This window comes from Jiella sonneratiae, from assembly GCF_017353515.1.
Classification (GTDB): Bacteria; Pseudomonadota; Alphaproteobacteria; order Rhizobiales; family Rhizobiaceae; genus Jiella; species Jiella sonneratiae.
The window spans coordinates 56277-170010 of record NZ_JAFMPY010000004.1 but is presented as its reverse complement, the minus strand read 5'-3'; the positions used below and the strand labels follow the sequence as shown (position 1 = coordinate 170010).

The 113734-nt window shown below is 68.9% G+C and carries 103 protein-coding genes (2 of these 103 only partly in view); 61 read left to right on the top strand and 42 right to left on the bottom strand.

Annotation, left to right across the window (positions count from 1 at the left end; all coding sequences use genetic code 11):
- The 3 genes from J1C47_RS04840 to J1C47_RS04830 all read left to right on the top strand — a co-directional run.
- Positions 1 to 1298, top strand: partial view of an FAD-dependent oxidoreductase gene (locus tag J1C47_RS04840; protein ID WP_207349595.1) — the 3' portion only. 280 nt of this gene lie to the left of the window's left edge; 1298 of the gene's 1578 nt are visible here — the last part of the coding sequence; its start codon lies beyond the left edge, outside the window; the stop codon is at positions 1296 to 1298.
- 179 nt (positions 1299 to 1477) lie between these two features.
- Entirely contained in the window at positions 1478 to 2032 is a 555-nt protein-coding gene (locus tag J1C47_RS04835) for a sigma-70 family RNA polymerase sigma factor (RefSeq protein ID WP_207349594.1), read from the top strand.
- Positions 2032 to 2670: an NrsF family protein gene (locus J1C47_RS04830; protein ID WP_207349593.1), complete on the top strand. Its 639-nt coding sequence runs from the start codon at positions 2032 to 2034 to the stop codon at positions 2668 to 2670. The genes J1C47_RS04835 and J1C47_RS04830 overlap by 1 nt, the downstream gene beginning before the upstream one ends.
- An 84-nt stretch (positions 2671 to 2754) precedes the next feature.
- Here the strand turns inward: J1C47_RS04830 and J1C47_RS04825 are convergent, their stop codons facing one another.
- The gene (locus tag J1C47_RS04825) at positions 2755 to 3168 is read right to left on the bottom strand and encodes a hypothetical protein (RefSeq protein ID WP_207349592.1); all 414 of its coding nucleotides are present in this window, start codon (positions 3166 to 3168) and stop codon (positions 2755 to 2757) included.
- Between the two features lie 175 nt (positions 3169 to 3343).
- Between J1C47_RS04825 and J1C47_RS04820 the strand changes: the two genes are divergently transcribed.
- Together J1C47_RS04820 and J1C47_RS04815 are read left to right on the top strand one after the other, a co-directional pair.
- The gene (locus J1C47_RS04820) at positions 3344 to 4972 is read left to right on the top strand and encodes a long-chain-fatty-acid--CoA ligase (protein ID WP_207349591.1); all 1629 of its coding nucleotides are present in this window, start codon (positions 3344 to 3346) and stop codon (positions 4970 to 4972) included.
- 123 nt (positions 4973 to 5095) lie between these two features.
- The gene (locus J1C47_RS04815) at positions 5096 to 6016 is read left to right on the top strand and encodes a DUF1499 domain-containing protein (RefSeq protein WP_207349590.1); all 921 of its coding nucleotides are present in this window, start codon (positions 5096 to 5098) and stop codon (positions 6014 to 6016) included.
- A 40-nt stretch (positions 6017 to 6056) separates the two neighbouring features.
- On the opposite strand, the gene J1C47_RS04810 is transcribed toward J1C47_RS04815, so the two are convergent.
- The gene (locus J1C47_RS04810) at positions 6057 to 6998 is read right to left on the bottom strand and encodes an MBL fold metallo-hydrolase (protein WP_207349589.1); all 942 of its coding nucleotides are present in this window, start codon (positions 6996 to 6998) and stop codon (positions 6057 to 6059) included.
- Positions 6999 to 7127: 129 nt separating this feature from the next.
- Between J1C47_RS04810 and J1C47_RS04805 the strand changes: the two genes are divergently transcribed.
- The 5 genes from J1C47_RS04805 (at position 7128) to J1C47_RS04785 (ending at position 11846) form a co-directional block, all read left to right on the top strand.
- Positions 7128 to 7577 carry an RrF2 family transcriptional regulator gene (locus J1C47_RS04805; RefSeq protein ID WP_207349588.1) on the top strand — a complete coding sequence of 150 codons (450 nt, stop codon included), beginning with the start codon at positions 7128 to 7130 and terminating at the stop codon, positions 7575 to 7577.
- A gap of 267 nt (positions 7578 to 7844) precedes the next feature.
- On the top strand, positions 7845 to 8852 hold the full coding sequence (locus tag J1C47_RS04800; RefSeq protein WP_207349587.1) for a sulfate ABC transporter substrate-binding protein: 1008 nt from the start codon (positions 7845 to 7847) through the stop codon (positions 8850 to 8852).
- A 7-nt stretch (positions 8853 to 8859) separates the two neighbouring features.
- The gene (gene cysT / locus J1C47_RS04795; protein WP_207349586.1) at positions 8860 to 9735 is read left to right on the top strand and encodes a sulfate ABC transporter permease subunit CysT; all 876 of its coding nucleotides are present in this window, start codon (positions 8860 to 8862) and stop codon (positions 9733 to 9735) included.
- On the top strand, positions 9728 to 10660 hold the full coding sequence (cysW, locus tag J1C47_RS04790) for a sulfate ABC transporter permease subunit CysW (protein ID WP_207349585.1): 933 nt from the start codon (positions 9728 to 9730) through the stop codon (positions 10658 to 10660). The genes cysT and cysW overlap by 8 nt, the downstream gene beginning before the upstream one ends.
- A 145-nt stretch (positions 10661 to 10805) precedes the next feature.
- On the top strand, positions 10806 to 11846 hold the full coding sequence (locus tag J1C47_RS04785) for a sulfate/molybdate ABC transporter ATP-binding protein (protein WP_207349584.1): 1041 nt from the start codon (positions 10806 to 10808) through the stop codon (positions 11844 to 11846).
- Positions 11847 to 11940: 94 nt separating this feature from the next.
- Here J1C47_RS04785 and J1C47_RS04780 read toward each other — a convergent pair whose 3' ends face one another.
- The 17 genes from J1C47_RS04780 to J1C47_RS04700 form a co-directional block, all read right to left on the bottom strand.
- Entirely contained in the window at positions 11941 to 12615 is a 675-nt protein-coding gene (locus J1C47_RS04780) for a DUF1028 domain-containing protein (protein ID WP_207349583.1), read from the bottom strand.
- A 4-nt stretch (positions 12616 to 12619) separates the two neighbouring features.
- Positions 12620 to 13036: a RidA family protein gene (locus J1C47_RS04775; protein WP_207349582.1), complete on the bottom strand. Its 417-nt coding sequence runs from the start codon at positions 13034 to 13036 to the stop codon at positions 12620 to 12622.
- A gap of 108 nt (positions 13037 to 13144) precedes the next feature.
- The gene (locus J1C47_RS04770) at positions 13145 to 14413 is read right to left on the bottom strand and encodes a flavin-containing monooxygenase (protein ID WP_207349581.1); all 1269 of its coding nucleotides are present in this window, start codon (positions 14411 to 14413) and stop codon (positions 13145 to 13147) included.
- A 205-nt stretch (positions 14414 to 14618) separates the two neighbouring features.
- Positions 14619 to 16433, bottom strand: a complete 1815-nt coding sequence (locus J1C47_RS04765) for an ABC transporter ATP-binding protein (protein ID WP_245396361.1) — start codon at positions 16431 to 16433, stop codon at positions 14619 to 14621.
- A 364-nt stretch (positions 16434 to 16797) separates the two neighbouring features.
- The gene (locus J1C47_RS04760; protein ID WP_207349580.1) at positions 16798 to 17742 is read right to left on the bottom strand and encodes an acetamidase/formamidase family protein; all 945 of its coding nucleotides are present in this window, start codon (positions 17740 to 17742) and stop codon (positions 16798 to 16800) included.
- Entirely contained in the window at positions 17732 to 19414 is a 1683-nt protein-coding gene (locus J1C47_RS04755; protein ID WP_207349579.1) for an ABC transporter substrate-binding protein, read from the bottom strand. The genes J1C47_RS04760 and J1C47_RS04755 overlap by 11 nt, the downstream gene beginning before the upstream one ends.
- 16 nt (positions 19415 to 19430) lie before the next feature.
- Complete coding sequence (locus J1C47_RS04750) at positions 19431 to 20351, bottom strand: ABC transporter permease (RefSeq protein ID WP_207349578.1); 921 nt, start codon at positions 20349 to 20351, stop codon at positions 19431 to 19433.
- Entirely contained in the window at positions 20351 to 21262 is a 912-nt protein-coding gene (locus J1C47_RS04745) for an ABC transporter permease (RefSeq protein WP_207349577.1), read from the bottom strand. Before J1C47_RS04745 ends, J1C47_RS04750 begins: the two co-directional genes overlap by 1 nt.
- Positions 21240 to 21845, bottom strand: coding sequence for an ANTAR domain-containing protein (locus J1C47_RS04740; RefSeq protein WP_207349576.1), 606 nt, complete (start codon positions 21843 to 21845; stop codon positions 21240 to 21242). Before J1C47_RS04740 ends, J1C47_RS04745 begins: the two co-directional genes overlap by 23 nt.
- The gene (locus tag J1C47_RS04735; protein WP_207349575.1) at positions 21842 to 23044 is read right to left on the bottom strand and encodes a transporter substrate-binding protein; all 1203 of its coding nucleotides are present in this window, start codon (positions 23042 to 23044) and stop codon (positions 21842 to 21844) included. The genes J1C47_RS04740 and J1C47_RS04735 overlap by 4 nt, the downstream gene beginning before the upstream one ends.
- Before the next feature lie 262 nt (positions 23045 to 23306).
- Positions 23307 to 24113: a heme ABC transporter ATP-binding protein gene (locus tag J1C47_RS04730; protein WP_342591933.1), complete on the bottom strand. Its 807-nt coding sequence runs from the start codon at positions 24111 to 24113 to the stop codon at positions 23307 to 23309.
- Between the two features lie 10 nt (positions 24114 to 24123).
- Positions 24124 to 25209: a FecCD family ABC transporter permease gene (locus J1C47_RS04725; protein WP_207349573.1), complete on the bottom strand. Its 1086-nt coding sequence runs from the start codon at positions 25207 to 25209 to the stop codon at positions 24124 to 24126.
- A complete protein-coding gene (locus J1C47_RS04720; RefSeq protein WP_207349572.1) occupies positions 25206 to 26135 on the bottom strand; it encodes a heme/hemin ABC transporter substrate-binding protein in 930 nt (309 codons plus the stop codon). Before J1C47_RS04720 ends, J1C47_RS04725 begins: the two co-directional genes overlap by 4 nt.
- Positions 26136 to 26146: 11 nt before the next feature.
- A complete protein-coding gene (gene hemP / locus J1C47_RS04715) occupies positions 26147 to 26335 on the bottom strand; it encodes a hemin uptake protein HemP (RefSeq protein ID WP_207349571.1) in 189 nt (62 codons plus the stop codon).
- Between the two features lie 205 nt (positions 26336 to 26540).
- Entirely contained in the window at positions 26541 to 27923 is a 1383-nt protein-coding gene (locus tag J1C47_RS04710; protein ID WP_207349570.1) for an aspartate aminotransferase family protein, read from the bottom strand.
- A gap of 93 nt (positions 27924 to 28016) precedes the next feature.
- Positions 28017 to 29510 carry an NAD-dependent succinate-semialdehyde dehydrogenase gene (locus tag J1C47_RS04705; protein WP_207349569.1) on the bottom strand — a complete coding sequence of 498 codons (1494 nt, stop codon included), beginning with the start codon at positions 29508 to 29510 and terminating at the stop codon, positions 28017 to 28019.
- 439 nt (positions 29511 to 29949) lie between these two features.
- Positions 29950 to 30408, bottom strand: a complete 459-nt coding sequence (locus J1C47_RS04700) for an Lrp/AsnC family transcriptional regulator (RefSeq protein WP_207349568.1) — start codon at positions 30406 to 30408, stop codon at positions 29950 to 29952.
- A 72-nt stretch (positions 30409 to 30480) separates the two neighbouring features.
- Between J1C47_RS04700 and ehuR the strand changes: the two genes are divergently transcribed.
- The 10 genes from ehuR (at position 30481) to doeB (ending at position 40563) form a co-directional block, all read left to right on the top strand.
- Positions 30481 to 31863 (top strand): MocR-like ectoine utilization transcription factor EhuR, encoded by a 1383-nt coding sequence (gene ehuR, locus J1C47_RS04695; protein WP_207349567.1) that lies wholly within the window; start codon positions 30481 to 30483, stop codon positions 31861 to 31863.
- Positions 31864 to 32014: 151 nt separating this feature from the next.
- Positions 32015 to 32791, top strand: coding sequence for an ectoine/hydroxyectoine ABC transporter ATP-binding protein EhuA (gene ehuA, locus J1C47_RS04690; RefSeq protein ID WP_342591932.1), 777 nt, complete (start codon positions 32015 to 32017; stop codon positions 32789 to 32791).
- Positions 32792 to 32898: 107 nt separating this feature from the next.
- Positions 32899 to 33756, top strand: a complete 858-nt coding sequence (ehuB, locus tag J1C47_RS04685) for an ectoine/hydroxyectoine ABC transporter substrate-binding protein EhuB (protein ID WP_207349566.1) — start codon at positions 32899 to 32901, stop codon at positions 33754 to 33756.
- A gap of 466 nt (positions 33757 to 34222) precedes the next feature.
- Entirely contained in the window at positions 34223 to 34882 is a 660-nt protein-coding gene (gene ehuC / locus J1C47_RS04680; RefSeq protein WP_207349565.1) for an ectoine/hydroxyectoine ABC transporter permease subunit EhuC, read from the top strand.
- 9 nt (positions 34883 to 34891) lie between these two features.
- Positions 34892 to 35569 (top strand): ectoine/hydroxyectoine ABC transporter permease subunit EhuD, encoded by a 678-nt coding sequence (ehuD, locus tag J1C47_RS04675; protein WP_207349564.1) that lies wholly within the window; start codon positions 34892 to 34894, stop codon positions 35567 to 35569.
- A complete protein-coding gene (gene eutA / locus J1C47_RS04670; protein WP_207349563.1) occupies positions 35566 to 36336 on the top strand; it encodes an ectoine utilization protein EutA in 771 nt (256 codons plus the stop codon). The genes ehuD and eutA overlap by 4 nt, the downstream gene beginning before the upstream one ends.
- Positions 36337 to 36350: 14 nt before the next feature.
- Positions 36351 to 37337, top strand: coding sequence for a hydroxyectoine utilization dehydratase EutB (eutB, locus tag J1C47_RS04665; protein WP_207349562.1), 987 nt, complete (start codon positions 36351 to 36353; stop codon positions 37335 to 37337).
- On the top strand, positions 37337 to 38329 hold the full coding sequence (gene eutC / locus J1C47_RS04660) for an ectoine utilization protein EutC (protein ID WP_207349561.1): 993 nt from the start codon (positions 37337 to 37339) through the stop codon (positions 38327 to 38329). The genes eutB and eutC overlap by 1 nt, the downstream gene beginning before the upstream one ends.
- A gap of 16 nt (positions 38330 to 38345) precedes the next feature.
- Entirely contained in the window at positions 38346 to 39539 is a 1194-nt protein-coding gene (gene doeA / locus J1C47_RS04655) for an ectoine hydrolase DoeA (RefSeq protein ID WP_207349560.1), read from the top strand.
- Positions 39540 to 39546: 7 nt separating this feature from the next.
- A complete protein-coding gene (gene doeB, locus J1C47_RS04650) occupies positions 39547 to 40563 on the top strand; it encodes a N(2)-acetyl-L-2,4-diaminobutanoate deacetylase DoeB (protein ID WP_245396359.1) in 1017 nt (338 codons plus the stop codon).
- 30 nt (positions 40564 to 40593) lie between these two features.
- Here the strand turns inward: doeB and J1C47_RS04645 are convergent, their stop codons facing one another.
- The 5 genes from J1C47_RS04645 to J1C47_RS04625 form a co-directional block, all read right to left on the bottom strand.
- Entirely contained in the window at positions 40594 to 41385 is a 792-nt protein-coding gene (locus tag J1C47_RS04645; protein WP_207349559.1) for an SDR family NAD(P)-dependent oxidoreductase, read from the bottom strand.
- A gap of 259 nt (positions 41386 to 41644) precedes the next feature.
- Positions 41645 to 42505, bottom strand: a complete 861-nt coding sequence (locus tag J1C47_RS04640; protein ID WP_207349558.1) for a PCC domain-containing protein — start codon at positions 42503 to 42505, stop codon at positions 41645 to 41647.
- Position 42506: 1 nt separating this feature from the next.
- A complete protein-coding gene (locus tag J1C47_RS04635; RefSeq protein ID WP_207349557.1) occupies positions 42507 to 44138 on the bottom strand; it encodes an acyl-CoA synthetase in 1632 nt (543 codons plus the stop codon).
- Entirely contained in the window at positions 44135 to 45304 is a 1170-nt protein-coding gene (locus tag J1C47_RS04630) for an acetyl-CoA acetyltransferase (protein WP_207349556.1), read from the bottom strand. The genes J1C47_RS04635 and J1C47_RS04630 overlap by 4 nt, the downstream gene beginning before the upstream one ends.
- On the bottom strand, positions 45301 to 46215 hold the full coding sequence (locus tag J1C47_RS04625; RefSeq protein ID WP_425354537.1) for an IclR family transcriptional regulator: 915 nt from the start codon (positions 46213 to 46215) through the stop codon (positions 45301 to 45303). The genes J1C47_RS04630 and J1C47_RS04625 overlap by 4 nt, the downstream gene beginning before the upstream one ends.
- A gap of 155 nt (positions 46216 to 46370) precedes the next feature.
- Between J1C47_RS04625 and J1C47_RS04620 the strand changes: the two genes are divergently transcribed.
- The 10 genes from J1C47_RS04620 to J1C47_RS04575 all read left to right on the top strand — a co-directional run bounded on the left by J1C47_RS04620 (position 46371) and on the right by J1C47_RS04575 (position 56878).
- Positions 46371 to 47396, top strand: a complete 1026-nt coding sequence (locus tag J1C47_RS04620) for a DctP family TRAP transporter solute-binding subunit (protein ID WP_245396358.1) — start codon at positions 46371 to 46373, stop codon at positions 47394 to 47396.
- A 149-nt stretch (positions 47397 to 47545) separates the two neighbouring features.
- Positions 47546 to 48052 (top strand): TRAP transporter small permease, encoded by a 507-nt coding sequence (locus J1C47_RS04615; protein WP_207349555.1) that lies wholly within the window; start codon positions 47546 to 47548, stop codon positions 48050 to 48052.
- Position 48053: 1 nt separating this feature from the next.
- On the top strand, positions 48054 to 49388 hold the full coding sequence (locus J1C47_RS04610; RefSeq protein WP_207349554.1) for a TRAP transporter large permease: 1335 nt from the start codon (positions 48054 to 48056) through the stop codon (positions 49386 to 49388).
- A gap of 283 nt (positions 49389 to 49671) precedes the next feature.
- Complete coding sequence (locus tag J1C47_RS04605) at positions 49672 to 51192, top strand: ABC transporter substrate-binding protein (protein ID WP_207349553.1); 1521 nt, start codon at positions 49672 to 49674, stop codon at positions 51190 to 51192.
- A gap of 243 nt (positions 51193 to 51435) precedes the next feature.
- Positions 51436 to 52377, top strand: a complete 942-nt coding sequence (locus J1C47_RS04600; RefSeq protein WP_207349785.1) for an ABC transporter permease — start codon at positions 51436 to 51438, stop codon at positions 52375 to 52377.
- On the top strand, positions 52377 to 53237 hold the full coding sequence (locus J1C47_RS04595; protein ID WP_207349552.1) for an ABC transporter permease: 861 nt from the start codon (positions 52377 to 52379) through the stop codon (positions 53235 to 53237). Before J1C47_RS04600 ends, J1C47_RS04595 begins: the two co-directional genes overlap by 1 nt.
- An 8-nt stretch (positions 53238 to 53245) precedes the next feature.
- Positions 53246 to 54355, top strand: coding sequence for an amidohydrolase family protein (locus J1C47_RS04590; RefSeq protein ID WP_207349551.1), 1110 nt, complete (start codon positions 53246 to 53248; stop codon positions 54353 to 54355).
- Complete coding sequence (locus J1C47_RS04585; protein WP_207349550.1) at positions 54352 to 55353, top strand: ABC transporter ATP-binding protein; 1002 nt, start codon at positions 54352 to 54354, stop codon at positions 55351 to 55353. The genes J1C47_RS04590 and J1C47_RS04585 overlap by 4 nt, the downstream gene beginning before the upstream one ends.
- Positions 55346 to 56359, top strand: coding sequence for an ABC transporter ATP-binding protein (locus J1C47_RS04580; protein WP_207349549.1), 1014 nt, complete (start codon positions 55346 to 55348; stop codon positions 56357 to 56359). Before J1C47_RS04585 ends, J1C47_RS04580 begins: the two co-directional genes overlap by 8 nt.
- A gap of 6 nt (positions 56360 to 56365) precedes the next feature.
- Entirely contained in the window at positions 56366 to 56878 is a 513-nt protein-coding gene (locus J1C47_RS04575; RefSeq protein WP_207349548.1) for a RidA family protein, read from the top strand.
- A 43-nt stretch (positions 56879 to 56921) separates the two neighbouring features.
- On the opposite strand, the gene J1C47_RS04570 is transcribed toward J1C47_RS04575, so the two are convergent.
- On the bottom strand, positions 56922 to 57713 hold the full coding sequence (locus J1C47_RS04570) for an IclR family transcriptional regulator (RefSeq protein ID WP_207349547.1): 792 nt from the start codon (positions 57711 to 57713) through the stop codon (positions 56922 to 56924).
- A gap of 94 nt (positions 57714 to 57807) precedes the next feature.
- Here J1C47_RS04570 and J1C47_RS04565 point away from each other — a divergent pair, with 94 nt between their 5' ends.
- On the top strand, positions 57808 to 59004 hold the full coding sequence (locus tag J1C47_RS04565) for an aminotransferase class V-fold PLP-dependent enzyme (protein ID WP_207349784.1): 1197 nt from the start codon (positions 57808 to 57810) through the stop codon (positions 59002 to 59004).
- Between the two features lie 66 nt (positions 59005 to 59070).
- Here J1C47_RS04565 and J1C47_RS04560 read toward each other — a convergent pair whose 3' ends face one another.
- Entirely contained in the window at positions 59071 to 59505 is a 435-nt protein-coding gene (locus tag J1C47_RS04560) for a MarR family winged helix-turn-helix transcriptional regulator (protein ID WP_207349546.1), read from the bottom strand.
- Between the two features lie 364 nt (positions 59506 to 59869).
- Between J1C47_RS04560 and J1C47_RS04555 the strand changes: the two genes are divergently transcribed.
- The 11 genes from J1C47_RS04555 (at position 59870) to J1C47_RS04505 (ending at position 71112) form a co-directional block, all read left to right on the top strand.
- Positions 59870 to 60907, top strand: a complete 1038-nt coding sequence (locus J1C47_RS04555) for a substrate-binding domain-containing protein (RefSeq protein WP_207349545.1) — start codon at positions 59870 to 59872, stop codon at positions 60905 to 60907.
- A gap of 99 nt (positions 60908 to 61006) precedes the next feature.
- Entirely contained in the window at positions 61007 to 62248 is a 1242-nt protein-coding gene (locus J1C47_RS04550; protein ID WP_207349783.1) for an ABC transporter substrate-binding protein, read from the top strand.
- 72 nt (positions 62249 to 62320) lie between these two features.
- Positions 62321 to 63187, top strand: a complete 867-nt coding sequence (locus tag J1C47_RS04545; protein ID WP_207349544.1) for a branched-chain amino acid ABC transporter permease — start codon at positions 62321 to 62323, stop codon at positions 63185 to 63187.
- 3 nt (positions 63188 to 63190) lie between these two features.
- Positions 63191 to 64255 (top strand): ABC transporter permease subunit, encoded by a 1065-nt coding sequence (locus tag J1C47_RS04540; RefSeq protein ID WP_207349543.1) that lies wholly within the window; start codon positions 63191 to 63193, stop codon positions 64253 to 64255.
- Positions 64256 to 64259: 4 nt separating this feature from the next.
- Entirely contained in the window at positions 64260 to 65000 is a 741-nt protein-coding gene (locus J1C47_RS04535) for an ATP-binding cassette domain-containing protein (RefSeq protein ID WP_207349542.1), read from the top strand.
- Positions 64997 to 65701 carry an ABC transporter ATP-binding protein gene (locus J1C47_RS04530; RefSeq protein ID WP_207349541.1) on the top strand — a complete coding sequence of 235 codons (705 nt, stop codon included), beginning with the start codon at positions 64997 to 64999 and terminating at the stop codon, positions 65699 to 65701. The genes J1C47_RS04535 and J1C47_RS04530 overlap by 4 nt, the downstream gene beginning before the upstream one ends.
- A gap of 79 nt (positions 65702 to 65780) precedes the next feature.
- Positions 65781 to 67298, top strand: coding sequence for an amidase (locus tag J1C47_RS04525; protein WP_207349540.1), 1518 nt, complete (start codon positions 65781 to 65783; stop codon positions 67296 to 67298).
- The gene (locus J1C47_RS04520) at positions 67295 to 67597 is read left to right on the top strand and encodes a putative quinol monooxygenase (protein WP_207349539.1); all 303 of its coding nucleotides are present in this window, start codon (positions 67295 to 67297) and stop codon (positions 67595 to 67597) included. The genes J1C47_RS04525 and J1C47_RS04520 overlap by 4 nt, the downstream gene beginning before the upstream one ends.
- Positions 67598 to 67622: 25 nt before the next feature.
- Positions 67623 to 69023, top strand: coding sequence for an amidase (locus J1C47_RS04515; RefSeq protein ID WP_207349538.1), 1401 nt, complete (start codon positions 67623 to 67625; stop codon positions 69021 to 69023).
- A gap of 219 nt (positions 69024 to 69242) precedes the next feature.
- Positions 69243 to 70133, top strand: a complete 891-nt coding sequence (locus J1C47_RS04510) for a proline iminopeptidase-family hydrolase (protein WP_207349537.1) — start codon at positions 69243 to 69245, stop codon at positions 70131 to 70133.
- Between the two features lie 217 nt (positions 70134 to 70350).
- The gene (locus tag J1C47_RS04505; RefSeq protein WP_207349536.1) at positions 70351 to 71112 is read left to right on the top strand and encodes a DeoR/GlpR family DNA-binding transcription regulator; all 762 of its coding nucleotides are present in this window, start codon (positions 70351 to 70353) and stop codon (positions 71110 to 71112) included.
- Positions 71113 to 71149: 37 nt separating this feature from the next.
- Here the strand turns inward: J1C47_RS04505 and J1C47_RS04500 are convergent, their stop codons facing one another.
- The 4 genes from J1C47_RS04500 to J1C47_RS04485 form a co-directional block, all read right to left on the bottom strand.
- Positions 71150 to 71953, bottom strand: coding sequence for an ABC transporter permease (locus tag J1C47_RS04500; protein ID WP_207349535.1), 804 nt, complete (start codon positions 71951 to 71953; stop codon positions 71150 to 71152).
- Between the two features lie 4 nt (positions 71954 to 71957).
- Entirely contained in the window at positions 71958 to 72872 is a 915-nt protein-coding gene (locus tag J1C47_RS04495) for an ABC transporter permease (RefSeq protein WP_207349534.1), read from the bottom strand.
- Positions 72873 to 72875: 3 nt separating this feature from the next.
- Positions 72876 to 74012 carry an ABC transporter ATP-binding protein gene (locus J1C47_RS04490; protein ID WP_245396357.1) on the bottom strand — a complete coding sequence of 379 codons (1137 nt, stop codon included), beginning with the start codon at positions 74010 to 74012 and terminating at the stop codon, positions 72876 to 72878.
- Between the two features lie 71 nt (positions 74013 to 74083).
- Positions 74084 to 75229: an ABC transporter substrate-binding protein gene (locus J1C47_RS04485; RefSeq protein WP_207349533.1), complete on the bottom strand. Its 1146-nt coding sequence runs from the start codon at positions 75227 to 75229 to the stop codon at positions 74084 to 74086.
- A gap of 304 nt (positions 75230 to 75533) precedes the next feature.
- On the opposite strand from J1C47_RS04485, the gene fabG reads away from it, so the two are divergent.
- Positions 75534 to 76310, top strand: a complete 777-nt coding sequence (gene fabG / locus J1C47_RS04480) for a 3-oxoacyl-ACP reductase FabG (RefSeq protein WP_207349532.1) — start codon at positions 75534 to 75536, stop codon at positions 76308 to 76310.
- Positions 76311 to 76407: 97 nt separating this feature from the next.
- Here fabG and J1C47_RS04475 read toward each other — a convergent pair whose 3' ends face one another.
- Both J1C47_RS04475 and J1C47_RS04470 read right to left on the bottom strand, forming a co-directional pair.
- Positions 76408 to 77739: an aspartate aminotransferase family protein gene (locus tag J1C47_RS04475; protein ID WP_207349531.1), complete on the bottom strand. Its 1332-nt coding sequence runs from the start codon at positions 77737 to 77739 to the stop codon at positions 76408 to 76410.
- A gap of 26 nt (positions 77740 to 77765) precedes the next feature.
- Positions 77766 to 78749, bottom strand: coding sequence for a phosphotransferase enzyme family protein (locus tag J1C47_RS04470; RefSeq protein ID WP_207349530.1), 984 nt, complete (start codon positions 78747 to 78749; stop codon positions 77766 to 77768).
- Positions 78750 to 79135: 386 nt separating this feature from the next.
- Between J1C47_RS04470 and J1C47_RS04465 the strand changes: the two genes are divergently transcribed.
- Positions 79136 to 80407 (top strand): alpha-hydroxy-acid oxidizing protein, encoded by a 1272-nt coding sequence (locus J1C47_RS04465; RefSeq protein WP_207349529.1) that lies wholly within the window; start codon positions 79136 to 79138, stop codon positions 80405 to 80407.
- Between the two features lie 295 nt (positions 80408 to 80702).
- Here J1C47_RS04465 and putA read toward each other — a convergent pair whose 3' ends face one another.
- The 5 genes from putA to J1C47_RS04445 all read right to left on the bottom strand — a co-directional run bounded on the left by putA (position 80703) and on the right by J1C47_RS04445 (position 87383).
- Positions 80703 to 83837 (bottom strand): bifunctional proline dehydrogenase/L-glutamate gamma-semialdehyde dehydrogenase PutA, encoded by a 3135-nt coding sequence (gene putA / locus J1C47_RS04460; RefSeq protein WP_207349528.1) that lies wholly within the window; start codon positions 83835 to 83837, stop codon positions 80703 to 80705.
- 223 nt (positions 83838 to 84060) lie between these two features.
- Positions 84061 to 85053, bottom strand: a complete 993-nt coding sequence (locus J1C47_RS04455; RefSeq protein WP_245396356.1) for an ATP-binding protein — start codon at positions 85051 to 85053, stop codon at positions 84061 to 84063.
- A gap of 24 nt (positions 85054 to 85077) precedes the next feature.
- A complete protein-coding gene (locus J1C47_RS23625) occupies positions 85078 to 85458 on the bottom strand; it encodes an AlbA family DNA-binding domain-containing protein (RefSeq protein WP_342591930.1) in 381 nt (126 codons plus the stop codon).
- A 436-nt stretch (positions 85459 to 85894) separates the two neighbouring features.
- Positions 85895 to 86302 (bottom strand): thioredoxin family protein, encoded by a 408-nt coding sequence (locus J1C47_RS04450; protein ID WP_245396355.1) that lies wholly within the window; start codon positions 86300 to 86302, stop codon positions 85895 to 85897.
- A 169-nt stretch (positions 86303 to 86471) separates the two neighbouring features.
- A complete protein-coding gene (locus J1C47_RS04445; protein WP_207349527.1) occupies positions 86472 to 87383 on the bottom strand; it encodes a class I fructose-bisphosphate aldolase in 912 nt (303 codons plus the stop codon).
- A 346-nt stretch (positions 87384 to 87729) separates the two neighbouring features.
- Between J1C47_RS04445 and J1C47_RS04440 the strand changes: the two genes are divergently transcribed.
- The 5 genes from J1C47_RS04440 to J1C47_RS04420 all read left to right on the top strand — a co-directional run bounded on the left by J1C47_RS04440 (position 87730) and on the right by J1C47_RS04420 (position 92716).
- A complete protein-coding gene (locus tag J1C47_RS04440) occupies positions 87730 to 89175 on the top strand; it encodes a homospermidine synthase (RefSeq protein WP_207349526.1) in 1446 nt (481 codons plus the stop codon).
- Positions 89176 to 89366: 191 nt separating this feature from the next.
- On the top strand, positions 89367 to 89732 hold the full coding sequence (locus tag J1C47_RS04435; RefSeq protein ID WP_207349525.1) for an Omp10 family outer membrane lipoprotein: 366 nt from the start codon (positions 89367 to 89369) through the stop codon (positions 89730 to 89732).
- A gap of 308 nt (positions 89733 to 90040) precedes the next feature.
- Positions 90041 to 91102 (top strand): ferrochelatase, encoded by a 1062-nt coding sequence (gene hemH / locus J1C47_RS04430; RefSeq protein WP_207349524.1) that lies wholly within the window; start codon positions 90041 to 90043, stop codon positions 91100 to 91102.
- Positions 91103 to 91226: 124 nt separating this feature from the next.
- A complete protein-coding gene (locus J1C47_RS04425) occupies positions 91227 to 92252 on the top strand; it encodes an SPFH domain-containing protein (protein ID WP_207349523.1) in 1026 nt (341 codons plus the stop codon).
- 5 nt (positions 92253 to 92257) lie between these two features.
- The gene (locus tag J1C47_RS04420) at positions 92258 to 92716 is read left to right on the top strand and encodes an NfeD family protein (RefSeq protein ID WP_207349522.1); all 459 of its coding nucleotides are present in this window, start codon (positions 92258 to 92260) and stop codon (positions 92714 to 92716) included.
- A gap of 28 nt (positions 92717 to 92744) precedes the next feature.
- Here J1C47_RS04420 and J1C47_RS04415 read toward each other — a convergent pair whose 3' ends face one another.
- The 5 genes from J1C47_RS04415 to J1C47_RS04395 form a co-directional block, all read right to left on the bottom strand.
- The gene (locus J1C47_RS04415; RefSeq protein WP_207349521.1) at positions 92745 to 93500 is read right to left on the bottom strand and encodes a sulfite exporter TauE/SafE family protein; all 756 of its coding nucleotides are present in this window, start codon (positions 93498 to 93500) and stop codon (positions 92745 to 92747) included.
- Between the two features lie 135 nt (positions 93501 to 93635).
- A complete protein-coding gene (locus J1C47_RS04410; protein ID WP_207349520.1) occupies positions 93636 to 94601 on the bottom strand; it encodes an ABC transporter permease in 966 nt (321 codons plus the stop codon).
- Positions 94602 to 94605: 4 nt separating this feature from the next.
- Positions 94606 to 95565, bottom strand: coding sequence for an ABC transporter permease subunit (locus tag J1C47_RS04405; RefSeq protein WP_207349519.1), 960 nt, complete (start codon positions 95563 to 95565; stop codon positions 94606 to 94608).
- Positions 95562 to 97139 carry a sugar ABC transporter ATP-binding protein gene (locus tag J1C47_RS04400; RefSeq protein WP_207349518.1) on the bottom strand — a complete coding sequence of 526 codons (1578 nt, stop codon included), beginning with the start codon at positions 97137 to 97139 and terminating at the stop codon, positions 95562 to 95564. The genes J1C47_RS04405 and J1C47_RS04400 overlap by 4 nt, the downstream gene beginning before the upstream one ends.
- A 171-nt stretch (positions 97140 to 97310) precedes the next feature.
- Positions 97311 to 98480, bottom strand: coding sequence for a sugar ABC transporter substrate-binding protein (locus tag J1C47_RS04395; protein WP_207349517.1), 1170 nt, complete (start codon positions 98478 to 98480; stop codon positions 97311 to 97313).
- 192 nt (positions 98481 to 98672) lie between these two features.
- Here J1C47_RS04395 and J1C47_RS04390 point away from each other — a divergent pair, with 192 nt between their 5' ends.
- The 12 genes from J1C47_RS04390 to J1C47_RS04335 all read left to right on the top strand — a co-directional run.
- Positions 98673 to 99959 carry an ABC transporter substrate-binding protein gene (locus J1C47_RS04390; protein ID WP_207349516.1) on the top strand — a complete coding sequence of 429 codons (1287 nt, stop codon included), beginning with the start codon at positions 98673 to 98675 and terminating at the stop codon, positions 99957 to 99959.
- Between the two features lie 102 nt (positions 99960 to 100061).
- Complete coding sequence (locus J1C47_RS04385; RefSeq protein WP_425354536.1) at positions 100062 to 101054, top strand: carbohydrate ABC transporter permease; 993 nt, start codon at positions 100062 to 100064, stop codon at positions 101052 to 101054.
- A 4-nt stretch (positions 101055 to 101058) separates the two neighbouring features.
- Positions 101059 to 102105 (top strand): carbohydrate ABC transporter permease, encoded by a 1047-nt coding sequence (locus tag J1C47_RS04380; RefSeq protein WP_207349515.1) that lies wholly within the window; start codon positions 101059 to 101061, stop codon positions 102103 to 102105.
- A gap of 15 nt (positions 102106 to 102120) precedes the next feature.
- On the top strand, positions 102121 to 103221 hold the full coding sequence (locus J1C47_RS04375; RefSeq protein ID WP_207349514.1) for an ABC transporter ATP-binding protein: 1101 nt from the start codon (positions 102121 to 102123) through the stop codon (positions 103219 to 103221).
- A gap of 337 nt (positions 103222 to 103558) precedes the next feature.
- Positions 103559 to 105910, top strand: coding sequence for a glycoside hydrolase family 31 protein (locus J1C47_RS04370; RefSeq protein WP_207349513.1), 2352 nt, complete (start codon positions 103559 to 103561; stop codon positions 105908 to 105910).
- A 356-nt stretch (positions 105911 to 106266) separates the two neighbouring features.
- Positions 106267 to 107154, top strand: coding sequence for an SMP-30/gluconolactonase/LRE family protein (locus J1C47_RS04365; protein WP_207349512.1), 888 nt, complete (start codon positions 106267 to 106269; stop codon positions 107152 to 107154).
- A 3-nt stretch (positions 107155 to 107157) separates the two neighbouring features.
- Positions 107158 to 107937: an SDR family NAD(P)-dependent oxidoreductase gene (locus tag J1C47_RS04360; RefSeq protein ID WP_207349511.1), complete on the top strand. Its 780-nt coding sequence runs from the start codon at positions 107158 to 107160 to the stop codon at positions 107935 to 107937.
- A gap of 23 nt (positions 107938 to 107960) precedes the next feature.
- A complete protein-coding gene (locus tag J1C47_RS04355) occupies positions 107961 to 109976 on the top strand; it encodes an alpha-glucosidase (protein ID WP_207349510.1) in 2016 nt (671 codons plus the stop codon).
- Positions 109977 to 110098: 122 nt separating this feature from the next.
- On the top strand, positions 110099 to 111151 hold the full coding sequence (locus tag J1C47_RS04350) for an HD domain-containing phosphohydrolase (protein ID WP_207349509.1): 1053 nt from the start codon (positions 110099 to 110101) through the stop codon (positions 111149 to 111151).
- A gap of 335 nt (positions 111152 to 111486) precedes the next feature.
- Positions 111487 to 111831, top strand: a complete 345-nt coding sequence (locus J1C47_RS04345; RefSeq protein WP_207349508.1) for an STAS domain-containing protein — start codon at positions 111487 to 111489, stop codon at positions 111829 to 111831.
- A 146-nt stretch (positions 111832 to 111977) separates the two neighbouring features.
- Positions 111978 to 112346 (top strand): response regulator, encoded by a 369-nt coding sequence (locus J1C47_RS04340; RefSeq protein WP_207349507.1) that lies wholly within the window; start codon positions 111978 to 111980, stop codon positions 112344 to 112346.
- Positions 112343 to 113734: the 5' portion of a chemotaxis protein CheA gene (locus J1C47_RS04335; protein WP_207349506.1), read on the top strand. The gene runs 681 nt beyond the window's last position; the window shows 1392 of its 2073 coding nt (coding positions 1-1392); its start codon is at positions 112343 to 112345; its stop codon lies beyond the right edge, outside the window. The genes J1C47_RS04340 and J1C47_RS04335 overlap by 4 nt, the downstream gene beginning before the upstream one ends.

Below are 113734 nucleotides of genomic sequence, written 5' to 3'. Positions count from 1 at the left end.
GGCGCGTCCTCGTCGAGGTGCCGGAAGGCGCCGGCGAGCAGCGGCCGGAGGTCGAGCCGTCGCAGCGCAAGGCCGGCGGCCCGCGCATTTTCGCCATCGTCGGCGGCGGCGCCGCGGGGCTCGCCTGCGCGCAGGAACTGGTGAAACAGGGCTTCGACGGCCGCATCGTGATGTTCTCCGACGACGGCGAGACGCCCTACGACCGCACGGCACTGTCGAAGACCTATCTCGCCGGCAAGAGTTCGGACGAGGATCTGCCGCTCGTCGGTTCCGGTGGCCTCGATGCGATCGGCGTCGAGCGGATCACCGAGCGCGTCGAACGGATCGACGCGGCGAACCGGACGATCCACTTCACCGGCAAAAGCGGGGTCGGCGAAGGCCTCGTCTACGACCGCTGCTTCGCCGCCCCGGGCAGCGACTCCGCCCGTCTGTCCGTCGAGAACGCCGATCTGCCGAACGTCTTCACCCTGCGCACCCACGACGACGCCAGGAAGCTGAAGGCCGCAGCCGACGAGGCCCGGGCGATCGTCGTCGTCGGGTCCGGGTTCATCGGCATGGAGGCCGCCGCCGCCTTCGTCGGCAACGGCAAGAAGGTGACTGTCGTCTCCCAGGAGACGCTTCCCTTCGCCGGCAAGTGGGGCGAGGACGTCGCCGGCCAGATCACCGCGCAGCACCGCGCCAAGGGCGTCGACATCCGCACGAACACCGGCGTCGCCGCCATCGAGGCAAAGCGCGGCGCCCTCAGCGCCGTGCATCTTTCGAGCGGCGCGGAGATCCCGGCCGACATGGTTCTCGTCGCCATCGGCGCAAAGCCGCGGCTCGCGATTTTCGGCGAAGAGGCGCAAGCGGCGGGCGCCGTGGCGGTGAAGCCCGACCTTTCGCTCGATCCGAGCCTCTTTGCCGGCGGCGACGTCGCGAAGTTGCCGCTCAACGGCCGGGACTACGCCGTCCGCATCGAGCACTGGCGGGTCGCCGAGCAGCACGGCCGCCACGCGGCACGGGCGATGCTCGGCGATTCGACCCCGTTCACCGGCATTCCGTTCTTCTGGTCCGCCCAATACGGGCCGATCCACTATGTCGGCCACGCCCGGGACTTCGACGAATGCCATGTCGAGGGCGACCTCGCCGGCGGCAGCTACACGGCCTTCTACGTCAAGGACGACAAGGTCGTCGCCGCGCTCGGGCGGGGCAAGGCGGACGTCACCGCCGACCTGCACGGCCTGTTGCTCGCCTCCGATCCCACCCCGTCGCGGACCAGCCTGGAAGCAGCCGGCTGGCAGCCGAAGACGCTGCTCTGACCTCCGACGGCCGGCGCCCGCCCTGGACCCTGCGGCCCTTTCGAAGGCCCTCGCCCTGGCCCGCGGCGCCGGCCGGGGTCGCAACGGCGTTCACGCGCATGTGAATTCGAGGCGATGCAGCGCCGGAAAAAATTCGGCATGGTCGAAACAATGTCCTCGACCGCGGCGAAAGCGTTTCCATGGCGCCTGCCTCCTCGTCCAAGCTGCAAGGGCTCGACGACCTGCTGCTTCGCGCGGTGGCCGGCGACGAAAAAGCCTACCGGGCGTTTCTGACGGACGCGGCGCAGATCGTGCGCCGGTTTGCGGCGCAGCGCATGCCGCGTCATTCGCCCGGCTTCGACATCGAGGATCTCGTCCAGGAAATCCTGCTCGCAGTGCATGCGAAACGGCACACCTGGCGGCCGGGCGAACCGGTGGCGCCGTGGCTGTTCGCGATCGCGCGCTACAAGGCGATCGACGCCTACCGGCGGCGGGGACGGCGGATCGAGATCGACATCGACGCGATCGGCGACGTCTTCGAGGATCCCTCCGCGGTGCCGAACGCCACGGCCCACGACGTCGGGCGGGCGGTCGCCTCGCTCGGCGGCCGGCAGCGGGCGGTGGTCTCGGCCCTCTCGGTCGAAGGCAAGTCGATCACGCAGACGGCCCGGGACCTCGACATGAGCGAGGGGGCCGTGAGGGTGGCGTTCCACCGCGGTCTCGCGGCGATCGCCCGGAAGTTCGGAAAAGACTGATGCAGACGGATGAACTGATCGCGGATCTGGCAGGAGGCAGCAGGCGGCATGCCGCGGGCGCGACGGTGCCTTTCGGGGCGGTCGCCGCCTTCGCGCTGCTCGTCGGCTTTGGCGTCTTCATGCTGCTGCTCGGGCCGCGGCCCGACTTCGTGGCGTCGCTCGCGACCCCGCGCTTCGACGTGAAATTCGTCGAGACCGGCCTCCTCGCGGCAGCCGCCATCGCCGTCCTCGCCGGACTGGCGCGGCCGGCCCGGCCGTGGCGCGAGCGTCTGGGGTGGTTCGCGGTGCCGGCGATCGTGCTCGGCCTCGCCGTCGCGGCCGAACTCGCCTCGGTTCCCGAACATCTCTGGGCGGCACGGGCGATCGGCAGCAATGCGAAGAACTGCCTCCTCGCCATCCCGACGATCGGCATGCCGGTCCTCGCCGTCCTGCTGTTTGCTTTGTCGCGGCAGGCGCCGACACGGCCGCGTCTGACCGGCGCCATCGCCGGTTTCGCCTCTGCCGGCATCGCGGCCGCCTTCTACGCCGCCCACTGCACCGACGATTCGCCGCTCTTCGTGGCGATCTGGTATCCGCTGGCGACGCTGGTGCTGGTCGCGGCCGGCGCGGTGGCGGGCGGCCGCATGCTGCGCTGGTAGGCGGCCGCCGCCGAAGGCTGGCGACGCAGCGGCCGTCGGCGGCGCGCGGGTCTTCTTCGCCCGGCCGGCCTGACGGTCAGGCGGTCAGGCGGTGCCTTCGGCGTCCATCTGCCCGAAGGACGGCATTTCGTCGCGGATGCGCGACAGCACCCCGACGAAGGCCCGGGCAAAGCCGTAGAAGCGCTCGCCGACCTCCTCGCGATCGGCGACGCGCATCGTGTCCCCGTCGAGATCGAGCACCGCGAAGAACACCCGGCCCGTCCGGTCGGCGCCCCCGCCCATGTGGATCGCGGCGATCTCGCTGGTGTCCTCGAAGGAGCCGTCGGCCGGCATGGCGAAGAGGAACTCGCCGCCGATCATCTCGGCCGCGTGGCGCACGCAGTCCTCGAAACTCGTCTCGCCGAGATCGCTCGTGCCGAGCGCGAGCTCGAACTCGACCGCCTCCACGCCCTCGCCTGCCTCGAACGGATCGATGTCGGCCACCTCGTTGGTCTGCATGCCGAACCCCCTGTTTCGCTTGTCCTTGGCGGCGGTTGTGGCGCGGGGAAATGTCCAAACTTTGTCCGCCGCCGCGCGACTGGACAAGCCGGCGGCTTTGGCGACACAGTGGCGCAACCAGAAAATCGCCGGCGCCGGGGAGCCGCAAGGGGCGCCGAAACGGGAGGAAGACGACATGCGCGGACTGATGCAGGACTGGCCCTTGCTCTGCTCCAAGGTGATCGACCATGCCGCCAACGAGCATCCGCTGCGCGAGGTCGTCAGCCGTTCGGTCGAGGGGCCGATGCACCGGACGAACTACCGCGAGGTGCGCGACCGGGCGCTGAGGATCGCCCAGCGTCTCGAAAGCGAGGGCTACGGGCTCGGCGACCGCATCGCCACCATGGCCTGGAACACCTGGCGCCACCTCGAATGCTGGTACGGCATCATGGGCGTCGGCGCGATCTACCACACCCTGAACCCGCGGCTGTTTCCCGAGCAGCTCGCCTGGATCATGAACGACGCCGAAGACAAGCTGATCTTCGTCGACATCACCTTCGTGCCGCTGGTCGAGGCGCTGGCTCCCAGCGTTCCGAGCCTGAAGAAGGTCGTCGTCCTCACCGACGCCGCACACATGCCGGAGACGAAACTCAAGAATGCCGTCGCCTACGAGGAATGGCTGAAGGAGGCCGACGGCGATTTCGCCTGGCGCAGCTTCGACGAGAACACCGCCGCCGGCATGTGTTACACCTCCGGCACTACCGGCAATCCCAAGGGCGTCGTCTACTCCCACCGCTCCAACGTCCTGCATTCGATGATCGCGCAGGCGCCGGACGCGATGAATCTCTCCTCCGCCTCCCGCATGCTGCCGATCGTGCCGTTCTTCCACGCCAACGGCTGGGGCATCGCCCTGACCTCGCCGATGACCGGCGCGTCGCTGGTCATGCCCGGCCCGAAGATGGACGGCGCGTCGGTCTACGAGATCCTGACCGAGGAACGGGTGACCTGCACCGCGGCGGTCCCGACCGTCTGGCTGATGCTGCTCCAGCATCTGGAGGCGCATGGCGGCGACCTGCCGGATCTCGAGCGTGTCATCATCGGCGGCTCGGCCTGCCCGCGCCGGGTCACCGAGGCGTTCCAGAACCGCTACGGGGCGCAGGTCGTCCACGCCTGGGGCATGACCGAGATGAGCCCGCTCGGCACGCTCTGCGCGATCAAGCCGGAATATGCCGGGCTCGAAGGCGATGCGCTGCTTGCGGTGGAGGAAAAGCAGGGATTCCCGCCCTTCGGCGTCGAGATGAAGGTGACGGACGACGCGAACCGCACCCAGCCGCGCGACGGCAGGACCTTCGGCCGGCTGAAGGTGCGCGGGCCGTCGGTCGCCAAGGCCTACTACAAGAACCAGGGAGCCGAGCTCTTCGACGCCGACGGCTGGTTCGACACCGGCGACGTCGCCCATATCGACCAGCACGGCTACATGCAGATCACCGACCGGGCGAAGGACGTCATCAAGTCGGGCGGCGAGTGGATCTCGTCGATCGAGATCGAGAACATCGCGGTCGGCCATCCGGACGTCGCCGAAGCCGCGGTGATCGGCCTCGCGCATCCCAAATGGGACGAACGGCCGCTGCTCGTCTGCGTGCGCAAGCAGGGCCGCGAGCCGAGCAAGGCGGATCTCCTCGCCTTCCTGGAAGGCAAGATCGCCAAGTGGTGGATGCCCGACGACGTCGTCTTCGTCGAGGAGATCCCGCACACGGCGGCCGGCAAGATCCGCAAGACGGCGCTCAGGGAGGAATTCCGCGACTACGTCCTGCCGACGCGCTGAGGCCGGCGCGCCGAAGCCGGCGCCTTGGGACGGCGCGGCCGGACGGGCGTGCCAGCCGCGTCTCCGGCTGGTATAAGAACGTCCCGACGCCGACGTCGGCACGACGGTTCTGGAATGAGCTAGATGAGCCTTGTCTTCGCCAGCCTGCCGGTCTCCGGCCATTACGTCCGCAAGCGCCTGCGGCTGGCCGGCTTCGCCCGCTGGCTCGCCGTCCTGGCGATCGTCCTGGTGGCGGCCGGCTTCGGCATCTTCAGGGCCGGCGGAATCCTGCCGCAGGCCCTTGCCCTCATTCTCGTCCTCGCCGCGACGATGGCGTGCCTCTCCTTCCTCATCGCCGTCTACGGCCTCGTCCGGGTCTGGTTCTCCGGCCTTCTCGGCGGCGGCAAGGCGATCGCCGCCTTCGCGCTGTCGCTGTTCGCACTCGCGCCCTTCGCTTTCGCGACCTTCCTCGCGGTCGACAATCCGCGCGCCAATCTCGCCTATACCGAGGGCATGGAGCCCGACCCGATCGCCGACGTGATCGACGCGCCGCGACACGTCCCGCCGCGCTGGCAGCGGGCGATCAGCGCCGAGGACCCGCCGAGCGTCGTCACCGGGCGGCGCTATCTCGCGGCCGCGCCCGAGATCTACAAGGCCGTCCGGCTCGTCCTGTCCGACGAGAAGTGGCCGGTCGACGACGTCAGCCTCGGCGATCCGGACGCAGCGCCCGACAACGAGGTGGAGGGCGACCTCGGGGTCAGCGGCACGGTGAAGGTGCCGGTCCCGACCTTCCGGGCCGAGGCCGAGCGGCTCAGTCCCGCCGATCTCGTCGGCACCCGCGACAGCGACCAGTACCGGATCGTCGCGACCGCGCGCGACTTCCTGCTCGGCCTGCCGAGCACCGTCGAGATCCGCGTCGTCGAAGACGGCAGCGAGACCTTCGTCGACGCGCGCTCGACCTCGCAGAAGATGGAGATCGACTTCGGCCAGAACCGCCGCTTCCTGGAAGGCTTCTTCGCCGACCTCGACGCCGCGCTGGCCGGGCAGGTGTCGAACGCATCCTGACCTGCCGCTTCACCTCCTTCTCCCGCCGCGGCGCGCGGGCTCAGCGAGCCGCCGGCCAGTAGACCGCGGCGCCGCCGGGCGAAGCGGCCGAGCACACCAGGCGGCGGGCCTGAAGATCCTCCAAATGCGCGAGTACCGACAGGCCGGCGGCGCCTTGCAGCCGCGGGTCGAGCCCCGGATAGATCGCCGCGACGATCGCCGGGATCGTCTCGTCGCCGGCATCGAGGCGCTTCAGGATCGCCGTCTCGCGCATCCGCCGGTGATGGAGCAGCGCCTTGACGAAGGAAACCGGGCGCTCGACCGGGCCGCCATGGCCCGGCAGATAGCGGGTCTCGCTGCGGGAAAGCAGCTTTTCGAGCGAAGCCATATAGTCACCCATCGAGCCGTCGGGCGGCGCGACGACGCTGGTCGACCAGGCCATCACGTGGTCGCCGGACAGAAGGATCCCCGAGCCGGAAAGCGCCAGCGCGACGTGGTCGGAGGCGTGGCCGGGCGTCGCGACGACCTCGACGCTGCGGTCGCCGAGATCGAGGGTCTCGCCGTCTTCGAGATGACGGGCAAAGGCGAGGTCGCCGGCCGGCTCGGCGTCGAGCACCGGCACGCCGGCGGCAGGCGGCGGAGCGGCCTTTCGCCGGGCGCCGAGGAGCGGCGCCGAAACTTCCGCAGCGAGGCGCATCGCCAGGGCGGAATGGTCGGAATGGGTGTGGGTGAGGATCACCGCCTCGACCCTGCGCCCGTCGACGGCCTCGAGAAGCGCGGCGAGATGCGCCTCGTCCGCCGGTCCGGGATCGACGACGAAGCAGCGGGCGGCGTCGCCGACGACGTGGCTGTTGGTCCCCCTGAAGGTGAAGGGCGACGGGTTGTCGGCGGTCACCCGCAGGATGCCGGGGGCGACGGACACCGGCCTGCCATGGGCGGGATCGAAGGCGGTCGAGAATTGCGGCTCGCGCGAGCCGTCGGAATCGGAAGCGGGGTCGGTCATCGGAGCACGCTAACAGAAGCCGGCGGCAGCCGCTCGGGCGATCCGACCTGAAGCGTCGCCACGGGTGGCATGCTCGCGGCAAATCGCCTATCTCCCGAAACGACATCGAGTATCGGATCAATCGCCGGCATGATCAGCCAGAAAGCCAAATACGCGCTGCGGGCCCTCATCGCCCTCGCCCGCGCCGGCGACGCCGGGCTGGTCACCGCCGAGATCGCCGAAAGCCAGACGATCCCGCGGAAATTCCTCGAACAGATCCTGCTCGACCTGAAGCGCGTCGGCATCGTCCACAGCCGGCGCGGCAAGCTCGGCGGCTATTATCTGCTGAAGCCTGCCGACGCGATCACCTTCGGCGAGGTGCTGCGCCTCATCGACGGGCCGATCGCGCCGCTGCCCTGCCTCAGCCGCATCGCCTATCGCCGCTGCGCCGATTGCCGCAGCGAGTCGGCGTGCGAGATCCGCCGCGTCTTCGCCCAGGTCGCCCAGTCGGCCCGCGACGTGCTCGACCGCACGACCATCGCCGACGCCCTCGCCCAGCAGGGCCGGGCGGCGGCGGCCGTCGCCGAGGCCGAGGCCTGACCGTAGACGGCGCCGCCCTTCCGGCGGACGTTGCACCCGACAACTGCCGCCATCCCTATGGCTCGTCACCGGCCGGTGAACCGGCGCGCGAGGCTGCGGCGTGGCTTGCCTGTCTCGCCGCCCGGCGGCGGCGCCATGGCACGCGATGCGGTGCCGCGCCTCCTGTCCCGCCACCGCGTCATCGCTCCGAAACGATCCCTATTGACAAACCCTATCGGTTTAATCGAGATTAATACCCGACTATCTCGGTCGACAAATGAGGGTTTCATGCGCAATTCCGTGAAGGCCGCCCTTTTCGCGGCCGCCGTCTCGATCCTCGCCGCAGGGACGGCCCGGTCCGAGACACTGCTCAACGTCTCCTACGATCCGACGCGGGAATTCTATCGGGACTTCAATACGGCCTTCGCTGCGAAATGGCAGGCCGAGGGTCATCCTCCGGTGGCGATCCGCATGTCGCATGGCGGTTCGGGCGCTCAGGCCCGCGCCGTCGTCGACGGGCTCGACGCCGACGTGGTGACGCTGGCGCTCGCCGCCGACATCGACGCCATCGCCAGGGCGACGGGCAGGATCCCCGCCGACTGGCAGGGCATGCTGCCGGACAACAGCTGCCCCTACACGTCGACCATCGTCTTCCTGGTGCGCAAGGGCAATCCGAAGAACATCCGGGACTGGGACGATCTTGCCAGGGAGGGCGTCGCCGTCGTCACGCCGAACCCCAAGACCTCCGGCGGGGCGCGCTGGAACTTCCTCGCCGCCTGGGCCTATGGCGAGAAGAAGTTCGGCGGCGACGAAGCGAAGGTGCAGGACTTCGTCGCCCGCATCTACCGCAACGCCCCGGTTCTCGACACCGGCGCACGCGGCGCGACGACGACCTTCGTCCAGCGCGGCATCGGCGACGTGCTCGTCGGCTGGGAGAACGAAGCCTATCTCGCGCTGGAGCAGCTCGGCCCCGACGGCTTCGACATCGTCACGCCGTCCCTCTCGATCAAGGCCGAACCGCCGGTCGCGCTGGTTCCCGGCAATGCCGGCAGGAAGGGCACCGAGGAGGCGGCCCGGGCCTATCTCGACTTTCTCTACGCGCCCGCCGGCCAGGCGCTCGCGGCAAAGCACTACTTCCGGCCGTCCCACCCCGAGGACGCCGCGCCGGAAGACCTGAAGCGCTTCGCCAGGCTCGACCTCGTCACCGTCGCCGACTTCGGCGGCTGGGCGAAGGCGCAGCCGCGCTTCTTCGGCGACGGCGGCGTCTTCGACCAGATCATGAAACCCGGCGAGTGAGGCCGCGATGACCGCCGCCCTCCTCCCGCGCTTTGCCGCCGGCACGCTGCCGCGCCTGCGCCAGCCGAGCGTGCTGCCGGGTTTCGGCCTGACGCTCGGCTTCACCCTCCTCTATCTGTCGGCCGTGGTGCTGGTGCCGCTCGGCGCGCTGGTGGCGAAGGCGGCGGGCCTCGGCATTTCCGACTTCGCCGCGCTGGCCACGGACCCGCGCACGCTGGCGGCGCTGCGGCTTTCCTTCCTCGCCGCGCTCGCCGCGGCGAGCATCAACGCCGTCTTCGGCGTCCTGGTCGCCTGGGTGCTGGTGCGATACGACTTCCCGCTCCGGCGGGTCGTGGACGCCGTCATCGACCTGCCCTTCGCGCTGCCGACCGCCGTCGCCGGCATCGCGCTGACGGCGCTCTATGCCCCGAACGGCTGGGTCGGCCAGTATCTTGCGCCGCTCGGGCTGAAGATCGCCTATACGCCACTCGGCGTCGTCGCGGCGCTCACCTTCGTCGGCCTGCCTTTCGTGGTGCGCACCGTCGAACCGGTGCTGCGCGACCTCGACCGCGACGTCGAGGAGGCGGCGGCGACGCTCGGGGCCTCGCGCCGGCAGACGGTGTTCCGGGTCGTCCTGCCGGCGCTGCTGCCGTCGATCCTCACCGGCTTCGCGCTGGCGCTGGCCCGGGCGGTCGGCGAATACGGCTCGGTGATCTTCATCGCCGGCAACATTCCCTACGTCTCCGAGATCGCACCGCTGCTCATCGTCATCAGGCTCGAAGAATACGACTACGCCGCGGCGACGGCGCTCGCCGCCGAGATGCTGGGAATCGCCTTCCTCATGCTCCTGACGATCAACCTGATCCAGGCGGTCGGCCGCCGGAGGCTCGGGCGCCATGCGTAGAAACGTCGAACCCGTGGCATCCGCGGCTCCCCTCGATCGCCCGGCGAAAAGCGGCCTCGAAGCGCGCGATCCCGCAAGGCGCCGCTGGCAGGCGCCGACCGGCGAGCGGCCGGCCGTCCGCCGGCTGCTCATCGCCGCCGCCCTCGCCTTTCTCGGCTTCGTCCTGGTGCTGCCGCTGGTCCTCGTCTTCGTCGAGGCCCTGAAGGGCGGCGTCGGGGTCTATCTCGCCGCGCTCGCCGATCCCGACGCACTGGCGGCGATCCGGCTGACGCTCCTCGTCTCGGCGATCGCGGTGCCGGCCAATCTCGTCTTCGGCCTCTGCGCCGCCTGGGCGATCGCCAAGTTCGACTTCGTCGGCAAGAGCTTCCTGATCACTCTCATCGATCTGCCGTTCTCGGTCTCGCCGGTGGTCGCGGGCCTCGTCTTCGTGCTCATCTTCGGCAGCCAGGGCGCTCTCGGCCCCTGGCTCTCCGACCACGGCATCGACGTCGTCTTCGCCGTTCCGGGCATCGCGCTGGCGACGATCTTCGTCACCTTCCCCTTCGTCGCCCGCGAGCTGATCCCGCTGATGCAGGAACAGGGAACCGGCGACGAGGAGGCGGCGATCTCGCTCGGGGCGAGCGGCCTCCAGGCGTTCCGCCTGGTGACGCTGCCCAACGTCCGCTGGGCGCTGCTCTACGGCGTGCTCCTCTGCAACGCCCGGGCGATGGGCGAGTTCGGCGCGGTCTCGGTGGTCTCGGGCCACATCCGCGGCGTCACCGACACGATGCCGCTGCATGTCGAGATCCTCTACAACGAATACGCCTTTCCGGCCGCCTTCGCCGTCGCCTCGCTGCTCGCCCTCCTCGCCCTCGCGACGCTGCTCCTGAAGAGCCTGCTCGAATGGCGGCACGGCGGCGGGCTGAAGCCCCGCCGCGGCCACTGACACGGTTTCCGGCAGATCACTTTCGTGATGCCGGAAACAACGACGCTCATTCACCGCGCGGGCTTGATACGAGACCGGCTCTGATCGAGCGGATCTCGTATGACGGCCCATCCAACTTTAACCCGATCCGCTCCGGAGACAGTCCATGGACATCAGCATCCGCAGGCTCCGCAAGGAATTCGATCGCTACCCGGCGCTGCACGGCGTCTCGCTCGACATCGCCTCCGGCGAGCTCCTCGCCCTTCTCGGCCCGTCCGGCTCCGGCAAGACGACGCTGCTGCGGCTCATCGCCGGCCTGGAATTTCCGACCTCGGGCGCGGTGTTCTTCGGCGCCGAGGACGCCTCGCAGAAGAGCGTGCGCGAGCGAAACGTCGGCTTCGTGTTCCAGCATTACGCGCTGTTCCGCCACATGAGCGTCGCCGACAACATCGCCTTCGGCCTGAGGGTCCGCGACCGGGCGACCCGCCCGCCGGAGGATGTGATCCGGCGCCGCGCCGCCGAACTGCTGGAACTCGTCCAGCTCCCGCAGATCGGCAACCGCTTCCCCCACCAGCTCTCCGGCGGCCAGCGCCAGCGCGTCGCGCTCGCGCGGGCGCTCGCCATCGAGCCGCAGGTGCTTCTCCTCGACGAGCCCTTCGGCGCCCTCGACGCCAAGGTCCGCAAGGAGCTGCGGCGCTGGCTGCGCGAACTGCACGAGCGCACCGGCCACACGACGGTCTTCGTCACCCACGACCAGGAGGAGGCGATGGAGATGTCCGACCGGGTGGTGGTGATGGGCCAGGGCCGCATCGAGCAGGTGGGCGCGCCCGACGAGATCTACGACCGGCCGGCCTCGGCCTTCGTCCACGGCTTCATCGGCGATTCGAGCGCACTGTCGGTCACCGTCGACCGCGGCGAGGTCTTTCTCGGCCGCCGCAGCCTCGGCCCGCTCGCCGCCGGCCTGCCGGACGGCCCGGCGCGCATGCTGCTGCGCCCGCACGACCTGGAGCTCACCGCCCAGTCGGCGGGCGCGATCGCCGGCCGCATCGCCGCCGTGCGGCGCCACGGCGGCGCCCGGATGATCGAGCTCGAGGTCGGCGACAAGGGCGAGCGCCTGGAAGTCGCGGTGCCGGCGTCGACGCCGATTTGCCCCGAGCCGGTGCAGGCCTTCCGCCCGCTGCGCTGGCAGATCTATCCCGCCGGCTGAGCGGCGCGGCCGTCTTCGGCCATCCGGGGCGGAGCCGCGGCGGCTTTCGGGCCGGCCCCGCCGGACCGGCGTCTCACGCGGCAGGCGCCCCGCGCTACTCGTCGCCCGGCACGCCGTAGGAGGGTGCCGCGCGCGGATCGAGGGCGCGCGTGACATAGGCGTCCATCTGCGGCCGGTAGATCGTCCAGAGCCCGGCGAGCGCCTCGATCGGGCAGTCCTCCGTCCAGTCACAGCGCAGATCCGCCACCGGCCAGGCGACCGCGTCGACGAGGCGCATCGCGGCCGAATGCACCGGCCCGGCCTCGCCGCCTGCGGCAAGCCCCGCCCGCATCGCCGCGATCAGCCGGTCGCCGAGATGGCCGGCGGAGGCGAGGAAGGCCGCGACGATCGCCTCCGGCACCCCGGCATCGGCGAGGAGATTGCCGCCCGAGGCGACGTTCTCGGCGCTTGCCTCGGCAAAGACGCCGAGGGCATGCGGACCGGAATGGATCGCCGCGCGGCCCTTTGCGTCGACGACGAGCAACTGCCGGTATTCGATGAAGCGGCCGCGCCGCTTCGCCTCTTCCACCGCCTCTGCGGCGCTGGCGCCGCGCTGCATCGCGTCGAGCACCAGCGGCCCGAGCGTCGGGTCGGTGACGTTCTGCGAGGCGACCGCGCCGACGCCCGCCCGGGCATAGACGCACCGCGCCCCGACGGCGGGCGAGGAGGAGGAGACCGCGACGCCGAACATGCCGGTCTCGGCGCAGCGCGCGACGAGCGAGAAGGTCATCGGCTCACTCCGGGATGACGGCGGTCGCGTCGATCTCGACCAGCCATTCCGGACGGGCGAGCGCGCTGACGACGAGGCCGGTCGAGACCGGATGGACGCCTTTGATGTATTCGCCCATCGTGCGGTAGACCGCCTCGCGGTGGCGCACGTCCGTCAGATAGACGACCACCTTGACCAGGTGCTCCATGCCGCCGCCGGCCTCCTCGATCAGCTGCCGGATGTTCTGCATCACCTTGTGGGTCTGGGCCACCGGATCGTGGCTGTCGAGATTGACTGCGTCGTCGAGATTCTGCGGGCATTGGCCGCGCAGCCAGACGGTCTTGCCGCCCTGCGTCACCACCGCCTGACAGAGATCGTTGTCGAGATTCTGCTCCGGATAGGTGTCCCGGGTGTTGAACTTGCGGATGCGGGTGTGAGCCATGATGTGCCGTCCTGTCCTCGAAGCGGGCGGGCAAGCCCGCCGGCCCCGCCCCTGGCGTGAAGAAATCCGTGGCGCCGGCGGGCGGAGCCCGCCGCGCCGGGCCTGCCGTCAGCCGTCGGGGCGTCCGCTCGACGGGCTGTAGAGGCGATAGCTTCGCCGCGTCGCGATGTGGTCGGCGACGAAGCGCGCATCGTGCCAGACGCCCCAGATGAAGCTCGAGCCACGGCGCGACAGCCAGGGCAGGCCGACGAAATAGAGCCCCGGCTCCGGCGAGACGCCGCGCCGGTGCCGCGGCCGCCCGGCCGCGTCGAAGGCGTCGAGATGGAGCCAGCCGTAGTCGGGCGCGTATCCCGTCGCCCAGACGATCGCGGAGACGCCGGCGGCGGCGAGATCGAGGTCACGGATAGGATCGGTCAGAGACGCCGGATCCGCCTCGATCCTGCGGGCCTCCGGCTCTTCGGGAAGGTCGAGGCCGTAGCGCACGACATAGGCGTCCGCCTCGTCGAGAAGCGCGGCATGGCTGGCGTCGCCCCGGGCGATGGTCTCGCAAAGGTCGGGGGCGAAGCCGGCGACACCGTCTCGAACCGTCTCGGTGCGGCCGACCAGCGTGATCCCCTCCGCGGCAAGGCGGCGAAAGTCGATGGTGCGGCCGCCCCGGGCGCCGCTGACGGCGATGGTCACGTGTTCGGCGCCCGCCTCCGGGGTCTGGGCGTCCCACTTGCCGAGGACGCCGAGCCACCAGACGAAGTCGCGGCCGCGATAGGCGCGGGGCGGACGCTCGTGCGGCCCGACCGACAGATAGACCCGCCGGCCGGCGCGGCAGAGCTCCTCGGCGATCTGGACGCCGGAGGAACCGGCGCCGACGACGAGGACGGCGCCGGCCGGAAGCTGGTCGGGGTTGCGATAGCCGCTGGAGTGGATCTGCAGGACGCCCGGCAGACCGGCGGCGATCTCCGGGATGACCGGGCGCTGGAACGGCCCGGTCGCCGCCACGACGTTGTCGGCGCGGTAGCTCCCGGAGGCGGTCTCGACGAGAAAGCCCGGCCGGCCCGGCTCGCGCCGCACCGCCGTCACCGCGACACCGCAGCGGACCGGCGCGCCGATCCTTTCGGCATAGGCGACGAAATAGTCGGCGACCGCCTCCTTCGGCGCGAAGGCGTCCGGATCGAGCCCGTCGAAGGCCATGCCCGGAAAGCGGTCGTGCCAGGCCGGCCCGTTGGCGACGAGGCTATCCCAGCGCTCCGAGCGCCAGCGCTCGGCGATCCGCGCGCGTTCGAGGACGAGATGCGGCACGCCGGCCCGGCCGAGATGTTCGCTCGTCGCGATGCCCGCCTGGCCCGCGCCGATCACCAGCGTGTCGATCGTCTCGACGGACATCCGATCGTCCTCCTGCCGGGTGGGCGGCGCCGGGCGCCGGCCGGACCCATGTCGGCTTCCTGCTCGTTACTTCGCACCCTGCCGGCCGGAAAGCGATACCGATTTTCGGGCTCATCGCGGCCCTGGGGCGGCCGGGGCGGCCGGGGGCGGCCCTGCGCGGTCGCGGGGCACCGGCCGCGCGGCCACCCGGATCGCGCGCCGCGCCTCAGGCCGCGACGAGGTGGCCGCCGCCGAGATCGCGCAGCTTGAGCCGCGCCGGTTCGTCGCCGACCCGGCGCACCGGGCTCGGAATGTCCTGGTCGAGCCGCGGGAAGGCGTGGCGCTTCCGCGACGGATCGGGCACCGGCACCGCCGCGATCAGCCGCTGGGTGTAGGGATGCTTCGGATCGGTGAAGATCTGGTCGCGGGTCCCGGTTTCGACAATCTGGCCGAGATACATCACCGCGACGCGGTCGGAGATGTTCTCGACGACCGCCATGTCGTGCGAGATGAACAGGAAGGCGATGCCGAACTCGGCCTGCAGCTCGCGCAACAGCTCCAGCACCCGCGCCTGCACCGAGACGTCGAGCGCCGAAACGCTCTCGTCGGCGATGATCAGCTTCGGGCGCAGCGCCAGCGCCCGGGCGATGCAGATGCGCTGGCGCTGGCCACCGGAGAATTCGTGCGGATACTTGCCCGTATCCGCCGGCGACAGGCCGACGCGCTCGAACAGGCCGGCGACGCGCTCGCGCCGCTCGGCGCCCGAGGCGACGCCGTGGATCAGCATCGGCTCGGCGACGAGATCGCCGACGCTCATGCGCGGGTCGAGCGAGGCGTAGGGGTCCTGGAAGATCATCTGCACGTCGCGGCGCAGCGCCTTCGCCTCGGACCTCGGCAGGCCGGCGATGTTGCGCCCGCCGACCAGGATGTCGCCCTCATAGGGGACGAGGCCGGCGATGGCTTTCGCCGTCGTCGACTTGCCGCAGCCGCTCTCGCCGACCAGCGACAGGGTCTCGCGGTCGCCGACGGAAAAGCTGACGCCCTCGACGGCGTGGACGCGGCGGTCGACCCGGCCGAGGAGGCCGCCGTGAAGGTCGAAGCGGACGGCGAGGTCGGCGACTTCGACGACCGGCACCGGCCGCGCGGCCCCGGCCGCCGGCAGTTCCCGCAACCGCGTCGCGACGCGGCCGGCGCCTTCGCCGATCCGCGGCACCGCGGCGAGGAGTTCGCGCGTATAGGCCTCGCGCGGGTTGGAAAAGATCGTCGCCGCGGCGCCGCTCTCGACCATTCGGCCATGGCGCATGACGACGACCCGGGCAGCCATCTCGGCGACGACGCCCATGTCGTGGGTGATCAGGATCACCGCCGTGCCGAGATCGCGCTGCAGGTCGCGCAGGAGTTCCAGCACCTCGCCCTGCACCGTCACGTCGAGCGCCGTCGTCGGCTCGTCGGCGATGAGGACGTCCGGGCGGAGCGCCAGCGCCATCGCGATCATCACCCGCTGGCGCATGCCGCCCGAGAGTTCGTGCGGATGCTGGCCCATGCGGCTCGCCGCCTCCGGGATGCGCACGGCGTCGAGCGCCGCGACGGCGCGCCGCTTCGCCTCGCCCCGGCCCACCGGCTCGTGCGCCATGATCGCCTCCGTCAGCTGCCGGCCGATGGTCAGCACCGGGTTCAGCGAGGTCATCGGCTCCTGGAAGATCATCGCGACGCGGCTGCCGCGGACCGCCCGCATCCCGCCTTCGGAAAGGTCTGTGAGCTCGCTGCCCCCGAGCCGGATCGAGCCGCCGGCGATCTTCGCTCCCGGCTTCGGCAGGAGGCCCATGATCGCCAGCGCGGTCATCGACTTGCCGGAGCCGGATTCGCCGGCGATGCACAGCGTCTCGCCGCGCATGAGCTGGAACGAGAGGTTCGAGACCACCGGCCGCGGCCCGTCCTCGCCGGCGACGACGACGGTGAGCCCGTCGACGGCGAGCACCGCGTCGCTCCTGGCCGGCAGAGCGCGCCGCGGCGCGCGTGTCATGGTGGGAATGAGGCTCATCGCATCGCCGGGCAAAGGGTGGCCGCCTTTGACACTTTGCGGGCGGCCCAAGATGACGGGAGGCTGTCTCGAACGCTGGCTGCGTGTGCGTTATCGCAAGGGCGATTGCTGAGGTCGACGCCACGACCCCCCTCTGCCCTGCCGGGCATCTCCCCCGCAAGGGGGGAGATCGGCCAGTCGCTTTGGCTGCCGCCTCTCTTCGACGTCGCATATATCGCGCCACCATCGTCGCGCGTGATCTCCCCCCTTGCGGGGGAGATGTCCGCCCTTCGACAATGGCTCAGGAGGACAGAGGGGGGTACGGCAGCGACAGCCGCAGCATTGCCGAAGCAGGCCGCCCTCATCCCACTTCGTCTTTCGCCGATCATTCGAAGACGCAGCGCGGGAAGTAGAACGACACCACCCAGTTCGGCATGTCGACGATCTCCGAGATCCTGAGGTCGCCGCAGGTCGAGACCAGCATGTAGGCGTCGACGGGATCGAGCTGGTATCGCCCGGCGAGGAGGTCGACCATCTGGGAGACGGCCTCCTTCGCGCCGGTCATCAGGTCCGGCCCGATGCCCGTCGTCACCTCGTAGCCCTTGGCGTCGAGGTGGCGCGTCACCGGCCCCGGCGTCGTGAAGCGCGGCATCTTCAGATTGGCCTGCTTGACGAGATCGAAGGTGAGCACCGTGGTCATCGGGCTCTCGATCGCCGTGCCGCAGACCTCGCCGTCGCCCTGGGCGGCATGGGTGTCGCCCACCGAGAACAGCGCACCGGCAACCTCGACCGGCAGGTAGAGCACCGTGCCGGCCGCAAGGTCGCGGATGTCGAGATTGCCGCCGACCCGCCGCGGCGGGACGACCGAGTGATGGCCGGGCTCGGCCGGGGCGACGCCGATCGTGCCGCAGAACGGCTTCAGCGGCACCCGCCCGGTCTTGCCGAACAGCGCCGGCTCGAGGCTGTCCGGGTCGTATTTCCAGAGCGTCAGCGCCGGTTCCTTGAAGTCGTCGGCAAGCAGCCCGAAGCCGGGGATGTTCGCCGTCCAGCCGAAGCCCGACGGCGTGAAGCCTTCGATCGTCACCTTCAGCGCGTCGCCCGGCTCGGCGCCGTCGATATAGATCGGCCCGGTGACCGGGTTGATCTTGCCGAAGTCCATCGCCCCGACGTCGGCGACGGTGGAATCCGGCGTCAGCTGTCCGGCCGAGGAGTCCATGCATTCGAACGCGACGGTGGAGCCGGGGGCCACCTTCTCCGCCGGCTGGAACGTGTTGTCCCAGCCGAAATGGTGGTGGCGCGAATGGATCGTATAGTCGCAGTTACTGCACATCGGTCACATACACGTAGTCGTAGTTGATCGGGATGTGGACGGGATCGACATAAAGGTCGTCGGCGCCGCCCATGCGCTTGGACTTCATGGTGAAGCGCTGCTCGTTGAAGACCGGCACCCAGGGCGCGTCGGCCATCACCTTGCCGTAGACGTCGCTCCACATCTTGTCGCGTTCGTCCTTCTTCGCCGGATCGACGATGGAATCGGCCTTGGCGGCCTCCTTGTCGAGATCCTCGTTGCAGTACCACGACCAGTTCCAGCCGCCGGGCGTCGCGCCGGCGCAGCCGAGAATCGGGCCGTAGAAGTTCGACGGATCGGGGAAGTCGGCGATCCAGGCCATGCCGCCGGACCAGATCATCGGCGCCTCGTCCTTGGCGCCGCCGGCGGCGATGACGTTCGCCTGGGCGAGCGCCTTGATGTCGGCCTTGATGCCGATCCCGGCGAGATCCTGCTGGATCGCCTGGGCGATGCGCGGATTCGGATCGGTGTTCATGACGTAGAGCTCGGTCTCGAACCCGTCCGCGAAGCCGGCATCCGCCAGCATCTCTTTGGCCTTGTCGGGGTCGTACTGGTAGCCCTCGAAGCTTTTGTCGTAGCCCGGCATCGAGGGCGGCAGCGGCTGGTTCGCCGGGATCGCCCGGTTGTTGATCATCTGGACGATGCGATCCTTGTTGATCGCCATATTCACCGCCTGGCGAACCTCCTTCTTGTCGAAGGGCGGCATCGTCACGTTCATGGTGATGTAGCCGGTCTGGAGCTGGCCGCCCTCGACGACGCGCGCCTTCTGCTCGGGATCGCTCATCACCTCGCGGAACTTCGCCGGCGGAATGCCGTCGCCGGGAATGTCGACCTCGCCCTTCTGCAGCCGGAGCAGCGCGACGATCGGCTCCTGGCCGATCTCGAAGGTGATCTTGTCGAGATAGGGCACACCGTCGCGCCAGTAGTCCGCGTTCTTCTGGAACACCAGCTGCTGGCCGATGGTCCAGTCGGCGAGCTTGAAGGCGCCGGTGCCGACCGGATGGTGGCCGAAGTCGGCGCCCCACTTCTCGACCGCCTCGTGCGGCACGACCGAGGCGAAGTTCAGCGCCATCACGTGCAGGAAGGTCGCGTCCGGCCGCGACAGGGTGATCTTCACCGTCGAGGGATCGACGACCTCGACGCCGGCGAGATGGTCGGCCTTGCCGGAAGCCACGTCGTCATAGCCCTTGATCGAGCCGAAGAAGCCGGCGCCCGGCGACTGGGTCTTCGGATTGGTGACCCTGTCGAGCGAATATTTGACGTCGTCGGCGGTCATCTCGCGGCCGTTGTGGAACTTGACGCCCTTCCTGAGGTGGAAGGTGAAGACGGTCCCGTCGTCGGAAATGTCGTAGCTCTCGGCGAGCGCGGGGCGCAGCTCCGTCGTGCCGGGAACGTAGTCCATCATCGCGTCGAACAGGCTCTTGATCATCGACCAGTTCTGCCAGTCGTAGCCGATCGCCGGATCGAGGGTGGAGACGTCGTCCTTGTAGGTGACGACGATGGCGCCGCCCTCCTTGGCGTCAGGGTCCGGCGTGTATTCGCCGGCCTGCGCCGAAGCGGCCGCGGCCTTGTCCTCGGCGAAGGCCGCGGGGGCGGCGAGGAGCGCGAGCGTCAGCGCCGAGGCGGCGACGGTCGAGGCGAGGAATGCTCTCATCGGCGAAAATCCTTCTTCACTGGAGCTTGATGCGGGGATCGATGAAGGGGGTGACGAGGTCGGCGAGGAGGTTGCCGAGGACGATGGCGCAGGCCGAGACCAGCGTGACGCCCATGATGATCGGGATGTCGACGCGCTGGATCGCCTGCCAGGCGAGCTGGCCGATGCCCGGCCAGCCGAAGACGCTCTCGACGACGACGATGCCCGACATGAACAGGCCGATGTCGATGCCGATCATCGCGATCACCGGCAGGATCGCGTTGGGCAGGGCGTGGCGGAACAGCACGGTGGCGCGCTTCAGCCCCTTGGCCCGGGCGGTGCGGATGAAGTCCTGGCGGAGCACGTCGACCATCGCCGAGCGCATCATCCGCGAGTACCAGCCGGCGCCGAGGATGCCGAGCGTGACCGAGGGCAGGACGAGGTGGGAGAACGAGCCGTAGCCGCCGATCGGAAACCAGGAGAGCCGGACGGCGAAGACGTAGAGGAGCAGCAGGCCGACGACGAACTGCGGCGCCGAGACCCCGACGAAGGAGCCGACCATCAGCGCCTGGTCGAGCGCCGTGCCGCGCTTCAGCGCCGCGACCAGCCCCATGGTGAGGCCGAGCGCCAGTTCGCAGACGATCGCCCCGACCATCAGGAGCAGGCTCGCCGGCAGGCGCGCGGCGATCAGCGTCGAAACGTCGGTGCGCTGCAGGTAGGAGCGGCCGAGATCGCCCTGGACGAGGCCGAGGAGGTAGCGGCCGTACTGGACGACGAAGGGCTGGTCGAGGCCGAGCTGGTGGCGGATGTTCTCGACGGTCTGGGCGCTGGCCGCGCGGCCGGCGATCTGGCGCACCGGATCGGCCGGCAGGACGTAGAGCAGCGCGAAGGTGATCAGCGAGACGCCAAAGAGGATCAGCACGGCCTGAACGAGACGGCGCAGGAGGTAGGCTGCCATCACAAGCGCCCCCGCTGGGTGGGGTCGAGGATGTCGCGCATCGCGTCGCCGACGAGGTTGAAGGCAAGCGCCAGGGCGAGGATCGCGGCGCCGGGGAAGAACACCAGCCACGGCGCCGCCTGGAAGTAGGTCTGGTTTTCGAAGATGATGTTGCCCCAGGAGGCGGTCGGCGGCTGCACGCCGACGCCGAGATAGGAGAGCGTCGCCTCGAGCAGCACCGTCGTCGAGATGCCGAGCGTGCCCCAGACGATGATCGTCGGAAGGAGGTGCGGCAGGATGTGGCGGAACAGGATGCGGGGCGTCGACGCGCCGATCGAGCGCTCGGCCTCGACGAATTCGCGCCGCGCCAGCGAGGAGGTCTCGGTATAGACGACGCGCGCCGTCTGCACCCAGTTCACCAGCGCGATGACGAGCGCGACGATCCACAGGCTCGGCGAGAGCACGGCGGCGAGGCAGATCGCGAGAAGCAGCGCCGGAAACGCCATCATCAGATCGGTGAAACGCATCAGGACGGTGCCGATCCAGCCGCGGAAGAAGCCGGCGGTGATGCCGACCAGCGAGCCGATGAAAAGCGCGACGCCGTTGGCGACGATGCCGATGACCAGCGAGGTGCGCGCGCCGTAGAGGATGCGCGTCAGCAGATCGCGGCCGAGAAGGTCGGTGCCGAGCAGGAACTTGCCGCCGGGCGGCATCGGCGCGCCTTCGAGGCTGAGGCCGTCGAACATCTGGTCGTTCGGATCGAAAGGCGTCAGATACGGCGCGAAGACCGCGCCGCAGACGGTGAGGAGGATGACGGCAAGGCCGATCAGCGCCAGCGGCCGGCCGAGCAGCCGGGAGAAGACGCCGCGCCGGCGCCTCGGCGCCCCCGCTTCGTTCGCCGGGGCGGTCTCAACCACGAGCTGGCCGCTCATCCCGCCCTCCCTTTTCTTCGAGCTCGAGCACCTTGCGGGCCGCCTCCTCGACGGTGAGCTGCCAGCTCATGGCGAGGGCCCTCAGCTGCTGATAGGCGCGCTCCTCGCCGACGCCGCTGCCGGCAAGCGCCACCACGGCCCTGACGACGGTCTGGCGCTCGGCGACCCTCGCCTTCAGCGCGCGCACCTCGCCTGCGAGGCTCCGGCGGGCCTCGAAGCCCTGGCGGGCGATGAGCAGCGCCGTATAGATGCCGGAATTGCCGACCGGCTTGACGAGATGGCTGTCGGCGCCCTGGGCGAGCGCCCATTCGATGCGGCCGGGCGCCTCCGAGCCGATCAGCGCGATCAGCGGCATCGGCGCCTCGCCCGGGCGCCAGGGAAACTGCGCGTCGTAGCCCATGTCGGCGTCGAAGAAGACGAAGTCGGCGGCGAGCGCGTCGGCCGGAAGCTCCGGCCAGCATTCCACCGCGTCGAGGCCGATCGCGGCCAGCTGGCGGGCGAGCGCCGTCGTCGTCTGGTGCGGACGGTGCAGGACGAAGGCCCTCGCGCCGCCGAGATTGGGGATGCGGGCGCGGCGGGTCACGAGACCGCCCTGAGGGCCGGCCGGCCGAAGACCTTGGCCGGATCGTAGCGCGACAGATAGGGGTCCGGATCGACCCGGCCCTGCGACGCCTCGACGATGGCGAAGCGGCCGCCGCTGACCCTGCCGATCCTCACCGGCAGGCTGGCATGCTGGGTCTGGGGATCGATGGCGATCTCGCCGAAGGGGGTCGAAAAGCTGCGGCCGGCGAAGGCGAGCGGCGCGGTACCCGGCCGGGGGCCCTCCGTTGTCCCGCCCTCTTCCGCCCCGCGCTCTTTTGCCCCGAGGAGATCGGCGAGGACGAGGACGGAGGAAAACGCCGCGACGAAGAAGGACGAGGGCTGCGCCGGAACGGCGACGCTCCCGGCTGCCTCCGGCGCCTCCGGCGCCTCCAGTGCCTCGAGTGCCTTCCACGGCCAGGGCTCCCCGGCCCCGAGGAACCACGGGCCGACGGCGACGAGCCCCTCGCTCGCCGGGCCGATCGCCGGCAGTTCGATCTCCGTCAGGTTGCAGGAGAGCACCGGGCAGCGCTCCGGCGAGAAGGCCGGATCCTGCTTCGCCAGTTCCCCGAGCGCGGCGAGGAAGGCGTAGGAGGACGGGCCGATCAGGTGATTGAGGACGAAGCTCGGCCTGACCGCGCGGATTTCGGCGACGAGGCGGGAGACGTCGGTGTCGCCGAGCGGCAGGTAGCGCTCGGCGAGCACCTGCCCGCCGGCGTCCTGGACGAGGTCGCGGGCGACGCGGTTGGTCTCCCAGCCCCAGATGTAGTTCGAGCCGACGAGGCAGGCGTTCCGGCCGTAGCGCGGCAACACATGGGCAAAGAGCGGCACGAGATGCTGGTTCGGCGAGGCGTGCATGTAGACGACGTGTTCGTTCGCCTCGAACCCCTCGTAGGGACAGGGATACCAGAGCGTCGCGCCGGTTTTTTCGAGGACCGGGATCACCTCCTTGCGGCTCCAGGAGGTGACGCAGCCGACGACATGGCGGGCGCCGCCGCGGGTGATCTCCTCGCAGAGCGGGGCGTAGCGGTCGATCTGGCCCTCCGGGTCGCGCTCGACGGGCTCAAATTCGACGGCGGCGTCCTTGTCGGCATTGACGGTGGCGATCGCCAGCATCGCGCCGGCACGGCACGCCTCGGAGAGCAGGTGGTAGTTGCCGCTCCGCGAGAACAGGATGCCGATTTCGACGTGTCGCTTCGCCAAGGAGAGACTTCCCAGAAAGACGAAAGCCCCGCCGACGGGATCCGCAAAGGCCGGGATCGCGTCTAACGGGGCTCGAATGCCGTCCGGCGGTCATGGCCGGTATGTGGGGCAACCGTAACAGCGCGAACGGGGGTGTCAAGCGTGATGGGCAGACCGGCAGACTGCGCAAGGATTGGGCAGAATTTGACCAAATGCGGCCGCACACGCCTGCGTCATTCGCGCCCGCCGCGGCTGGAACTGGCGGCCGGCCGCAGGCCAGGCGTCACCCGCGCGGGGCGCTTCGGCAGGCGGAAAGATCCGGCAGGATCGCCGGCCGCGGCCAGCCCTGCGGCGACAGGACGGTCATCGCGACGCCGAAAACCTGGGTGAGGACGCCGCTCGAAAGCACCCGGTCCGGCGCGTCGTCGGCGGCGAGGCGGCCCCGGTCGAGGACCAGCATCCGGTCGGCGAAGCCCGCCGCGAGGTTGAGGTCGTGGAGGACCGCGAGCGCGACGCCGCCGGCCTCGGCGAAATCTTTTGCGATCGACAGGACGTCGAGCTGATGGCGCACGTCGAGGCTGGCCGTCGGCTCGTCGAGGATGAGCAGCTTCGGCCCCGCCTCGCCGACGGCATCGCCGACCTGGCAGAGGACGCGGGCAAGCTGCACCCGCTGCTGCTCGCCGCCCGACAGCTCCGGATAGAGCCGCGCGCCGAAGTCCTCGAGATCGACCGCGGCGAGCGCGGCGGCGACGGCCCGGCGGCGGCCGGCCGGCGACAGGCCGGCGCGCATGCGAAGCCCGAGGGAGACGATCTCGTAGACGGTGAACGGAAAGGCGACGGTGCTCGCCTGCGGCAGCACGGCTCGCAACCCGGCGAGCCGGGCCGCAGGCATGGCCGCGACGTCGGCGCCGTCGTGGCGGACGCTTCCGCCCGTCGCGGGTCGTTCGCCGCTGATCGCACGCACGAGGGTCGACTTGCCGGCGCCGTTCGGGCCGACGACCACGGTCAGGCTGCCGGGCAGGAGCGACAGCGACAGCGGCCCGAGAATGCGCCTTGCGCCGAGCACGACCTCGACGCGGTCGAGCGTCACCGGCATCGCGTCAAAAGCCCGTCAGGTCGCGGCGGCGCAGCAGCAGCCAGAGGAAGAACGGCGCCCCCAGCGCGGCGGTGATGATGCCGATCGGCAGTTCGGCCGGCGCCACGAGGACGCGCGCTCCCATGTCGGCGAGGATCAGCAGCAGCGCCCCGGCCAGCGCCGAGGCGGGCAGCAGGAAGCCGTGATTGGCGCCGACCGCGAGCCGCAGCAGATGCGGCACGACGATGCCGACGAAGCCGATGATGCCGGAGACGGCGACCGCCGCCCCCGTCGCGGCGGCGACGAGGAAGATCGACAGGCGCTTCAGCCGCTCGACCTTCAGCCCCATGTGGAAGGCCTCCGCCTCGCCGAGCACCATCGTATCGAGACCCCGGGCGAGGAACGGCGCCGCGGCGACGACGGCGAGCATGACCGGCCCGGCGACGAACAGCTTCTGCCAGGTCGCGCCGCCGAGGCCGCCGAGGCTCCAGAAGGTGATGTCGCGCAGCTGCGTGTCGTTGCTGGAAAAGATCAGGAAGCCCATGATCGCCGCGGAGAAGGCGCCGATCGCGATGCCGGCGAGCAGCATGGTCGCGACGGAGGTGATGCCGCCGCGCGTCGCGATCGCATAGAGAAGACACGTCGCGGCGAGGCCGCCGCAGAAGGCGGCGAGCGGCAGGGCGTAGCTGCCGAGAAGCGCGGCGATCCCGGCGAGCGGACCGCCGGCGAGCACGATCATCGCCACGGCGCCGAGCGCCGCACCGGAAGAGACGCCGACGATGCCGGGATCGGCGAGCGGATTGCGGAACAGCCCCTGCATGACCGCCCCGGCAAGCGCCAGCACCGCGCCGATCAGCGCTCCCATCAGGATGCGCGGCAGCCGGATCTGCCAGACGATGATCACCTCGCCGGAGGGAAAGTCCGCCGTCTGCGGCCCGGCCCGGAGGATGTCGAGGACGCGGGCCGGCGAAAGGCCCGACGGGCCGACGCCGAGCGCCAGGATGCCGACGAGGACGACGCCGGCGAGGAGCACGATGAGGGCGACAGCCTCGTCGAAGCGGCGGTCCCCGGCCGGGCGCACCGCGGCAAGCCCCCCGGCGCGCCCGCTCATGGCGCCGGCTCGATGCGGCCCGGATAGAGCCGCGCGGCAAGGTCGCGCGCCGCATCGGCGGTCCGCGGCCCGAAGCCGAGCAGATAGCCGGCATCCATCCTGACCAGTGCCTTTTCGCGGCCCGCCGGGGTCGCGGCGAGGGCCGGCAAGGCGAAGGGATCGGCAGCCGCATGTTCGGGGCCGGCGCCGCTCATCATCAGGACGACGTCCGGCGCCAGCTCGGCGGCGGCTTCCGGCGAAAGGGTCTTGTATCCCTTGACTTCGGCAAAGACGTTGGTGCCCCCAGCGAGCCTGATCATCGCGTCCGCCGCGGTGCCGGAGCCCGCCGCCATCGGCCGCCCGTCGACGATCGACAGGACGAAGAGCACGCGCTTGCGCTCACCGAGTTCGGAGAGTCGCGTTTCCAGCCGGCCGAGCTTCGCCTCGACGGTCTCGGCGAGATGCGCGCCGGCGGTCTCCTTGCCGACCGCCGCGGCGATCGTCTCGATCTTCCTGCCGATCGCCTCGACCCCGTGCCCGGCGGGGACGTTGACGATCGTCACGCCCGAGGCCTTCAGGAGATCGATCGCCGCCGGCGGGCCGGAGCCTTCCTCCAGAAGGACGAGATCCGGCGACATTGCGAGGACGCCCTCGGCCGACAGCGCCCGCATGTAGCCGACGCTCGGCTTTGCCGCGGCCTCAGGCGGATAGACGGCGGTGGTGTCGACCGCGACGATGCGGTCTTCGGCGTGAAGCGCGTAGAGCGTCTCCGTGACCGCGCCGCCGACCGCGACGATCCGCTCGGCATGGGCGGCCTCCGCCGGCCCCGCCTGCGCGGCTTCGGCCCCGTGCGGGGCGGCGAACGGCAGGAGGGCCGCGGTCAGGGCCATGGCCGCGACGAGCCGCGCGCTTCGCGGCGCGAGTTTCCGATCGAAACGCTTCGACATCGAGAGGTGCCCTATTTGTTGAGGATGAGTTTGCCGGATTTCGTCAGGCGCAGGCGGTAGACTGCCGGGCCGAGACGGATCTCCACCTCGTGGCCGTCACCGAAGAGCTCGCTCGCCGCGACGGAGCGCCTCGGCGGGGCGACGCCCGGCTCGTCATGGGCCGGGCCCTGCGGCTTCACCCATTCCTCATCCTCATGCACTTTAGAACCACTCCACATTATGCAACGAAATCAAGGCTCTATAACTTGATTTTCATTATCATATTATTGGCCGCGGTCAATCGTCCGCTTGCGGTCTCTGCCGCGGATCGCTCGAATGGGGGCGCAAACGTGAAACGCCGGCCACGAGGGGCCGGCGCGAGGGTGCTGCCGCAGCATTGCGGCTCCGGAATGCGGCGTCGCGACGTCAGGCGAGCGTCGCCATCACCGCGTCGACGGCCTCGGCGGTCTTTTCGACGATCAGATCGGCATCCTCTCTGGTCAGGCAGAAGGGTGGCGCGAATCCGAGGATGTCGCCCTCCGGCATCGCCCGTCCGATGACGCCGCGCTCGAACAGCGCGGCGGCGATTCTGGCGCCGACCTTGAGGGAGGGGTCGAAGAACGCCCGGTCGTCTTTGTCGGCGACGAATTCGACGGCGGCGAGCAGCCCCTCGCCGCGAACCTCGCCGACATGCGCCTTGCCTTCGAGCGCCTGCTTCAGGCCGTTCAGAAAGTACGGCCCGACGTCGCGGACGTTCTCGACGAGGTTCAAGTCGTCGATGAGCGTCAGATTGGCGACGCCCGCCGCCGCGCAGATCGGATGCGCCGAATAGGTCCAGCCATGGCCGAAGGCGCCCAGATCGTCGGCGCCCTTGACCAGCCCCTCCCACATCCGCTCCGAGACGATCGAGCCGGAAAGCGGCGCATAGGCCGAGGTGAGGCCCTTGGCGATGGTGATGAGATCCGGCTTCATGCCGTAGTGGTCCGAGCCGAACATCGAGCCGAGCCGGCCGAAGCCGGTCACCACCTCGTCGGCGACGAGCATCACGTCGTATTTGTCGAGCACGGCCTGGATCTTCTGCCAGTAGCCGGCCGGCGGCGGCACGATGCCGCCGGTGCCGAGCACCGGCTCGCCGATGAAGGCGGCGACCGTCTCCGGCCCTTCCGCGAGGATCAGGCTCTCGAGTTCGTCGGCACAATGCTGCGAGAACTCCTCCTCGCTCATCGAGCGGTCCTCGCGGCGGAAATAATAGGGCGAGACGGTGTGGAGGATCGGCGCCCGCGGCAGGTCGAAGGCCTCGTGGAAGAGCTTCAGGCCGGTCAGCGAGCCGGTCATCACGCCCGATCCGTGATAGCCGCGCCAGCGCGAGATGATCTTCTTCTTCTCAGGCCGGCCGAGGACGTTGTTGTAGAACCAGATCAGCTTGATGTTGGTCTCGTTGGCGTCCGATCCCGACAGGCCGAAATAGACCCGGCTCATGTGGTCCGGCGCCCGGTCGACGATCATCTTCGCGAGTTGGATCGAGGCGTCGGTGCCGTGGCCGACATAGGCGTGGTAATAGGCGAGCTCATGCGCCTGCCGGGCGATGGCGTCCGCCACCTCGGTGCGGCCGTAACCGACATTGACGCAGTAGAGCCCCGCAAAGGCGTCGACATGGGTGCGGCCCAAGGCATCGGTGATGCGCACGCCCTCCCCGCCGGTGATCACCCGCGTCGGCGCCTCGCCGCGGGCGTGAAGGCCCATATGCGTCGAGGGATGGAAGAAGTGATCGCGGTCGAAGGCTTCGCGTTCGTTCGAGGCGTCGAGCATGGTGACGGCTCCTTTCTCTCAAGGGTTCGAAAAGGCGGGTCGGACGGTCAGCCGCCCGCCGGAAAAGCGGTGGGGCGCTGTCGCAAGGCCGGATCAGCGAAGATCGGCGCAGACATATTTGACGTCGGTGAAGGCCTCGAGCCCGTGGCGCGAGCCCTCGCGGCCGAGGCCCGACTGCTTCACTCCGCCGAAGGGTATCGGCGCGCCGGTGATCTTCACGCGGTTGACGGCGACCATGCCGTAGTCGAGCGCGGCGGCGAGCCGGGCGGCCCGCGCGCCGTCCTTCGTCACGACATAGGCGACGAGGCCGTATTCGCAATCGTTCGCCCGGGCGACGACTTCGGCCTCGGCATCGAAGGGCGTCAGGGCGGCGACCGGCCCGAAGGTCTCCTCGCGCATGATCAGCGCCGCCTCCGGCACGTCGGCGAGAACCGTCGGCCGGAAGAACAGCGGCCCGGCCGCGTGGCGGGTGCCGCCGGTCAGAAGCCGGGCGCCGCGCGCCAGCGCATCCCGGACCTGCGCCTCGACCTTGGCGACGGCACGCCCGTGCATCAGCGGGCCGATCCGCGTTGCCTCGTCGAGGCCGTTGCCGACCCGAAGCGCCGCCGCCTTTTCGGCGAAGCGCCGGGCGAAGGCGGCATAGACCGGCCGCTCGACATAGATCCGGTTGGCAGCGAGGCAGTCCTGCCCGGAGGTGGCGAACTTGGCGTCGATGGCGGTGTCGACGGCCCGTTCGAGATCGGCGTCGGCAAAGACGATCAGCGGGGCGTGGCCGCCGAGTTCCATGACGAGGCGCTTGACCGTCGGCGCCGAACGCGCGGCGATCAGCCGGCCGATCTCGGTCGAGCCGGTGAAGCTCATCGCCCGGACGCGGCGATCGGCGCACATCGTCCCGACGATGGTCTCGGCATCGCCGGTGACGACGTTGAAGACGCCGCCCGGAAAGCCCGCCCTGTCGGCGAGTTCGGCGAGTGCGAGGGCCGAGAGCGGCGTTTCGGCAGAAGGATGGGAGACGACGGTGCAGCCGGCGGCGAGCGCTGCCGCGGCCTTTCGGGTCAGCATGGCGGCGGGGAAGTTCCATGGCGTCACCAGGCCGGCGACGCCGACCGGCACGCGCGAAACGCTCATTGCCGCATCGGGCAGATGGCTCGCGACGCTCTCGACCGAGACGCGCTTCGCCTCTTCGGCGTAATAGTCGACGAAGGAGGCGGCGTAGTCGATCTCGCCCAGCGCCTCCGACAATGGCTTGCCCTGTTCGAGAACCATCAGGAGCGCAAGGTCGTGTTTCGCCGCGAGGATCCCGGCGTGCCAGCGCCGCAGCACCGCCGCCCGCTGTTGCGGCAGCAGCGCCTTCCAGCCGGCGAAGGCCGCCTGAGCCGCATCGATCGCCGCCTCAGCGCCGGCCGCGTCGAGCGATGCGACATGGGCGAGCGTCAGGCCGGAGGCGGGGTCGGTCACGGGAAAGGTGGAGCGATCGGCAGCGGCGATCCAGCGGCCGTCGACGAAGGCCTGCTCGCGAAAGAGGCGCGGGTCGGCGAGGCGGTCGAGGTCGGGGTGAAAGTCGTTGCGGGCGAAGACGGCGCTCAAGGATCACCTCCTGGCTGTTCCGGCAGGGCGACCGGAAGGCCGGCGGACGTCGCCGGCACGAGGGTGAACCTACGGGTTCCGCGGCAGAGGGATGGGCTGAAGAGGGGCTTGCGCCAGTCCGAACGGGCTGAAGTCGACGGCTTTGCGAGAGAGTCTCTCTCCGGGGCGCTCTTTTTCCGACTCGCCGCCGCCCGCCCACGACGTTCGCACATCTCGCCGGATCGCTTGCCACGATTGCAGTGTACAGCCGGCCGAACCGCCAAGATGTCAGATTTTACAGCCGCTTACGCCAACGCAATTTCAATGGCTTCGGTCAATTCTCATCCGCCGGCCAAGCACGGCGGGAGTGCCGCTGCTGTCCTCTGCCGAACGTGTCGATCTCGTGGCATTCGGGCCTGGCTGGGGGGCAAGATCTCTCGTGGCAGCGAGACCAACGCGCTCACCCCTCGGCCTCCTTCACCGTGCGGGTGACGATGTAGGTGAAATAGCGGGCGATGCCGATCTCGCGCTGCAGCCAGCCGTCGACGAGCCGCTGATAGGCGTCGACGTCCCGCGCGACGACCTTGAGGAGATAGTCGACGCCGCCGCCGACGGACCAGCAGGCGACCACCTCGGGCGTCGCGCGCACCACCCGCTCGAAGCGGTCGAAATCGGCCTGGCGGTGCTGGCCGAGGGTGATCTCGACGAGCACCGTCGTCTGCGGCGCGATGAGCCGCCACTCGATCCGGGCATGATAGCCCGCGACGAGGCCGGTGCGTTCCAGCCGCTTCAGCCGCATCCAGCAGGGCGTCGGCGAAAGCCCCACCGTCTCGGCGAGCTTCAGCTTGGTGATCCGACCCTCCTTCTCGATGGCGGCGAGGATCTTCAGGTCGATGGCGTCGAGCTTGATATCCGGCATCGGCTTGGCGTTCCCCCTGGCGGCGTCGCCGTCCATATTGCCGAATGACATGATTTGCGAAAGAGTGCTTTCATGACAATGGCCTTTCTCGATCCCGCGGCCCTCTCGCGCCCCGTCTACCAGTCGCTCGCCGACCAGATCGCCCGGGCGATCGCCGACGGCCGCCTCGCCAACGGAGCGCAGCTGCCGCCGCACCGCATTCTCGCCCACGAGTTGAAGATCTCGGTCCAGACGGTCAGCCGGGCCTATGAGGAGCTGATCCGGCGCGGCCTCGTCTCGGGCGAGACCGGCCGCGGCAGCTTCGTGCGGCGCCAGGAGCCGGCGAGCGACGTTCCCTATCTCGAGGAGCGGCCGGGCGAGACCATCGACCTGTCGATCCTGAAGCCGGTCTGCGAGACCATGCATCTCGACCGGATGAAGGCGGTGCTCGCCGAGATGGCGGTCGACCTGCCGGCGAGCGCCGCCCTCTCCTTCCGGCCGAACGTGATCTTCCCGGGTCACCGCGCGGTGGCGGTCGAATGGCTGCGCCACTGCGGCGTCGAGGCGTCGCCCGGCAACGTCATCCTGACCAACGGCGCGACCGCCGGCATGACCGTGGCGATGATGAGCGCGGCGAGCACCGGCACGGTGATCGCCACCGAAACCCTCGGCCACCACACGCTGGTGCCGCTGGCGAGCTATCTCGGCCTCAAGATGGCCGGCGTCGCCATCGACGACGAGGGCATGGTGCCGGAAGCGCTGGCGGCGCTCTGCCGGCAGGAGGACGTGCGGGCGGTGTTCCTGCAGCCTTCGCCGATCAACCCCTCCGCCTCGATGATGGGGCTCGCCCGCCGCGAGGCGCTGATCGCGGTCGCCCGCGAAAACGCCCTGTCGATCATCGAGAACGATCCGCTGGGACCGCTGATCGAAGACCGGCCGCCGCCGGTCGCGGCCCTCGCCCCGGAACGCACGCTCTATGTGACGACCTTCACCAAGTCGGTGCTGCCGGGGCTGCGCACCGGCTATCTCGTCGCGCCCGACCGGCTGATGCCGGCCGTCGCCAACCGCCATCTCGTCAGCCACTGGATCGCGACGCCGCTGCTTGCCGAGGTCGCCTCGCGCTGGGTGCGCGACGGCACGGCGATGGATCTCGTCCGCTGGCAGCGCAAGGCGCTGGCGCGCCGCCAGGCGACCGTCGCCGAGATGCTGGCGGGGATCGACCACCGCGCCCATCCGATGGGGCTGCACGTCTGGCTGCCGCTGCGCAGCCGCACCGAGGAGGAGGTCTTCGTCGCCCAGGCGCGGCTGCGCGGCGTCGCGCTCGCGCCGGGCCGCAGCTTCCAGATCGGCCGCGACGAGCACCCGGCGGTGCGCATCGCCGTCGGCTCGGCCAGCGAGGCCGAGCTGAAGGCCGGGCTGCGCGTCGTCGCCGGGCTCTATCACGCGGCGCCGGAGCCGCTGCTGCTCGCGATCTAGGCATCGACGCGCCGGACCGGGCAGCAGAGCTGCGCGATTGATATGCAGTCATGGAAATATTGTCATGATTTGATTTTACAGATTGACGTGATTTGCTTCCGGGACACATCGTAGGGCGTCCGAGACAGACGAACGCCGATCGAGGAGACCCGTGGCCGAGCCGATCATCACCCTCAACGCCGTGACCAAGCGCTTCGGCTCGCTCACCGTGCTGGACGGCCTCACCTTCCAGGTCGAGCCGGGCGAGAAGCTGGCGCTGATCGGGCCGTCCGGATCGGGCAAGACCACGATCCTGCGCATGCTGATGACGCTGGAGCACCCCTCGGAGGGGCACATCACCGTCGACGGCGACCAGCTTTTCCACATGCGCCGCGGCGAGACCCTCGTCCCGGCGAACGAGAAGCACCTGCACGAGATGCGGCGCAAGATCGGCATGGTCTTCCAGCACTTCAATCTCTTCCCGCACAAGTCGGTGCTCGACAACGTCACCCTCGCCCCGATCCTGACCCAGAAGGTCTCGAAGGCCGACGCCGAGGCGCGGGCGATGGAACTCCTCGACATGGTGGGCCTCGCCGACAAGGCCGGAGCGATGCCGGCACAGCTCTCCGGCGGCCAGAAGCAGCGCGTGGCGATCGCCCGCGCCTGCGCGCTGCGGCCGAAGATCATGCTGTTCGACGAGGTGACGTCGGCGCTCGACCCGGAACTCGTCGAAGAAGTCCTGAACGTCATGCGGCTGCTCGCCGAGGAGACCGACATGACGATGCTGCTCGTCACCCACGAGATGAACTTCGCCCGCGACTTCGCCGACCGGGTGCTGTTCTTCGACGCCGGCCGGATCATCGAGGACGGCCCGCCCTCGGAGATCTTCACCAATCCCACCCACGAGCGCACCCAGAGCTTCCTGCGCAAGGTGCTCGCCGCGCATTAGCGCATCAGCGCATCGGCCGGCGCCGCCGCGGCCGCGTGCCGAGCGGCGCCCCGACCCAGAGACGACCCCCAGCCGACCCAGAGACGACCCCAGAAAACGGAGCTGCCATGACATCCCCGACCGCCGCCAGCCGAAACGCCGTCTTCGCTCTCGCCCTCGCCGCCATCGGCCTCGCCGGGTCCGCGCCCGCCCGCGCCGACGACGCGCTCCAGGCTCTGAAGGACAAGGGCGAGGTGAAGATCGCCATCGGCAACGAGCCGCCCTACACCGAGCTGAAGTCCGACGGCACGGTCACCGGGGCGGCCCCCGACGTCGCCCGGGCGGTGTTCAAGAAGCTCGGCATCGACAAGCTCGATCCCGTCGTCTCCGAATACGGCGCGATGATTCCGGGCCTGCAGGCCGGCCGCTTCGACGCCGTCACCGCCGGCCTGTTCATGAAGCCGCAGCGCTGCCGCGCCGTCGCCTATTCCGAGCCGGTGCTGTGCGACGCCGAAGCCTTCCTGGTGAAGGAGGGCAACCCGAAGAATCTGACCACCTTCAAGTCGATCGCCGACAGTTCCGACGCGACGATCGGGGCGCCAGGCGGCGGCACCGAGGAGCGGCTGGCGCTCGAGGCCGGCGTGCCGCGCGACCGCGTCATCGTCGTGCCGGACACCCAGAGCGGCCTGACCATGCTGCAGCAGGGCCGGATCGACGTCTATTCGCTGCCGGTCCTGTCGATCAACGCGCTCGCCAAGATGGCCGGCGGCGGGGTGGCCGTCGTCGCGCCGGTGGAGGATTCGCCGATCGCCTGCGACGGCGCGGCCTTCCGCAAGGACCAGACGGACCTGCGCGACGCCTTCGACAAGGGTCTCGCCGAGCTCAAGAAGTCGGGCGAATTCAAGAAGATCGTCGAGCCCTACGGCTTCTCCGCCGAGGCCGCGATGAAGACCTCGCGCGAAAAGCTCTGCTCGGCCGCCGAGTAAGAGGCGGGGCGCTCCGAAGGAGCCACCTTTGCACTGCGAGCGCGGGAATCCGCTGCGCTCGCGGGTCATAGTAGCCCCTCATCCTGAGGTGCGAGCGTAGCGAGCCTCGAAGGACGAGGGGCGCTTGGCGGAGACCAGCGAAGCGACGTCATCCTCGAGCCTGTCCCGAGGATCTCCTGCCATCGATGGGATGGGCCCGCGCCGATGTCCGCCCTTCTCCGACGCTTCTGGGGCGGACACGCCAGTAGCTCCTCGGGACAAGCCCGAGGATGACGCCGCGGAGGGAAAGAGACGCTGCGGCGAAGTGAGCATAGCCGTTGCGGCTGCGGGGCGACCTCGGCGCTGAAGGTGCCCGTCATGCAGCGGCGCGAGCGCAGCGAGCCTCGAAGGGCGAAGGGCGCCAGTGACTGACTCCATCGGGCTCCAAGGGAACCCACCAACACCAACCCCGGAGACCTGAACCTTCATGGAGATGTGGCTCGGCTATCTGACGCTGATCCTCCACGGCGCCTGGATCACCGTCCAGCTCACCGTCTATGGCTGCGCCTTCGCCCTCGCCGTCGCCTTCGTGGCCGGCCTCGGGCGGATCTCGCGCCTGGCGGCGCTGCGCTGGCTCTCGGTCGGCTACATCGAGTTCTTCCGCGGCACCTCGATCTTCGTCCAGCTGTTCTGGATCTACTACGTGCTGCCGCTGATGGGCTTCACCCTGACGCCGATGCAGGCGGGCGTCCTCGCCCTCGGCCTCAATGTCGGCGCCTACGGGGCGGAGGTGGTGCGCAGCGCCGTCCAGGCCGTCGACGAGGGCCAGAAGGAAGCGGCGCTCGCCGTCAACCTCACCCGTTTCCAGACCATGCGGCACGTCATCCTGCCGCAGGCCTTCGTGATCATGCTACCGACCTTCGGCAACAACGCCATCGAACTGTTGAAGGGAACCGCGATCGTCTCCCTGATCTCGCTGTCCGACATGACCTTCCAGGCGCAGGTCGTGCGCGGCCAGACCGGCAACACGGCGGTGCCCTTCATCACCATCCTGATCCTCTATTTCGCCATCGCCATGGTCATCACCTTCGCCGTGCGGGCGCTGGAACGGCGCCTGACCCGCGGTCTCGACGGCGTCAGGGCATAGGAGGCGGCGATGGACTGGGACTGGCAATTCGTCCGGGAGATCCTGCCGACCCTCGCCGAGGGCGCCAAGATCACCATCATCGCGACGCTGCTCGGCTATCTCCTCGCGGTCGTGCTCGGCCTCGTCTTCGCGATCATGCGGCGATCGACCAACCGCCTCGTCTCGCGGCCCACCGCCGGCCTCGTCGAGTTCGTGCGCGGCACGCCGCTGCTCGTGCAGCTCTACTTCCTGTTCTACATCCTGCCGGAGGTCGGCATCACCCTCGCGCCGCTGGTCGCCGGCGTCATCGGCCTCGGCCTGCATTATGCGACCTACACCTCCGAGGTCTACCGCGCCGGCATCGACAACGTGCCCCGCGGCCAGTGGGAGGCGGCGAAGGCCTGCAATCTCACCGCCCGCCAGAGCTGGCGCCACGTCGTCCTGCCGCAGGCGATCATGCCGGTCATCCCGGCGCTCGCGAACTATCTGATCGCGATGTTCAAGGAGACGCCGCTCCTGTCGGCGATCACCGTCCTCGAACTGATGAACCAGGCCCGCTCGATCGCCAACTACAACTACCGCTATGTCGAGCCGATCACCCTCGTCGGCGTGTTCTTCCTCGTCATCAGCCTCGTCTCGGTGATCGGCGTGAAATATCTCGAACGCCGCTTCGGCGGCTACGGCAAGCGCGGGCGGGCGGCGACATGACGGCGATCCGGGAGGGGACGGGAGCGTCCCTCAGGCGCGACGACCGGCCGGTGGAAAAAAGGATCGGGCTGATCCTTCTGGCGACCGACCACACCAGCGAGCCGGACTATGCCCGCCTCGCCGCCGCTTCCGGGGTGGGCGTCTATGCGGCGCGGGTCGAATACGCCAATCCGACGACGCCGGAAAACCTCCTCGCGATGCGCCCGCGGCTCGCCGCGGCGGCGGCGTCGATCCTGCCCGGCGCCGATCTCGACGCCGTCTGCTTCTCCTGTTCCTCGGCCTCGGCGGTGATCGGCGATGCGGCCGTCGCGACTGCCATTCAGGCGGGCAAGCCGGACGTGCCGGTGGTGACGCCGGCCCTTTCCGCGGCGCGCGCGCTGCGAGCGCTCGGCGCCCAGCGGATCGCCATGCTGACGCCCTATCTCGTCGAAACCACCCGGCCGCTGCTTTCCTATGTCGAGGAAAAGGGTTTCGACGTCGCGGCCGCGACCTGCCTCGGCTTCGACGACGACCGCGAGATGGCCCGCATCGCGCCCGCCGCGATCGTCGAGGCGGCGGTCGAGGCGACGCCGGACGACGCCGAGGCGCTCTTCGTCTCCTGCACGGCGCTGCGGGTCCTTCCGGTGGTGGCGGAGATCGAGCGGCGGATCGGGCGGCCGGTGGTGACCTCGAACCAGGCGACGATCTGGGAATGCCTCGGCCGCTCCGGCGTTTCCCCCGCCGGGCCGGAAGCGGGACGGCTCTTCGCGATGCCCTTCGAAGCTTGAGGAACGACGGCGCGATGGAAGAGGTCGGTCTTGCGACGATCGAGGCGGCGGCACGGCGCATTGCGGGCTCCGTCCGGCATACGCCGGTCGAGCGCTCGGCATCGCTCTCCGAGCGCGTCGGCGTCCCCGTCCACCTGAAGCTCGAACACCGGCAGGAGACCGGCGCCTTCAAGCTGCGCGGCGCGACCAACGCCGTGCTGTCGCTGAGCGACGCCGAGCGAAAAAGGGGCGTCGTCGCCGCCTCGACCGGCAATCACGGCCGGGCGCTCGCCCATGCGGCGAAGAAGGCCGGCGCGCGCTGCGTCGTCTGCCTGTCGAACCTCGTTCCCGCCAACAAGCGCGACGCGATCACCGCCCTCGGCGCCGAACTCTGCGTCGTCGGACGCAGCCAGGACGACGCGCAGCGCGAGGTCGACCGGCTGGTCGAGACGGAGGGGATGGTGCCGGTTCCGCCCTTCGACCATCCCGCCGTCGTCGCCGGCCAGGGCACCATCGGGCTCGAGATCGTCGAGAGCGTCCCAGACGTCGAGACCGTGCTGGTGCCGCTCTCCGGCGGCGGGCTGATCGCCGGCGTCGCCGCGGCGGTGAAGGCGAGGCGGCCGCGTGCCCGCATCGTCGGCGTCTCGATGCGGCGCGGCGCCGCCATGCAGGCGAGCCTTGCCGCCGGGCACCCGGTCGAGGTCGAGGAACTCGCAACGCTCGCCGATTCGCTCGGCGGCGGCATCGGGCTCGACAACCGCCTGACCTTCCGCATGGTCCGCGACCTCGTCGACGAGGTGGTGCTCTTGACGGAGGCCGAGATCGCCGCCGGCATGCGCCACGCCTATTTCGAGGAACGCGAGATCGTCGAGGGGGCGGCGGCCGTCGGCATCGCGGCGCTGATCGCCGGCAAGGTGGCGGCCGGCGGACCGGTGGTGGCGCTCGTTTCGGGCAGGAACGTCGCCATGGATCTCCATGCCCGGATCGTTGCCGGTGCGAACTCATTGGAGGAGGCCGCCTGATGCCCGAGATCCGCATCCTCACCGAGGCCGAGCTGCGCGGCTTCGTCGCCCTCGACATCGAGATCGTCGGGGCGATCGAGGCGGCGTTCGCGGCGCTGGCGACGAAGCCCGTGGCGATGCCGCCGATCATGCGGCTCGACATTCCCGAGCATCGCGGCGAGGTGGACGTGAAGACCGCATACGTCCCCGGCCTCGACGGCTTCGCGATCAAGGTCAGCCCCGGCTTCTTCGACAATCCCAGGCTCGGGCTTCCGAGCGTCAACGGGCTGATGATGCTGCTCTCGGCGCGGACCGGGCTGGTCGAGGCGCTGTTCCTCGACAACGGCTATCTCACCGACGTCCGAACCGCCGCCGCCGGCGCCGTCGCGGCAAAGCACCTCGCCCGGCCGGATGCGGAGACCGCCGCGATCCTCGGCGCCGGCGTGCAGGCGCGGCTGCAGCTTCGGGCGCTGACGCTCGTGCGGCCGATCCGCAGCGCGCGGATCTGGGCGCGCGATGCGGCGAAGGCGGAAGCGGCGGCGCGGGAGGCCTCCGCCGATCTCAGGATCGCCGTCACCGCGGCGAACGATGCGCAGAGCGCCGTCGAGGGCGCCGACGTGATCGTCACGACGACGCCGGCGGAAACGCCGATCCTCTTCGCCGACTGGCTGTCGCCCGGCCAGCACGTCACCGCCATGGGCTCCGACGCCGAGCACAAGAACGAAATCGAGCCGGCGGCGATCGCCAAGGCCGACCTCTACGTCGCCGACAGCCTGACGCAGACCCGCCGCCTCGGCGAGCTCCACCATGCGCTCGCCGCCGGTCTCGTCGCCGGGGACGCCGGCCTTGCCGAACTCGGCGCGATCGTCGCGGGCCTTGCCGCGGGCCGCACCGCCGCCGGCGCCATCACCATCGCCGACCTCACCGGGACCGGCGTCCAGGACACGGCGATCGCCACCCTCGCCCACCGCCGGGCGCAGGAGCGCGATCGCGGAACACGCTTTGCAACCTGACAGGAAAGACGGCCCGATGTCGGCCCCTCAGCTGAAATTCACCCGCGAGGAATATGCGTCCCGGCTGGAGAAGACCCGCCGCGCCATGCAGGCACAGGGCGTCGACGCCCTCTGGGTCTCCGACCCCTCCAACATGGCGTGGCTGACCGGCTATGACGGCTGGTCCTTCTACGTCCACCAGGGCGTCCTCGTCCCGCCCGAGGGCGAGCCGGTCTGGTTCGGCCGCGGCCAGGACGCCAACGGCGCCAGGCGCACCGCCTATCTCGGCCACGACGACATCGTCGGCTATGCCGACCACTACGTCCAGTCGACCGAGCGCCATCCGATGCAGGCGCTCGCCGCGCTGATCGAGGAGCGCGGCCTCGACCGGCTCGCCATCGGCGTCGAGATGGACAATTACTGGTTTTCGGCCAAGGCCTTCGCGGTGATGCAGGACCGCCTGCCGAACGCCCGCTTCGTCGACGCGACGGGGCTCGTCAACTGGCAGCGCGCGGTCAAGAGCCCGCAGGAACTCGACTACATGCGCATCGCCGGCCGGATCGTCGGCGCGATGCACCGGCGCATCGTCGACAAGATCGAGCCCGGCATGCGCAAGAACGACCTCGTCGCCGAGATCTTCGACGCGGGCACCCGCGGCGTCGACGGGCCGGACGGGCGCTTCGGCGGCGACTATCCGGCGATCGTGCCGCTGCTGCCGTCCGGCGCCGATGCCTCGGCCCCGCACCTGACCTGGGACGACAGGCCGATGCGGACCGGCGAAGGCACCTTCTTCGAGATCGCCGGCTGCTACCACCGCTATCACTGCCCGCTGTCGCGCACGGTGTTCCTCGGCAGGCCGAGCCAGGCCTTCCTCGACGCCGAGAAGGCGACGCTGGAGGGCATGGAGGCCGGCCTGGAAGCCGCGAGGCCCGGCAATCGCTGCGAGGACATCGCCAACGCCTTCTTCGCGGTGCTGAGAAGATACGGCATCGTCAAGGACAACCGCACCGGCTATCCGATCGGGCTTTCCTATCCGCCGGACTGGGGCGAGCGGACGATGAGCCTTCGCCCGGGCGACAGGACGGAGCTGAAGCCCGGCATGACCTTCCACTTCATGACCGGCCTGTGGCTCGAGGACATGGGCCTCGAAATCACCGAGAGCCTCGCCATCACCGAGACCGGCTACGAACTCCTCGCCGACGTGCCGCGCAAGCTGTTCGTGAAGGAGTGAGGAAACGATGTTCGGACCGGAACCCGTCGCCGAAATGCCGCCCTCGCCGGTGGTCGCCAAGGTCGAATTCGACGCCGACGGCATCCATCACGGCTTTCTGCGCATGCCCTACAGCCGCGACGATTCGGCCTGGGGCTCGATCCTGACGCCGATCACCGTCGCGAAGAACGGCGACGGGCCGACGGCGCTTCTGACCGGCGGCAACCACGGCGACGAATACGAGGGGCCGATCGCGCTGTTCGACCTCGCCCGCAATCTCGACATCTCCGAAGTGACCGGCCGGATCGTCATCGTGCCGGCGCTGAACTATCCGGCGTTCCGGGCCGGCACGCGCACCTCGCCGATCGACAGGGGCAACCTCAACCGGTCCTTCCCGGGCCGGCCGTTCGGCAATCCGACCGAGAAGATCGCCGACTTCGTCACCCGCAACCTGCTGCCGATGGCGGATCTGGTGCTCGACTTCCATTCCGGCGGCAGGACGCTCGACTTCCTGCCGTTTGCCGCCGCCCACGTCCTCGACGACAAGGACCAGGAGGCGGCGTGCTTCGCCGCCGTCAGGGCCTTCGGCGCCCCCTATTCGGTGAAGATGCTGGAGATCGACGCCGTCGGCATGTTCGACACCACCGCCGAGGCGATGGGCAAGGTGTTCGTGACCACCGAGCTCGGCGGCGGCGGCACCGCGAGCGCCCGCACCGCCGCGATCGCCAAGCGCGGCGTCCGCGATCTCCTGCGCCATGCCGGCATCGTGAAGGGCGAACCGGAGATCCGCGCCACGCGCTGGCTCGACATGCCGGACGAACGCTGCTTCACCTTTTCCGAGATCGACGGGCTGATGGAGCCGCTGGTCGACCTCGGCGAGACGGTGCGAGAGGGCCAGCCGATCGGGCGCGCCTGGCCGATCGACCGCACCGGCCAGGACCCCTACACCTACACCGCCAAGATGGACGGCATCCTCGCGGCCCGGCACTTTCCGGGGCTGGTCAAGGCCGGCGACTGCATCGCCGTCCTCGGCGTTCTCGACTGAGGCAACGGGTGACGATCCGGGCCGGCGCTCTCATGCGTCGGCGCCGCCGCGATCGCGGCGCAGCGTCGGCAGGCCGATACCCGCGGCGTCGAAACCGCCGTCGACCCCGAGGATCTGGCCGGTGACGTAGCTCGACCGCGGCGAGCAGAGGTAGAAGATCGCGTCGGCGAGTTCCACCTCGAGGCCGTAGCGCTCGAGCGGGATCGTGTCGTGATAGTCCTTGCGGATCGCCGCGCTGTGGACCGCCTTGGCCATGGCCGTGTCGACGGGGCCCGGCGCCACCGCATTGACCCGGATGCCGAGCCCGGCGAGTTCCACAGCCTGCTGCTTGGTCAGATGCTTCAGCCCGGCCTTGGAGGTGCCGTAGGCGACCCTCAGCGTCGAGGCCCGGAAGCCGGAGATCGAAGTGATGTTGACGATCGCGCCGCCGCCGGTCTTCGCCATTTCGGGCGCGGCCCGGTTGGTCATCAGGAACGGCCCGCCGAGATTGACCGCGAGCACCCGCTGCCATTCCTCGTGGCTCGTCTCGAGCAGCGGCTTGAACACCGCCGTGCCGGCATTGTTGACCAGCGCGTCGAGCCGGCCGAACCGCGCCATCACTTCGCCGACGGCCCGCGCCGCCGCTTCCGGCTCGGCGACGTCGGCGGTGATCGCCAGCGTCGCCTCGGGGCGGCCGAACGCTGCCACCGCCGCTTCCTGGGCAGCGCCGTCGATGTCGAGCAGCGCGACCTGCCAGCCTTCCTCCAGGAAGCGCTTCGCCGTCGCGAGGCCGATGCCCCGCGCCGCGCCGGTGACCAGCGCGACCTTCTGCTGTTCGGACATTCGTTTCGTTCTCCCTCGTTTGAAAGCAGATCGGACACGTCGCGCATCCGGCTACCCCCCTCTGCCTGCCGGCATCTCCCCCACAAGGGGGGAGATCGAATTCGCTCTGGCGATGCGGCCTCGTTCTGAACGGTCGATGCGTCATGCCTCTATCCGCTCGTCTGCGCAGCCCTGTGAAGCCGCCAATCTCCCCCCTTGTGGGGGAGATGTCCGGCAGGACAGAGGGGGGTGCCTCGGCACCAACGCCCACCGCCATTCATCATTCTGGCACCACAACCAGCTCGAAGGTCACGCAGACCGGATTCTCACCCCGTACGAGCACCCCCTCGAAGATCGTCCCGTCCATCGCGACGACCGCGACGTCGAGCCGGGCGCGCCCCTCGGCCAGGTGACCTCGCCGGATGAGAAGCTCCGAGGCGTAGGAGTGCATCGCCGGGCCGGCCGCAAAGCGGGCGCCGTTGAGGCTGCCGATGCCGTGGATGCGGGCGGCCGCGATGCCCTCCTCGGCGCAGATCGCCTCGATCGCCGCGCTGACGTCCTGGTTCGGCCGCAGCGTCAGGGCGAGCGCGGCGGGACCCGCCGGACGAAGCCCGGAAGCGGCCGAGGCGGCGCGCTCTGCGGCAAACAGGCGGAAATTCGTCTCCACGTCCTGGCGCGACTCGAAGACCGCTCCGCGCAGGCCGACCCCGGTGATGCGGACGGGCTCGGCTGCACGGCTCTCGGCCGGCAGCATGTGGCCCATGGCAAGCGGCCCGGTCCCGGCGCGCCAGAGGCCGTGGCAATGGACGAAGGGCGCGCCGTCGCGCCGCCCGACGATCGCCCCGGCCTCTTCGACGGTGACGACGCCCTCCGGGGCGAAGGTGTTTGAATACCAGGCAGCGTGATCCGGCCCCGGCGATCCGGCCGGCATCACGTAGCGAAACGGCGACAGGCGGGCGCCCGCCATCGCCACATAGGCGGCGTCGCAGCCGGCCGCCGCAACGGCCCTTCCGAGGCCGGCCTCCATCGTCTCGCCGGGTTCGACGGTGACGTCGAGCCGCACCGCCCCGCCCCAGGCGCTCGCATGGCGGATCGTGGCGACCGGGCCGGGATGGCGGATCTGACGCAGTTCGTTCGTCATGTCAGGCCGCCGGCCCGTCGCCGAGGAGGCCGCGCTCCTCCAGCGCCTCGCGCACCAGCTTCTTGGTGATCTTGCCATAGGCCGACTTCGGCATCTCGTCGAAGAAGACGAAGCGCTTCGGCAGCTTGTAACGGGCGATCTTCTCGGCGAGGAAGGCGGCGATCTCGGCCTCCGTGACCGTCTCGCCCGACACCGCGACGAGGACGGCGATGCCGACCTCGCCCCAGTCGGGATCCGGCACGCCGACCACCGCCGCCTCGGAGATCTTCGGATGGGCGAGAATCTTCTCCTCGATCTCGCGCGGATAGATGTTGGAGCCGCCGGAGATGTACATGTCGGAGGCGCGGCCGGTGATGAAAAGGTAGCCCTCGGCGTCGAGATGGCCGAGGTCGCCGGTGCGGAACCAGCCGTCGCGGAACGCCTTGGCGTTGGCTTCCGGGTTGTCGTAATAGCCGGCGAAGACCGCCGGCCCGGCGACGCAGATCTCGCCGCTCGCCCCGGGCAGCAGCGCGCGGCCGTCCTCGCCTTGGATGGAGATCTCCATGCCGGTGCGCTCGAAGCCGCAGGTGCCGACGCGGGCCGCGCCGTCGTCGAGGCTGTGTTCGCCCGGCGGGAAGACGGTGATGTTGCCGGTCACCTCGCCGAGGCCGAAATACTGGACGAGCACCGGCCCGAGCTTTTCCAGCGCCCGCTTCTGGTCGGCCCGGTACATCGGCGCGCCGGCATAGATCACGTAGCGCAGCGACGAATGGTCGAAATCGTCGACCGCCGGATGCTCGACCAGGCGCTTCACGATGGTGGGCACGGTGAACATGTTGCTGATGCGGTGCTTCTCGACGAGGCTCCAGGCCTCGGCGACGTCGAAGCGGTCCGACGGCATCAGCACCGTCGTCGCGCCGGCCGCCACCTGGGTCAGCTGGTGGACGCCGGCGCCGTGGGAGAGCGGCGCGACGACGAGCGAGGCATCGGCGGGGCCGGTGCCGGGCATCAGGTCGTTCAGATGGTTGACGGCGACGAAGGCCATCTGGCCGTGGGTCAGGACCGCGGCCTTCGGACGGCCCGTGGTGCCGGAGGTGAAGAAGAACCAGCACGGGTCGTCCCGGTCGACCGGAACGTTTTCGACGGCTTCGCCGCGATGCGCGGCGACCAGCGCGTCGTAGCTTTCGCCGAATACCGCCTCGCCGATCGCAACGACGAATTCCGGCGGGCGTTTCGAGGCGAGGCAGGCCCGCGCATGGTCCGGGAAGCCGGCGTTGCAGATCATCCCTTTCGCGCCGCTCGCCTCGGCGAGATAGGCGACCTCGTCCGGCGTCTGCCGGAAGTTGGTCGGCACGTAGACCGCCCCGAGCCGGAAGCAGGCGAACATCGCCTCGAACATCTGGTTGCAGTTCTGCGACTGGACGAGGATGCGGTCGCCCTTCGCAACGTCGAACCGATCCCTCAGAGCCGCTGCCATGGCACTGATGCGGCCGTCGAATTCCTGCCACGTCCACTGCCGGTCGCCCCAGACGAGCGCCGGACGGCCGGCGAGCCGGCGGCTGGCGCGGGTGACGAGATGGGCGAGGTTGGAAACCCGGGTCGATTGCGGCGCGACGCCTCCCTTCGGCGCGCCCCCCAGACCCGCGGCCATCATTTCACCCGCTCGAGGATCGATACGTAGTTGGCGACGGCGGCGCCGCCCATGTTGAACACGCCGGCGGTTTTCGCACCCTGGACCTGCATGTCGCCGGCCTCTTCCATCAGCTGCATCGCCGCCATGACGTGCATCGAGACGCCGGTCGCGCCGATCGGATGGCCCTTCGACTTCAGGCCGCCGGAGGCGTTCACCGGCAGCCTGCCGTCCTTCCGCGTGATCCCCTCGCGCACCACCTTGTAGCCCTCGCCGCGTTTGGCGAGGCCCATCGCCTCGTATTCGATCATCTCGGCGATGGTGAAACAGTCGTGGGTCTCGACGAGGTCGAGGTCGTCGAGCGTCAGCCCCGCCTCCTCCAGGGCTCTCGCCCAGGCCGTGCGGGCGCCGGCGAACTCGGTCGGATCGCGCCGCGAGATGGCGAGGACGTCGTTGGCGTGCTGGCGCGCCCTGAAGGCGATCGCCCGCTCCAGCGTCTCGGCGGTCTCCTCGTCGGCAAGGACGATCGCAGCGGCGCCGTCCGAGACCAGCGAACAGTCGGTGCGCCGCAAGGGCCCCGCGACATAGGGGTTCTTGTCGGAGACGGTGTTGCAGAAGTCGAAGCCGAAGTCCTTGCGCATGTGGGCGTAAGGGTTCGCCATGCCGTTCGAATGGTTCTTCGCGGCGATCATCGCGAGTTCCTCCGAGCGGTCGCCGAACTTCTGGAAATAGGTCTGGGCGATGCGGCCGAAGATGCCGGCGAAGCCGCCCTCGACCTCCGCCTCCTCGGCGCGGTAGCTCGCGCCGAGCAGAATGTCGCCGACCTCGACGGTCGGGATCGCCGTCATCTTCTCGGCGCCGACGACGACGGCGACGCGGCCGCGCCCCGCCTCGATGAAGTCCATCGCCGTGTAGAGCGCCGCCGAGCCGGTGGCGCAGGCGTTTTCCAGCCGCACCGCCGGCACCTGGCCGAGCCCGTCATGGGCCATGCCGACGAGGGCGCCCTGGAAGTCCTGCTTGGAGAAGCCGTTGTTCATGACGCCGACGAAGACGCCGTCGACGTCGGACGTCTCGATGCCGGCATGGGCGATGGCGGGGCCGACGACCTCGCGCATCAGCGCCTCGGTCGAGGGTGCCTCCGACTTGCCGAAACGGCTGTGCGACCAGCCGACGATGCGCGCCTTCGTCATGATCCGATACCTCCCATTGAAATGTCGTCGCGGGGCGTCGCGCCCCGGCCCCTCCCGCCAGCCGGCCGCGCCGCGCCGGAAGGCGGCGCCGCAAAGCGTCGCGCGAGCCGCGCCTCGACCCTTGCGACCTCGCGACCGAGATGGCCGGCGAGCTCGCCCTGGCGCGCATCGCCCATGCGGCTGTCGATCGCGGCGATCGACAGCGCCCCGGCGATGCGCCCGTCCGGATAGCGCACCGCCATTCCGATCGCCCAGGAATTGGCGAGGACGCGCCCCGGATTGAGCGAGAAGCCGTGCTGGCGGGCAAAGGCCACGTCGGCGCGGATCGTCTCCGGCGGATAGCCGGCATAGCGCTCCTCGAGCAGCGGCGCATTGGCGGCGAGGATCGGCTCGATCTCGGCGTCGGAAAGCGCCGCCAGCATCGCCATCGCCCCGGCGCCGACCCCGAGCGGATGGCGATGGCCGGGCAGCAGCGCATGGGTGCGGATCGGAAACGCCCCCTCCTCGCGGTGCAGGCAGACCGCGAAGTCGCCGCGCCGCACCGAGGCGAAGCTGGTGTCGCCGCTGGTGCGCGACAGGCTGGCGAGGCTTTCGAGGGCGCAGTCGAGGAAGCCGAAGCGGTGCGAGGCGAGGACGCCGAGCACATAGGCCTCCTCGCCGAGGAAATAGCGGCGGGTCTCCGGCTCCTGCTCGACGAGCCGCGAGCGCATCAGGGCGAGAAGCAGCCGCCGCGCGGTCGGGCGGTTCAGCCCGCTGCCGGCCACCACCGCGGCGAGCGACATGCCCGCCTCGCCATGGCGGCCGATCAGCGAGAGCAGCATCAGCGCCCGGTCGACGCTCTGCGTTCCCGCCGCTTCCGGCATCGCCTTTTCCAGCGTATCCAACCGCCGCTCCATCCAGATGGTGGACATGTTCCCGACCCGCACATTGTCGGAGAATCGAATTAAACTTGCAAGGGCCGCCATTGAGTGGCACCTTGCGCCGCATTCGCGGTGCTGTCAGTCCATCATGTGGACGCCTGGGAGAGGGTCCGGCCCGCGATCGACGATTCAATCCGGGAGGAGACATGATGAGACTGAAGCCCCTCGCCGCCGTCGCGGCTCTCGTCGCGGCGATCGCGGCCACCGCGCTCACGCCCGTCGAGGCCAAGACGTTCCGGCTGTCCCACAACACCAACGACTCGACCACCTGGCAGAAGGGTGCGGAGAAGTTCAACGAGCTGCTCAAGGAGAAGTCCGGCGGCGAGATGGACGTCCGCATCTTCCCGATGGCGCAGCTGACCGGCGGCGACCAGATGAAGCAGGCCGAGATGGTCGGCCGCGGCGCCCTCGACTTCGTCGTCACCTCGGCGATCAACGTCACGCCGCTGGTGCCGGAAATGGCGGTGTTCTCGCTGCCCTATCTCTATTCCGGCTACGACGACGTCGACGCGACGACGTCCGGCGAGCCGGGCAAGAAGATGGAAGAGATCATGGCCGAGCACGGCATCGTCGTGCTCGCCTGGGGCGAAAACGGCTTCCGCGAGGTCACCAACAACGTCCATCCGGTCAAGACGCCCGACGACATGAAGGGCCTGAAGATGCGCGTCGCCGGCCCGATGTACATCGACGTGATGAACGCGCTCGGCGCCAACCCGCAGCAGATGCAGTGGACCGAGACCTTCTCGGCGCTGCAGCAGGGCGTCGTCGACGGCCAGGAAAACCCGATCGGCGCGGTGATCATCCCGCAGCGGGTCTACGAGGTGCAGAAGTACCTGACCACCTGGCACTATTCCTACGATCCGATCTTCGTCGGTGTCTCCGAGAAGCTGTGGAACTCCTGGGACGACAAGACCAAGGAGATGGTGCGCTCGGCGGCCGAAGAGGCGATGGACTACCAGAAGACCATCACCCGCGAGGACACCGCCAAGGGCATTGACTTCCTGAAGGAGAAGGGGATGGAGATCTACCAGCCCTCCGACGCCGAGATCGACGCCTTCCGCGAGGCGACGAAGCCGGCCTTCGACACCTGGGCGAAGAAGGTCGGTCCGGATCTGGTGGGCCTCTTCCAGGAGACGATCGACGCCGGCGGCAAGAAGGCCGAGGCGAAGTAAGCCGCAAGACGGGGTGGGGCCGCCGCGGCAGCCCCACCCCTGTCCGGCCGCCGCCCGGCCCTGCCCGGCCCGTGCCCGGCTGAGGTTTCGACGCCCGCGGCGCCGACGGCACTACCCCCGCCGTTCCGTTTCACCCCGACGAGATCCCGATGCGCTACCTCCTCGACGAGGCGGAGAAGATCGTCTGTGCGGTCGTCTTCCTCGCCATGACCATTCTCGGCTTCGTCAACGTCGTGGTGCGCTACCTGACGAGCTATTCCTTCGCCGCGACGCAGGAACTGCTGCTCGACGGCTTCCTGATCATCACCGTCTTCGGCGCTGCGATCGCCGCCCGGCGGGGCGAGCATCTGGCGGTGACGCTTTTGACCGACCTTTTGCCCGCCGCCGGGCGCAGGGCGGCCGTCGCGCTCTCGGCGGCGCTGTCGATCCTGCTGCTCGCGCTGTCGGCCTGGTTCACCCTCGGCCTCGTCCAGAACCAGTACCAGAGCGGCGTCACCTCCTCCGGCATGCAGATCCCCGAATGGTACGTCTCGGCGGCGCTGCCGCTCGGCTTCCTGATGATCGCGGTCCGGCTCGTCGAGGCGGGGTTCTCAGAATGGCGTACCGCCGGCGACGGGCGGCCCTACGGGCCCGGCGACGGCAAGGGAGGCGTCTGAGATGCTCGGCCTCGATCCCGGCACCGAGATGGTGATCCTGTTCTTCGTGCTTCTGGCGCTGCGGGTGCCCGTCGCCTTCTCGCTCGGCCTCGCCTCGCTCTATGCGATGTGGCAGATCGGCTTCGGCCTCGATCTCGTCGGCGATCTGCTTGCGAGCGGCATCGCCAAGTTCTCGCTGCTCGCCATCCCGTTCTTCATCCTCGCCGGCGCGCTGATGGGCACGGTCGGCATCGCCGAGCGGATGATCCGCTTCTTCCGCGTCCTCGTCGGGGCGCTGCCCGGCGGAATGGGCGTCGTCGGCACGGTGGTCTGCCTGTTCTGGGGCGCCGTCTCCGGCTCCGGCCCCGCCTCGGTCGCGGCGATCGGCCCGCTGATCATCCGCGGCATGGAGGAGGACGGCTATCCGAAGCCCTTCGCGGCTGCCCTCGTCTGCACCGGCGCCGCGCTGTCGATCGTCATTCCGCCGTCGATCGGCCTCGTCATCTACGGTGTCATCGCCGACACCTCGATCGCCCAATTGTTCATCGCCGCGATCGTCCCCGGCCTCGTCATGGGCGTCCTGATGATCCTGACGCTGCCCTTCGCCGGCAAGGCGCGCCACGCGAAGGCCCTCGCCGCCTCCGGCCGCGGCCTTTCGGCGCTCTCGCCCGATCCCTATGCCGGCCTCTCCTATCCGGAGCGGCTCGGCCGCGCCTTCGTCGACGCGTTCTGGGGCCTGCTGACGCCGGTGGTCATCCTCGGCGGCATCTATGCCGGCATCTTCACGCCGACCGAGGCGGCGGTGGTCGCCACGGTCTACGCGCTCCTCGTCGGCCTCGTCATCTACCGCAGCCTCACCGTCGCGACGCTCTATTCCGCCCTCGTCGAGGCCAGCGCCTCCTCGGCCGTCGTCATGCTGGTCGTCACCTTCGCCAGCCTGTTCGGCTGGGTGGTGACGGTGGACGACCTCGTCGGCAAGTATTCCGGCGCGCTGCTTTCGATGAGCGGCAACGAATGGGTCATCCTCGCGGTCATCATGCTGGTGGTCCTCGTCGCCGGCATGTTCATGGACGCGATCACCATCATGTTCATCGCCCTGCCGATCTTCATGCCGGTGGTGCACCAGCTCGGCTGGGACCCGGTCTGGTTCGGCGTCGCGCTGATGGTCAACCTCGCCATCGGCCTGTTCACCCCGCCGGTCGGGATCAACCTGTTCGTCGCCGCCAACATCACCCGGCTGTCGCTGGAGAAGATCGCGGTCGGCGCCATCCCCTTCCTGATCACCAGCCTGATCGGCCTCGCGATCATCGCGGCCTTTCCGGAACTCTCCCACGCCCTCCTGGCGCTGATGAAATAGGCCGGGCCCTCCGCCCGAACTCGGCCGCAACGCCGCCGCGACGCGACCGGCGGGGCGACCGGCGGGCATCGCCGCGGCCGGGCGAAGGCCCGCCCGCGGCCAGCGCCCGTTCTTCCGACCTTTCCGCATCATCCGACCCTCCGCGATCGTCACCGCAAGCCCGTGCCCGGCTGCGGCGGACGCCGTTTGTCGTGCGCGGCGCGCGAAGCGACTTGACAGGCGGATCAAGTCCAGACCAACATCTTCTATTATGGATGGCATTCTCTAATAGAGGAATAGGTGCATGAAGCGATCCCTGTCCATCGTGCTCGCCGCGGCACTCGCCACCGTCGCCGTCCCGGCGTTGGCGAAGAACGTCATCAACGTCGCGATCGTCGGCGAGCCGGATACGCTCGATCCGATGGTCTCCACCAAGGACGTCGTCTCGATCGTCACCCAGCACGTCGTCGAGACGCTCTACACCTTCGACGGCGAGTGGAACGTCGCGCCGCTGCTCGCCAAGGATCTTCCGAAGATTTCCGACGACGGCAAGACCTACGAGATCGCGCTGCGCGACGGCGTCAGCTTCTCCGACGGCTCCAAGCTCGATTCCGCCGACGTCGTCGCCTCGCTGGAACGCTGGCTGAAGATCGCCTCGCGCGGCAAGACCGTCGCGGACAAGGTCGAGAGCGTCACCGCCAAGGGCCCGCTCGCCGTCGAGATCAAGATGAAGTCGCCCTATGCGCCGCTTCTCTCGCTGCTCGCCTTCTCCAATTCGGCGGCGGCGATCTATCCTTCCGAGATCGTTCCCGAGGGCGACGGCCAGATCGACAAGGTCGTCGGCACCGGCCCCTACGAATATGGCGAGCACGTTCCGGACCAGTATCTGCAGCTCGTGCCCTTCAAGGGCTTCGTGCCGCGCGACGAGCCGGCGAACGGCTCGGCCGGCAAGCGCGGCCAGGTTCCCGACGAGATCCGCTTCATCCCGGTGCCGGACGCCAACACCCGCGTCGAGGGCCTCGTCTCCGGCCAGTTCGATTTCGCCGATTCCCTGCCGGCGGAGAGCTACGACCGCATCGAGAAGAGCGACAAGGCCAAGCCGGTGCTCCTGGAGAATTTCGGCTGGCCGGTCTGGGCGATCAATCACAAGGCGGGCCTTCTCACCGACAAGAAGATCCGCGAGGCCCTGCTCGCCGCCCTGCCCTTCGACGACATGCTGTTCGCCGCCTTCGGGGACGACAAGTTCTTCAAGGTCGACGGCGCCCTCTATCCGGAAGGCTGGGCCTGGCACAGCGAGGAAGGCACGAAGGCCTACAATCAGAACGACCCTGAAAAGGCCGGCGAACTCCTGAAGGAGGCGGGCTACGACGGCACGCCGCTGCGCATCCTGACCTCGCGGCAATACGAGTTCCACTACAAGATGGCCGAGGTCGCCAAGCAGGCGCTCGAGGCCGCCGGCTTCAAGGTCCAGATGGACGTCGTCGACTGGGCGACGCTCGGCCAGCGGCGCAACGACCCGGCGCTCTGGGACGTCTACATCACCCATTCGCCGTTCCTGCCGGAACCGGCCCTCACCGACATGTGGTTCCCCTCCTCGCGCATCGGCTGGAGCGAGCCGAAGAAGGACGAGACGGTCGACGCCTTCGTCTCCGAGACCGATCCGGAAAAGCGCCAGGCGCTGTTCGCGAAGATGCAGGCGGAGGAATACGACGACGTCGGCTTCATCAAGGTCGGCAACTTCAACGCCCTGACCGGCGAGGCGAAGACGCTTCAGGGCGTCACACCGTCTCCCTGGCCGCATTTCTGGGACGCCGCGAAGAAATAGGGCGGGGGACGGCGCGGGGCGGACGGCGTTGGGGCGTCCGCCCGCTCCGCATCGGCCGCGCCCGGACGCCCAGCCTTCCCAGCCCATCCGCGCGCCGTCGTTTCGACGGCGCCGCCTCGGGCGGAATGAACCGAGCCTCGCTCGTCATCCCGCTCTCTCTTCTCGATTGCGCATGATCTTTTCCGAAAGCCGGCCCCCGCTTTCGGGATCATGCTCTCCTCCGTCGCAGATCCGGCCCCGGCAATGCTGAAATACGTCCTCAATCGCCTCGTCGGCATGGTGGTGGTGCTGTTCCTGGTGCTGACCATCACCTTCGTCATCGTGCGCGTCGCGCCGGGCGATCCGGCCGCGCTGATGCTCGGACCGGACGCGACGCCCCAGGACGCCGCACAGCTTCGCGCCGAACTCGGCCTCGACCAGCCGATCCTCGTCCAGTTCGGCAAGTTCCTCCTAAGCGCGGTCCAGGGCGATCTCGGCCAGTCGCTGTTCTTCCGCCGGCCGGTGCTTTCCGTCCTCGCCGAGCGCGCCGAGCCGACCACCTTCCTCGCCTTGTTCTCGCTGATTTTCTCGATCGCCATCGCCGTGCCGATCGGCATCTTCGTCGCCTATCGCCGAGGCGGCCTCGCGGACCAGGGGGCGGTCTCCACCGCCATGCTCGCCGCCTCCGTCCCGTCCTTCTGGACCGGCCTCGTGCTGCAGCGCTGGCTCGCCACCGGCCTCGGCTGGTTTCCGGCCTCGGGCTATGGCGGGCCGAGTTCGACCTTCCTCGACCGCATGGGCTATCTCATCCTGCCGTCGATCGTGCTCGGCATCGTCAATTCGGCGCTGATCCTACGCTTCACGCGCGCCTCGATGCTCGACGTCCTCGGCGAGGACTACATCCGCACCGCCCGCTCCAAGGGCATGTCCGAGGCCCGCGTCGTCCTGAAGCACGCCCTCAAGAACGCCGCGATCCCGATCGTCACGGTGGTCGGGCTGACCTTCGCGCTGCTCGTCTCCGGCGCCGTCGTGACCGAGCGCGTGTTCAACATTCCCGGCATGGGCAGTCTCGTCGTCGGCGCCGTGCTCAGGCGCGACTATCCGATCATCCAGGGCACGCTGATCGTCGTCGCGGCGCTCTACATCCTGATCAATCTCCTGGTCGATCTGCTCTATCTCTTGATCGACAAGAGGGTGCGCTACTGATGGCCGCCGCGGCATCGGTCTCCGACGATCCCGGCCTGCTGCGCAGCCTCATGGCGCGTCCGGCGGTGGTGATCGCGCTCGTCGTCTTCCTGCTGATCCTTGCGGCGGCGCTGCTCGCGCCCGTCATCGCGCCGGCCGATCCGGCCCGCATGTCGATCCGCGCGCGGCTGTCGCCGCCCTTCGGCACCTATCTCCTCGGCGCCGACGCCTTCGGCCGGGACGTTCTCTCGCGGCTGCTCTTCGCCGGCCGGGTGTCGCTCACGATCGGGCTCGGCGTGTCGCTCTTGTCGACGGCGCTCGGCATCGTCATCGGCCTTGCCGCCGGCTTCTTCCGCCGCCTCGACGCGCCGCTGTCGAGGCTGATCGACGCGATGATGGCGTTTCCGGACATCCTCCTCGCCATCGCCCTCGTCGCCATCCTCGGCGGCTCGGTCGCCAACGTCGTCCTGGCGCTGTCGATCGTCTACATGCCGCGCATCGCCCGCATCGTCCGCGCCGCAACGCTGGTCATCCGCGAACTGCCCTATGTCGAGGCGGCGCGGGCGCTCGGCTCCTCCGACCTGTCGATCATGGCCTGGCACGTCTTGCCGAACATCGTCTCGCCGGTGACCGTCCAGGCGACCTTCATCTTCGCCTATGCGATGCTCGCCGAAGCGGGCCTCTCCTTCCTCGGGGTCGGCGTCGACCCGTCCATCCCGACCTGGGGCACGATGGTGAACGAAGGACGCCAGTACATCGACCAGGCGCTCTATCTGATCCTTTATCCCGGCATCGCCATCTCGCTCGCCGTGCTCAGCCTGCAGCTGATCGGCGACGGGCTGCGCGACGCGCTGGACCCCCGCCTCGCAAAGGACCTGTGACCCGCCCCATGGCCTTCACCCTCACCAACTTCCGGCCGATCGGCTTTAAGACCGCGCCGACGGCGATCCACGTCGCCGACGACGGCAGCCTCGCCGCCGCAGCGCCCCAGGGCGCCCGCACCGTCGACTGCGGCGGCGCCTATCTCTCCCCCGGCTGGTGCGACCTCCACGTCCATGTCTGGCACGGCGGCACCGACATCTCGATCCGGGCGTCCGAAGCCGGGCGCGGCACCGGCGTCACGTCGATGGCCGACGCCGGCAGCGCCGGCGAAGCGAATTTCCACGGCCTTCGGGAATACGTCATCGATCCGGCCGCCGAGACCATCAAGGCCTTCCTCAACATCGGCTCGATCGGCCTCGTCGCCTGCAACCGGGTGCCGGAGTTGATCGATCTCCGCTCGATCGACATCGACCGGACGCTGGCGGTGATCGAGGCGAACCGCGACGTCATCTGCGGCGTCAAGGTGCGGGCTTCCGGCGTCATCGTCGGCGGCTGGGGGATCACGCCGGCGAAGATCGCCAAGCGCGTCGCCGAGATCGTCAACCTGCCGCTGATGGTGCATGTCGGCGAGCCGCCGCCGCTGATCGACGAGGTCTTCGACATCCTGACCGAAGGCGACATCGTCACCCACTGCTTCAACGGCAAGAAGGCCGGCTCGATCGCCGACACCGAGAAGCTCTGGGCCCATGCGATCCGGCTGGCCGGCGAGGGCATCCGCATGGATGTCGGCCATGGCGGCGCCTCCTTCGACTTTTCCGTCGCGCGACGCGCCATCGAGAAGGGGCTGAAGCCCTGGTCGATCTCGACCGACCTGCATCTCCACTCCATCCGCAGCCCGGTCTACGACATGGCGACGACGATCGCCAAGCTCCTCGCCGTCGGCCTGCCGCTGGAAGACTGCATTGCCGCGATCACCGGCCGGCCGCGCTCGATCCTCGGTCTTTCCACCGGCCTTGCGCCCGGCATGAAGGCGGACTTCACGCTGTTCGACGTCGTCGATTCCGACGTCGAGGCGGTCGATTCCATGGGCAATCGGCTGCGCCTCGAAAGGATGGTCGAGCCGCGCCGGACGGTGATCGGCGCGAGCGTCACGGAGGCGGCGCGGCGGCTGCCATGACGAAAGCCCCGATCCTTTCCGTCGACGGCCTCCGCGTCACCTTCCGCGCCCGCGGGCGGACGGTGACGGCGCTGCGCGACGTCGGCTTCTCGCTTCAGGCGGGCAAGACGCTCGCCCTCGTCGGCGAGAGCGGATCGGGCAAATCGGTGACGTCGCTGGCGCTGCTCGGGCTGCTGCCGCCGAACGGCGCCGTTGCCGGCGGCAATGCGTTCTACCGCAGCCGCAACGGCGAGACCGTCGATCTCGCCGGCCTTTCGGCGCGGGCGTTCCGCAAGATCCGCGGCCGCGAGATCGCGATGATCTTCCAGGAGCCGATGTCCTCCCTCAACCCGCTGTTCTCGATCGGCGAACAGATCGGCGAAATGCTCGATCTGCATGAGGATCTCGACGCGGCCACCCGCCGCCGCCGCATCGTCGAGATGCTGGAACTCGTCGAGATTCCCGCCGCGGCCTCGCGGCTGTCGAGCTATCCGCACGAACTTTCCGGCGGCATGCGCCAGCGGGTGATGATCGCGCTCGCCCTCGTCTGCGCGCCCCAGCTCCTCATCGCCGACGAACCGACGACGGCGCTCGACGTCACCGTGCAGGCGCAGATTCTCGAGCTGATGCGCCGGCTGCAGCGCGAAATGGGCATGTCGATCCTGTTCATCACCCACGACATGGGCGTCGTCGCCGAGATGGCCGACGACGTCGCGGTGATGTATGCGGGCGCGGTGGTCGAGGAGGCCGGCGTCGGCGAGCTGTTCGCCGCCCCGGCCCATCCCTATACGCGTGGTCTCCTCGCCTCGATCCCGCGGCCGGATCGTCCCGAGGGGGAACGGCTGAAGGCGATTCCGGGGGCGGTGCCGCCGCTCTTTGCGCTGCCGCGCGGCTGCGCCTTCGCGCCGCGCTGCTCCTTTGCGCTGCCGGCCTGCCAGCGCCGGGTCCTGCTGATGGAGGTCGCCGCCCGCCACCGCGCCGCCTGCATCAGGGCGCAGGAGGTGCTCGCCGATGCCTGAGCCGCATTCCGCCCGCCCCGCCGGCGCGGCCGCCGAGACCGCCGCGGCCGCGAAGACCGCCGCCGGCGAACCGCTGCTCTCGATCCGCGGCCTGTCGAAGCGCTACCAGACGCCGCGCGGCACGGTCCACGCGGTGGAAAGCGTCGACCTCGACATTCCGCGCGGCTCGATCACCGGGCTTGTCGGCGAATCGGGCTCCGGCAAGACGACGCTGGGGCGGACGCTGCTGCGGCTGGTCGAGCCGAGCGCCGGCTCGATCCGCTTTGCCGGCGAAGACCTGACGGCGCTTTCGCCGCGCCAGATGACGGCCATGCGCAGGCGCATGCAGATCATCTTCCAGGATCCGGTCTCCTCGCTCAACCCGCGTCTCAAGGTCGAGCACATCGTCGGCGAGGGCCTGCGCGCCCACGGCATCGGCACGCGGGGCGAGCGGCGCGACAGGGTCGCGGCGCTGCTTGAGGAGGTCGGGCTGTCGGCCGACCAGATGAAGCGCTATCCGCACGAATTTTCCGGCGGCCAGCGCCAGCGCGTCGGCATCGCCCGGGCGCTCGCGCTCGAACCGGAATTCATCGTCGCCGACGAGAGCGTCTCGGCCCTCGACGTCTCGATCCAGGCGCAGATCCTCAACCTTCTCCTCGATCTGCGGGAAAGCCGCGGGCTGACGATGCTGTTCATCGCCCACGACCTTTCCGTCGTCGACTATCTCTGCGACCGGATCGCGGTGATGTATCTCGGCCGGATCGTCGAGACGGGGCCGGCGCGGGAGCTCGTGCGCGCGCCCGCCCACCCCTATGCCCGCGCCCTCCTCTCGGCGGTGCCGCAGCCCGATCCGGCGGCCCCGCGCAACCGCGAGGTGCTGGCGGGCCAGATCCCGAGCCCGCTCGACCCGCCTTCCGGCTGCGTCTTCCGCACCCGCTGTCCGCGCGCGCTTCAAGCCTGCGCCGCGGCCTTCCCCGCGCCCGTGGCCGTCGGCCCGGGACGCTTCGCCCATTGCATCAATCTCTGAGGTCCCATGAGTTCGACGCCCCTTGGTTCGACGCCCTTTCCGATCCGCCAGACCGACGGCACCCCCGAGTCACGGCTGGCGGCGGCCAGGATCGCGCTGCCGGCGGCGCCGCCGGTGCCGATCGGGTCCTTCACCAACGTGCGGGAATGCGGCTCGCTGCTCTACGTCTCCGGCCAGGGGCCGGTGCTCCAGGACGGCAGCCTGATGCGCGGCAAGGTCGGGGGCGACGTCGACGCCGAGGCGGCGCGCGGCCACGCCGAGATCGTCGCCCTCAACATCCTCGCGGCGCTGCGCGGCCATTGCGGCAGTCTCGACGCCGTCGGCGGGGTGGTGAAGCTGCTCGGCCTCGTCAATGCGACGCCCGACTTCGCCCGCCATTCCTTCGTCATCGACGGCGCCTCGGACCTTCTGGCCGCGGTGTTCGGGCCTGCCGGCGTGCATGCCCGCTCGTCCTTCGGCGTCTCGTCGCTGCCGAACAACATCACCGTCGAGGTGGAGGCGATCTTCGAACGTGGCTGAGGCCCTGACGCATCGGGCGACGAAGCCGGCCGGCCGCGCCGGATCAGCGGCCGAGCGAGCGCTCGACCGCCGCCGCCGCCCGGCGGACCGCCTCGGCGAGTTCGGCCTGGCGTTCCTCGGCGCGCCGGTCCGGCAGGACGATCGAGATCGTCGCGACGCAGGCGCCGGCCTCGTCGCGGATCGGCGAGGCGATGCAGGCGACGGCATATTCGCTGGCGTTGAACTGCGTGGCGAGGCGCGCCTCGAAATCCGCCCGCGCCTGGGCCGACAGCCGCTCCGGGTCGAGCTCGGCCATGCCGGTCGCAGACGGCATCGCCGAGGCGGCGAAGGCGGCGCGGCGTTCCTCGTCGCCGAGATGGCCGAGAAGCAGCCGCCCCGAGGCCGTCCAGTTCAGCGGCACGCGGGTGCCGACCCTCGAGGCGACCTGGAAGTGGCCCGGCCCCTCCTCCATGCCGACGACCAGCATCATACCGCCGTCGCGGGTGCAGATCTGCACCGTCTCGCCGGTCTGCGCGACGAGACGCTGCATCTCCTCCTCGGCGCGGCCGAAGGCGTCGATCCGCTGGCGGTAGACGAGGCCGTAGCGCATCAGCCGGGCGCCGAGCCAGACGAGATTGTCCGGCCCGCGCGACAGCATCTCGCGCTCGACCAACTCGTCGACCAGCCGGTAGATCGTCGAGATCGGCGCTCCGACGCTCTTGGCGATGTCGTAGGCCGACATCGGCTCGCGCCGGTCGACCAGCATGTCCATGACCTGCAGCGTCCGGTCGATGCCGCTGGTCCGGCTCCTGACATTGGTCGCGCTCACATCGCCCTCCTCGAATCCGGCTTCCATAGAACGGGAAGACCGGGTCGGGTCAAGCGGCGGACGGCTTTCCCCGATCATCCGGCCACGGGCCAGAAAATCCAATTCTGAGAGGATCTTGACCATGCCGATCGACGCCAGGCACAATTCCGACTACCGCAGCCGCCACGGGCTTCGCGCGGTGATCAACGTCTCCGGCACGATGACCTCGCTCGGCGCCTCGATCATCCATGAGGACGCGATCGCGGCGATGGCCGAAATCGCCCCGCAATGGGTCGAGATGGACGACCTGCAGCGGCGGGCGAGCGCGGTGATTTCCCGGCTCACCGGCAGCGAAGCCGGCTTCGTCACCGCCTGCTGCGCCGCCGGCATCTCGATGAGCGTCGCCGGCGCGATGACCGGCACCGACCTCCTCGCCGTCGAGAAGCTGCCGGACCGGACCGAGGGGCTGAAGGACGAGGTCATCCTGCAGCTCGGCCATGCGGTGAACTACGGTGCGCCGGTCGACCAGTCGATCCGCCTCGCCGGCGGCAAGGTGGTGTTCGCCGGCACGGCGACGCAGGTGATGCCCTATCACGTCGAACGCGCGATCGGCGACAGGACGGCGGCGCTGCTCTTCGTCGTCAGCCATCACACCGTCCAATACGGCCAGATCTGCCTCGAACAGGTGGTGGAGATCTGCCGGCCGCGCGGCGTGCCGGTGATCGTCGACGCGGCCTCGGAATACGACCTGCGCGGCTTCCTCGCGCGCGGCGCCGACGTCGTCGTCTATTCCGGCCACAAGTTCCTCTCCGGCCCGACCTCCGGCATCGTCGCCGGGCGCAAGGATCTGGTGCGCGCCGCCTATCTCCAGAACAAGGGGATCGGCCGCGGCATGAAGGTCGGCAAGGAATCGATCGCCGGCGTGATGGCGGCGCTCGAAGCCTGGGAAAAGCGCGACCATGCCGGAATCAGGGCGCGCGAGACGGCGGCCCTCGAACTCTGGAAGACGACCCTCGACGCCCTGCCCGGTCTGAACGCCGAGATCAGGCCCGACCCGACGCACAATCCGCTCGACCGGCTGGAGGTCGCCGTCGCGCCGGAAAGCGGCTTCACCGCGACCGGGCTGGCCAGGGCGCTGGCGGCCGGCGAGCCGCCGGTCATCGTGCGCGATCACGAGGCCGAGCTCGGCTTCTTCTTCCTCGACCCGTGCAATCTCCATCCCGGAGAGGCCGAGATCGTCGCCGAGGCACTGAAGCGCGTGATGGCGGCGCCGCGGCCGGAGGGCGCGATGGCCGCGCCGCGCCAGAACACGGAAAAGGCGCTGCGCTGGCCGGACTGACCGGCGGCGCGCCTTGATATTCCGCGCTGCCGCGGCGCCGGCCCCGGAGCCCGCGGCTCCGGACTTTCAGTGCGGCCGGTTGAGGATGCCGGCGAGAAGCCCGAGAAGCTGGTCGGTCTCGACGCCGCTCAGCCCCCCGGTCGCCGCCCGGCGCTCGCTGTCCACCGCCGGCCTCAGGTCGGCGAACTGCGCCCGGCCGCGCTCCGACAGGAAGACCAGGACCCGGCGCCGGTCTTTCGGATCGGGCGCACGGTAGACGACCCCCGAGGCCACCATCCGGTCGACGATCTTGGTCAGCGTCGGCAGGTCGACGAAGACCGTCGGCGCGAGTTCCCCCATCGACTGGCCGTCGCGGCGCATCAGGCTTTCGAGGACGCGGTAGTGCTCGATGCGCACCCCCGCAGCCTTCAGCCTCGATTCGACGGCGACGTCGAAGCGGCGGTTGACGCCGGCAATCAGATCCGACAGCGCGATCGGGCCTGCTTCGGGCGAGCCGCTCATGGGGGTCCCTCCTGGATATTGGAATTTTCATATATTGTCCCCGCCGGGACATGGCAATTCGATATCGCAGCCCACGCGGGAAACGACCCTTCCTGCAGGCAGCGCCGCCGCCCGCTCCCGCAGGTTGCAGCCGCCGCCGCGCACTGCCCAGGATTCGCGCAGTCTGCCTTGCCCGGGGCGCTCCTGAAGCGCCGGCGCACCGCAGAGGCTTGCCAGGCGAGCGGCCCTGGCGCGCCGGCCGGCCCCGCCTCCGCGGGCCGCGGGCATCGCCGCGCGATCTGGCACGAAATATGCTGCGTCCCTCTTCGGTCGCGCTCCGCCGGAGGCGTTCGGCGGACCTTGCAGGCCTTGCCGGGGGCAGCGAATGATTCGCATCGGGCTCTTGATCGCGCAGAGCGGTCCGGCCGGGATCTGGGCCCCGTCGTCGGAGGCCTGCGCACGGCTTGCCGTCGACGAGATCAACGATCGCTACGGCCTGCTCGGCGACGAGGTCGAGCTCACCGTGCTCGACGCGGGCGTCACCCCGGCGAGCGCCGCCGAGGCGGTCGACCTGCCGATCGTCCTCGGCGAGATCGACGCGGTGATCGGCATGATGCCGAGCTACCAGCGCTCCTCGGTCGCCGCGACGATCGGCGGCCGCGTGCCCTTCGTCTACACGCCGCAATTCGAGGGCCGCGAGCGCGACCGGGCGATCGTCACCGTCGGCGAGACCTCGCAGGAACTGCTCCGGCCCGGCATCGACTGGCTGTTCGAGCAGAAGGGCGCCAAGCGCTTCTACCTGTGCGGCAACGACTATGTCTGGCCGCGCCAGACGCTGGCGACGGCGCGCCGCATCATTTCGTCGCGCGGTGCCGAGATCGTCGGCGAGAGGATCGTGCCCTTTGGCTTCGAGGACTACGATCTCCTCTTCGGCGAGATCGTCCGCAGCCGCGCCGACGCCGTGGTGCCCTATTTCCTCGGAGCGGAGGCCGTCACCTTCAACCGCGCCTTCGCGGCCGAGGGGCTGGCGGCGAAGGTGCTGCGGTTCTCTTCGGCGGTGGACGAGACGGTGCTCTACGGAATCGGGCCGGACGCAACCGAGAACCTCTACCTCTCCTCGGGCTATTTCGCCGCGCTTTCCTCGCGCAACAACCGCTGCTTTCTGGAGCGCTATCACGGCCGCTTCGGCGAGACGCCGCCCCCCGCCAACGCCTTCGGCCAGTCCTGCTACGAAGGCATCCACTGCCTGCTCGCGCTTGCCGAGGCCGCCGGCGAACTGGCGGTGCCCGCCGTCGTGCGCGAGCTCGGCCGCACCTTCCAGCGCTCGACGGCGCGGGGCTCTGACGAGCCGGCGGTCGCGGGGAAACGCCAGCCGATCCACCTTGCGGCTGTCGACGGTCTGGATCTCGCCTTCATCCGCTAGGCGGTTTCCACCGCACTGCAAAAAACGTTTGCATTTTCAAATTTTGTGTTTTCAATTGTCTTCGTGGAACCGATGTTCCGTCCTCCGAAGGGTCCCATGATGACGATTTCACGCCGCAAGTTCCTGAAGACGACAGTGTCCGCCTCCGCGGCCCTCGCAGCGCCGGGGATCTCGACGCGCTACGCCTTCGGCAGCGAGGACCCCATCAAGGTCGGCAGCCTTCTGGACCAGTCCGGCGCGATCGCCTCCTCCGGCGTCACCATGGTCACCGCGATGGAACAGGGGATCGCCGAGATCAACGATGCCGGCGGCCTGCTCGGCCGGCCGCTGAAGCTGATCCAGTACGACACCCAGTCGAACATCCAGCTCTATTCGCAATACGCTCAGCAGCTCGCCTTGAAGGACCGGGTCGACGTCGTCCACGGCGGCATCACCTCGGCCTCGCGCGAGGCGATCCGCCCGACCTTCGACCGCTTCCGCGTCCTCTACTTCTACAACGTGCTCTACGAGGGCGGCGTCTGCGACCGCGACACCTTCTGCACCGGCACCACGCCGGCCCAGACGGTCGAGAAGCTCGTGCCCTATGCGATGAAGAAGAGCGGCAAGAAGGCCTACATCATCGCCGCCGACTACAATTACGGTCAGATCACCGCCAAGTGGATGACCAAATACATGCAGGACAACGGCGGCGAGGTCCTGTCGGTCGACTTCTTCCCCCTCGACGTCACCAATTTCGGACCGACGATCTCGAAGATCCAGGAGGCCAAGCCCGACCTCATCCTGTCGGCGCTGGTGGGCGGCAACCACGTCTCCTTCTACCGGCAGTGGCAGTCGGCCGGCATGAAGGACCAGATCCCGATCGCCTCGACGACCTTCGGCCTCGTCAACGAACCCTCGACCGTCGAGGCCGCGGTCAGCCAGGGAATCTACGGCTGCTACGGCTATTACGAGGAGCTCGACACGCCGGAGAGCAAGGCCTTCGTCGAGAAGCTGAAGAAGCGCTGGCCGCAGATCCCCTATATCAGCGAGCTCACGGCCGCGACCTACGAGGGGCTCTATCTCTGGGCGGAAGGCGTCAAGAAGGCCGGCTCCCTCGACCGGATGAAGGTGATCGAGGCGCTCGAGACCGGCGTTTCCTACAAGGGGCCGAGCGGCGAGGTGAAGCTCGACCCGGCGACCCACCACACCGTGCGCAACGCCTATCTCGCCGTCGTCGAGGACAAGAAGTGGAACGTCCTCGAGACCTTCAAGGCCGTACCGCCGTCCGACACGGCGAGCGTCTGCGACCTCCTGAAAAATCCGGCCGACAACCAGCAATACGTCATCGACATCAAGGCCTGACGCGCTGCGCCGCGCGGGGGGCCAAGCGCTCCCCGCCCCGCCCGCCCCCACGCCCTACGGAAGACGACCGACATGGACCTCGCCGCCATCCTGGCGCTCAACGTCGTCAACGGCGCAGCATCGCTGTTCCTCCTGTGCCTCGGCCTCGCGATCATCTTCGGCATGATGCGGATCATCAACCTCGCCCATGGCGAGTTCGTCATGCTCGGCGCCTATGCCGCGGTGATCTCGGCCAATGCCGGCGTCAACATCTTCGTCGCCATGCTCGTCGTCGCGCCGCTCTTCGTCGGGCTCGTCGGGCTCGTCGTCGAGCGCTGCCTGATCCGTTTCCTCTACGGGCGGCTGGTCGATTCGATGCTGGCGACCTGGGGCCTCAGCCTGCTCATCGTCGGGCTGGTGACGACGATCTTCGGCAACACCATGCAAGGGGTCGCGACGCCCTTCGGCGGCTTTTCCATCGGCGCCTACCGCACCTCCTGGTACACGCTGTTCCTGCTCGCCGTCGCCCTCGTCATGCTGGTCCTCATCTACGCCATCCTGCGCTACACGCGCTTCGGGCTGATCGCCCGCGCGGTGATGCAGAATCCGGAGATGGCGGCCGTCCTCGGGGTCAGCCCGGCCCGCATCTACATGGCGACCTTCTCGCTCGGCGCCGCCGTCACCGGCCTTGCCGGCGGCGTCCTCGCGCCGGTCTCCGGCATCACCCCGGTGATGGGCGGCGCCTACGTCGCGAAGGCCTTCATCACCGTCGTCGGCGGCGGCGCGGCGATCATCTCCGGCACGAGCTCGGCTTCCGCCCTCTTCGGCCTCGTCAACCAGCTCGGCGCCTATCTGACGACCCCGGTCTACGGTGAGGTCGTCCTCTTCCTCGCGGCGATCGTGCTGATCCGCCTCCTGCCGCAGGGCATCTCCGGCCGGTTCTTCAAGGGAACGATCTGAACCATGAACGGGCCCGTCAAACTCACCCTCCAGGCCTTGGCGATCCTCGCCGCATGCGTCGCGGTGGCGGTGATGCCGTCCTATGTCGACCTGTTCCAGCTGATGCAGTTCACGCTGTTCTGCTCGATGGCCGTCCTCGCCCTCAGCCTCGGCTTCATCTGGGGCTTCGGCGGCATCCTCTCCTTCGGCCAGACCGCCTTCTTCGGCCTCGGCGCCTACGCCTATGCCGTCACCGCGATCAACTTCCAGGATTCGACGCCGGCGATCCTCCTCGCCGTGCTCGTTCCCGCGCTCTTCGCCCTGGCGCTCGGCTATTTCGTCTTCTACGGCCGGATCAGCGACGTCTATCTCGGCGTCATCACCCTCACCGTCACGCTGATCCTCTTCAACGTCTTCAACTCGACGGCGGGCGACGCTTACGCGATCGGTTCGGCGCGGCTCGGCGGCTTCAACGGCATGCCGGCCGTGCCGACCTTCAACATGCCCTTCGACCCGTCGTCGATCCTGTTTCCCGAACAGTCCTGGTACGTCACCGGCGGGGCGCTGATCGCGGTCTATCTCGGGCTGCGGCTCTTGTTGCGCTCGTCCTTCGGGCGGGTGGCGATCGCGGTGCGCGAGAACGAGACGCGGGCTGCCCTCCTGGGCTACGACCCGCGGCTCGTCAAGCTCCTCGTCTTCGTGGTCGGCGGCGGCGTCGCGGGCCTTGCCGGCGCACTCTACGTCAACTGGGGCGCCTTCGTCGGGCCGACGATCTTCGCCCTGTCGCTGTCGGCCGAGATCATCATCTGGATCTGCATCGGCGGGCTCGGCACGCTGATCGGCCCGATCGTCGGCTGCTTCCTGATCGAATATCTCGTCTCGCAGATCGGCACCCAGCAGGCATTCAACGCCAACCTCGTCCTCGGCGCGATCCTCGTCGTCTTCGTCCTGCTCCTGCCCAAGGGCCTCGTGCCGACGGTGCGCGACCTCCTCCTCGCCGCGGGCCGCCTCGCCCGCGAAAGGAACCGCCGCCCGGCCGGCGAGGAGACCCACGCTTTGCCCGGCGGCCACCCCGTCGGAGCGGAGTGAGACGATGGCCGAGATCGCCCCGCTGCTCGAAACCCGCAACCTCACCATGCGCTTCGGCGGCGTCGTCGCCAACGACGACGTGAACTTCGCGCTGGAGGAGATGGAACTGCGCTGCCTCATCGGCCCGAACGGCGCCGGCAAGAGCACCTTCTTCAAGATGCTGACCGGCCAGCTGACGCCGACCCAAGGCACGATCCGCTTCCGCACCCATCCGATCGCCGGCAACCTGCCCCACCAGATCGCCAGGCTCGGCATCGGCATCAAGACGCAGATCCCCAACGTCTTCAACGGCCTCTCGGTCCGGGAGAACGTCTGGCTCGCGGCCGCGCGGGCCGCCCGCCGCGAGGCTTCCGCCAAGCGGGCGGCGGCGATCGTCGACGAGGTGCTGGAGCGGATCCGGCTCGGCGGGCTCGCCGAGGCGATCGTCGGCCAGCTCTCCCACGGGCAGCGCCAGTGGGTCGAGATCGGCACGGTGCTCGCGGCCGAGCCCGAGCTCATCCTGCTCGACGAGCCGGCCGCCGGCATGACCGACGAGGAGACGGCGCGCACCGCCGAGATCATCCGCGAGATCAACCGCACACGGGCGCTGATCGTCGTCGAGCACGACATGGAATTCATCAAGATGATCGCCAAGAAGGTGACGGTCTTCCACCAGGGACGGATCATGATGGAGGACACGGTGGAGGCGGTCCTCGCCGACAGCCGGGTGCGCGACGTCTATCTCGGCAAGAAGGTGGCGGCATGACGGGCGAGTTGCTGACGGTCGAGGGCCTGCGCGCCGGCTACGGGCGCGTGCCGATCCTCGCGGGCGTCTCCTTCGCCATGGCCGAGGGCGAGTTTCTCGGCATCCTCGGCCACAACGGCATGGGCAAGACGACGCTGATGCGCACCGTCATGGGGACGATCCCGGCGACGGCGGGCAGCATCCGCTTCGGCGGCACCGACGTCACCCGGCTCGCCACCCACCAGCGCTCGCGCCTCGGCCTCGGCCTCGTGCCGCAGGGGCGGGAGATCTTTCCGACCCTCAGCGTCGAGGAGAACCTGAGGATGGGGCTCGCCGCGGCGAAGCGAGAGGACCGTAGCGTCATCGACGGCGTGCTGGAGGACTTTCCGCGGCTGAAGCGCCTGCTCGACCGGCGCGGCGGGGCGCTGTCCGGCGGCGAGCAGCAGCTCCTGGCGCTCGCCCGCTGCCTCTGCGCGCGGCCGAAGCTGATCCTTCTCGACGAGCCGACCGAGGGCATCCAGCCGTCGATCATCGAGGAAATGATCGAGACGCTGCAGACGCTGCGCCGGCGCTGGGCGCTGTCGATGATCATCGTCGAGCAGAATCTCGACTTCATCACCCAGCTTTCGGACCGCGTCCTGTCGATCCAGAAGGGCCGGATCACCGGCGAGGTCGACCGCGAAAGACTGCTCTCCGGAGACGTCGCGATGACGGCAGCCTGATCACCGCGCATCCGCCCGCGGGCGGAATACCGCCACCCATCACACGCAGCAGGAACTCGTTCGCGAGAAGGGAGAAGTCATGGCCATTACCCGACCGACCGCCGAGGACATCGGCGACCTCGCAGCCTCCGTCGGCATTTCGCTCTCGCCGGAAAGGGCGGCGGAATACCTCGCTTTGATGGCGCCCAACTTCGACGCCTACGACGTCGTCGACGCCACCCCGGATCCGATCCCCGCGGTGCGCTATCCGCGCACGCCCGGCTACCGGCCGAGCGGCGCCGAGAACGTCTACGGCGCCTGGTACTACAAGAGCGAGGTGAAGGGCGCGCCCTCGGGCAAGCTCGCCGGCAAGACCGTCGTCCTCAAGGACAACGTCACGCTGGCCGGCGTGCCGATGATGAACGGCGCCTCGACGCTGGAAGGCTTCGTGCCGGCGGGGGACGCCACCATCGTCACGCGCATGCTCGATGCCGGCGCGACGATCCTCGGCAAGGCGGTCTGCGAGCATTTCTGCCTCTCCGGCGGCAGCCACACCTCCGATCCGGCGCCGGTCCACAATCCGCACCGCATGGGCTATTCCGCCGGCGGCTCGTCCTCGGGCAGCGCCGCGCTCGTTGCGGCCGGCGAGGTCGACATGGCGATCGGCGGCGACCAGGGCGGCTCGATCCGCATTCCCGCCTCCTATTGCGGCATCTACGGCATGAAGGCGACCCACGGCCTCGTGCCCTATACCGGCGTGATGCCGATCGAGAACACCATCGACCACACCGGGCCGATGACCGCGACGGTCGCCGACAACGCCCTCCTCCTCGAAGTGCTGGCCGGTGCCGACGGCTTCGACCCGCGCCAGTACGCGCCGAAGGTCTCGGCCTATACCGAGGCGCTCGGCGAGGGCGTGAAGGGCATGAAGATCGGCGTCCTCGCGGAAGGCTTCAGCGTCCCCAACATGCAGGAGGGCGTCGCCGACAAGGTGCGGGCCGGGGCCGAGCGCCTCGCCGGCCTCGGCGCGACCGTCAGGCAGGTCTCGCTGCCCGAGCACGAACTCGCCCGGGCGATCTGGATCCCGATCACGCTCGAAGGCTTCACCGCCCAGATGATGCTCGGCAACGGCATGGGCTTCAACTGGAAGGGCCGCTACGACGTCGGCCTTCTCGACGCCCACTCGGCCTGGCGCGACAAGGCCGACGATCTCTCCGAGACGCTGAAGCTGACCATGCTCGTCGGCAAATGGGGCCTCGACCACTATCGCGGCCGCTACTACGCCAAGGCCCACAACATCGCGATCAAGGTGAAGGCCACCTACGACGCGCTCTTCGCCGACTACGACCTCCTTCTGATGCCGACGCTGCCCTGCGTCGCGACGCCGATCCCCGGCAAGGACGCCCCGCTGGAGGAGATCATCACCCGGGCCTTCGAGATGACCTCGACCACTTCCCCCTTCGACGTGACCGGCCATCCGGCGATGTCGATCCCCTGCGGCCTGTCGGACGGGCTGCCCGTCGGCATGATGCTGGTCGGCCGGGACTATGCGGAATCGACCATCTACCGGGCCGCCGCCGCCTTCGAGGCGGAAGGCGACTGGAAGACCTTCGGATGATCACCATCACCGCCGTGATCACGGCAGCGCCGGGAAGCGAGGGCGTCATGCGCGACGCCCTCCTCAAGGTGGCGGACCACGTCGCTGCGAACGAGCCCGAGACCGTCGGCTTCTTCGTGTCGCAGGATCTGGCCGACCCCTGCCGCTTCACCACCTACGAGCGCTTCGCCGACGAGGCGGCGATGCACCGGCACAACGGTTCGGCCGCCGTCGCCGCCTTCTTCGCCGTTGCCGAGCCGATCCTCGCCGGGAAGGTCGTGCTCGTCACCGCCGCGGAAATCTCGGCGAAGGGCGCCTGACCCCGCCGCAACGAGGATTGTCGCCATGGAATACGACACGCTGCTCCAGGTCTCCGGGGCGATCCGCCGCCACGAGGTCTCGCCGGTCGAGGTGACGGCAGCGATGCTTTCGCGCATCGAGGCCCTCGACGCCGGCCACCGCTCCTATGCGGCGGTGCTCGCCGAGCGGGCCGGCGCGAAGGCCAGGCAGGCGGAGAGCGAGATTGCCCGGGGCATCTGGCGCGGGCCGCTGCACGGCGTGCCCGTCGCGGTCAAAGACCTCTGCTACACCACCTTCGCCCCGACGACGGCGGGCACGAAGATCCACCGCGACTTCGTGCCCGGCCACGACGCGACGGTCGTCGCGCGTCTGGAAGCCGCCGGCGCCGTGATCCTCGGCAAGCTGAAGATGACCGAGGGCGCCTACACCACCCACCATCCGGAGGTCGACGCCCCGCTCAACCCCTGGAACCCGGCCTATTGGGCCGGGTCGTCGTCGAGCGGCTCCGGCGTCGCGCCGGCGGCCGGCCTCGCCTACGGCGCCCTCGGCTCCGACACCGGCGGCTCGATCCGCTTTCCCTCCGCCGCCTGCGGCCTGACCGGCATCAAGCCGACCTGGGGCCGGGTCTCGCGCCACGGCGTCTTCGCGCTGGCCGATTCGCTCGACCATGTCGGGCCGATGGCGCGCTCGGCGGGCGACGCCGCGGCGATCCTCGGCGTCGTCGCCGGGGCCGACCGCAACGATCCGACGGCGCTGCAGGCGCCGGTGCCGGACTATCTCGCGGCGCTGCGCGACGGCGTTAGAGGCATGACCATCGGCATCGACCGCAGCTACGCCTTCGAGGGCATCGACCCGGAGGCCGCTGCGGCGCTCGCCGCCGCCGAGGCGGTGTTCTCATCGCTCGGCGCGAAGATCCGCGAGGTGCGCTTTCCGCCGCATGAAAGGCTGGTCAGCCTGTGGATCCCGATGTGCGCGGTCGAGACCGCGATCGCCCACCGCGACACCTATCCGGCCAGGAAGGACGACTATGGCCCGGAACTCGCCGGACTGATCGAGGAAGGCCGCGCGCTCGGCGGCCTCGATCTCTGCGACATCCTGCACGAGAGGCTGACGTTCAACGGCGCGCTCGCGGCGATGTTTACGGACATCGACGCCTTCCTCATCCCGACGATGCCGATGCGCCTGCCGAGCCTGACCGATCTCGCCGCCTTCGGCGACGACCCGGAGGTTCTCGTCAGGCTGCTGCGGTTCACCGCGCCCTTCGACTTCTCCGGCTTCCCGACGATCACCCTGCCGCACGGCTTCGACAGCGACGGCCTGCCGCTGTCGATGCAGCTCGCCGGCGCGCCGCTTTCGGAAGGGCTGCTCGCCACCGCGGCCCATGCCTTCCAGACCCAGACCGACTGGCATACCCGCCGTCCGCAAGCCCCGCCGCCGGCGGTCTGAGGTCCGCGGTCGGGGAGGCCGCGGAGAGCCGCCGCAACGGGTGCGGCCTGCCCGCGCTCCCGGCGTTTACTTCGGCCGCGGCGGCGGGCAATCTCGGGTCGCCTGCGACGGTCGCGGACCCGTGGCACCGCTTCGCCCGCACCGGACCGGCGACCGCCTCCGAACGATGCGCCGGACGACCGGAGCGACGCGGCCACCCTCCAACATATGGGCTCCGACATGTGGCGAGAGATCGAACCGGACGAACGGCGCGCCGTCGAGGTGGCGGGGCACAGGGTCGTCACCTACAGCTTCGGCAGCGGCGATGAGGTGGTCCTGCTGCTGAATGGGGGGCCGGGCCTTCCCTGCGACTATCTGCGCGATTCCCATTCCTGCCTGATCGATCACGGCTTCCGGGTCGTCGCCTTCGACCAGCTCGGCACCGGCGCGTCGGACCGGCCGAGCGACGCCTCGCTCTGGACCATCACCCGCTATGTCGAGGAGGTCGAGACCGTGCGGCGGGCGCTCGGCCTCGGCCGGGTGCATCTCGTCGGCCAGTCCTGGGGCGGCTGGCTGGCGATCGAATACGCCCTCACCCATCCGTCGGCGCTGAAGACCCTCGTCCTCGAGAACACCGTCGCGGACATTCCGCATCTGTGCGGCGAACTCGAGCGGCTGCGCGGCGCACTCGGGCCGGAGACCGTCGCGATGATGCAGCGGCACGAGGCTGAGGGCACGCTCTCCCATCCCGAATACCAGGCGGCGATCACCATCCTCAACCATCGGCACGTCTGCCGCCTCGCCGAATGGCCGGCGCCGGTGGTGCGCTCGCTTTCCGACTGGAACATGGAGCCCTACGAGACCATCCAGGGGCCCAACGAGTTCCTCTATGTCGGCAACATCAAAGACTGGAACCGCATTCCCGACCTTCACCGGATCAAGGTGCCGGTGCTGATCACCGTCGGCCAGCACGACGAGCTGACCCCGGCCTGCGCCGCCCGGATGAAGCACGCACTTTCCGACGCCGAGCTGAAGGTGTTCCCGAATTCCAGCCACATGCCCTTCTTCGAGGAGCCGGACGCCTTCTTCCCGGTCATCCTCGACTTTTTGAAGCGGCGCGGGACCGGCTGATCTTTCCGGATCCGGCACGCCGGAAACGCCGCGGCCTTCCCTCTGCGCAGCGGCGCCTGCGATCGCCTCCTCCGGCCGAGGCGGCGGGCGGTTTGCAGAGGGCGGGCCGACGCGGCATGGTTTCATCCGTCATCCGCGTGATTCCGCTTCGCCTCGCCGCCCGGCACGGGCCGGCCGGCCTGCCGGCGCCGCGCGGCGTTCAGCACGGGCCCTCCTCATGAAACTCAACAAGGCGAACCGGCAGTCGCAGATCCTCGCCGAGCTCAACGTCTCGCCGACGCTGCGCATCGCCGATCTCGCCGGGCGGCTCGCCGTTTCCACCGAGACGATCCGGCGCGACCTCGACGAGCTGACCCGCCAGGGCAAGCTCAACCGCACCTATGGCGGCGCCGTCCGCTCGCTCGGCACCGAGCCCTCGGTCACCGAGCGCCACGCGCTGCTCGTAGCCGAGCGCGAACGCATCGCCCGCGCCAGCATGGAGCTTCTCGCCGAGGCGAGCGTCATCATGATCGGTTCGGGCTCGACGACGGTCCATGTCGCGCGGCGGCTGGCGGTGGAGCGCACCAACATCACCGTGATCACCCATTCCTTCGGCGTCGCGACGGTGCTCGCCCTCAATCCGACGATCTCGACGCTGATCGCGCCGGGCACCTATCACGGCTCGGAGGGGGCGACGGTCGGCGTCCAGACCATCGGCTTCCTCAACGACTTCTTCGCCGACGCTGCGGTGCTCGGCGCCAGCGGCCTGACCGAGGAAGGGCCGACCGACGCGCTGATCGAGGCGGGCGCGGTCTATGGCGCCATGCTCGCCCGCTCGGCCCGCACCGTCGTCGTCGCCGACCACTCGAAGTTCGACAAGGTGTTTCCGGCCCGCTGGGCCGGCTGGCGGGAGATCGACGCCCTGGTCAGCGACGCCGCGCCGTCCGGCCGGCTCAAGGCGGCGGTGGAGCGCCACCGCGTCGCCCTCGCCGTCGGCTGAAGCTTTTGTGGCCGGACGACCCTCGGGCCGGTCGTCGTCAGTTGGCCCGGCGCTTCCTGACGAAGCCGGCGATCGCTCCGCCGAGGAGGAGCAGCGTCGCGGCGGCGAGCGTGCTCATCGTCCCGAGCGCCGGCACCATCGGCGTGTAGCCGGCGACCATCTTCGAATAGAGCCACTTCGGGATCGTCGAGTCGGCGCCGGCCGTATAGAGCGACAGCGGAAAGTTGCCCCAGGAGAGCAGGAAGGCGAACAGCGCCCCCGACCAGATCCCCGGCCAGAGGATCGGCAGCGTCACGTCCTTCAGGATCATCCAGCGGCCGGCCCCGAGATCGGCCGCAGCCTCCTCCATCGCCGGGTCGAAGCCGTAGACCTGGATCGCGATCACCAGCGTCACCACCGGGACGATCCAGACCAGATGCGCGACGATCGCCGTGTGCCAGCTCGGCTGGATGCCGAGGGCGTTGAACCACAGGAGCAGCGCGAGGCCGAGCACGGGCTGCGGAAAGAAGATCGGCAGGAGCAGGAGCTTCTGGTAGAGCCGCCGCCCCCGCCAATCGTATCTGGCGAAGGCGAGCGCCCCGAAGAAGGCGATCGCCAGCGACACCAGGGTGACGATCAGCGCGATCAGGATCGAGGTCTGGACGATCCGCTGGATCTCGAGGGAATCGAGGGTCTTTTCCCACCATTCGAAGGAGAAGGCGCGGATCGGGAACAGGAAGTAGCGGCCCTTCGACAGGCCGGCGAGGGCGCCGCAGGCCACCGGCAGGTAGATCACCAGCGCGACGAAGAGCGTCCAGATCCAGATCAGGCCGTGCGAGCGGCGGTTGCGGGCGGCGTCCATCGTCTCACCTGCGTCCGAGGATGCGGTCGAGGTCGAGCCGCGCCATCACCGCCATCGACAGGCCGCCGATGACCAGCATCAGGAGCACGGCGAGCGCGGCGCCCCGCGGCCAGTTCTGCGAATAGGTGAAGGCGATCTCGATGTCGTGGCTGATCATGATCACCGACTGGCCGCCGAGGATCTTCGCCTCGGCCACCGCCCCGGCCGCCAGCACGAAGGTGAGCAGCGCCCCGATCAGGATGCCGGGCATGGCGAGCGGCAGCTCGATCTCGCGCCAGATCATCGTGCGGCTGGCGCCGAAGTCGCGCGCCGCCTCGACGAGATCGGCCGGCACCATCGACAGGCCGAGCGTCATCGGAAACAGCATGAAAGGCAGATAGGTATAGACCATGCCGAAGAGGGTGATCGCCGGCGTGAACAGGACGTCCGGCCCGGGCAGGCCGAGCTGCGCGAGCAGCCCGTCGAGGACGCCGTGATTGATGAAGAACAGCGTCCAGCCGTAGAGGCGGACGTTCTCCGAGATGAACAGCGGGAAGACGAAGGCGATGCTGACCAGCGACGACCAGCGGCCGAACACCCGGACCAGCCCGTAGGCGATCGGGTAGCAGACGAAAAGGAGCAGCACGACCGTCAGGAGGGCGAGGGCCAGCGACCAGGCGAAGGACATCCAGACGGTATCGGCCGGATCGAAGATCTCGGCGAAGTTCTCCAGGGTGAAACTGTCGAAGACGGTGAAGGTGCGCGGCTCGGCGAAGGCAAAGCCGATCACCGTCAGAAGCGGGGCGAGGAAGCCGAGCGCCATGAACAGGGCGACCGGGCTCGCGCATCTGACTCCCGCCGGGATACCTCGCAGCGCCCGGCCTTTCGGGCGGCTCTCCCCGGTGGTCGTCCCGGCGGCGCCGAGGGCGGCATCGCTCATCGCTCAGGCCTCCACCACGATGGCGTCCTCGGCGTTCCAGCCGATGAGCACCTCGCCCTTGCCGTCGCCGGCCCGCGTCTGGGCGCGCGACATCTCGACGAGGAACACCCGATGCTTCGAGCGGATCTGGTACTGCATCCGCGAGCCGAGCGAATATTCGTTGTAGACGGTGCCGCGGACGACGTTGTCGGCATCGCCGGGCGCTTCGAGGAAGCGCATGTATTCCGGCCGCACCACGACGGCGGCCTGCCGCGCCCCGGCCATCTGCTCCGGCAGGGCGACGCGCACCGGCTCGCCGGTCTCCCCGATCACCCAGCCGCCATCGCCCCGCGACACGGGGAAGACGTTCACCTCGCCGACGAATTCGGCGACGAAGCGGTTCGCCGGCGCGCCGTAGATCGCTTCGGGACTACCGACCTGGACCAGTTTTCCGGCGCGCATGACGCCGATCCTGTCCGACATCACCATCGCCTCCTCGAGGGAATGGGTGATGTAGACGAAGGTCTTGCCGGACTCCTTGTGAAGGTCCTTCAGCTCCTTCTCCAGAAGCTTCTTCAGCTTGTAGTCGAGGGCAGACAGCGGCTCGTCGAAGAACAGGACGTCCGGGTCGTAGGCGAAGGCCCGGGCGAGCGCGACGCGCTGGCGCTCGCCGCCGGAGCACTTCATGACGTTCTTGCCGTAATAGTCCTCCGGCAGCCGCACCATCTTCAGGAGTTCCAGCGCCCGCGCGCGCCGCGCCGCCGCCGCAACGCCCTTGGCCTTCAGCGGGAATTCGATGTTGCGGCCGACGCTCATATGCGGAAACAGCGCCAGCGACTGGAAGACGAGGCAGGTCGGCCGGGCCCGCGCCGGCAGGTCGTTGATCAGCGTGCCGCGCAGCGTGATGTTGCCGCTTGAGGGCTGCTCCAGCCCGGCGAGCATCCTCAGCAGCGTCGTCTTGCCGGAACCGGACGGCCCGACGATGGTCAGGAACTCGCCCTCGCGGATGTCGAGCGAGATGTCGTCCACCGCGGTGAAGCCGTCGAAGCGCTTGCTGACGCCGACGAGCTGCAGCACCGGCAGCGCCGGGTCCGCCCCGGCGTCGGCCGCGGACCCGGCGGCGGGAGGCGTCTCGGCCTGTTGCGTGAAGGTCATGTTCATCCGGTCGCCTGCTGCCGCCCCGTCGTCTCGGATCTGATCCGGCCGGCCCTCCCACTGCCGGCCCGGCCCGCTCAGCTGCGCTGGCGCTTGGCGTTGTTCATGAGATCGAGCGCCTTCTCGTAGTCCGGCACGATGTCGTATTCGACCGAACGGGCCATCTCCTCTTCGAGGCTGTCCCACTGGATGGCGTCGAGCTCGTCCTTGGTGAAGAGCTCGAAGCACGCCTTGTTGCCCATCTGGGCGACCGGGTTGAAGGTGCCTTCGGCAAAGGCGACGGTGTGGGCGACCTTCGGGTCCTGGACGTATTTCAGGAACTCGGTCGCCAGCGGCGAGAGATCCGGATTGTTCACCGTGGAGGTGACCTCGATCCAGGAGACGCCGCCCTTGCCGTTCATCGGCCCCTTCAGCGGGGTGATCGCCCGCATCTCCGGGAAGCCGTCGGCCCGCGCCGGCGAGACGGAATAGGTGCCGCCGGTCAGATGCAGGTCGATCTCGCCGGAGACCAGCGCCTGATTCATCGTGGCGATGTCGCCGATCACCTTGGCGCCCTTGAACACCTTGAGGGCGGTGTCCGAGAAGGTCTGCATCTCCTCCGGCGTGTGCTCCTTGAACGGGTCGATGCCGGCGACGAGGAAGATGTTGAAGACGTTCCAGTCGTCGGATTCCAGGATGCCGTACTTGCCGGCGAGGCTGTCGTCGTTGAACAGGTCCCAGCCGGTCTCCTCGGCGGTCTTGCGGCTGATCTTGTCGGTATTGACGACGTAGCTGTAGGGGCCGAAGCGCTGGGTCATGCCGAGCAGTTCGCTGCCGTCGTCGCTCATCGCCCATCTGTAGGGCGGATGGAACTGCTCCAGCATCTTGTCGAAGAACGGCATGAACTCGTCCTTCGGCAGCGGCTTGATCAGCTTCTCCGGATACATGACCTTGCGGGCCCAGGGATTGTTGACGTTGATCAGGTCCCACACCTTGCTCTCGCCGGAGCGCAGTCGGTTGATCATCGTAGGGTCGTTGGTGAGGCTCTCGGCCTTCACCGTCGCCCCCTCCTTCTCCCGGAACGGGTCGAGGACCTGGGCCGAGTTGTAGCCCTCCCAGCACAGGATGTTCATCTCCTTCTCGCGGGCGGCGAAGGCCGCTCCGGGAAGGCCGAAGGATCCGCCCGCAGCGAGCGCGCCGGCACCGAGGATCTTCAGGGCATCGCGTCGGTCAAAATGCGTCATCGGAGCGTCCTCTCGGGTATCGCCGCCACCGCGGCACCGCCGCCGGAATTTGGCATGTCCCTCATTCCGTGTGGCGTATCGTTCGAAACGATGTGGACTTCACAACATTTTTTTGCGAATCGTCAAGTGTCATGACGCCGAATGCGGCAGGCCTCGGCTATGCTGCAGAAACCGGCATTGCAGCGCAGCACGAAGCGCCCGGCAGGGCGGGCGGCGCGGCCGGCGCCGGACCGCCGGAGCCTTTGCGGGCCGGCCGGGACGACAGGACCGGGAAAAGACAGGATCACGAGAGGAGCGCGGAAGAATGTTCAGATCGCTTGAGGGCAAGACCGTCATCGTCACCGGCGCCAGCCGGGGAATCGGCCGCGGCATCGCCAGAAGGTTCGGCGAGGCCGGGCTGAACGTCCTCGTCGTGTCGCGCAGCCTTTCCGACGCCGAGGCCGTCGCCGCGGAGATCGGCCCGCGCGCCAGCGCTTTTGCCGCCGACGTCGCCGAAGCCGGCGCGGCCGAGGCGATGGCGGCCGCCGCGCTGGAGCGCTACGGCACGATCGACGTCCTGTGCGCCAATGCGGGCATCTTTCCGTCGGCAAAGCTCGGCGCGATGACCGCCGCCGACTTCGACCAGGTGATCGGCACCAATCTGAAGGGAACCTTCCTCGCGGTTTCGGCCTGCCTGCCGGCCATGAAGGCGCAGAAGTCCGGCCGGATCGTCCTCACCTCCTCGATCACCGGCCCGGTCACCGGCTATCCCGGCTGGTCGCATTACGGGGCGAGCAAGGCCGGCCAGCTCGGCTTCATGCGCACCGCGGCGATCGAGCTCGCGCCGTGGAACATCACCGTCAACGCCGTGCTTCCCGGCAACGTCAAGACCGAGGGGCTCGCCGATCTCGGCCCCGACTACGAGGCGAAGATGGCCGCCTCGGTTCCGATGAAGCGCCTCGGCACGGTCGCCGACATCGCCAATGCGGCGCTGTTCTTCGCCACCGAGGAGGCGGCCTACGTCACCGGCCAGAGCCTCGTCGTCGACGGCGGCCAGATCCTGCCGGAATCCCTCGACGCGCTCGAAGCGATGGCGGGCTGAGCCGCCGCCGGAGCGGGACGGGACGCGTCTCGCTCGTCGGCCCGCTCCGCTTCCGGTGCGCATGACCTTCCCCGAAGGCGCTCGGGAGTTTTCGGGATCAGGCTCCGAGCACCGCGTCGACGCATTCGACGAACAGCGCCGCGTCGTCGGCCGAAAAGCAGAGCGGCGGACGGATCTTCAGCGTGTGGCCGAAGGGTCCGGCCGCACCGACGAGCACCCGCCGGCGCTTCAGCCCGTTGATCAGCGCGCTCGCCGCCGCGGGGTCGGGAGCGCGGCTTTCGGGATCGACGATGTCGAGGCCGACGAACAGGCCGGCGCCGCGCACCGCGCCGATCGCCGCATGCCGCGCGGCGAGCGAGACGAGGCCGGCCCGCAGTTCGGCGCCGACGCGCGCCGCATTGGCGATCAGGCCTTCGGACTCGATGACGTCGAGCACCGCCGCGCCGGCCGCCGCGGCGACGGTATTCCCGCCGAAGGTGTTGAAATAGCCGAAATTCTTCGAATACCGCTCGATCAGCTCCGGCCGCGTCACCACGCCGCCCATCGGATAGCCGTTGCCCATCGGCTTGCCCATGGTGACGATGTCCGGCGTCACCTCGTGACGCGAAAAGCCCCAGAGCCCGGCGCCGGTGCGGCCGAAGCCCGGCTGCACCTCGTCGGCGATGTAGAGGCCGCCGGCCGCGCGGACGGCCGCCACCGCGGGTTCGAGAAAGCCCGGCGGATCGGCGAAGACGCCGTCGGAGGAGAAGATCGTGTCGACGATCAGCCCGGCCGGCCGGATGCCCTTTTCGGCAAGGTCGCCGAGTGCCGCCCCGACGTCGGCGGCAAAGCGCCGGGCGAGGTCGCCGGGGCCGTCGCCCGGGCGCCCGGCCGGCATCGGGACGGTGCGCACATGCGGCGGGATGTGGCCGGTCTTGAAGGAGGAAGGCGAGATCTCCGTCGTCAGCGCGGTGTTGCCGTGATAGGCCGTCTCGGTGACGACGAAGCCGGTGCCGCCGGAGGCGCTGCAGGCGAGCCTGACGGCGAGATCGTTGCTCTCGGAGCCGGTGCAGGTCATCACGAGGTTCGACAGTTCGCCCGGAAAGCTCGCGAGCAGGCGGTCGGCATAGGCCTCGACGGTCTCGTTCAGATAGCGCGTGTGGATCGCCAGCGTCTCGGCCTGGCGGGCGATCGCCGCGACGACGTGCGGATGGCAGTGCCCGACCGAAGGGACGTTGTTGTAGACGTCGAGATAGCGGTTGCCCTTCGCGTCGAACATGAAGACGCCGCTGGCGCGGACCATCTCGATCGGCTCCTCGTAGAACAGCACCGAGGCCGCGCCGGCATGGCTGCGCCGGCGCGCCACGAGGCCGGCGAGGCGGGCGTCTTCGATGCCGGCGGCGCCCGGCTCGAAGGCGTTCAGCGCGAGGATGGATTTCGTCGTCTTCATCTGAGGGTCTCCCCGGCCTCGCCGGATCATTGCGGGCGGTCGAGGAAGGCACGCGCGAGGCGCAGGGTGCCCTCGGTATAGGTCGGCCCGAGTTCCTGCGCCGTCGGCGTTTCGGCATGCGAGGCGAGCCAGGCGGTCAGCAGCATCCGGCGCAGCATGACGAAGACCGGCAGCATCGCCGCATCCTGATCGCCGAACGGCGCCACCGTCCGGTAGCCGGCGATCCAGGCGCTCATCAGCTCCGGCACGATCGGATCGGTCTCGATGAAGCTGATTGCCGCGGCGAAGTCGTAGGCGAACCAGGAAAAGCCGCAGTCGTCGAAGTCGATGACGCCGAGCCGCTCGCCGTCGACCAGGAGGTTGGCGAGGCGGAGATCCGCATGGACGAGGCCGAAGCGCCCCTCCCCCATGCCATAGGCCTCGAGGCGGGAGCGCAGCGCCTCGGCGGTCCGCTCCAGAACCGGCCGGTCGGCAGGATCGAGTCCGATCGCCGCCCGCCAGTCGCCCCAGAGCGGACGGTCGCCGAGCATGGCGTCGAAATCCCAGACCTTGCGGGAAAAATCGGCCGGCGGCCGCCAGCTTCTGGCATGGCCGTGCAGCCGCGCGGTGATCGCGCCGAGGCGAAAGAACCAGCGCACGAGATCGCCGGACGCCTTCGGTTCTTCGCCGCTCATGAATTCGAAGGCCACCACGTGGCGCAGTTCGCCGCCGTCGTCGAGATCGAGGAGCAGCCGGCCGTCTCTTGCCGCGACCGGCCGCGGCGTCTCGACGACGTCCCCTTCGATGAGGCTCGCCATCCAGGCGAGTTCCGAGAGGATCTCGGCGCGGCTGTGGTAATGCGGGCGGTGGACGCGGATCACCAGCCGCCCTCCCGCGGGATCGCGGGCTAGGAAGGTGGCGTTCTCCGAGATCGTCAGGAGGCGCAGCTGCGTTCCCGGTTCGAGACCCCAGGCGGGCAGCATCCGCACCAGCCCGGTTTCGAGCCTCTTCAGGAACGTCTCGTCATACATCCGTCGAACCCATCGCCGATCGAGCGACCGATATACAACATAAAATGTTGGACATGCAACAAGACGCAGTGCCGCATCCGGTCGCTGCGGCGCATGGGACCGGGGATCGGGCGCCCGCGCCCGACGCGCCCGGGGATGAGCCAGCCCGGCCGGCCCGCATCATCCGGTCCGACCGGAAGGTTGCGAGACAGACAAATGGATTCCGGGTCAAGCCCGGGATGACGGCGCGTCGATGCCTTCACCGGGGTCTGCAACGTCGATGCGTCGGACAGGCGGCCCGCGGTTGGTGTCCAAAGAGCGATGTGTGAATGTGGGAGGGCGGCGGCTGAGGCTGAGAGGGGCGGACCGCCGTGAGAGGCTGACCGGCGGCAAGGGACGAGAACGGCATGGACCCGATCGGACGGTCGCACCAGACGCGGATCTATGTCGACGGCCTGTTCGGCCGCCGGCAAGCCGTGCCGGTCCGGCCCGACCGGCTCGAGGCGAAGGCGCTGTCACGGCTCTCGAAGAACGCCCGCGCCTATCTCGGCGGCGGCGCCGGCCTCGAGACGACGATGGCGGCGAATCGCGCCGCCTTCGAACGCTGGCGGATCGTGCCGCGCATGCTGCGCGACGTCGGCAGCCGCGATCTTTCCGTCGAGCTCTTCGGGCGCCGCCTGCCGCTGCCGCTGCTGCTCGCGCCGATCGGCGTCCTCGACATGGCGCATCGCGGCGGCGACCTCGCCGCGGCGGCGGCCGCCGCAGGGGCCGGCATTCCCTTCGTCGCCTCCAGCCAGGCCTGCCATCCGATGGAGGCGATCGCCGCGGCGTCGGGCACTGCGCCGCGCTGGTTCCAGCTCTACTGGTCGAGCGAGGACGCCGTCGCCCGGAGCTTCGTGCGCCGGGCCGAGCGCGCCGGCTACGAGGCGATCGTGCTGACCCTCGACACGACCCAGCTCGGCTGGCGGCCACGCGACCTCGATCGCGGCTATCTGCCGTTCCTGCGCGGGCGGGGCATCGCCAACTACCTCACCGACGAGGCCTTCGCGGCGGTCGCCGCAGCGCCGGGCGCGATGCCGGCCCCGCGGCGGCCGGGAACCGGCATCCTCGCCGGGCTCCTCGAACTCGTTGCGGCACAGCGCCGGGGGCCCGCCAGCCGGTGGCCGCGCCGCGAGCTTCTGGCGGCGATCCGCCGTTTCGTCGCGATCTATTCCCGGCCGGACCTCACCTTCGCCGACATCGGCCGGCTGCGCGGCTGGACCGATCTGCCGATCCTCGTGAAGGGCATCCTCGATCCGGAAGATGCGCAGGCGGCCGTCGCCCAAGGCGCTTCCGGAATCATCGTCTCCAATCACGGCGGCCGCCAGGTCGACGGGGCGATCGCCGCCCTCGACGCCCTGCCCGGCGTCGTCCGGGCGGTGGGGGGTAGCGTTCCCGTCCTCTTCGACAGCGGCGTGCGCACCGGCGCCGATGTCTTCAAGGCGCTCTCTCTCGGAGCTGCCGCAGTGCTGATCGGCCGCCCTTACGTCTTCGGACTGGCGCTCGCCGGAGAGGCCGGCGTCGCGGCGGTCGTCGACCATCTCGCCGCCGAACTCGACCTGACGCTGGCGCTCGCCGGCCATCGCTGCCTGAGCGAGCTCGATGCGCGCTGCCTCGCCCGCGAGGCGGCAGCGCCGTAGACTTGTCGAAAGGGGCGGAAGGAGCGGAAGGTCCAGAAGACCACGGGACGCCGGTCGTCCGGCTATTGCAGTCCGGCAGGGTGGACGGAAGAAGAGCCCGGTGTGGGAGGAGATCACCGGGCTCTTCTTCGTCTCGATCGGCGGGGCGCGCGATGGGAGGAAAAGCGCGTGCCGCCTCATGCTACTCGGTCAGGATGCGGAGACAGTCGCCGTGGGAGGAACGGGACAGCCACCACAAACGCCCTAACGCAGGTAACCTAGCACAGGTTTCACGATTCTTGCTGTGGCGTCGTTGCTACGCTTCCATCGCAATCAGACTGGCGTTACCGCCCGCGGCGGCAGTATTGACCGAGATCACCTGTTCGCGAGCGAAGCGGGCGAGGTAGTTCGGGCCGCCGGCCTTCGGTCCCGTGCCGGAAAGACCCGATCCGCCAAAAGGTTGCGAGCCGACGATCGCCCCGATGATGTTTCGGTTCACATAGACGTTGCCGACCGGCAGACGGGCGATCACTTTTTCGGCGGTCTGGTTTATCCGGCTGTGAATGCCGAGGGTCAGGCCGAAGCCGGTCGCCTCGATGGCGTCGAGCATCCGGTCGAAGTCCTTCGCCTTCCAGCGCACGACGTGGAGGACGGGGCCGAAGACCTCGCGGTCGAGCGCCTCCGGCCGGTCGAGCTCGACGACGTGGGGCGCGAAGTAGTGCCCCTTCGCCGCGAGCCCGCCTTCGACCGCGCCGCGATAGCGCAGCGTCTGCTCCCGCTCCATGTGCGCGACGTGGCCGCGCAGCATGGCGAGCTGCTCGGCGTCGATCACCGGGCCGATGTCGGTGGCAAGGTCGCGCGGGTCGCCGATGGTGAGTTCTTTCGCCGCGCCGGCGATCATCTCGAGAATGCGGTCCGCCACGTCCTCCTGCAGGAACAGCAGCCGCAGCGCCGAGCAGCGCTGGCCGGCCGAGCGGAAGGCCGACATCACGACGTCGTCGGCGACCTGTTCGGGCAGCGCGGTGGCGTCGGCGATCATCGCGTTGATGCCGCCGGTCTCGGCGATCAGCGGCGCGATCGGCGCATCGCGGGATGCGAGCGCCCGGTTGATCGCAAAGGCGGTTTCCGTCGAGCCGGTGAAGGCGACGAGCGCCGTCTGAGGGTGCGCGGTCAGGGCCGCGCCGGTCCTGCCGTCGCCCGGCGCGAGATAAAGGTGCTGGCGCAAAAACCCCGCCTCGTGCAGGATCTCGACGGCCCGGGCGGCGATCAGCGGCGTCTGCTCCGCGGGCTTGGCGATGACGACGTTGCCCGCCGCGAGCGCCGCGGCAACCTGGCCGGTGAAGATCGCCAGCGGAAAGTTCCAGGGCGAGATCGCCACGGCGACGCCGCGCGAGCGGTAGGCGAGCCGGTTCTCCTCCCCGGTCGGGCCGGGAAGGTTCACCGGCGCGGCGAAAAGCCGCACGGCCTCGTCGGCATAAAAGCGCAGGAAGTCGACGGCCTCGCGGATCTCGGCGATGGCGTCGTCGAGGGTCTTGCCGGCTTCCGCCGAAAGGATCGCCAGGAGGTCGCTCTGGCGCTCCTCCATCAGCCCCGCCGCCTTGCGCAGCATCTCGGCCCGCCGGACGGCGGAGACCGCCTCGGCGGCCCGGCAGTGGCGCGCCGCCTCGAAGACCAGCGCATGCGCCGCCTCGGCCGACAGATGGTGACTTTCGCCGAGGACGGCGCCGTCGACGGGCGAACGGATCTCGACCTGATGCGCGGCGCCGGCGGTCTGCGCGGCGTCGGCGGCGCAGCGCGCCCGAAGCCCCGCGACCCTTATGCGGCGGCGCTCGGCGACGAGGCTGGCGACGGCCCGGCGGTCGCCGAACTCGATGCCGGCGGAATTGCGCCTGGGCGCGAAGAGGTCCTGCGGCAGGCCGATCTTCGGATGCCGGGCCGGCCCGTCCGCGAGGAGGGCGCGCGGCCGTTCGAGGAGTTCGGAGATCGGCACGTCCTCGTCGCCGACCTTGGCGACGAAGGAGGAGTTGGCGCCGTTTTCGAGCAGCCGCCGGACGAGATAGGCGAGAAGGTCGCGATAGCCGCCGACCGGCGCGTAGATGCGGCAGGCGACCGGCTTCGGGCCGGAGCGCCGCAGCGTCTCGTAGAGCGCCTCGCCCATGCCGTGCAGGCGCTGGAACTCGAAGCCGGTCGGATCGCCGCCGGCCATTTCGAGGATGGTCGCGACGGTGAGCGCGTTGTGGGTCGCAAATTGCGGATAGAGCCGCTGCCGGCGGTCGAGCAGCGCCTTGGCGCAGACGAGATAGGACAGGTCCGTCGCCGGCTTGCGGCTGTAGACCGGGTAGCCGTCGAGGCCCTTTTCCTGGGCGTGCTTGATCTCGCTGTCCCAATAGGCGCCCTTGACGAGGCGGACCATCATGCGGATGCCGGCCGCCCCGGCGAGCGCATCGACATGCTCGATCACCGCCAGCGCCCGCTTCTGATAGGCCTGGACGGCGAGGCCGAAGCCGTTCCAGCCCTTGAAGTCGAAGCGTCGGACCAGCGCGTCGATGACGTCGAGCGACAGTTCGAGGCGCTCGGCCTCCTCCGCATCGATGGTGAGGTTGAGGTCATAGCCGCGCGCCTTCTCCGCGAGCGCCGTCACCTTCGGCAGGAGGTCGGCGAGGATGCGCTCGCGCTGCAGCGGCTGGTAGCGCGGATGCAGCGCCGAGAGCTTGACCGAGATGCCCGGCCGGTCCGGCAGCGTCTTGTTGCCGGCCTTGCGGCCGATCTTCTCGATGGCGTCGGCATAGGACCGGTAGTAGCGCTCGGCGTCGTCCATGGTCCGGGCGCCCTCGCCCAGCATGTCGTAGGAATGGCGGTAGCCCTTGGATTCGAAGCCCCGCGCCCGCTCCAGCGCGTCCTCGATGGTCTCGCCGAGGACGAAATGCCGGCCGAGGAAGCGCATCGCCTGGCGCGTCGCCTGGCGCACCGCCGGCCCGCCGATCCGCTTGACGAGCCCGGCCATGACGCCCTGCGGCGTCTCGCCGGGGCGGATGATCCGCGCCGAAATGCCGAGCGCCCAGGCCGAGGCGGCGGTCATCAGCCGGTCCTCGCCGCCTTCGTGATGGGCCCAGTCGCCGGCGCCGATCTTCTCCTCGATCAGCCGGTCCTGGGTGGCCGCGTCGGGGACCCTGAGCAGCGCCTCGGCGAGGATCATCAGGGCGAGGCCCTCGCGGCTGGACAGGCCGAACTCGCGCAAAAAGTCCTCGACGCCGCCGATGCCGCCGGCCGCCTTGCGGATGCCGACGATCAAGGCGCGGGCGCGCTCGTCGACCTTGTCCTCGTCGACGGGCCAGCGTTCGGAGGCCTTGAGGAGCGCGGAGACGGCCGCCTGGTCGTCGGGTGCGAAGGGCTGCGCGAAGGGCGGCGGAAAGTCTTCAGCCGCATGGGTGGACGCTTCAGTCGCAGACATGGGCCGCTCCGTGTTCGAGAGCCGAGAAGTTCACGCGAATCCCGAGAGCTTAAGGTTGTCCGAGAACGCACGCAAATGTGCGGCCGGTTTGGTGGGAAGCAGTTTTTACACGGCGCGGTTTAGCGAGCGACGGGCGACCCTGGCTGGTTAGACGATCAACCATGATAGGAGGATCCCGCCGACTGTTTCACCCCGGTGCAAAGCACCTTGGTACGGCGCTGCCCTACGATAAGTCCTCGGGCGCCACGACCTTCCTCCAGGCGGCATGACCGCCACCGCGCCCCGGAACGCGCTCGATCATGCCTTGATCGCGCAGCTTTAGGAACTCCTTCTTGACCGCGTTCTCCGACTTGATCCCGGTCAAAATCCGCGCTTGCTTATTCGTGATCTCGGGCTCCGCTTCGAGAAAATTCATGATTGCCTCTGTCGGCAGGGCCAAGGGAGCGTGCCGGATCACGACCTTGATGTAGTTGCCCTCCTCTGAAATAATCGGGGGCTTAAGCTTCCACTCCTTCATCTTTTGGAAGGCCGTATTTAGCCCCTCGCCCATGTCCTTGTTGGGGGCGTCGCGGTAGCGGTTAAGGCACCGCACCAGCTTCGAGTTCCGATTGAAGCGGGCGTCCAAGATGTTCTCGACGCGGACATACCCCGGCAGCCTACCAGGGCTGGAAATCTCGATCCGATCATTGAAGATCGTCACATGCACATCGTCCGAAATCGAATAGTCCCGATGGATGATGGCGTTGACGAAGACCTCCCAGATTGCCTCCGGCGGGTAGCCCCTCTTCTCCGAGCCCTCGCTGCCCCACATTGAGATGCTGGATAGGATAGAGATGATCTTGTCCACCGGCGCATGGATGAGGCGATAGGCCGGACCTTCGATGTAGTAGCTCTCCTTGAGGTGTTCACGCTCCGGATCGTCCTCGCGGGTCTCATATCGCGAGACCCGGACCCCGCACTTCCGGGGCATCATCGCGGACGGGTTGTCGCCGAAAAGTAGGATGCCGGCTACCACGGGCGTCCAATCTTGGATATCCATGAGGTGCTGATTGACGGCGTAGTCTAGCGGATCGGTCGAGGGAGAGTAGTCCGCTAGGAAGGACGCCAGCTCGCACGCATCTGCGATCTGCTCGGGCGGGAGATTCGGTAGCTTCATATTCTCGTAAGAGCGGGCGCCCTTGGCGAAACCCAGCTCAGTGATCTGCTCGGCCGACAACGGCAGGGACTGCGCCCCAGACCGCTAATAGACCTTTCCGTCAGCCGTCTTGTTCACATCAGCGCCGCGCTCTACGAAGATGTGGAGGGCGATGGTTCCCTTGGTATCATGCTTTAGGAACTCGTACCGCACATCGACGGAAGGATTGAGCGTGTGGAGGGCTTGCAGGAGGCCATTGTAGTCCTCGGCCGTCGCATGGCCGTTCCACCGCTTCGCGGGATCGCGCTCATCCTTGTCGTCAGCGATCCCAATGACGACCTCGCCGCCATCGGCGTTCGCGAAGGCCACCACGATCTTCTGCACCTTCTGGCCCGAGATCGACGCTGCCTTACGATCGAAGAAGTGACCCTCGGCGCGATTGCACAGCACAAGCGCGTCAGCTTCCGAGATCTGACGTTCTTTCACAGAGCCCTCTTGCGGTCACGCCTTTTGATCGGATCTGGCATAGAAAGCACGAAGGTAGACGTGAGCCAACCTTTTCAACGGCCTACGCTCATCATGCCCGAGCCACCCCCGCTCTGCCTAGGAAGCCGCTCGCTGCCTTTCAAAGCACAGGTTGTGAACTCTGGCGTGCCGCGGGATCCGAGCCTATCAGAGCGGCATGCAGCTGCTGCGCGATATGGGTCTGCTTCGGATCCGCGAGCGTGGCGAACTGCATGGCTGTTGGCGCATTTCGACCCAAAGGAAGTAGTGCAGATCAACAGAGACGAAAGCTAAATCAACTGCTTCCGACCCTGGGTCGATGCTATCTAACAGCCGACGAACGGCCGCTCAGGAGAAGTGCCAAAGACGATGTCGAAGGCCGAGTTGGGTCGAAAGCCGCCACGCGAGGATAGCGCGCTCACCGCCCCGCCGTCGCATCGGACCGGCCCGCCGCGTCGCCTGACGGCGTCTCCCGCCCGTCGAGGATCGCCTCGATCTCCGGATAGAACCACTTGCGGCCGGGATAGCCCTCCAGCCGGCCGATCTCCCTGCCGTCGTCGCCGACGAGCACGAAGGTCGGCGTGAAGGCGGCCGGCGTCAGGCCGGCGATGCCGCCGGTGCGATCATCCCAGATGTTCACCCGCCGCAGCGGTGCGATCCTGCCGATGCGGCTCTGCGGATAGTCCGGTGCGATCTCGGCGTCGAATTTCCGGCAGAACGGGCAGCCCGGCTGCTCGAACATCAACAGTTCGGCGGCCCGGGCGGGTGCCGGCGCGACGGACGCGGCGAGGAGGACGAGCGGCAGCAGCAGGGCGGCGAGCCACAAGCGCCGCCGCCCGTCATTCACGGGCTCGTCCGCCCCCGCCAGGGACCTGCCGGTGATCCGCGCCATCGCCATGGCCGGAGGATAGCGCGGCGCCCGACGAAAGGTCAGCCGCCGCGACGATTTGACCGGCGCGGCGCGGGCATCGTGGCGCTGCGGCGGCCTCGCCCGCTCAGGCGTAGATGTCCATGACCTGGTTGAGGAGGTCGATCGCCTCTTCCTTCGGGCGCTGGAAGGAGTTGCGGCCGATGATCGAGCCGTTGCCGCCGCCTTCGCGGATGGCGCGGACCTCCTCCAGGAGCTCCGGCGTGTTCTTGGCGGCGCCGCCGGAGAAGACGACGACGCGCTTGCCGTTGAAGGCGGCCTGCATGACGTGCTTGACGCGGCCGGCCATGTTCTTGCTGTCGACCGGGTACTTCTCGTAGGTCGACTTCGCCGCGTCGAGATCGATGTGCGCGGTCGGCAGCTTCACCTTGATGATCGTCGCCCCCATCAGCGCCGCCATGTGCGCGGCATAGGCGATGATGTCCGTGCCGGTCTCGCCGTCCTTGGTCACCTTGCCGCCGCGCGGATAGGACCAGACGACGGAGATGAGGCCGCGCGACTTGGCGTAGTGGCTGACGTCGCGCAACTCCTCGATCATGTCGTAGGAGCATTCCGACCCCGGATAGATGGTGAATCCGACGCCGATGCAGCCGAGGCGCATCGCGTCGTCGACGGTGCCGGTCAGCGCCTGGTCGTTGTTCGAGACCAGCGAATTGCCGCTGTTGACCTTAAGGATCAGCGGCACCTCGCCGGCGAAGGTGTCGGCGCCCTGTTCCAAGAGGCCGAGCGGCGCGGCATAGCCCGAGACGCCCGATTCGATCGCGAGTTCGTAGAGATAGTGCGGATCGTAGGCGGCCGGATTGGGCGCGAAGGAGCGCGCCGGGCCGTGTTCGAAGCCCTGGTCGACCGGCAGGATGACCATGCGGCCGGTGCCGCCGAGCCGCCCGTGCATCAAGAGCCGCGAGAGGTTGCTCTTCAGTCCTGGAGTCTCGCCTTCGTACCAGGAGAGAATGTTCCGTACGACCTCGGTTCTGTGCATGATGTCGGTGTCCTTCGGCAGACGACAGGGATCGGGCATCCTTCCTGGATGCTTGGGGTTTCTTTTGTCGACATATCGGCCGGCCGTCCAGACGGGCGGGCGCTCCCCAATCGATTAAAACATTGCCGGCACTTCGAAGATGCCGGCCGCCCCGCGGCGCCTCGTCGGCCGGGGGCCCGGCTGCCGGCCCGAGCATGGCGCCGATGCCGGCGCTTTTCGGGTTGAAGCGGACAATTCGCTTTTATTTGACAGCGAAACCGTCTAGCGGGGCGCCGACCCGTCCCCGACGCGCGCGTCGGGGTTCCGACCTGCGGCCGCGCGCCCGCCAAAGGAGTTGAGAGCGAACATGGCTGAGCACCAGCATCCGGTCCACGCCAAGATTTCCGGCCCCGTCGTGATGATCGGCTTCGGCTCGATCGGCAAGGGCACGCTGCCGCTGATCGAACGGCATTTCGACTTCGACCGCAGCCGTTTCGTGGTGGTCGATCCGGACGACAGGGACCGCGCGCTGCTCGACGAGCGCGGCATCCGCTTCGTCCACGAGGCGGTGACGCGCAAGAACTACGAGGAACTCTTGACGCCGCTGCTGACCGCCGGCGAGGGACAGGGCTTCTGCGTCAACCTGTCGGTCGACACCGGCTCGCTCGACCTCATCCGGCTCTGCCGCGAGCTCGGCGTCCTCTACATCGACACCGTGGTCGAGCCCTGGCTCGGCTTCTATTTCGACAAGAACATGTCGAATGCCGAGCGCACGAACTATGCGCTGCGCGAGACGGTGCGCAAGGAGAAGCGCAAGAACCCCGGCGGCACCACCGCCGTCTCCTGCTGCGGCGCCAATCCCGGCATGGTCTCCTGGTTCGTCAAGCAGGCGCTCGTCGACATCGCCAAGGAAACCGGCATGGATTTCGACGAGCCGTCCTTCGACGACCGCGACGGCTGGGCCAAGCTGATGAAGAAGGCGGGCGTCAAGGGCGTCCACATCGCCGAGCGCGACACCCAGCGCGCCAAGCATCCGAAGCCGATGAACGTGTTCTGGAACACCTGGTCGGTCGAGGGCTTCCTGTCGGAAGGCATGCAGCCCTCCGAGCTCGGCTGGGGCACCCACGAGAAGTGGATGCCGAAGAACGCCCACCGCCACAAGAAGGGCTGCCAGGCGGCGATCTTCCTCGAACAGCCCGGCGCGAACACCCGCGTGCGTTCCTGGTGCCCGACGCCGGGCGCGCAGTACGGCTTCCTGGTGACGCACAACGAGTCGATCTCGATCGCCGACTATTTCACCCACACCAACAAGGACGGCGAGGTCACCTTCCGGCCGACCGCGCACTACGCCTATCATCCCGCCAACGACGCGGTGCTGTCGCTGCACGAGCTGTTCGGCGCCGCCGGCAAGATCCAGCCCGAGCTCCACGTCCTCGACGAGAACGAGATCGTCGACGGCATCGACGAGCTCGGGGTGCTGCTCTACGGCCACGAGAAGAACGCCTACTGGTACGGCTCGCAGCTGTCGATCGAGGAGACCCGCCAGCTCGCGCCCTATCAGAACGCCACCGGCCTGCAGGTGACCTCGGCGGTGCTCGCCGGCATGGTCTGGGCGCTGGAGAATCCGGAGGCCGGCATCGTCGAGGCCGACGAGATGGACTACCGGCGCTGCCTCGAGGTGCAGATGCCCTATCTCGGCCCGGTCAAGGGCTACTACACCAACTGGACGCCGCTGGTGGACCGGCCGGGCCTCTTCCCCGAGGACATCGACGAAAAGGACCCCTGGCAGTTCAAGAACATCCTGGTGCGCTGAGGCCGCCGGCCGGCGTTCTTCTCGAAGCGCGCCGGCGATCATCGGGGAAAATAGCTTCAGACGGCGATTTTCCCTTGACGCTCACGCCGTCTCGTTCTGAAACATTCCCCGAGGATGTCGGGCGGCGGACGATCGCCGCCTGCGGCCGCGGCAGCCGCCTCCGCCGCCAGATGCCGAACACGAGGACTTTGATGCGGACTTACAAGACGGCAGTCGCAGTCACCCTGGCCGCGCTCGCGCTCGGCGCCTGCCAGAGCAGCGAGCGCGCGGCGGTCGCGCCGAAGCCGCGCGGCATCGAGGGCCGCTGGAACGCCCTCGGCGGCCCGGTCGCGTATTCCGCGACCTTCAACAACGGCCATTTCGCCTCGGTCGAACAGGGAACCGGCGGCGTCCTCGCCACCGGCACCTATTCCAATCTCGGCCCCGGCCAGATCAACATCCTCTACACCTCGCGCACCACCAACCAGCAGCAGTCGGCGAACTGCAACCTCGTGCAGCCGGACCGGCTGGCCTGCGCCGCCTCGAGCGGCACGCGCTTCGAGTTCGGCCGGGCCTGACCCGGCCCGCCTGACGAGCAGAAGACGGGGAACGGAAGAAGGGACGACGGGGACGCCGCGGCGTGGCGCGCGGCAATTCCTGCCTCTCGCAAATCCGCCCCGGCTCGTCCCCGCCCGGCCGCAGCGGCAATCCATCCGCGATCTTTGTCCTTCGTCGCATTCAAATTTCGGCGCAATCCCCTATATCGGGCGGGCCGAGCGCCGGTGCCGCGCGCCTGCGGGCGCAGCGCCCGCAGGCGGCGTCGACGCCGGATCGGCCTATGCCGACCCTTACCCGGTCGGCAACGCAATCATTTCGGGATGGCAGGATGAACGCCCTCACCAAGACGGTCGCCGAGCGCGCCACCGGCCCTCTTCCGGCGGAACACCCGAGGGTCAAGACCGCCAAGATCGGTGTCCTCCTGGTCAATCTCGGGACGCCCGACGGCACCGACTTCAAGCCGATGCGGCGCTATCTCAAGGAGTTCCTCTCCGACAAGCGCGTCATCGAATGGCCGCGCATCGCCTGGTATCCGATCCTCTACGGCATCGTCCTCAACACCCGGCCGAAGAAGTCTGGCGCGGCCTATGCCGAGATCTGGAACACCGAGAGGAACGAGTCGCCGCTCAGAACCTTCACCCGCGCGCAGGGCGAAAAGCTCGCCGTCCGTCTCGCCGGCCACGGCGAGGTCGTCGTCGACTGGGCGATGCGCTACGGCACGCCGTCGATCGCCGAGCGCGCCGACTATCTGATGGGCGAAGGCTGCGACCGGATCCTCGTCTTCCCGCTCTATCCGCAATATTCCGCCTCGACCACGGCGACGGTGAACGACAAGTTCTTCGAGCACATGATGGCGCAGCGCTGGATGCCGGCGGTGCGCACGGTGCCCGCCTATCACGACGAGCCGGTCTATATCGACGCCCTCGCCCGGTCGATCGAGAGCCATCTCGAGAGCCTCAACTTCGAGCCGGAACACGTCATCGCCTCCTATCACGGCATCCCGCAGAGCTATTTCCGCAAGGGCGATCCCTATCACTGCCACTGCCAGAAGACCTCGCGGCTCCTCGACGAGCGGCTCGGCTGGCCGAAGGGGCGGCTGATCACCACCTTCCAGTCGCGATTCGGGCCGGAGGAGTGGCTGCAGCCCTATACGGACAAGACCGTCGAGAAGCTCGCCAAGGAGGGGGTGAAGTCGATCGCCGTCCTCAATCCCGGCTTCGTCTCGGACTGCCTCGAAACGCTGGAGGAGATCGCCGGCGAGGCGGGCGAGATCTTCCACGAGGCGGGCGGCGAGAACTTCTCGCACATCCCCTGCCTCAACGATTCCGAGCCCGGCATGGACGTCATCGAGGCGATGGTCCGGCGCGAACTCCGGGGCTGGCTCGACTGAGGGCTCAGAGGCCGCGCGGCTGTCGCCGGCCGCACGGCTCTTGCGTTTGCCGGCATTCGCGCGATAGTCGCTGACGGGGCGCGTCACATCACCGTCCGGCGCATCGCCGGCTCTGGAGACCCGAATGCTGACCTCCGGAACCATCCTCCTCGTCTTCCTCCTGTTCGTCGCCGTCGTCGTCCTCACCTCGACGATCAAGATCGTGCCGCAGGGCTACAATTACACCGTCGAGAATTTCGGCCGCTACACCCGCACGCTGGAGCCCGGCCTCTCCATCCTCGTCCCCTTCATCGAGCGGGTCGGCCGCAAGATGAACATGATGGAGCAGGTGCTCGACGTCCCGACCCAGGAGGTGATCACCCGCGACAACGCCTCGGTGGCGGCCGACGGCGTCGCCTTCTACCAGATCCTCGACGCCAAGGCGGCGGCCTACGAGGTCTCGGGCCTCGACAACGCCATCCTCAACCTGGTGATGACCAATCTCAGATCGGTCATGGGCTCGATGGACCTCGACGACCTCCTCTCCAACCGCGACACGATCTCGGAGCGGATCCTGCGCGTCGTCGACCAGGCCTCGCACTCCTGGGGCATCAAGATCACCCGCATCGAGATCAAGGACATCAATCCGCCGAAGAATCTGGTCGATGCCATGGCCCGGCAGATGATGGCCGAGCGCGAGAAGCGCGCCGATATCCTCGAGGCGGAAGGCGCGCGCAACGCCGCGATCCTGAGGGCCGAGGGCGAGAAGCAGAGCCAGATCCTGCAGGCCGAAGGCAAGCGCGAGGCCGCCTATCGCGAGGCCGAAGCCCGCGAACGCCTCGCCGAGGCGGAGGCGACCGCGACGCGGCTCGTCTCGGAAGCCATTTCCGCCGGCGACGTCCAGGCGATCAACTATTTCGTGGCGCAGAAATACACCGAGGCCATCGCCAAGCTCGCATCGGCGCCCAATCAGCGGGTCGTGCTGATGCCGCTCGAAGCCTCCTCGCTGATCGGCTCGGTCTCCGGCATCGCCGAGATCGCCAGGGCCGCCTTCGGCGATGACCGCGCCTCGACCCCGCCGCCTTCTTCGCCACGGCCGCCCCGCCGCGAACGTCCCGCCTTCCGCGTCCCCGACACGACCGGCGGCGCGGGGCCGGCACAGGCCGGGTGAGCGGCATGGACGCGCTTTTGCAGGCCTTCGCCGACTATGGCTGGTGGATCGTCGGCCTGGTGCTCCTGGTGCTGGAGGTGGTCGTCCCCGGCATCTATCTCGTCTTCTTCGGCCTCGCCGCCCTCGTCGTCGGCACCAATGCCTTCCTCGTCGGCGGCAGCGGCTGGTTCGGCTTTCCGCAACAGGTCATCGCCTTCGTCGTCGTCGCCGCCGTCGCGATCTATCTCGGCCGGCGCTGGTACGGCCAGGCGCCGGGGCCGGAGGACGCCGGCCCGCTCAACCGCCGCACCGGGCGTCTCGTCGGGCGGGAGGCGCGGCTCACCGACGCGATCGTCGACGGGCGGGGCCGCATCGCGCTGGAGGACAGCTGGTGGAGCGTCTCGGGCCCCGATCTGCCGCAGGGCACCCGGGTGCGGATCACCGGCGCCGACGGCGCGGTGCTGACGGTCGAGCCGGCACAGTGACAAAGGGGCGCCGTCGGCGGCGCCCCGGTCAGCCCTTGGCGAAATAGTAGCCGGCGAGGAACAGGCCGACGGCGATGACGAAGCTGCGCACCGCGATCTGGGGCACGCGCTTGGCGATCCACACCCCCGAATAGCCGCCGAGGGCGACGCCCGGCACCATGGCGAGCGCGCCGGGCCAGTTCACAACGCCCCCCGAAACGAAGACGACGATCGCGACGACGGCGATGACGTTGGCGAGGACGTTCTTGATGGCGTTGAGGCGGTGATAGTCGCCGCTGTCGGTGAGGCCCAGCGTCGCCAGCATCATGATGCCCATGCCGGCGCCGAAGAAGCCGCCATAGATCGAGGTGACGAACTGCATCAGCGGCGCGGCGACACCGCGCTTCTCGCTCCTCGACCCGGCCTCCCGCGGCGTCGGCTTCAGCAGCGGCCCGGCGGCGAAGAGCGCCGTCGCGCCGAGCAGCAGCCAGGGCACCGCGGCGGCGAACTGGGCGTTGTTCAGCCACAGCAGCAGCATCGCGCCGCAGAGCGAGCCGACGATCGAAACGGCGGCGAGGACGGCGATGCCCCGCCAGATCGTCCGGATGTCCTTGAGATACGGCAGCGTCGAGGTGAAGTAGCCCGGCAGATGGACGATCGAGGAGGTGGCGTTGGCCGAGATCGGCGGCACGCCGATGAGCGACAGCGCCCCGAAGGAAATGAAGGTGCCGCCGCCGGCGACCGCGTTGATCGCGGCCGCGGCAAAGCCGGCGAGAAAGAGCAGCAGGATGGTGAGGAGGGACATCGGCAGCAAGGTTAGGGTGAATCGGGGGCCGGTGATAGGCGAAATCGCCGGCCGATGCGACGCGGCGGCGGCCAGTCTCGGCGCGGCGAAACCCCGCGGGCAGGCGCCGCGGCGGCCGCGGCGACCGGGGCGGCGTCAGTCCGTCGGCCGCGCCTCGCGGGCGTAGAGCAGGACCAGTGCGATGATGATCAGCCCGAAGGTGATGTTCTTGCCGGCCTGGCCGATCTGGGCGATCGACAGGATCGACTGCAAAAGCACGACGATCAGCGTGCCGGCGATGGTGCCGACATAGCCGCCGGCGCCGCCCATGATGTTGGTGCCGCCGATGATCACCGCGGCGATCGGCACCAGCAGATAGTCGTTGCCCATGCCGAGATAGGTCTGCGAGGCGTAGCCGGTGAGGAGGATGCCGGCGAGGACGGCGCAGACGCCGGAGGCGACGAAGGCGCCGACATGGACGCGCCGGGTGGCGACGCCCGACAGGAACAGCGCCGGCTCGTTGTTGCCCGTGGCGTAGAGGAAGCGGCCGAAGCGCGAGCGGGCGAGGACGAGGATGGTGACGGCGGCAAGCACCGCCCAGACCAGCGGCGCCACCGGCAGGCCGCCGAGATTGCCCACCGCGAGGAAGCGCACGAAGCCCGGAATGGTGGAATCCGGCGGCTGGCCGTTCGTATAGACCATGGTCGCGCCCTCGAGGAGGGCGTTCATGCCGAGCGTCCAGACCAGCGAATGCAGCCGGAAGACCGCGACGCCGATGGCGTTGACGAGGCCGACGCCGATCCCGACGAGCAGCGCCGCCCCGACCGCGACGGCGAAGCCGTAGCCCTCACCGTAGAGCGTCGCCATCAGGATCGATGAGAAGGTGAGGTTCCACGGCACCGAGAGATCGATCTGGCCGGTGAGGATGACCAGCGTCTGGCCGATGGCGATGATGCCGATGAAGGTGGCGATCTGCAGCTGCGCCTTGACGTTCGCCCAGGAGGCGAAGGCCGGGTTGAGGATCACCGCGACGACGATGAGCACGACGAGCAGCGCGTAGGACACGGCGACGCCGTGGCGGGTGAAGGCGCCGAAGCGGCTCTTGAGGGTGGCCGTGGTCATCGGATCAGCTCCTCAGCACCGCGAGGCGGTTGCGGGCCCTCAGCGTCCAGGCGTTGCCGAACATCAGGACGACGATCAGGATCGCCCCCTGGAAGACGCTCTGGTAGAAGGACGAGACGCCCGCGGCGAACAGCACGCTGACGATGATCGAGATGAAGAAGGCCGCGACGATCGGCCCGAGCGCGACGCCCCTGCCGCCACCGAGGATCGCCCCGCCGAAGACCACGGCGGCCACCGAGTTCAGCGTGTAGGACGTGCCGACGGTGGCGTCGCCCGACGTGGTCTGGGCGGTGAGGAAGAGACCGGCGCAGGCGGCGAGGAAGCCGCCGATCACATAGGCCGAGACCAGTGTCCGCGGCACGTTGATGCCCGACATGTGCGCCCCGCCCGGATTGTCGCCGACGGCGTAGATCGCCGTGCCGAGCCGCGAGCGCATGATCGGCATGCGCAAGCACAGCGCGACGACGAGGAGGACGATCAGCGAATAGGGCAGATAGCCCCAGGCGCCGGTCAGCGTCGAGGCGTAGTAGCCCGGCACCGAGCCGCCCGGCTGCGGCCTGATGAGCAGCGCGAAGCCGGAATAGATGTAGAGCGTCGCCAGGGTGACGATGATCGGCTGGATCCGGCCGTAGGCGACGAGGAGCCCGTTGACCAGCCCCGCCGCCGAGCCCGCCGCGAGCGTCAGCAAAACGACGCCGACGACGCTCGCCGGGCTGTCGCCCATATAGGTGGCGGCGATGGTGTTGGAGAGCGAGACGATGGCGCCGACCGAGAGGTCGACGCCGCCGGTGAGCACGACGGTGAGCTGGGCGAGGGCCGCCAGCGCCAGCGTCGTGCCCTGGTTGGCGAGCAGGCGGAAGCCGAAGGGCGAGAGGATCAGCGGCTGCTGGTACCAGTAGTAGCCGAGCAGGACGATCAGGCCGACGACGGCGAGCAGCGAGGAACGGTAGCGACGAAGGCTCACTGGGCTGCCTCCGCCATGTCGGCGCCGGCCGCGTTCCGGCCGCGGCCGACGCCGAGCGAGGCGGCGAGGATTTCCTCCTCGGTGATGTTTCCGCCTTCGAGGGTCAGCGCCACGCGCCCGCCGTCCATCACCGCGACCCGGTGGCAGAGCCCGATCAGCTCGCTGGTTTCCGTCGAATAGAGGATCACGCCCTTGCCCTCCCGCGTGAGGCCGACGATGAGTTCGTAGAAGGCCTGCTTGGTGCCGACGTCGATGCCGCGCGTCGGATCGTAGAACAGGAACACGTCGGCGCCGGTCTCCAGCCACTTGGCGAGCACCAGCTTCTGCTGGTTGCCGCCCGACAGCGACCGGGCCGGCAGTTCCATCGACGCCGCCTTGACGGAGAGGCGCTCCATCATGCGGCCGACGAAAGCCCTTTCCCTGGCGGCGCTGACGAAGCCGAAGCGGCCGAGGCGCGAGAGCACCGAGAAGGTGATGTTTTCGCGAACGCTCATCGGCAGGACGAGGCCTTCCGTCTTGCGGTCCTCGGGGATCAGCGCGATGCCGCTCTCCATGGCCGCCTTCGGCGAAGAGAGCCGCACCGGCCGGCCGTCGATCAGCGCCTCGCCGGCGACGCCCCGATAGGCGCCGAACAAAGCGAGGAGCAGCGTCCCCTGCCCCTGGCCCTCGAGGCCGGCGAGGCCGAGCACCTCGCCGCGGCGCAGCGAGAGGGAAACGTCGGCAAGGTCGGAGCCGACCGAAAAGCCGGAGAGTTCGAGGAGCGGCGGCTCGTCGCGCGAGACCTCCGTGCGCTCCGGAAACGACCGCTCGACCCGCTGGCCGAGCATCATCTCGACGATCTCGGCGTCGCTCGCCTCGCGCGCCGCCACCGTCGCGACGTGGCGGCCGTTGCGGAAGATCGTCATCCGGTCGACGAATTCGCGGATCTCGCTCATCCGGTGGGAGATGAAGATCACCGAGGTGCCGGCGGCCTTCAGCTTGCGCAGGAGGTCGAACAGCCGCTGCACCTCCTTGCGGCCGAGCGCCGAGGTGCCCTCGTCGAGGATCAGGAGCTTGGGCTCTTTCGACAGCGCCTTGAAGATCTCGACGAGCTGGCGGTCGGCGAGAGACAGGTCGCTGACATGGGCGCCCGGCGCGATGTGGCCGACGCCGAGACTGTCGAACAGCGCCCGCACGTCGCTGCGCATGCGCCGCTGGTCGATCTGGCCGAGGGGGCCGGTCGGCTCGTGGCCGACATAGATGTTCTCGGCCACCGTGAGATGCGGAAACAGCGACAGCTCCTGGAACACCGTCGCGACGCCGTGATGCGCCGCCTCGGCGGGGCCGGAGAACTGCACCGTCTCGCCGGCGAGGGTGATCGTCCCCGCATCGGGGCGCTGAACGCCGCTCAGCACCTTCACGAGGGTCGACTTGCCGGCGCCGTTCGCCCCGAGCAGGGCGTGGATCTCGCCGGCGCGGCAGGAAAAGTCCGCCGCTTCCAGCGCATGGACGCCGCCGAAGCTCTTGGAGATGCCCCGCGCGTCGAGCAGCGGGCGGCCCTCCTCTAACGGGGCCTTGTCGGTTCCTGGACGCAAATCGCACTCTCCGCCCGATTGTCGGCGCCGGCCGGACCGCCGGCACCGCTGCAAGGCCGGCACGGCCGCCGGCGGGGCGACGAGGCTCCGCCGAGGGCGATGCCGGATCAAGCGGCGGCCGGCCGAAGACGGGGGGTACCGCCTCTGCCGGCGCGCCGCTTCCGGCCGCTCTCAGACCTTCTGCTTGAGGATCTGGTTGACGTCGAAATCGAGACCGCAGACCGGGATCGAGATCGGCGTGAAGAAGCTGTCGGGCAGGTCGGGGAAGAAGTTCTCGCCGGACTTCAACGTATCCGTTGTCGCCGTCGGCAGCGGCGCGCTCACCGAACGCGGCGTCTCCTTGCCCTGCAGGATGTCCAGCGCGACCTTGATCGACAGCGCCGAGAGCGCCGGCGACTGGCCGATCGACAGCATCGGGAACTTCAGCTCGGAGGCGAGCTTGCGGAAGCCGTTTTCCGCCTCGCCGGCGATCGGCGGAATGTCCATGCCGGCCTGCTGGAAGGCGCGCACCACGCCGGTGTCGCCGCCCTGGCTCCAGACGCCGTCGAACTTGGTGCCCGAGGCGAGGGCGTTGGCCGTCACCTTCTGGGCGGTGCCGTCGTCCCAGTTGCCGTAGATCTCGGTGGTCTTGATCTCCGGATGCTTGCCGAAGACGTCGTTGGCCGCACGGGTGCGCTCCTGGTCGACGAAGGTGCCGGCGACGCCGCGCACCACCAGGATGTTGCCCTTGCCGCCGGTCTTGTCGACGATGAAGTCGGCCCACTGCTTGCCCATGGAATACTGGTCTTCGTTGACCAGCACGGCGTTTTCGGTGGTGACGACGTTGTCGAAGGAAACGACGAGGATGCCGGCGTCGACCGCCTGGTCGACGACGGAGTTGAGGCCGGTCGGCGACGCGGCGTTGAGGATGATCGCATCCACCCCGGACAGGATCATCTGGTTCATCTGGGCGATCTGGGCCGAGACCTCGTTGCCCGAGCTCGTCGCCTGGAAGCTCGCGATCATCGGCTTGACGTCGTCGCGCTCCGTATACGCCTTGGCGATCTGCACCATCTCGGTGCGCCAGGTGTTGCCGATATAGGAGTTGGAGAGCGCGATCTTGAACGGGCCGCTCTTGGCCTCGCGCTTCACCATCGGGGTGTCGGACGCCCAGGGCATGATGCACTTGTCGGCGGCGAAGGCCCGCCGCCCCATCAGGCCCGACACGGCCGTCGCCGCGACGCCGCCGGCGACGCTTTTGATGAACTGCCTGCGCTGCATGCTGGTCTCCTCCCGCGGTTCGTCGCGGCCCTGCGCCACCTCCCAGCGGCTGCCGATCCGGCCGGACATCAACGCATACATTATGCACCTGCGGACCGCGAGGTGAAGGACCGATCGCGCTGCAAGTGCAAGGCAAGGCGAAAATTCATGCTCCGGTAAGATTCGCCCCCGGCCGCTCCGGTCCATTTCGCAGCCGCCGCCGAGCAGGCGGCGTTGCGACCCGGGACGAGCCGGGCTACAGCTTGCCCAGACCAAAAATTCTGGGAGGAAATCATGGTCAAACGGGCACTCATGCTTGCCGCGACCGCGGCAGGCACGCTGGCGTTGTCGCCCGCCTCGGCACAGACCACCGAACTGCGATTCCAGTGCTACCAGGACGGCAACGAGTGCCAGAGCTGGGGCGAGGAGATCGCAAAGTTCGAGAAGGCCAATCCGGACATCAAGGTGACGATCGACGAGGTGCCCTACAAGGCGATTCTCGAGAGCCTCCCCGTCCAGCTCGCCGGCGGCAGCGGCCCCGACGTCGCCCGCGTCAGCGATCTGGGCGGCCTGGCGCGGTACATGCTCGACCTGCGGCCGCATCTCAAGGACGCCGACTACTGGGAGAAGAACTACGGCGCCGAGCTGAAGTGGACGCGGGTCAACGGCGAGGGCGACGACGGCATCTACAACCTGCCGGACCAGCTCACCATCACCGGGCCCTTCGTCAACAAGACCCTGTTCGACCAGGCCGGCGTCGCGATGCCGGGCGACAAGGCCACCTGGGACGACTGGGCGAAGGCCTCCGTCGAGGTCGCCAAGGCGACGCAGACGCCCTACCCGATGGCGATGGACCGCTCCGGCCACCGCTTCGCCGGACCGGCGATCTCCTACGGCGCGCAGTATTTCGACGACAGCGGCAAGCCGATCACCGTCGACGAAGGCTTCAAGAAGTTCGCCGAGGCCTTCGTGAAGTGGAACGAGGACGGCACCGTCGCCAAGGACGTCTGGGCAGGCTCCGGCGGCGCCACCTATCAGGACGCCTCGAAGGAGTTCATCAACGCCTCGCTGGTGTTCTACATGTCGGGCTCCTGGCAGGTCGCGCGCTTCGGCAAGGAGATCGGCGACGCCTTCGACTGGGAAGTGGTCTCGCCGCCCTGCGGGCCGGCCGCCTGCACCGGCATTCCGGGCGGCGCCTCGATCGTCGGCTTCAAGCACACCAAGCACCCGGAGGCGGTCGCCAAGCTGCTCGACTTCATGGCGCAGCCGGACGTCTATGCCGACTTCATCGGCAAGACCCGGGCGATCCCGGCCAACAAGGGCCTGCAGGAAAAGGGCGTCGACTATTCCGGCGCGCCGGACAACGTGAAGAAGGCGCTCGCCAAGTTCACCGAGGCGGCGGGCCAGCTTTCCGACCGGGCCTTCGCCTTCCAGGGCTACAAGAACAACCGCGCCATCATGAACGCTACCGTCGCCCGGCTGACCCAGGCGATCGTCGGGGAATCCAGCCTCGACGAGGCGTTCGGCCGCATCGACGCCGACGTCGACGAGGCGGTCAAGGCGGCAGGCGACGCGAAATAAGGGACCGGGGCCGCTCCGGCGGCCCCGCCCTCACCCGCATGATTCCCGCGCGAAGGGAGGGCCTTTTCCTTCGCGTCCGGGAGGAAGGCCCGCGGAAATCCGATGTTCAAGCCCCTCACCCAGGCAGTCCAGCTCGGCTACCGGACGGCGTTCAACCTGTTCGAATGGCCGATGGCCGGCGCCCAGCGCCTCGTCGGCATCTCCCGCGTCGCCTGGCTGTTCCTGTTGCCGAACCTGTTGATCTTCGGCCTGTTCACCTTCCTGCCGATCATCCTCAACTTCTTCTACGCGACCACCGGCTCGGACGCGATCCTGCTCTCCCAGCGCCCCTATGTCGGGGCCGAGAACTTCTCCTCGCTGCTGTCCTGCACCGACTATCTCGACCCGAACAGCTGCCGGCGCGACGTGTTCTGGCGCGCGGTCTACAACACCGGCTGGTTCGTGGTGCTGCAGGTCGGCTTCATGATCGCCTTCTCGCTGGTCACGGCGCTGATCCTCAACCGCGACATCCCGCTGAAAGGCTTCTTCCGCGGCGTGTTCTTCTATCCCGTCCTGCTCTCGCCGGTGGTCGTCGCGCTGATCTGGAAGTGGATCCTGCAGCGCTACGGCATCTTCAATGCCGGCCTCGAGGATCTCGGCCTCGCCCCCGTCGACTGGCTGATCGATGCCCACTGGGCGTTCTTCTGGATCATCTTCGTCTCGATCTGGGCGCATATGGGCTTCTACACACTGATCCTGCTCGCCGGCCTGCAGGCGATCCCCTCCGACGTCTACGAGGCGGCGGAGATGGACGGCGCCTCGCGCTTCAGGGTGTTTTCGAAGATCACCATGCCGCTGTTGATGCCGACCATGGTCGTCGTCGTCGTGCTCAGCCTCATCCGGGCGGTGCAGGCCTTCGACGAGATCTTCGTCCTGACCGGCGGCGGGCCCGGTTCGGCGACGACGCTGATCCTGCAATACATCTACGAGACGGGCTTTGCCTCGCGCCCGCAGCTCTTCGGCCTCGCCGCCGCGGCCTCGATCCTGATGGCGGTGGTGCTGCTGGTGCTGACGCTCCTGCAGCTGCGCGCGACGCGAAGCCAGGCGGAGGGCTGAGCCGATGGTCTGGTCGTTCATTTCGAGGACCCGCGGCCGCGGCCGCTTCGACGTCACCGACTGGCTCACCTGGGGCTATCTGATCCTCGGCATCGTCCTGATGTTCGGGCCGGTTCTGTGGGTGGCGATGAGCTCCTTCAAGACCGACGCCGCCCTGTCGGAATATCCGCCGAGCTTCCTGCCGTTCGCCCCGAAGACGGTGATGGTCGAGGGCTACGACGACCCGCTGCCGCTCTACGAGATCACCGCCGGCGAACACCGGGGCGAGGTGCTGGCGCAGATCCGCCGCATCGGCCTCAACGCCCAGATGGTCGATCCGCAGAACCCGGCCGAGAAGATCAACGTGAAGATCGGCGACCGGGCGCCGGCGCGCGAATTCGCCATGGCCTTCGAAAACTATTCGAAGCTGTTCGAGCGCTTCAACTTCATGCGCTACTTCTGGAACAGCGTCTTCATCACCGTGGTCGCGACGATCATCACGGTGATCTTCAATTCGATGGCGGCCTTCGCGCTGGCGAAATACCGCTTCCGCGGGCGCACCACCGTCTTCCTCCTGATCATCGCCACCTTGATGATTCCGCCGACCATCAACCTCGTGCCGATCTATCTGGTGGTCAACGAGCTCGGCCTCGTCAACACGCCCTGGGGCGTCATCTGGCCGGCGGTGGCGACGCCGACCGGCGTCTTCCTGCTGCGCCAGTACATGCTGACGATCCCGGACGACCTGCTCGACGCGGCGCGCATGGACCACGCCTCGGAATGGCGGGTCTACTGGCGGATCGTCCTGCCGCTCGCCGCCCCGGCCATCGCCGTTTTGATCATCTTCTCGGTGATGTGGCGCTGGAACGAGTTCCTCTGGCCGCTGATCGTCCTCACCCGCTCGGAGGAATTCACGCTGCAGCTCGCCCTCAACGCCTTCCAGGGCGACCTGCAGACCTCCTGGAGCGGGCTTCTCGCCATGACGGTGCTGACGCTGCTGCCCATCACCATCGTCTTCGCGCTGCTGCAGAAGAACATCACGGCCGGCATCGCCCAGAGCGGCGTGAAATAGCTGATCGGAGTGACAATGGCCGTCGTCGAACTTCAGAAGCTGGTCAAGGACTATGCCGGATTCCGCGCCATCCACGGGGTGGACCTGCGGATCGACGACGGCGAGTTCTGCGTCTTCGTCGGCCCATCCGGCTGCGGCAAGTCGACCCTTCTGAGGATGATCGCCGGGCTGGAGGAGATCTCGGACGGCGAACTCAGGATCGACGGCAGGAGGGTCAACGAGGAGCGGGCGGCCGAGCGCGGGCTCGCCATGGTGTTCCAGAGCTATGCGCTCTATCCGCACATGACGGTGCGCGAGAACCTCGCCTTCGGGCTGGAGAACATCAAGACCCCGAAGGACGAGATCCGCCGGCGCGTCGACGAGGCGGCGCGCATGCTGCAGATCGGCGACTACATGGAGCGCCGGCCGAAGCAGCTTTCCGGCGGCCAGCGCCAGCGCGTCGCGATCGGCCGCGCCGTGGTGCGCGAGCCGAAGGTGTTCCTGTTCGACGAACCCCTGTCCAATCTCGACGCCGAGCTGCGCGTCGTCATGCGCGGCGAGATCTCGCAGCTCCACCGCCGGCTCGGCAACACGATGATCTACGTCACCCACGACCAGGTCGAGGCGATGACCATGGCCGACAAGATCGTCGTCCTGAAGCTCGGCACGATCCAGCAGGTCGGCTCGCCGCTCGACCTCTACAACCGCCCGGCCAACCAGTTCGTCGCCGGCTTCATCGGCTCGCCGCGGATGAACTTTTTCGAGGCGACGGTGGCGGAGCAGGCGCGCGGCGGCATCGTCGCGACCGACGAAGGCGGCCGCAGGGTCGAGGCGGCGGTGTCGCCGGAGAGGGTCGAGCCGGGCGCACCGGTGACCCTCGGCGTCAGGCCGGAGCATCTCGAAATCGGCTCGGAGCGCGGGCATCCGGTCACCGTCGAGACGATCGAACAGCTCGGCGGCGAATCCTATCTCTACTGCAGGGACAGCAACGGCCGGCCGATCACCGTCCACAAGTCCGGCCAGACCCGGATCAGGGCGGGCGAGGAGGCAAAGGTGTTCTTGCCGGCGGAGGCGATCCACGTCTTCAGAGAGGACGGATCGGCGCTCGAACGGCTCAGGATCGGCGAGGAAGCGTGAGGCCGGGATTCACTTCAGTCCCGAACGATTGAACGATGGCGGCTGTGCACCCCCCTCTGTCCTGCCGGACATCTCCCCCGCAAGGGGGGAGATCGATCGCGCGCCCGCGTCCCGCCAGACGTTCATTGTCGTGGTTGGCGCACTCGTCGACGAACTCAGCGCAAGCGGCCAAACCGCTGATCTCCCCCCTTGTGGGGGAGATGGCTGGCAAGCCAGAGGGGGGTGCCTCGGCGCAAACTTCGCATAGCCGGCATCTGAAGGCCTATCCCGTCGCGCCGCATAGCAGAGTCCGCACCTTCGCCCTGCCGCGCCTCCCGGATTCCAGAGGACCCCACCCATGACCATCCTTCGCGCCAGCGGCCCGGCGCAGGAGACGCGCTGCGGCCTGAAGCTGCCGCTCAATCTCGGCTTCACCCTCACCGTCGAGGCGCTGGGCGACGGGCTGACCCGCATCGCCGTCGTCCCCGAGGGCGGCCTTGCCGTCGACCGGACCTGGATGATCGCGCCGGACGGCGACACGCCCTGGGAGGGCCGTGACCGGCTGTCCGTCGAGGGCTTCGCGCCGCCGGGCGTCGTCCACGAGACCGCCGATGGGATCGCCACCCTCACCGCCGGCGACACCCGCATCCGCGTCGAGCCTGCGCCGCTGCGCCTGACGGTCCAGAGGCGTGACGGCGAAGGCTGGCGCACCCTCCTGAAGGACCGCGAACGCAGCGCCTACGACTTTCTGGAAAAGCGCGGCGTGCTTCGCCACTACCAGACGCGGCCGGCCGCCGACCGGCATTTCGGCCTCGGCGACAAGACCGGCCCGCTCGACCGCACCGGCCGGCGCTTCCGGGTGCTGCAGATCGACTCGATGGGCTACGATGCCGAACTGACCGATCCGCTCTACAAGCATGCGCCCTTCGTCATCGTGGAAGGCGCGGACGGAACCGCCACCGGCCTTCTCTACGACACCATGGCGGAGATGGCGGTCGATCTCGGCGCCGAGCACTCGAACTATTACGAGCCCTACCGCCACGTCGAGATCCTCGAAAAAGGCCTCGTCCTCTACGTCCTCGACGGCCCGCGCATCGCCGACGTCGTGCCGCGGCTGATGCGCCTCACCGGCCGGCCGCATCTGCCGCCGCGCTGGTCGATGGGCTTCGCCTTCACCACCATGCACCATGCCGACGCGCCGGACGCGCAGGCCGTGATGACGAATTTCGCCGAGCGCTGCCGCCGCGACGACATCCCGATCAGCGCCATCCATTCGGGCTCGGGCTACACGACGCGCGCCGACGGCAGGCGCTACGTCTTCACCTGGAACGAGACGAAGTTCCCCGACCGCAAGGCGTTCTTCGCGCGGCTGAAGGAGCTCGGCTACCACAGCTGCGCCAACGTCAAGCCGGTGCTCCTGAAGGAGCATCCCGCCTATCCGGAGGCCGCCGCCAGGGGCCTCTTCGTCAAGCGCCAGGACGGCGGGCCGGCCGTCGAGATGTTCTGGGGCGGCGAGGGATCGAGCCTCGACCTCTCCAATCCCGCCGCCGTCGCCTGGTGGCAGGCGGGGATCGCCGAAAAGGTGCTCGGCGAGGGCTTCGACGCGGCCTGGAACGACAACAACGAGGCCGAACTCTGGGACGAGACGGCGAGCGTCGACGGCTTCGGCCGGCCCCTGCCCGCCATCGACGCCAAGCCGCTGCAGGCGCTGCTGATGACCCGCGCCACCTTCGAGGCGACGCGCGACCGCGATCCGGACAGGCGCCCCTATACAATCAGCCGCGCCGGGCCGATCGGCATCGCCCGCTACGGCGAGACCTGGACGGGCGACAACTACACCTCCTTTCACACGCTGAAGTGGAACATCCGTAACGGCCTGTCGATGAGCCTTTCCGGCATGCCGTTCATCGGCCACGACATCGGCGGCTTTGCCGGGCCGAAGCCGGGACCCGAGCTCTTCACCCGCTTCGTCCAGCTGATGGCGCTGCACCCGCGCGCGGTGATGAATTCCTGGAAGCCGCAGCTCGCCGAGCCGGTGAACCTGCCCTGGATGCACCCGGAAGCGACCGAAAACGTCAAGGCGGCGCTGCGGCTGCGCTACCGCTTCCTGCCGCTGATCTATTCGCTCGCCCATCACTGCCACCAGGCCGGCGAGCCGATCGTCGCGCCGCTGTTCTATCACTTCGCCGATGCCGCCTGCCGGAACGATCCCGACGCCTTCATGCTCGGGCCGGACGTCCTCGTCGCGCCGAACGTCACCGAGGGCGCCGCAACGGTTTCGGTGGATCTGCCCGCGGTCGCGGGCGGCTGGCACGACTATTGGAGCGAGACGATGCATCCGGGCGGAAGCCACGTCACCGTCGCCGCTCCGCTCGACCGCCTGCCGATCTTCGTGCGTTCGGGAGCCGTGCTGCCGCTCGCCTTCGACTGGCCGGCGACGAGTCCCCATGAAGCCAAGGCCGTGGCGTTGACGGCGTTCGCCGCCCCCGCCGACGCCGCTTCGACGAGCCGGCGCACCATCTTCTTCGACGACGGCGAGAGCTGGAGATACCGGGATGGCGACTGCTCGCGGCTTGCCTGCGACCTTGCCTGCGACGACGCCCGCGTCCGCCTCACCGTTACCGAAGAGGCGACCGGCCGCGGCCGGCCGGACCTCTTCGTCGAAATCCGCGGCATCGCAGAAAGGTCAGCGGAGCATAGCTTGCCGTGACCCGGGGCATAGGCCCGTCGCGCGGTCATTCTTGCGACGGGGACCCACAAGATTCAAAGATCACTTTTCGGACACAACAGGCCGGCCACCTGTCCGATGCATCGATGTTGGAGACCCCTGTAGACGCATCAACGCTTCGTCATCCCGGGCTTGACCCGGGATCCATTCCTCTGCCTCGCAACCGGGAAATCGGCCCGGATAGCGCACCGACATCGTATTGATCTGTCGCTGCAGCGGCAATGATTTGGAATGGATCCCGGCTCGGGGGCCGGGATGACGACGCGTTGAGAGTTCTTCACCAGGCGAACCAGTTCGACCGCGGTCGTGATGCCCGGCCGCAGATAAGGACAACCGTCATGACCTCGCCCTTCTCCCTCGTCCTCGACAGCCGCTGCGAGCTCGGCGAAGGACCGGTCTGGTCGGGCGCCGAGCAGGCGCTCTACTTCGTCGACATCAAGGGCATGAAGCTCCATCGCTTCGAGCCGGCAAGCCGGCGCCACACCACCATCGGCCTTTCGGAAGAGATCGGCTGCTTCGCGATCCGCAAGGGCGGCGGCTTCGTCGCGGGCCTGCGCTCCGGCGTCTGGCATCTCGGCCCCGACGGCGAGCGCATCGCCATGCTGGCGCCGAACGCCGAGCCCGCGGCGACCAACCGCTTCAACGACGGGCGCACCGACCCGCGCGGCCGCTTCGTCCTCGGCACCATCGACGAGACCGGCGACGGCGGCACGGCCGGCCTCTATCGCTACGACAGGCGCGGGCTCGAGAGGATCGAGGGCGGCATCATGACCTCCAACGGCCTCGCCTTCTCGCCGGACGGCCGCACGATGTACCACTCGGACACGCCGCGCTTTGCCGTCTACGCCTACGACTACGACGAGGAGACGGGTGCGGCGACGAACCGCCGGGTCTTCGCCCGGCTCGACCCCGATGCCGCCGACCGCGCCCGGCCGGACGGCGGCGCCGTCGACGCCGAAGGCTGCTACTGGTCGGCGCTCTGGGAGGGCGGCCGGGTGCAGCGCCGTTCACCGCGCGGCGAGCTGCTCGCCGAATATCCCGTGCCGGCCCGGTGCACGACGATGGTCGCCTTCGGCGGCAGGGACCTGAGGACGCTCTACGTCACGTCGGCGCGGAGCGGCCGCGCGCCCGAGGAACTGGAGCGCCTGCCGCATTCCGGCGGGGTCTTCGCCATGGAGACCGAGGTTCCGGGCCTTGCCGAACCGCTCTTCGACGCGGAGGTCTGAGCCATGGACGCGACGCCTCAGGCCACCCCCGATGACCGCGTATGCTACCGCTCCCTCGAAGGGCGCTCGGTGCTCGTCACCGGCGGTGCGTCGGGGATCGGCGAGGCGATCGTCCGCGCCTTCGCGGCGCAGCGATCGCGGGTCGCCTTTCTCGACGTCGACGTCGCGGCGGGCGAGCGCGTCGCCGCGGAAACGGGGGCGAGCTTCACGGCCTGCGACGTCACCGACACCGAGCGGCTGCGCGCGGCGATCGCTGCGATCGAGGCGGCGGCGGGCGGCGTCGACGTCCTCGTCAACAATGCCGGCAAGGACGACCGGCACGAGATGGGCGCCGTCGAGCCCGAGTATTGGCGGCGGATGCTGTCGCTCAATCTCGACCACCAGTTCTTCGCCACCCAGGCGGTGTCGAAGGGCATGGCGGCGAAGGGCGGCGGCTCGGTCGTCATGCTCGGCTCGATCTCCTGGATGCGCGGCCGGCCGGGCATGGTCGGCTATACGACGGCGAAAGCCGCAATCAACGGCATGACGAGGACCCTCGCCCGCGAGCTCGGGCCGTCGGGAATCAGGGTGAACTGTCTCGTCCCCGGCGCGATCCTCACCGAGCGCCAGAAGGCGCTGTGGCTGACGCCGGAGCTCGACGCCGAGTTCATCCGCCTGCAGGCACTGAAGTTTCGCCTCGACGCCGGCCACGTCGCGCGGCTCGCCCTCTTCCTCGGCTCCGACGAGAGCGCCGGCTGCACCGGCGCCAATTTCGTCGTCGATGCCGGCCTCACCCAGAACTGACGCGCGGAAAGGCGCCCGGAACGATGCGCTGCGAACCGGCCGACGGCGGCTTCGACCTTTTCCTCGACGACCGCCTCATCCTCTCGCACCGACGGGAGGCGCCCGCCGTCTTCCTCGGCCGCGGCGAGGAGCGGATGGCGATGTATCGCGGCAATTTCGACATCGAGGACTACGTCACCGCCCGCCTGCCGCTTGCCGATGCCGCGCCGTCGCGGCAGGGCGACGGCTGGCGCATCGCGCTCGCGCCCTCGCCCGCCGAGCCGCCGCTGCTTTGGCTGACGGTGACCGCCGAGCCCGGTCGCTCGATGCTTCGGGTCGAAGCCGCCGCACCCGGCTTCAACCGCTTCTGGCTGCGGCTCGTCGCGGAGGAGGGCGAACGTCTCTTCGGCGGCGGCGAGCAGATGTCCTATCTCGACCTTTCCGGCCGGCGCTTTCCGATGTGGACCTCCGAGCCCGGCGTCGGCCGCGACAAGACGACGGCGATCACCTTCGAGGCGGACCGGACGGGGCGCGCCGGCGGCGACTACTTCAACACCAACTATCCGCAGCCAACCTTCCTCTCCTCGCGCCGCTACGCCGCGCATGTCGAGACCACCGCCTATGCGGTCCTCGACTTCCGCCACCGGGGCTTCCACGAGATCGAGGTCTGGGCGATGCCGGAGCGCATCGAGTTCTTCGCGCGGGGTTCGATCGCCGGCCTCGTCACCGCCATGGCCGATCGCTTCGGCCGCCAGCCGAAGCTGCCGGACTGGGCGATGGAAGGCGCGATCGTCGGGCTGAAGCACGGGGCCGCCTCCTTCGACACGCTCGAACGCTACGTCGAAGCGGGCGCGGCGGTCTCGGCGCTCTGGTGCGAGGACTGGTCGGGGGTGCGCGAGACCTCCTTCGGCACCCGCCTCTTCTGGGACTGGCAGGCGAGCGGGACGCGCTATCCGGACCTGAAGCGCCGCATCGCAGAACTCGGCGAACGCGGCATCCGCTTCCTCGGCTACGTCAATCCTTATCTCTGCGACGACGGCGCGCTGTTCCGCGAGGCCGAGGCGAAGGGCTATTTCGCGACCAACGAGGCGGGCCGCACCCATCTCGTTGATTTCGGCGAGTTCGACTGCGGCGTCGTCGACTTCACCGATCCCGACGCCTGCCGCTGGTTCGAGGAACGGGTGATCGGCGAGAACATGCTGGATCTCGGCCTGTCCGGCTGGATGGCCGATTTCGGGGAATATCTGCCGATCGACCTCCATCTGAAGAACGGCGCCGATCCGCGGCTGATGCACAACCTGTGGCCGGTGCTCTGGGGGGCGGTGAATGCCCGCGCCGTCGAGAAGCGCGGGCGCACCGGCGACGTGGTGTTCTTCATGCGGGCCGGCTATTCGGGCATCCAGGCGCACTGCCCGCTCGTCTGGGCGGGGGACCAGTCGGTCGACTTCTCCCGCCACGACGGCCTCGTCACCGCCATCGTCGGGGCGCTGTCCTCCGGGCTCCTCGGCAACGCCTATCACCACTCCGACATCGGCGGATACACCAGCCTCTTCGGCAACCTCCGCACCCCCGAGCTGATCATGCGCTGGGCGGAGATGGCGGCCTTCACGCCGGTGATGCGGAGCCACGAGGGCAACCGGCCGAAGCAGAACCTGCAGATCCACGAGGACGGCGCGGTGCTCGCCCACTTCGCCCGGATGACACGAATCCACCGGGCGCTCCTGCCCTATCTCTCATCGCTGCGCGACGAGGCGGCGGAAAAGGGCTGGCCGCTGCAGCGGCCGCTGTTCTTCCATCACGAGGAGGACCGCCGCTGCTTCGAGGTCTTCGACGCCTATCTCTTCGGCCGCGACATGCTGGTCGCGCCGGTCTGGAAGGCCGGAGAGACGCGGTGGACGACTTATCTGCCTCAGGGCGAGACATGGGTGCATCTGTGGTCGGGCGAAACATTCGCCGGCGGCGGCGAGGTCACCGTCGAGGCGCCCATCGGCGCGCCGCCGGTGTTCTGGCGACAGGGCTCGGCCTTCGCCGCCTGCTTCGAAGCACTGCGCCGGCTCTGATATGACCGGCAGCCTGATGCTTCGTATCGAGACATTCGACCCGCAACACTTCAACGTTTCTTTAGGTGGGAGACTTTAAGCAAAGAAGAGTTGCTCTGCGATCGTTGGGGGGATCGACCGGCATGCGCGTGATGGTCATCGACGACAGCCGATCGAGCGCCGCCGCCATCGCGGCCAGGATCGCGGAGATCCCGGGGCTGCGCGCCTCGGTCTGCCTCGACCCGGAACTCGCGCTCGAGGAATGCCGGCGCTGCCAGTTCGACCTCGTCCTCGTCGACTACGTCATGCCGAAGCTCGACGGCATCGAGGTGCTGAAGGTCCTGCGCGGCCTCGATCGCTACCGGCTGGTGCCGATGATCATGGTCGCCTCGACCATCGGCCAGGAACTGAAACGCGAAGCCATCCAGGCCGGCGCCACCGACTTTCTGAACAAGCCCTTCGACTGGGTGGAATTCGAGGCACGGGTGCGCAATCTCGTCGCCCTGCGCCAGGCCCAGATCGAGCTCTCCGACCGCGCCAGCCTGCTCGCCGCCGACGTCGCGGCGGCAACGGCGAAGCTCGTGGCGCGGGAGGAAGAGATCATCTGGCGGCTGGCGCGGGCCATCGAATTCCGCGACGGCACGACGGGAGAGCACGTTTCGCGGGTGGCGGAGATCTGCCGCCTGATCGCCCTGCGGCTCGGTCTCGGAGACGAGGCCTCCCGCATCCTCTATCTCGCCGCGCCGCTGCACGACATCGGCAAGATCGGCATTTCCGACGCGATCCTCCAGAAACCCGGCCGGCTGACTGCCGACGAGACGGCACTGATGCGCCGCCATGTCGAATTCGGTGTTGAGATTCTCGGCGACGCATCGACCGAGGTGGTGCGCGTCGCCGCCGAGGTCGCGCGCACCCACCACGAAAAATGGGACGGAAGCGGCTATCCGGCCGGGCTGTCGGGCAGTGCCATCCCGGTCGAGGGCCGGATCACCGCCGTCGCCGACGTCTTCGACGCGCTCTGCTCGCAGCGTCCCTACAAGCCGGCCTGGCCGGTCGAGAAGGCCTTCGCCGAGATCGTCAGATCCGGCGGCAGCCATTTCGATCCCGCCTGCGTCGAGGCCTTCGTGGCGTGCTGGCCGCAGATCGCCGCCCTCGTCGCGGCGCCGCAGCCCGCCGATCTCACCGTCGCTGCATAGGGTACCGATCGCCCGATCCCGGCGCGATCCACGATGCCGGGTGGCATCGGCGATGGCTAAGGCCTGGAATACTGATTTTCATCGAGACTTGGTTTGCAATCGAGAATCCGGATGTGTCGGACAAGCCGTCACGCCGGCGCCCTCGCCCACCGCCATGCAACGGCCGACCGAATCGGTCGGAAAGCTTATGAAACACGGCGCCGGCCGGCCGTTATTTTCGATATTTAGACTTTCGAGACCATCGGCCATCCTGAAATGTCACAGTTCTTCGTCAGCGGGCGCGTCGTTAGGTCTTTATCAATGGGTTCAGAGCGACTTTGTTGAAGATCAAAGCATTGGACGAGAGTATGGACGCGGGGCACCAGACACAGACGAGGGACGGCGGCGAGACGCCTTCGGATTACGCACTCGCCGGCGACGTGAGTATTCGCGATGTCGATGCTCTCGCCGCCGACCTGCGCGATCGCCTCGCCCGCGGTGCCCTTGCGATCCGGACCGGCGACCTTCAGTCGATCGACGTCGCGGTGCTGCAGCTTCTCCTGTCGGCGCGAAAGTCCGCCTCGGCTGCCGGAAGCGCGTTTTCGATCGACGCGGACGAAGCCGGAACGCTGGCTCTCGCGATCGATCGTGCCGGGCTTCGCCGGGAATTCGACGACGTCCTGATCGCCGGCTCGGCCTGACCGGCCGCTTCTCGGCTGCTCGCCGATCCCGCACAGCGCGCGGACCGCCCTTGAGCGGTCGCGTCGCACGCGTCCCGCTCGGCGGGGCATCTCCGGCGGGTCGCCCCGCCTCTTCACGAAAACCGCAATCTCTCTCGGGAGCTCCCATGGGCAAGACCATCCTCATGGTCGACGATTCTGCCTCGGTTCGGCAGATGGTCGGCATGACCTTGAAGCAGGCCGGCTACACCGTCGTCGAGGCATGCGACGGCCGCGAGGCCTTGCAGAAGGCGACGGCGAGCCGGGTCGACGCGGTGATCACCGACCTCAACATGCCCGGCATGGACGGACTGTCCTTCATCCGCCAGTACCGGGCGACGCCGGCGAGCAACGGCGTGCCGATCGTCTTCCTGACGACGGAATCCGACGAGGGGCTGAAGGCCCAGGCCAAGCAGGCCGGCGCCACCGGCTGGATGGTCAAGCCCTTCAAGCCCGACCAGCTCCTCGCAGTCATGCGCAAGGTTGCCGGCGCATGAGCGAGCTCGATCCGGCGGACGTCTTCCGCCAGGAAGCCAACGAACTGATCGAGACGCTGGAACAGGCGCTGCTCGATCTCGAGAAACGGCCGGACGACCGCGAACTGGTCGGCCTCGCCTTCCGCGCCCTGCACACGCTCAAGGGCTCGGGCGCGATGTTCGGCTTCACGGCGGTCTCCGAATTCATCCATGAATTCGAGACGGCCTTCGACCGCGTCCGCAAGGGCGAGGCGGCAGCCGACCGGCGGCTGATCGCCGCGGCCCTCGAGGCGCGCGACCACGTCGCCCATCTGATCGAGGACCCGGACTGCGATCCGAAGCGGGGCGAGGCGATCCTCGCCGCCCTGAAGGTCGCCGTCAGCGGCGAGGCGGCGCCCGCCGCGACGTCGGCGCCAAACGCCCCGGCCGCCGGCATCGACGCCACCTCGCAGGCCCAGCCTGCCGGCGCCGGCTGGCACGTGCGCTTCCGCCTGCCCGCCGACGCCCTGACGCTCGGCACCAATCCGCTGCTTCTCCTCGACGAACTGCGCGGGCTCGGCCCCTGCGAGGTCGTGGCGCTCGCCGGCGAGGTGCCGACGCTCGACAGGATCGAGCCGCAGCAGTGCTATCTCGCCTGGGACGTGACGCTGCGGGCAGACGTTGCCAAGGACGCGGTGGACGATGTCTTCCTGTTCGTGCGCGACGACATGGAGCTTTCGATCGAGCCGCTCGCGGCCGATGCCGCAGACGTGCCCGGCGCGCCGGCCGCTCTGCCGGCGATGGCGGAATCGCCGAAGCCGGCGGCTCCCGCGCCCGCAGCGGAACCGCAGACCGCCCAGCGCCCTGCCGCCAAAGCCGCGGCCGGTGGCACCGAGCGCGGCGCCGGTGCCAAGGTCGAGCGCAACGCGACGCTGCGCGTTCCGGCCGAACGGCTGGACGAGCTGATGGACCGGGTGGGCGAACTGGTGATCGCCCAGGCGCGGCTGAGCCAGCTCGCCGAAACCATCCACGACGCCTCGCTGATCAACGTCGCCGAAGAGATCGAGCGTCTGACGGCGAGCCTGCGCGACACCACCATGGGCACGCGCATGGTGCCGATCGGCTCGTTGTTCGGCCGGTTCCGCCGCCTCGTCCACGACCTGTCGGAAGACCTCGGCAAGCCGATCAGCTTCGTTACCGAGGGCGAGGACACCGAACTCGACAAGACGGTGATCGAGCAGCTCGCCGATCCGCTCGTCCATCTGATCCGCAATTCGGTCGACCACGGCCTGGAAAACCCCGACCGCCGGGCCGAGGCGGGCAAGCCCGCCACCGGCACGCTGCGCCTTTCGGCGAGCCATCGCGGCGCGGAGGTGGCGATCGCCGTCTCCGACGACGGGGCCGGCCTCAACGCCGAGCGCATCCGCCGC

Excerpts from the sequence above, each read along its gene's own strand:
- J1C47_RS04530 (WP_207349541.1), top strand. The coding sequence starts at position 64,997 with ATGACGGGCGAGTTGCTGACGGTCGAGGGCCTGCGCGCCGGCTACGGG.
- J1C47_RS04425 (WP_207349523.1), top strand. The coding sequence starts at position 91,227 with ATGCTGACCTCCGGAACCATCCTCCTCGTCTTCCTCCTGTTCGTCGCC.
- J1C47_RS04380 (WP_207349515.1), top strand. The coding sequence starts at position 101,059 with ATGGTCTGGTCGTTCATTTCGAGGACCCGCGGCCGCGGCCGCTTCGAC.
- J1C47_RS04555 (WP_207349545.1), top strand. The coding sequence starts at position 59,870 with ATGATTCGCATCGGGCTCTTGATCGCGCAGAGCGGTCCGGCCGGGATC.
- J1C47_RS04725 (WP_207349573.1), bottom strand. The coding sequence starts at position 25,209 with ATGAGCGGGCGCGCCGGGGGGCTTGCCGCGGTGCGCCCGGCCGGGGAC.
- eutB (WP_207349562.1), top strand. The coding sequence starts at position 36,351 with ATGGAAGAGGTCGGTCTTGCGACGATCGAGGCGGCGGCACGGCGCATT.
- J1C47_RS04510 (WP_207349537.1), top strand. The coding sequence starts at position 69,243 with ATGTGGCGAGAGATCGAACCGGACGAACGGCGCGCCGTCGAGGTGGCG.
- eutC (WP_207349561.1), top strand. The coding sequence starts at position 37,337 with ATGCCCGAGATCCGCATCCTCACCGAGGCCGAGCTGCGCGGCTTCGTC.
- J1C47_RS04630 (WP_207349556.1), bottom strand. The coding sequence starts at position 45,304 with ATGACGAAGGCGCGCATCGTCGGCTGGTCGCACAGCCGTTTCGGCAAG.
- J1C47_RS04825 (WP_207349592.1), bottom strand. The coding sequence starts at position 3,168 with ATGCAGACCAACGAGGTGGCCGACATCGATCCGTTCGAGGCAGGCGAG.
- J1C47_RS04445 (WP_207349527.1), bottom strand. The coding sequence starts at position 87,383 with ATGCACAGAACCGAGGTCGTACGGAACATTCTCTCCTGGTACGAAGGC.
- ehuD (WP_207349564.1), top strand. The coding sequence starts at position 34,892 with ATGGACTGGGACTGGCAATTCGTCCGGGAGATCCTGCCGACCCTCGCC.
- J1C47_RS04610 (WP_207349554.1), top strand. The coding sequence starts at position 48,054 with ATGCTCGGCCTCGATCCCGGCACCGAGATGGTGATCCTGTTCTTCGTG.
- putA (WP_207349528.1), bottom strand. The coding sequence starts at position 83,837 with ATGTCTGCGACTGAAGCGTCCACCCATGCGGCTGAAGACTTTCCGCCG.
- J1C47_RS04465 (WP_207349529.1), top strand. The coding sequence starts at position 79,136 with ATGGACCCGATCGGACGGTCGCACCAGACGCGGATCTATGTCGACGGC.
- J1C47_RS04500 (WP_207349535.1), bottom strand. The coding sequence starts at position 71,953 with ATGGACGCCGCCCGCAACCGCCGCTCGCACGGCCTGATCTGGATCTGG.
- J1C47_RS04540 (WP_207349543.1), top strand. The coding sequence starts at position 63,191 with ATGAACGGGCCCGTCAAACTCACCCTCCAGGCCTTGGCGATCCTCGCC.
- J1C47_RS04835 (WP_207349594.1), top strand. The coding sequence starts at position 1,478 with ATGGCGCCTGCCTCCTCGTCCAAGCTGCAAGGGCTCGACGACCTGCTG.
- hemH (WP_207349524.1), top strand. The coding sequence starts at position 90,041 with ATGAACGCCCTCACCAAGACGGTCGCCGAGCGCGCCACCGGCCCTCTT.
- J1C47_RS04560 (WP_207349546.1), bottom strand. The coding sequence starts at position 59,505 with ATGAGCGGCTCGCCCGAAGCAGGCCCGATCGCGCTGTCGGATCTGATT.
- J1C47_RS04620 (WP_245396358.1), top strand. The coding sequence starts at position 46,371 with ATGATGAGACTGAAGCCCCTCGCCGCCGTCGCGGCTCTCGTCGCGGCG.
- J1C47_RS04495 (WP_207349534.1), bottom strand. The coding sequence starts at position 72,872 with ATGAGCGATGCCGCCCTCGGCGCCGCCGGGACGACCACCGGGGAGAGC.
- J1C47_RS04355 (WP_207349510.1), top strand. The coding sequence starts at position 107,961 with ATGCGCTGCGAACCGGCCGACGGCGGCTTCGACCTTTTCCTCGACGAC.
- J1C47_RS04785 (WP_207349584.1), top strand. The coding sequence starts at position 10,806 with ATGGACATCAGCATCCGCAGGCTCCGCAAGGAATTCGATCGCTACCCG.
- J1C47_RS04385 (WP_425354536.1), top strand. The coding sequence starts at position 100,062 with ATGTTCAAGCCCCTCACCCAGGCAGTCCAGCTCGGCTACCGGACGGCG.
- J1C47_RS04535 (WP_207349542.1), top strand. The coding sequence starts at position 64,260 with ATGGCCGAGATCGCCCCGCTGCTCGAAACCCGCAACCTCACCATGCGC.
- J1C47_RS04780 (WP_207349583.1), bottom strand. The coding sequence starts at position 12,615 with ATGACCTTCTCGCTCGTCGCGCGCTGCGCCGAGACCGGCATGTTCGGC.
- J1C47_RS04830 (WP_207349593.1), top strand. The coding sequence starts at position 2,032 with ATGCAGACGGATGAACTGATCGCGGATCTGGCAGGAGGCAGCAGGCGG.
- J1C47_RS04415 (WP_207349521.1), bottom strand. The coding sequence starts at position 93,500 with ATGTCCCTCCTCACCATCCTGCTGCTCTTTCTCGCCGGCTTTGCCGCG.
- ehuB (WP_207349566.1), top strand. The coding sequence starts at position 32,899 with ATGACATCCCCGACCGCCGCCAGCCGAAACGCCGTCTTCGCTCTCGCC.
- J1C47_RS04600 (WP_207349785.1), top strand. The coding sequence starts at position 51,436 with ATGCTGAAATACGTCCTCAATCGCCTCGTCGGCATGGTGGTGGTGCTG.
- J1C47_RS04410 (WP_207349520.1), bottom strand. The coding sequence starts at position 94,601 with ATGACCACGGCCACCCTCAAGAGCCGCTTCGGCGCCTTCACCCGCCAC.
- J1C47_RS04800 (WP_207349587.1), top strand. The coding sequence starts at position 7,845 with ATGCGCAATTCCGTGAAGGCCGCCCTTTTCGCGGCCGCCGTCTCGATC.
- J1C47_RS04435 (WP_207349525.1), top strand. The coding sequence starts at position 89,367 with ATGCGGACTTACAAGACGGCAGTCGCAGTCACCCTGGCCGCGCTCGCG.
- J1C47_RS04350 (WP_207349509.1), top strand. The coding sequence starts at position 110,099 with ATGCGCGTGATGGTCATCGACGACAGCCGATCGAGCGCCGCCGCCATC.
- J1C47_RS04755 (WP_207349579.1), bottom strand. The coding sequence starts at position 19,414 with ATGAGAGCATTCCTCGCCTCGACCGTCGCCGCCTCGGCGCTGACGCTC.
- doeA (WP_207349560.1), top strand. The coding sequence starts at position 38,346 with ATGTCGGCCCCTCAGCTGAAATTCACCCGCGAGGAATATGCGTCCCGG.
- J1C47_RS04360 (WP_207349511.1), top strand. The coding sequence starts at position 107,158 with ATGGACGCGACGCCTCAGGCCACCCCCGATGACCGCGTATGCTACCGC.
- J1C47_RS04805 (WP_207349588.1), top strand. The coding sequence starts at position 7,128 with ATGATCAGCCAGAAAGCCAAATACGCGCTGCGGGCCCTCATCGCCCTC.
- J1C47_RS04615 (WP_207349555.1), top strand. The coding sequence starts at position 47,546 with ATGCGCTACCTCCTCGACGAGGCGGAGAAGATCGTCTGTGCGGTCGTC.
- J1C47_RS04815 (WP_207349590.1), top strand. The coding sequence starts at position 5,096 with ATGAGCCTTGTCTTCGCCAGCCTGCCGGTCTCCGGCCATTACGTCCGC.
- J1C47_RS04640 (WP_207349558.1), bottom strand. The coding sequence starts at position 42,505 with ATGACGAACGAACTGCGTCAGATCCGCCATCCCGGCCCGGTCGCCACG.
- J1C47_RS04765 (WP_245396361.1), bottom strand. The coding sequence starts at position 16,433 with ATGAGCCTCATTCCCACCATGACACGCGCGCCGCGGCGCGCTCTGCCG.
- J1C47_RS04490 (WP_245396357.1), bottom strand. The coding sequence starts at position 74,012 with ATGAACATGACCTTCACGCAACAGGCCGAGACGCCTCCCGCCGCCGGG.
- J1C47_RS04475 (WP_207349531.1), bottom strand. The coding sequence starts at position 77,739 with ATGAAGACGACGAAATCCATCCTCGCGCTGAACGCCTTCGAGCCGGGC.
- J1C47_RS04635 (WP_207349557.1), bottom strand. The coding sequence starts at position 44,138 with ATGATGGCCGCGGGTCTGGGGGGCGCGCCGAAGGGAGGCGTCGCGCCG.
- cysW (WP_207349585.1), top strand. The coding sequence starts at position 9,728 with ATGCGTAGAAACGTCGAACCCGTGGCATCCGCGGCTCCCCTCGATCGC.
- J1C47_RS04775 (WP_207349582.1), bottom strand. The coding sequence starts at position 13,036 with ATGGCTCACACCCGCATCCGCAAGTTCAACACCCGGGACACCTATCCG.
- J1C47_RS04570 (WP_207349547.1), bottom strand. The coding sequence starts at position 57,713 with ATGGAAGCCGGATTCGAGGAGGGCGATGTGAGCGCGACCAATGTCAGG.
- J1C47_RS04645 (WP_207349559.1), bottom strand. The coding sequence starts at position 41,385 with ATGTCCGAACAGCAGAAGGTCGCGCTGGTCACCGGCGCGGCGCGGGGC.
- J1C47_RS04750 (WP_207349578.1), bottom strand. The coding sequence starts at position 20,351 with ATGGCAGCCTACCTCCTGCGCCGTCTCGTTCAGGCCGTGCTGATCCTC.
- J1C47_RS04525 (WP_207349540.1), top strand. The coding sequence starts at position 65,781 with ATGGCCATTACCCGACCGACCGCCGAGGACATCGGCGACCTCGCAGCC.
- J1C47_RS04365 (WP_207349512.1), top strand. The coding sequence starts at position 106,267 with ATGACCTCGCCCTTCTCCCTCGTCCTCGACAGCCGCTGCGAGCTCGGC.
- J1C47_RS04810 (WP_207349589.1), bottom strand. The coding sequence starts at position 6,998 with ATGACCGACCCCGCTTCCGATTCCGACGGCTCGCGCGAGCCGCAATTC.
- J1C47_RS04625 (WP_425354537.1), bottom strand. The coding sequence starts at position 46,215 with ATGTCCACCATCTGGATGGAGCGGCGGTTGGATACGCTGGAAAAGGCG.
- J1C47_RS04470 (WP_207349530.1), bottom strand. The coding sequence starts at position 78,749 with ATGTATGACGAGACGTTCCTGAAGAGGCTCGAAACCGGGCTGGTGCGG.
- J1C47_RS04420 (WP_207349522.1), top strand. The coding sequence starts at position 92,258 with ATGGACGCGCTTTTGCAGGCCTTCGCCGACTATGGCTGGTGGATCGTC.
- J1C47_RS04390 (WP_207349516.1), top strand. The coding sequence starts at position 98,673 with ATGGTCAAACGGGCACTCATGCTTGCCGCGACCGCGGCAGGCACGCTG.
- J1C47_RS04595 (WP_207349552.1), top strand. The coding sequence starts at position 52,377 with ATGGCCGCCGCGGCATCGGTCTCCGACGATCCCGGCCTGCTGCGCAGC.
- J1C47_RS04545 (WP_207349544.1), top strand. The coding sequence starts at position 62,321 with ATGGACCTCGCCGCCATCCTGGCGCTCAACGTCGTCAACGGCGCAGCA.
- J1C47_RS04710 (WP_207349570.1), bottom strand. The coding sequence starts at position 27,923 with ATGCTCGACGCCTCGAACGAACGCGAAGCCTTCGACCGCGATCACTTC.
- J1C47_RS04550 (WP_207349783.1), top strand. The coding sequence starts at position 61,007 with ATGACGATTTCACGCCGCAAGTTCCTGAAGACGACAGTGTCCGCCTCC.
- ehuC (WP_207349565.1), top strand. The coding sequence starts at position 34,223 with ATGGAGATGTGGCTCGGCTATCTGACGCTGATCCTCCACGGCGCCTGG.
- cysT (WP_207349586.1), top strand. The coding sequence starts at position 8,860 with ATGACCGCCGCCCTCCTCCCGCGCTTTGCCGCCGGCACGCTGCCGCGC.
- fabG (WP_207349532.1), top strand. The coding sequence starts at position 75,534 with ATGTTCAGATCGCTTGAGGGCAAGACCGTCATCGTCACCGGCGCCAGC.
- J1C47_RS04605 (WP_207349553.1), top strand. The coding sequence starts at position 49,672 with ATGAAGCGATCCCTGTCCATCGTGCTCGCCGCGGCACTCGCCACCGTC.
- J1C47_RS04585 (WP_207349550.1), top strand. The coding sequence starts at position 54,352 with ATGACGAAAGCCCCGATCCTTTCCGTCGACGGCCTCCGCGTCACCTTC.
- eutA (WP_207349563.1), top strand. The coding sequence starts at position 35,566 with ATGACGGCGATCCGGGAGGGGACGGGAGCGTCCCTCAGGCGCGACGAC.
- J1C47_RS04370 (WP_207349513.1), top strand. The coding sequence starts at position 103,559 with ATGACCATCCTTCGCGCCAGCGGCCCGGCGCAGGAGACGCGCTGCGGC.
- J1C47_RS04395 (WP_207349517.1), bottom strand. The coding sequence starts at position 98,480 with ATGTATGCGTTGATGTCCGGCCGGATCGGCAGCCGCTGGGAGGTGGCG.
- J1C47_RS04520 (WP_207349539.1), top strand. The coding sequence starts at position 67,295 with ATGATCACCATCACCGCCGTGATCACGGCAGCGCCGGGAAGCGAGGGC.
- J1C47_RS04575 (WP_207349548.1), top strand. The coding sequence starts at position 56,366 with ATGAGTTCGACGCCCCTTGGTTCGACGCCCTTTCCGATCCGCCAGACC.
- J1C47_RS04820 (WP_207349591.1), top strand. The coding sequence starts at position 3,344 with ATGCGCGGACTGATGCAGGACTGGCCCTTGCTCTGCTCCAAGGTGATC.
- J1C47_RS04485 (WP_207349533.1), bottom strand. The coding sequence starts at position 75,229 with ATGACGCATTTTGACCGACGCGATGCCCTGAAGATCCTCGGTGCCGGC.
- J1C47_RS04375 (WP_207349514.1), top strand. The coding sequence starts at position 102,121 with ATGGCCGTCGTCGAACTTCAGAAGCTGGTCAAGGACTATGCCGGATTC.
- J1C47_RS04580 (WP_207349549.1), top strand. The coding sequence starts at position 55,346 with ATGCCTGAGCCGCATTCCGCCCGCCCCGCCGGCGCGGCCGCCGAGACC.
- J1C47_RS04745 (WP_207349577.1), bottom strand. The coding sequence starts at position 21,262 with ATGAGCGGCCAGCTCGTGGTTGAGACCGCCCCGGCGAACGAAGCGGGG.
- J1C47_RS04565 (WP_207349784.1), top strand. The coding sequence starts at position 57,808 with ATGCCGATCGACGCCAGGCACAATTCCGACTACCGCAGCCGCCACGGG.
- J1C47_RS04440 (WP_207349526.1), top strand. The coding sequence starts at position 87,730 with ATGGCTGAGCACCAGCATCCGGTCCACGCCAAGATTTCCGGCCCCGTC.
- J1C47_RS04505 (WP_207349536.1), top strand. The coding sequence starts at position 70,351 with ATGAAACTCAACAAGGCGAACCGGCAGTCGCAGATCCTCGCCGAGCTC.
- J1C47_RS04700 (WP_207349568.1), bottom strand. The coding sequence starts at position 30,408 with ATGCCGGATATCAAGCTCGACGCCATCGACCTGAAGATCCTCGCCGCC.
- J1C47_RS04515 (WP_207349538.1), top strand. The coding sequence starts at position 67,623 with ATGGAATACGACACGCTGCTCCAGGTCTCCGGGGCGATCCGCCGCCAC.
- doeB (WP_245396359.1), top strand. The coding sequence starts at position 39,547 with ATGTTCGGACCGGAACCCGTCGCCGAAATGCCGCCCTCGCCGGTGGTC.
- J1C47_RS04760 (WP_207349580.1), bottom strand. The coding sequence starts at position 17,742 with ATGTGCAGTAACTGCGACTATACGATCCATTCGCGCCACCACCATTTC.
- J1C47_RS04720 (WP_207349572.1), bottom strand. The coding sequence starts at position 26,135 with ATGTCGAAGCGTTTCGATCGGAAACTCGCGCCGCGAAGCGCGCGGCTC.
- ehuR (WP_207349567.1), top strand. The coding sequence starts at position 30,481 with ATGACAATGGCCTTTCTCGATCCCGCGGCCCTCTCGCGCCCCGTCTAC.
- J1C47_RS04590 (WP_207349551.1), top strand. The coding sequence starts at position 53,246 with ATGGCCTTCACCCTCACCAACTTCCGGCCGATCGGCTTTAAGACCGCG.
- J1C47_RS04770 (WP_207349581.1), bottom strand. The coding sequence starts at position 14,413 with ATGTCCGTCGAGACGATCGACACGCTGGTGATCGGCGCGGGCCAGGCG.
- J1C47_RS04340 (WP_207349507.1), top strand. The coding sequence starts at position 111,978 with ATGGGCAAGACCATCCTCATGGTCGACGATTCTGCCTCGGTTCGGCAG.